Consider the following 115,343-nt stretch of genomic DNA (forward strand, 5'->3'; position numbering starts at 1 on the left):
TAGAAAGAATATTGAATGCTTCCTGGATAGCTAATTCAATTGCCATCTGTTGCGCCAGATAGCGATCGCAACCCAGACGCTTTTCTGACCAAAACTCAGGTAGTACTGCAAGGAAATGAGGGTCAATCATAGGAAGCCCACCTGTCCAAGTCCAGTTCGCAAATGGGAGATGCATCAAATCGATCCATCCATGCACCCAACAGTCTTGGAATTTTAGCTTTCTTTCTTCAACAGTCACTAACCGACGGTTAAAGCACATGAACGAATTTTCTTGTGAAAAATCTGTTGTTGAAACGGGGTTGGGTTGTCCGCCCTCAGCAGTTAGCCAGTAAGTCTTTCCATTTTCTTGAAACTGAGACAGAAAGATGAACACGTGGCTGAGGTCGTTTTCTGGTGCTTCATTATCTTGAGTTATCCAGACGATATCACCCATCTTTGGGCAAGCATTTAGTTGCGCTGAATTCCACCCAATCAGGTTAGCAATATTGTTTGTGATGGAGCAGACAATGTGCATATCCTTCTCCTGAGCGTGTTTATTGTTCCGTGCAGTATCCGTGTGGTTGAACGTGCAGCCATCACGGTAACCGAGAGACCAAAGCAGCCAGCTAGCAGTAAATTCGCACGTGCTGCCATCAGATGGCATCCAGACATTGTTAGTCATTTGCTGAAACTTTTCTTTGCCACAGGATTGGGGGTAGTCTGCATCCTCAGTCGATTTGTAGGGATAGTCACAAGGAAGGTGGCAAATGAGAAGAAACAAGGCAAGTCGGCGAAGTACATCTTCAGTTGAGTAAGCCATGGTAATTGGTTTTGGTATTGCAACAAAAGATGTGGAGAGTCATGGGGTAATCAAAGTACGTGTTTGCCTCACTTAAGAGTTGTTAAAATAATTCAGCTTTAGCCTGCCTCATTTCTAAAGATATTTGTAAAACTTTAAGAAAGCATCTAAGAAATGTCACGATGAGAGCATGACAAATGTAATGCTCCAAAAAAAATAATCCTCAGCCTTAAGAAAGGAAACTCCAGTGATTAACGATCGCCTGTTTTTTCCTGCTCTGTCTTCCTACACTGTTTGTCTAATTTGTCAATGCGTAAGTCCTGGTTTTCCGATCGAGTGGACGAGGCTCTACTATGCTCTGTGTTTTTGTTCTGATGTTTGTATTTCTTTATACTAAAAACAGAGTGACAAAACAGGGTTAGAATTCATTAAAACAGGCTGATAACTAAGTTTAAGACTGGGAATTTCCTACTTTTTACTAACTTTCAAGTAAAATGATGTAAAATCTAGTAATTCTACTACATTGCTGCCTGTTATGTATGTCACGCTCACTTAAGGTTAAACCTGAATGCCTGGAAAATGTAAGATTAGCTCTAAAACGTAATGGTTATCCAAGCCAAAAGAGCCTATCTCAAGATATAGGACTAGCTTTAGCAACAGTAAGTAAATTTTTGAATGGCAAACCCGTAGATTATCAAGTTTTTCGGGAAATATGTTTAAAACTAGGTCTAAACTGGCAAGCGATCGCCGACTTAGACAATACAGAAACACCAACATCAATATCAGCAAAACCTACAGTCAACATTGTTAATAAACGCTCAGATTGGGGAGAAGCAATGGATGTTTCCGTGTTCTACGGACGCACAATAGAACTGAATCATCTACATCAATGGATTTTAGGCTCTCGCAGCCGCATTGTGGCAGTGTTAGGCATGGGGGGCATAGGCAAAACAGCACTCGCAGCCAAGCTGGCACAACAAGTTCAAGCAGAATTTGAATATGTGATTTGGCGAAGTCTGCGTAACGCCCCACCATTAGAAACCCTATTAACAGAACTAGTACCCTTTGTTTCTAGCCAACAGGAAACTAAAGGTGAAATTAGTCGCCTCATCCATTACCTACATGCTTCACGTTGCTTACTGATTTTGGATAACTGGGAAACAATATTACTGGCAGGCGACCACGTTGGACAATATCGCCCAGGTTATGAAGGTTACGGCGAACTCCTCAAGGTAATTGGTGAAGTTGCACATCAAAGTTGTCTGCTGCTGACTAGCCGAGAAAAACCAGCCGAAATTGCAACGATGGAAGGAGTAGACCAAGCAGTGCATTCTCTGACACTGAGAGGATCATTTGAGGTGGCACAAGCTTTAGTGCAGTCCAGGGGACTGTTGGGAACAGAGGAAGAAAAACAACATTTATGCGATCGCTACAGTAATACACCTTTAGCATTAAAAATAGTTGCCACATCAATTGCCGACTTATTTGATAGCAAGATAGGCGAATTTTTAGAAGAAGATACAGTAGTTTTCAATGGCGTCCGCCGCTTATTAGACCAACAATTTCAACGTTTATCTGCTTTAGAGAAAAGCATTATGTACTGGTTGGCAATCAACCGGGAATGGACAAGCATTGGTGAGTTATATGAAGATATTGTGCCTGTGGTTTCCAAAGCCAACTTAATCGAAGCTTTAGAGTCGTTGAGTTGGCGTTCTCTGATTGAAAAGCAAGGCAGTCGTTACACGCAGCAACCTGTGGTAATGGAGTATGTGACTGAACACTTAATTGAGCAGGTTAGCTTTGAGATTGCACCAAAGCAAGGCACAGAAACAGGGTCTTATCCCTTATTTCAAAACCATGCTTTACTCAAAACTACAGTTAAAGATTATGTCACCGACACAACGCCGATTAATTTTAGAGTCAATAGCTCAACAAATTCGCCATCATGCTTCTTCAAAATTGGCAGTCGAACAGCAAATTCAGATTATCCTTGGGCAGTTGCGAAGTGAGAATAATTTGTCTGGCTATGGCGGTGGGAATCTGATTAATCTTTGCCATAGCCTGCAAATTGATTTAACAGGATATGACTTTTCTAACTTGAAGATTTGGCACGCTTATCTCCAAAAGGTGCATTTGCATAAAGTAAATTTAGCTCATTGTGACTTAAGCAAGGGTGTTTTTACTCAAACATTTGGTGGAATTATATCTGTTGTCTTTAGCCCAGATGGAAAGTTACTAGCAACTGGGGATATGAATGGTGATGTTTATATATGGGAAATTGCAAATAGTCAGCCAGCATTAAAATGTCAAGGACATAAAAGTATTGTTTGGTCAGTTCGCTTCAGCCCAGATGGACAAACTCTTGCCAGTGGCAGCGACGACCAAACACTAAGGCTATGGGATATCTGCACAGGTCAATGTTTTAATATTTTACAAGGTCATACTAGTGGATTATATTCAGTAGCATGGAGTCCAGATGGACAAACTCTTGCCAGTGGCAGTGCGGATCAAACAGTAAGGTTGTGGGACACTAACACAAGTCAATGCCTCAATATCTTACATGAGCACACAAACGTAGTATATTCAGTAGCATGGAGTCCGGATGGACAAACCCTTGCCACTGCCAGTGGCGACAGTACAGTTAAGCTTTGGGACACCTGCACTGGTCAATGTCTCAACACCTTACAGGAACATACAGATATCGTATATTCAGTAGTGTGGAGTCCAAACTGGCGAACTCTTGCCACTTGCAGTAGAGACCAGACGTTAAAACTGTGGGATACTTGCACTGGTCAGTGCCTTAATACCTTACAGGAGAATAACAACGAGGTATTATCCTTGGCATGGAGTTTGGATGAAAAAATCATTGCCAGTAGTAGTATGGCTGGAATTATAAAATTTTGGGACAGTAGCACTGGTCAATGTATTAATATTTTGCAGGCACATACGAATGCAATCTGGAATTTAGCGTTTAGTCCTAATGGACAAACCCTTGCAACTGGAAGTTATGACCAAAAGGTGAAGCTATGGGATATCAGCACTGGTCAATGTCTTAATACCTTTCAAGGGCTTACAAATATAGTATATTCAGTAGCATGGAGTCCGGATGGGCAAATCCTCGCAAGTGGTAATGCCGATCGACGAGTGAGACTGTGGGATACAAAAAAAACTCAATGTCTCAAAACCTTACAGGGACATAGCGATTGGGTATATTCAGTAGCATGGACACACAACGGCCACACCCTTGCCAGTGCTGGCAGTGCCGACAGGACAGTAAGGTTATGGGATATTTTTACGAGTCAATGTCTCAAAATCTTGCAGGGGCATAAAGATGTAGTATATACAGTAGTGTGGAGTCCAAATAGCCAAATCATGGCTAGTGGTAGTTATGACCAAACAATAAAGCTGTGGAATACCCGCACGGCTCAATGTCTCAAAACTTTGCAAGGCCATACTGGTGCAGTATTGTCAGTGGCATGGAGTCCAGATGGGCAATATCTTGCAAGTACTGGTAATGATGGAACAGCAAGATTATGGAACACTAGCACTGGTCAATGTCTCAAAGTCTTGGACTGTGATATAGGTTGGGTACTTTCTTTGGCGTGGCATCCAGATAGTCAAATTCTTGCCACTGGCAACGAGCAGACAGTGAAGCTGTGGGACATTGACACAGGGCAATGTTTCAAAATGTTGCAAGGTCATACCAGTTGGGTATTCTCAGTGGCATGGAGTCCAGATGGAAGATTCCTTGCCAGCGCCTCTTGTGACCAAACAGTCAGGCTGTGGGATACTTACACAGACCAATGTCTCAATACCTTACAAGAACATACAAACCTAGTACACTCAGTAGCATGGAGTCCCGATGGTCAAGTTCTTGCTAGTGGTAGTGCTGATGAAACTATTAAGCTTTGGGATGTCAAGACAGGAAAGTGTCTGAAAACTCTCAAGGCTGGTGGCCCTTATGAAGGGATGAATATTACTGGGGTTACTGGGATAACAGAGGCTCAAAAAGCCACACTGAAAGCATTGGGAGCAGTTGAAGAAGAGATTATATTAACGTGAGTTTGACGGAATTTAGAGGCTGAAATCCTTACAGAGCAAGGCATTTGAAATTAAACATAAAAGCAAATGTCAATCTATCTTGAGAATAAAGTCAATAATTAACAGAATTCTTGAGTTGCTGACTTTATTCTTAATAAGCTCAGAAACTTTTAAATGTGACAATGAGAGTATGACATTTGCCATTCACAAGGGATTTAGTTGCAACCAACAGCAGTGCAAGTGCGAGGCTTTTTCCTGAAACTGAGACAGAAAGATGAATACGTGGCTGGCGTTGGCTACCTGTGAGTACCAATACCATTACACAAATGGCGGTTATCTTTGGCATTGGGATTGTACTTCAGATACCCGCGCACCCAATCACAACCACGTGCTAGTAAGTCATCGAAATTCAGCTTTAACAAACGTGCTGTATTGTCAGCGCTTGCAGTGACAATGGTTTTACCATCTGGGCTGAACGCTACGTCTGTGATAGCTTCTTTATAACCAGCCAGAGTATTGATGAGATCTCCTCCCTGTAGATTCCACAAACGTACTGTGTTGTCCTTGCTACTAGTAGCAAGAGTTTTACCATCCGGGCTGAACGTTAGTGCCCAAACGGGTTTGCTATGACCGATGAGGGTATAAAGTTCCTGTCCTTGAAGATTCCACAAGCGTACTGTACTATCATCACTACCGGTAGCAATAATTTTACCATCCGGGCTGAAAGCGGCATTATTGACCGCATCGGTATGACCGATGAGGGTATAAAGTTCCTGTCCTTGCAGATTCCACAACTTCACTTCCGTGTCGTTACGACTGACAGTAGCAATGGTCTTGCCATCCGGGCTGAACGTTACTTTGTTGACAAACCTTCTATGGCCCTTAAGGACATGGAGTTGCTGTCCTTGCAAATTCCACAAACGTGCTGTACTGTCAGCACTAGCAGTGGCAATGGTCTTGCCATCCGGACTGAACTCTAGGTCATAAACATAACCTTCATGACCTGTAAGAGTATGGAGTTGCTGTCCTTGCAGATTCCACAAGCTTACTGTGTTATCATAACTAGCAGTAGCAATGGTTTTGCCATCGGGACTAAACGCTAAGTTTGTGATATATGCGTTATGACCCATCAGGATATTAAGGAGCTTTCCTTCCAGATTCCACAGATGCACCATCTCGCCCTCACCACCAGCAGCAAAGATCTTGCCATCTGGGCTGAACACTACCCTATTGACGGAACCACTGTACTCAGTAAGGGTATGAAGTTGCTGTCCTTGCAGATTCCACAAGCGTACTGTGCGGTCACGACTGGCAGTAGCAATAGTCTTGCCATCCGGGCTAAACTCTACGTCTCTGATAGCATTGCTATGACCTTTAAGGAGATCCAATTGCTGTCTTTGCAGATTCCACAAGCGTACTGTGCGGTCATGACTGGCAGTGGCAAGAGTTTTGCCATCCGGGCTGAACGCTACGTCTAGGATAGCATTACTATGACCTTTAAAGACATCAAATTGCTGTCCTTGCAGATTCCACAAATGTACTGTATTGTCATAACTAGCAGTGGCAATAGTCTTGCCATCCGGGCTGAACGCTACTTGTATAACAGCGCTATAACCCTTAAGGACATGGAGTTGCTGTCCTTGCAGATTCCACAAATGTACTCGATCGTAACTGGTCGTAGCAATGGTCTGGCTATCCGGGCTGAACGCTACGTGCTTAACAGAATCGCTATGACCCTTAAGGACATGGAGTTGCTGTCCTTGCAGATTCCACAAGCGTACTGTGTAGTTATCACCAGTGGCAATAGTCTTGCCATCTGGGCTGAACGCCACGTGCTCAACAGAATCGCTATGATCCTTAAGGACATGGAGTTGCTGTCCTTGTACATTCCACAAGCGTGTGTAGTCACTCTGAGCAATGGCAATGGTTTTACCATCTGGGCTGAACGCTACTTGTCTAACAACATTGCTACGATCGACGGTGAGTCTTTGAATTTCCTTTCCTTGAAGATTCCACAAACGTACTGTGTGGTCATTACTAGCAGTGGCAATAGTCTGACCATCTGGGCTAAACGCCACTGCGCTCAAAGGTCTATCATGACCGCTGAGGATACCGATCGCTTGTCCCTGCAAATTCCATAAGCGTACTGTGTAGTCATTACTAGCAGTGGCAATAGTTTTACCATCTGGGCTGAACACTACTTTTGTAACAGATCTGCCATGACCCCTAAGGGTATGGAGTTGCTGTCCCTGCAAATTCCATAAGCGTACTGTGTAGTCATCACTAGCAGTGGCAATGGTCTTACCATCTGGGCTGAACACTACTTTTGTAATAGAACCGTTATGACCTTTTAAGCGATTATACTCTTTTACTCCATAAACTGTCTGTTGCAATGCAGCCACTACTTGCATTGGAATATTAGCTCGCCCTTTTAGCGGTACTGCTGCTCGTAAACTTACTATCAATGCTTCAAGCTTTTGGTCTCGCTCAAAAATTTGTTTTGAATATTGGCTAAGAGCTTTGCTGCGATCTAATTGAGCGGTTTCTACTTGCCACTTTTGCCTAACTGCAAACCCAGCGAAACTTACAGCACCTATAAAACCAGCAGCTAGACCTAAGACGATCCGCAGTCTTCTGCGTTGTTTTTCCTTTTGCTCGCTCTCCCGCAATGTTAAGCTAGCTATGATAAAGTCTTGCTCTTCTTCTGTCAGATCGTCTAAACGTTTTCGCAACCAATCTTCTGCTACAGCTAGCGGTACGCCCCGCAATAATGCACCTGGGTCGCGATCGCTATTTTTCCATTCGTGTATTGCTAGTTTTAGCCGTTCTTGCCAAAGACGAAACTGACGGTTAGCGTTTATCCACTCTCGCAAAGTTCCCCATTCCCGAATCAGCGCTTCATGAACTACCTCCACCGTGTCTTCACCAGACTTATCGCTATGTCCTGTCACGACTAAACGTGCTTCAGGACCTGCTAAACGAATAACCAGTTCCCAATTCTCTTCCCCAACTTCTGTGCGGGTAGCTAAGCGCCTAGTATCCTCTGTTCCCTCTCCAGGGCGAACTGATGGCAGAAAAATGCGTTGTACTTGTATCTTCTCGACATCATTAAGTTGGTTATAAACCTCTTGAGCATGTTTAACCAAAGCTTGTTTCACACCCCCGATCTCGTCATATGCTTTATGAGTCAATACATAGGGCTTGCTGTTTCTTCCATAATTCAGCGAGCGCAAATTCTAATAAGGGTAAAGAACCAGGTTCTTGGCCCACATCATCTAATATTCGTTCTGTTAAATGTTCTTCTAACTGCACTTTCAACTTTTGAGCGGGCATCTCAATGGTTGCTTTGAGTTCGTCCCGACTCATCGAACTCAGTAACTGAGGCGTAAACTCTTGCAATGCATGACAAAACGGAGGGTAGGATAAAACATCATCGTAAAAGTCAGCTCTGAGAGTAAGAACTAACGTTAGACTTTTTTGATAAATAGCTTCTAGTAAAATATCAACAAAGCGCTCCTGTTGTTTTTTATCCGGGCAAAGAGTATAAAGTTCCTCAAACTGGTCTGCTATTACCAATAGACGTTTATTGGAACTTTCCAAAATGCCAGACACTATCTGCTGCAAACTTATTTCACCATTTTTGAGCCTTTCTGCCAATTTCACTGCCTTGACTACTCGCTCGATCTTACCAAGCTCTGGTTCTAGCTGACGCACCAAAGCAGAAGCTAGCTCATCAAATGGTTGTTTACCAGGACGAAAAGATTCAATTAACCAAGTGCCTTCTATTCGCAAGCGTGGAATCAATCCCGCAAAAACGACGGAAGATTTCCCGCTACCGCTAGAACCCACCACAGTTATTAAGGGCTCTTTATGAGTGGTTTGGACTAAATTCTCAACAAATTTCTCTCTGCCATAAAAGAATTCTGCATCTTTCTCACCAAAAGCAAACAATCCTTGATAAGGATTGGGAGGAATGAAGTTAGATAGAGTTTGAATGATGTGGGTTTTTTTCTTAAATACTGGAGTGGAGTACTCATTTAAACTAATAAGCTGAGATAAGCCTAACTTAAAAGCAGACTCCACATCTTTCCCAGCTGCAAGAGTATCGTAAAATGCGACGGTAAAATTGATAGCGCTTCTATCCCCAATTGCTTGGTTCATGCCAATGACATAATTAATGTGCTGACTAATGGCTTCTGCCTGCATCTCTGAGTAGCAAGCGTTCAACACCACACACTCTACACCGTTTGTAGCAAATATCTCAAACATACCTACTAATGCATCTGCCTTAACAAACGCTGGCTGCCCCATCTCATCTTCTAGGACAAGACCTTCTTGCCCTGCTCCATGCCCACTGAAATGAACTATTTGAGGTTGATAATCCAAAATAGCTCGGTAAAAGTCTCGCGATCGCACTGCCCATTTCTGCTCTAGCTTAAACTGCTCGCGCTGATTCGAGCGTCGCAATCCTTCATCAATTTCCCGCACCTCTTCATCCAGTCGTAACCGAGAGGTATTTGTGGGATTGGCTGCTAGAATCAGAATTGTTTTGACAGATAGGCTATTATTCATGAGATATTGGAGATAGAATGATTATTTACGCTTTGACATAGTAAACAGAATATGAGCATTTTCATCCCGTGATGGTATTATCTACCTGCGTTTATCTGCCTTCATCTGCGGTTCCTAAATTCTTTAGTGTACTGCAATGTTGAAAGCCTAGGGGTAAGGAGTCAAGAAGAGATCGGCTTCAGCTTGCCTTCGTGCCAAAAGCCCTTTCTCAACATTCGTTCCAGGATTGCGATACTTGATGAATGTTTCGCGGATTTGAGACCAATTACGATTTTTTAAACCTGTAGTAATGGAATTTAAGTGTAATCAACGAGAAGTTTAACCTTTTTGTGCGCTTTGCATTCCGTAACTTCATGACTTTAAGATATCAGTACCAACTTTAAGATGGCATCATAGAAATGTCATTATCTGGGCATTACATTTGTCATGATATCGATGTCGTTCTGTTTGGAGCGCAATTGCAACTCTCTATATATTTTTGTGTCTGTTTAACGGGTTTTATTCAAAGTTAGGGAAATTTTTTTGGGAGAGCCGTTTTTATCTGTATAAAGTCCGTCTGAAAAGTTAAACCCCCGACAACTCATGCGGATACTGTTGACAAATGGGGGGTCAGACCCCCTATTCTGGAATCAGAATCTAGAATCAGAATGAGAGCAACTGCTATAAAGTGCGGGCGTGCCCTCTTGACAAAAACGTCTTTTATCTGACTTACGCTAATAAAGATTACAATATAACCACAACGACTGGGAATCAATTTTGAGACAATGCTGAAATAAATCTGGTATAATTGGAGGCTATTTGAAATTTTTAATCTCACGCAAAGGTGGGGATCGTTTCTTGGTGTCTTTGCGTGAGTTGCGATCGCAGAATTAAGGTTAGTTAGCAGTGAGAGAAGTTGCTAAAGTACTCAGGGCATTCCAAGTCAGATGTCCAATCATCCCATTAGGAATGAGTTGTTGGCTTTCTTGAAACGCTCGCACTGCGGCTTCCGTTTTTTCTCTAAAAAAACCATCAATTGCACTGTCTTGATAAAATCCACCTCTAAAAAGAACTTCCTGAACAATTGTGACCTGGTGACCATAACTGTTACGATGTAAAACAGGTTTATTAACTGGGGCGTTTGCACGCAGGGATTGCCAGGTCAACGGACCAGCGATACCATCCTGTTTGAGAAGGAATTGGTATTGGATAATTGTGACCGCTGCTTGAGTTTTGATGCCAAAAAAACTGTCAACTGTGAGGCGATCTCCATTAAAAATTCTGCAATTCAAGAGTTCTTGCAATTCTTTCACTTTTCGACCATTAGCACCAATTGGGAGAATGGGGTCGATTGCTGTTGTAGCTACCTGCATAGTGAATGCCTCGTGGATGACATAATCACTAATTCATCCTTTTTAGTTATAAAAACGGATAATCTTGAGCATTTACAGGAATAATATTTAGTTTTTTACAGGCTATTTATCCTTTGTCTGCGTTGATATGACGGCAATTGGCAAAGTACTTTCATACCAGTTATAAGGTAGACCTGCATCTTCCCCGGCATTTTTAACGATCATCATGATTCTCTTCATATCTTGTACTCGATGGCGGTAACAGCCATTAGAGCCATTTCCAGCCATTAAGTTTCCTTCACGTCCGTGGAAGCCGATGTTTACAGGATTACCATTTTTATCTTTTTCACCTTTAGGAGAATAAAAATTACCGTAAGCCGGGTTAAAACTAGGGCTGTTATCGGACTTAAGATAATCTAGTGTATAAATTCCAGGTTTGATATGCCATTCATAATAACGCGAGCCAACAGCCTTAAATTTCTCCTGATGAATCTGACCATTTTTACTTTTATAGATGAGAGTGGTTGTAACTTCCTGTGAAGTTTTACCAATTTCAAAAACAAACATGACAGGAGATTTTATTTTTTTATTAGGATTATAGCCAAAGGTATTAAGGCAAGATTCAGTGATTTTCTTATCTCCCTTTTGAGGTAGCTGATTGAGTAATCCATTTAGGCATTGATTATTATCTTTCGTTATACTTGGATCGTAATAAACACTTTTTGTAGCATTTAAATTCTCAAAATCATAAGCATATATATGTGCAGCATTTGATTTTTGAGGCTGAAAGATAATATTTATGAATGACAAATCTACGAGTGCGATCGCTGCACAAAAAGTAAATTTTAAAAAATTCTTCAACATAGATAACGTCAGGAGACAAAAATCAACATAACTGAGTAACAAAATTTCAATCTACTTAGAAATCCTAACCAATGACAAATGACAAATGACAAATTCTAATAATTAAAATGCTTTTCCCATCCCTGTTCTAAAGGTAAAGATAGTCTGTTTTGCTTTTGAGTGGGGATTGGTGCAAGCAAGCGATTGTTGCTTCCAAAAATTTTATAAGCCGCAATTGTACATATTGTTTGTGAGTCTAACAGTTTTTCACTGCTCTCTTCAACTGCAATAGGGGTTGAAGGATGTCGTCCGATTTGGAGAAGCATCATTTTGCGTTCGCCTCCTTCATAATCAGTTAATTGAGACTGCCAAGGTTTTCTAGATTCATTGCGCCATTCTGGAATGCTATTTGTGGAAGCAGTCAGTCGAATGGGAGTTTCTAGAATCGTTCCGTCATTCAAAAAATTTGTGGAGATGGGATTTTGCAGCACGCAGCCATTTTGACGGGTAAATGTTACAAGCCCAGGGGTGACTTCGCGCTTGACAACTTTTACAGAAGATTCGTCAAGTTGTAGAGCTTTTATATTCCTTGAAGAAGACATTGCTGTTTGAGCAGTAACTTGAGCGTAAGGTACACTAGCTAAAAGAGTAGCGATCGCAAAACTAAAAACAAGTTTCATAATTAACCTCGTTAGAAAATAGATTGGTGATTTTTTGAATAAAAGACATGATAGTTTGTAGAAATATTCATATGAAACATTTCTACTCTGTTAGACTTTTTTGCTATTATGCAGGCGTATTCTTTAGATGATTGGTAACTTAAGATTCTTCTGTTTGAGAAACATAATTTCTCATGCTTACAATCTTAAATAGATGCAACTGAAATCAACTTATGCACTTAATTGAGGTGTAGGAATCCAATTTTGATTTTTAAACAATGACTGAGCCTGAGAAACCCGGTATCTAAGAGATACCGGGTTTCTGGACTTTAACTATCGTTAACCGACAAGTATTGGAACCACTTGTAATTTTATGCAATTCTAATTGATTAATATTTTTTATATGTTTCTAATATACTATTAGAATTTTTTTGAATTTACTATGTCATCAAAACAACGATATATTAATCTTATAAACGATAAGGAGTGACTGCATGAAACATTGCAGCTTTATATTAAATCTTTCAGTAATATTGACAAGTTTCATGACTCAGGGAGTGACATTAGAGGCAACAGCAGAATACAATTATACTTTTCTTCAAGTACGGGATGAAGCTGAGAATCAACCAAAGCTAGACTTGACATTAGAACCAGACGATCCACTGGCGCAGACTCCAAACTCAATACCTACTCCAGAAGCACCTCTGCGGGAAAACTCTTTTCAGAAGGCGGAACCATTACCAAAACAATGTTCGTTGGATAATTCATCTTCAACAGAAAAAAAAATCATCACTTTTGGCAACATCAAGATCGCAGGTAGCACAATTTTCCAAGAAGATGACCTAAGACCAATTTTAGAGGCTTTTCAAGAACGAGAACCGACACGTGAAGAACTCTCAATCATCGCTGATAGTATAACTTTAATATATCTCAATAAAGGGTATATCAACTCAAGAGCGGTTATTAATCTCAAAACTGTAGATGGAAAACCAGAAATTTTAGTTACGGAAGGTCGTATAGGACAAATCGAAATTTACGGACTTCGTCGCATCAACCTGTCCTATGTTTGCAGTCGGATCTCGTTGGGTGCTAATGTCCCTCTTGACACCAATGAACTTGAAAATCAATTACGTTTACTAAGAGCCGATCCACTGTTTGAAAATATTGAAGCCAGCTTACGTGCAGAAAAAAAAGAAGGTGTCAGCACTCTTGTGGTGCGAGTTAAAGAGGCAAATCCTTTTGTGAGTAGCTTAAGTGTAGATAACTATTTTCCTCCAGTTGTTGGCTCGGAAAGATTTGGAACTGAACTGCGTTATCGTAACTTAACGGGTATTGGGGATGAAATTGCAGCTTCCTATTATCGTTCATTTTCAGGGGGTGCTGAAGTTTGGGATTTTATATACCGAGCTCCCTTAAATCCAAAAAACGGGACTTTACAATTGCGAGCAGCACCAAGCAATACTTCTATCATTCAAGAACCCTTTGACAGATTTGGAGTTCGAGAAACCCAGGAGTTATATGAGATAAGTTACCGTCAGCCGTTGATACGTTCGTTGAATGAGGAGTTGGCTTTATCCTTGAGTTTTACTTATCAAGATGGTCAAACTTTTATCTTGGATAATATACCAGTTCCGTTTCTCCAAGGTCCTAATGAAAGCGGTGTGACTCGTACCAGTGTAATTAAGTTTAGTCAAGATTATACGCGGCGAGACTTCAGTGGTGCTTGGTCTTTACGTTCTCAATTTAGTTTGGGTACTGGCTGGTTTGGTGCGACTGTTAACGAATCTCCTATTCCAGATAGTCGCTTTTTTAGTTGGCTTGGTCAAGTACAACGGGTACAACGACTTGATAATAATCATTTGTTACTAATGCAAGCCGATTTACAACTAACGCCAAATACCTTGTTAACTTCCCAACAATTTATTATCGGTGGCGGACAATCTTTACGGGGGTATCGGGAAAATTTGCGTACAGGAGATAATGGATTTCGCTTCTCTATTGAAGATAGAATCGCCATTTTACGTAACAAATCAGGATATCCCGTGCTTCAGATTGCGCCTTACGTTGATTTAGGTGGAGTTTGGAATAATGCTAAGAATCCAAACCGAATACGAAACGAAAGTTTATTGCTAAATACAGGTTTAGGTGTCTTGTGGGACAAACCTTTAGGAATTCACGGTCTTACTTTAAGGCTTGATTACAGTATCCCAATTTATAGCATTAAAGATCGTGGTGATAATATTCAGGATACAGCCTTTTACTTCAGCGCTCGCTATCAAATTTAAGTAGCTAGGTATGTAGCGCCCTGGTGGGGGTAGGGGTTCTTGTTGTAGTAAAATTGGGATGCTCCCCCGAATTTATTCGCTAATCTTCTGGCACTGTAATGGTTTGCGCTCATTCGGGAACTTCCACCATTCCCAATTGAATAAGAATTGACGCCGAGGGTCGCGCTTGCTCCAGCCATTAGCGGAGAGCGTGTTGTTGTTGTAGTTGAGATACCAATAGTCGGTAAGAAGCTCAGAATTTTTTGACCACCTTTTTGCTAAAGGAACCCAAGAAGCGCCATTATTATGGCTAACGCCTCCTACAACCTTTACACTACTTGTGTGGGTGCAGACATTACCATTGCAGGTTGTTTGCGGATCATTAACTGTATACCAGTGCATTTTGGCTGGACGCCCTCCGTCATTGCAATCCCAAAGTCCAAAGAACCATTCCTTGGCCACTAATGAAGAATTGGCTGAGCCTGATGCCGTAAAAAAACAAATAGCAAAGACAGTTAAACCTAAAAACCGAATTGTATTTTTCATAATGCTGAGAAATCCTATCTTGTCTGTATTTGATAATTTGTTACATTCTTGTACGCAATGTTGTTTTAAGTGACAGAAAAATCAAGCATTTTTAGCCCCTATTTCCGTTTTTGTCTATACCTCGGCTTAACTTTTATTTAATTTGTTCAACTTAATTTACTTGTAAGGAGCCAAGATACACATCGAATAAATGTCATGTTTAGACCATGATATTTGTCACACTCACTTTGTAAAATAAGAGTTGATTTGGAAGCATCCCAATTTTCCAAAAAGATGGGAGCGTGGGCAAATTATCAGGGAACTAGCAATTGAAATCTCTGTGCTTAACTCAAGAACCACTCTCTATATATTTCTGCGTTGCTCTTCATGGTTTTATTCAAATTCAGAAAAACTTTACTATGGATGCCGATCGCGGGTAGAGGCAAGTTTGCTACCAACCCATTTGAGTCCAAGATGCCCGTTTCGGTCTCCCTCAATTTCCAAAAAATTACCAACTGCCACCAGCACCACCACCGTCGCTACTGCCTCCGCCAAAGCTACCACTGTCACCGCCAAAGCTACCACTGTCACCGCCAAAGCTACCACTGTCACCGCCAAAGCTACCACTATCACCACCCCACGAACTACCAGCCTTCGACCTTCGTGTAGTTCGAGGCGGAGAGAAGCAAGGAATAATTTCTTCATTCTGGTGCTGAAAAGAACAACTGTGGCACTTATAAGTAATCAGCCATCTTCCAGAACTGTGTTCCGTAGTTTTTGCGATCATCTTTTTGGTAAGGGTGATAGTCAATTCTTGACAATGAGGGCATTGTCTAAATCGAGGTGAATTGGACTCACAGGCGACAATATGAAATTTTCGCTCAGTAAGGTTCTGGCTGCAATTGGGACATTGCCACCCTTCAAATCTAACACTACCTAGGCGTTGTGCTGTTTTTGCTACGTTGCTCAAATGTGGCGAGAGGGTAATCTTGTCTACTTTCTTCATTGGTTGTTCGCAATCAGCACACAAAAAAATGTAATTGCCTTTACTTAGACGCGTTTGCCCAAATGGTCGAATGAAAATTTTACGACGTTTCAGATAAATAACCGAGCCGATAAAGAGTATTGGTGTTCCACTCATAACAAGCATTACCCAACGCGAAGCGCTATCTGTAGGTGCTTCTTCATTCGAGAAAGTTTCTTGAGTTGAAGTGATGACTTTATTGACAGAGGATGCTTCATCAGACTCTAGAATAACGACTAGTGCTTTTGTGCCTGCCAGAGTCCCACCTTCAAAATCTCCTTTTTTAAATTTTGGGATAATTTGGGTATCAATAATGTTACCCACTTTGGCATCAGGCAAAATCGCTTCTACACCGTTACCAGTTTCTATTTCAACGCGGCGATCGCCTACTGAAATCAAAAACAATACACCATTATTTTGTCCTTTCTTGCCAATGCCCCAATGATTAAAAAGTTCCGTGGCAAATTTTTTTGGTGAATCAGCAGGAGCGGTTTTTGGTACGCTAACCACCGCTATTTCTACACCCTTTTTGGCTTCTAATTGAGAAATCATTTGATTGAGTTGAGTTTCTGTTTCATTGCTCAAGATTCCTGCCATATCAGTTACCCAACCACCATAATCCTTTCGGGGATTGGGGACTTCTTGCACTGTCAAAGCCAAGCTCGAAAGGGGACAAAGACATAGGATTGAGGAAAATAAACTCGCCCAAAAACTGGGTTTTAGTTTTCGTAAATTAGTTTTCATAATTTTACACCTTGAGATGGAGATGTTTGGTGGAACTTAGTGGAGTGACGCAATCGCAAAAACTGGATTTTACGTGACTCCACGAGCTTCCGCTACCAGAATCACTGTTTTTTCTATTTCTGCCATGAACTCAAGTTCTTTGAGATGTTTATTAAGTCCATAATCTGAAGATATCTGTAAAACTCTGAAGAAGTATCTCATTAATGTCACCTTCAAAGCATGACAAATGTCATTCAATTCATTCAAGAAAAAATTTAGTTGCAACCAACAGCAGTGCAAGTGCGAGGTTTATCAACGTAAGTTGTGGGTGTTGTTGGTCGCTCCTCTAGTGTGGGAGGCTTGACATCTGGAACGAAAGAAGCACAGTTGGCGATCGCTCTGGTGTAAGCTTCCTGACGAGAGACAACACCAGTATTGAGGCGTTGCTCAAAAGTTTGTTGGTTGTTGACAACGCTCATCGCCACAAGAAATGCGCTCTCCATCTTATTTTGAACAGCATCGCGACTTTCGATAGTGTCCATCCCAGTACTGGAAACATCCAACGCAAAACCCAAACCACCACCACCAATGCGCTTTGGTTTGAGAGCGAAACCTTGGCGGTAATTCACTGATGCTCCACAAGCGGAACTATATTGGAACGAGAACGCTTCACCACCAGTTCCTGGTGCAGTCGAACCAAATTGAATGTGGTTGTGTCGAGCACCTTCCACCTTGACACGTGTGGTCGGGGAAACATTAGGGGCGACAGTTGTTGCACCAGTCGTCATCGATTGATGGTTCTTTTGGTCGCCCACGGAAGAGTGAGCGCGGTTATTGACATCACCAACTTTGGCGTCACCACCACCAGAGTGGTTAAGATTTGTATTGTGACTGTTACCACTGTCGCGAATTGTGGCTTTGGCATCAGAGCTACTGTTGGAATCACTACTGCTGTTGGAATCAGAGTTAGCTGTGGTGGGAGTAATCACAGTTGTATTTGTACCGCCATTTTCTACCTGTTGGCTGATACCAGGAACATAGCCACCTGATGAATCGTGATGGCCTCCGCCTCCGCCATCGGTTGTTGATGTGCTGCTCCCGGAACCGTAAATCGCCGTGTTGCGAGCATCGCAACGTGGGTCGATATGTGGAACATCATTTCTGGCTTCACAATCAATGTCTTGATTTAAAGTGCCAGTGGGATTGACGGTCAAGTTAGCCGCATCCACAAATGTCTCCGGACCAATAGCCGAACCCTTTATTTTTTGATTCACCACTTGAGCACTGGCAACATCTGCACACAAAATAGCAGTTGCTGATAAACTTAATAAACCGATGGTAGCAATTTTTAAAGCAAACATAACTGACTCCTAATATTTAACTAATAACTTTGATAAATTCAGCCATAAAAATCAAAAACAAACAAGTGAGAGTCGGTGTTTATCAAACAAGTCGATGAGTTAGATAACTATCAGGTTCAATCTCTGTTGCCAGCGCACCTGCGACTCTCTATATATTTCTGCGCCTGTTTAACGAGTTTTATTCAAAGTTAAAAAAATTTTTTTGAGAATGGTTTTGAGAGGATGTTGTCAAGTTTTCAGTTGGATACAGTTTGGTTTTTGCTCGCCAACTTACCTCTGTAACGTAAAAAACCCGGTTTTCAACGAAAAACCGGGTTGGGGTGGGTGTTTCGTTTATGCAGATGCTTCATTTAAAACCATATTTGAAGATTTGGTCACGGTAATAGCGGGAGTTCCATTCAACAATTGGTTTTCCAACCTGTATTTCCCACTTTCGTAAAGCTTCTTCTAGCAAGGGTTGATTTTTGGCTGCATACAAGTAGTTATCTTGCCAGTGTAAACTTAATTGATCTAAAGTCCTCTCAACCCAAATATCTACAGAAGTTTCAAAGCTAACGCTGCCATCTGACGGTATCAACGCTTCTTCATCGTCTTCTTTAGGTTCCATCACATAGCCAAAATAAAACTTAGCTGCTCTGGGTATCAAAACTTGATTTAATGTGTCTTCATTTAATTTGTCTTCTGGCTCGGTGACAAAAACACATAAGTCACAGTCAATAAAAATCGTGGTAAAGAAAGATTCTTCAGAGTTTTCTAGAGATAACTTTAGCTCTTGCAAAACTTGAGCATGACTTTTTTCTTCAATAAGTCTAATTTGTCCTTCTTTTACTTGTTTGACTTTTCCATTTGGATCAACAGTTATGATATCATAGCAAATCTCTACAGGTTTGCACAACTGATGAAAAGCTAACAAAAAAATTTTAACTTGGTCAATAACATAACTATTTAAAGAATTTACAGATAGCTCATCTGCTACACCGATATCTATTTCCCAAGAACCAGTTTCTTCTTTAAATCCAAAAGTTGCTGTTTTTAGAAAAATATCTCTAAATTGACTCTTCATTTTAGCTTCTCAGTGAAAGGACCATTAACATTTCCATCTGCTGTACGTACCATGAAGCTTCGCTTTAAAACGGCTTGACCGCTTACAGTGTCTGGGTAAATTACCTCCAAGTAATCGACGTTCTTTAATTGAGCTTCAGGAGCAGAACGGTTACCTTTCATCTTACCGTTAAGATATCTTTCGATCTCAGCTTGATTTAAGCCACCAGAACTTGCTTGAGAACCATCAAAAATAATGTCTCCATTTCCTTCCTCAGATTGCCTAATCTGATTATTCGCTTTGTCTATCTGAGTATTGAGGTTACTTTTTGTAATTTGCTTTCCTGGCTCACGGAATTTTACGTCTACCCGTGCTGTTTCAGCTTGTCCTGGAAGCTTAATACGAAGATCGGGACTAAGAGGCTCATCAATAACTGGTATATCACCAGCAGGTGTCTCTGCTGTAGGTCGCACAATTTCAACTTCATACCCTGCATTAGCGTATCGTTCTGCTAACCTCAGTTCTGCCTGACTATCGTGGTTTCCTGCACGTGCTTCATTGATTTTTTTGACTAACTCAGTGTCTGGTAATCCTCGAACTCCTTTTTTTCTAAGGCGTGCTTCCCAAGCGTTAAAGTCGATAGCTCCATTAACGTCTTTAGGTAGGTCTACAGGATGTTCAGCTCTAGGGCGTCCTGTCATTGGTTCTGGTGATAATGTGCGTCCATTGGGAATTGGTGAGTTTTTGATGACTTCTGGGTCTATAATATCAGAACCCCTAACCATTCTAAGTAAAGATGGGGATGATACTCCGCTATATTTACTGGAGTTTAAACGACTCCTTTCCCGCCCAAAGATGACTTATTTAAATGAACCGCAAAGACGCAAAGGACACGTTCGCGAAGCGTCTCGAAGAGAAGAAAGAGGAGAAGAAGATAGGTAATCTTATAGCGGGAATGGAGTCAAGAAAAAAAAGAGTCTGATTAAATACAGACTCCACACTTAAGATATCCGTAAAACTTAGAGAAGTATCGAATCAATGTCACGATGAGAGCATGAGATTTGTCATGAGGAATTTAGTTGCAACCAACAGCAGTGCAAGTGCGAGGTTTATCAACATAAGTTGTGGGTGTTGTTGGTTGGTTGTAAACTGTGGGAGGCTCGCTATTTGGGACAAAAGAAGCGCAGTTAGCGATCGCTCTAGTGTAAGCTTCTTGACGAGAGACAACACCAGTGTTGAGGCGTTGCTCAAAAGTTTGTTGATTATTAACAACGCTCATCGCCACAAGAAATGCACTTTCCATCTTATTTTGAACAGCATCGCGACTTTCGATAGTGTCCATTCCAGTACTGGAAACATCCAACGCAAAACCCAAGCCACCACCACCAATGCGCTTTGGTTTGAGAGCGAAACCTTGGCGGTAATTGACGGATGCTCCACAAGCCGAACTATATTGGAACGAGAACGCTTCACCGCCAGTTCCTGGTGCAGTCGAACCAAATTGAATGTGGTTGTGTCGAGCACCTTCCACCTTGACACGTGTGGTCGGGGAAACATTAGGGGCGACAGTTGTTGCACCAGTCGTCATCGATTGATGGTTCTTTTGGTCGCCCACGGAAGAGTGAGCGCGGTTATTGACATCACCAACTTTGGCGTCACCACCACCAGAGTGGTTAAGATTTGTATTGTGACTGTTACCACTGTCGCGAATTGTGGCTTTGGCATCAGAGCTACTGTTGGAATCACTACTGCTGTTGGAATCAGAGTTAGCTGTGGTGGGAGTAATCACAGTTGTATTTGTACCGCCATTTTCTACCTGTTGGCTGATACCAGGAACATAGCCACCTGATGAATCGTGATGGCCTCCGCCTCCGCCATCGGTTGTTGATGTGCTGCTCCCGGAACCGTAAATCGCCGTGTTGCGAGCATCGCAACGTGGGTCGATATGTGGAACATCATTTCTGGCTTCACAATCAATGTCTTGATTTAAAGTGCCAGTGGGATTGACGGTCAAGTTAGCCGCATCCACAAATGTCTCCGGACCAATAGCCGAACCCTTTATTTTTTGATTCACCACTTGAGCACTGGCAACATCTGCACACAAAATAGCAGTTGCTGATAAACTTAATAAACCGATGGTAGCAATTTTTAAAGCAAACATAACTGACTCCTAATATTTAACTAATAACTTTGATAAATTCAGCCATAAAAATCAAAAACAAACAAGTGAGAGTCGGTGTTTATCAAACAAGTCGATGAGTTAGATAACTATCAGGTTCAATCTCTGTTGCCAGCGCACCTGCGACTCTCTATATATCTCTGCCTCTGTTTAACGAGTTTTATTCAAAGTTAAAAAAATTTTTTTGAGAATAGTTTGAAGAAGATGTTTTAAAGTTTTCAGTTGGATACAATACGGTAAAGATTTAAGGAACCGCACCCTTGACGCGGATGCACCTAAGAGAAAACTGTTATCATCGCCAAAAACCCGGTTTTGTTGAAAAACCGGGTTGGGGTAGATGTTTCACTTATTTTTGCTGACTCATATCCAATCTTGAAAGCCCAAACTAGAGGGGGGTCAAGAATAGTTCAGCTTCAGCTTGCCTTCGTGTCAAAAGCCCTTTCTCAACATTTGTTCCAGGGTTGCGATACTTGATAAAAGTTTCGCGGATTTTAGACCAATCACGATTCTGTAAAACTGTAGTCATTGAATTGAAGTTAGGAGCGCCATAGAATTTACTCCCCAAGTTGTAGCCAAAGCTGAGTAATGCTCCTTGTTGGTTAGTGTTGAGTTCGCCCCAACAAGGTATTTTTGCTAAATCGGGTAAGTAGTTTCTTTCCAACTGATGAATCAAAAGCTCATCAGCTTCTTTTTGGGAAATGCTCTCTCCAAGATGCCACGCACTACCATCAAGTTTCTTGGTCGATCCCCAGCCAATTGTAATTGGTTCTCGGTTGGTTAAAGGATCGGGGTATGCATCAAGAAAGCAACCTTCAAAGCGTTTAATTAACTCAACTCCACAATTAGGTAAGCTTGTGGGAATTGCGGCAGAGGAATTGGGAACTTCCTTGGCTTCAATGAGCTTTTCTGCAAATGCAGCATTAAGAAGTTCAGGTAAGTCAAAGGCTTGGGCAAATTTTACTGTTGCCTGTTTAGTGATTGGTCCATAAGCGCCGTCAGCAACTCCCGAAAGTAATTTTAGATCTCGGAGACGGATTTGAACTTGCTGTGCTAACTCGCTGTCTTGACTCAAATAATCCAATTCAAAGGATTCGTTAAGCTTGACAATGTCTTGAAGTTTCATATTGCTCTCCTTTTAATAAGTTGAATAAGTTTAATAAGTGTAGCCAACGAGAAGTTTAACTTCTTTGTGTTCTTTGCATTTTGCTGTGAAGACTTTTTCAAAATCTGCAAACTCATTGTCTGAGAGCACGATACAACCCATACTTCCTGGCACATTTGCATCGCGGTGAATCAGTAAATCAGAACGAGTTCCGCCATCCTTGGTTTTGACTTCAAAGGGTGTAATCGGATACCCATTACCTTCGACTCCCTTGACGTGTTTCAGGTCTACAGGATTGACTGTCACAGAGTAAAAAGGTAATGGCTGAGCCAGTTCATAAGTTGGGGGTAACACTCCACCACGAACATTCCAATCTTTGACGCCTTGCTTGTCTGGAGTGCTTGTTGTTGCTACCCATCTACCAACAATTCCTTGAGTTTCATCAATCAGGAATAGTCTTCCTCTGTTCAAATCTTGTGTTTCGTCTAGTGACATCGTGAAGAATAAAAGCATATTCGTAGTTTTCCTGTTGAATTTAAATTGGAGTTAACTTTGGTGTTCTTTTAACAGATGTCAGTCAATTTGTTGCAGCCGAAACTCAGCTTTCCTCTCAGGGATAAGATATTGCCCTCTGCCATCATGACTTCCAGTGATACTTATCTGCGATCGCCTGCGCCTTTTGTGTCTGTACCACCTGTACGCGGTGGTCTTGGTATTGACCTACTGCTAGTGGTGCTTGTGTTAAACTGCTTACCTAGAATTTCTTGAATTCTCTCTATGAGAAATAGCTTTTTTCGGTTCAGTTGTTGTGATTTTTCTAGTAGTATAGTTGTTGCTAATCTCTGAGAAAACATTGCATCCTCCAAATAATTATGTTAGAAAATTGATTCTGGTATTAGAGTCGTTGCACTTAGAGTTTCTTCTTTTAGCAGCACCACTGCAACTCTCTATATATTTCTGCGCTTGTCTTCAAGGTTTTATTCAAATCAGGAGAAATTTTTTTGATTTTTTGGATGTTGCCCATCTTGCACTGACCTCTCACCCTCCTGAAAATCGATGTAGAGACGCGATCGCTCATGGTAAAATCTAAAGTCTGATGTCCGATCTTGTTTAATTTGGAAGTCCTTAGACTAAGCTACTGATACAAGGTTGAGCGAAATTTAGGGAATTTATCTCGCTTAGTAAGTGTAGCCAACAAGAAGTTTAACTTCTTTGTGTTCTTTGCATTTTGCTGTGAAGACTTTTTCAAAATCTGCAAACTCATTGTCTGAGAGCACGATACAACCCATACTTCCTGGCACATTTGCATCGCGGTGAATCAGTAAATCAGAACGAGTTCCGCCATCCTTGGTTTTGACTTCAAAGGGTGTAATCGGATACCCATTACCTTCGACTCCCTTGACGTGTTTCAAGTCCACAGGATTGACTGTCACAGAGTAAAAAGGTAATGGCTGAGCCAGTTCATAAGTTGGGGGTAACACTCCACCACGAACATTCCAATCTTTGACGCCTTGCTTGTCTGGAGTGCTTGTTGTTGCTACCCATCTACCAACAATTCCTTGAGTTTCATCAATCAGGAATAGTCTTCCTCTGTTCAAATCTTGTGTTTCGTCTAGTGACATCGTGAAGAATAAAAGCATATTCGTAGTTTTCCTGTTGAATTTAAATTGGAGTTAACTTTGGTGTTCTTTTAACAGATGTCAGTCAATTTGTTGCAGCCGAAACTCAGCTTTCCTCTCAGGGATAAGATATTGAGTATTTCCGCTCTTTGCGTTCCGTAACTTCATGACTTGAAGATATCAGTACCAACTTTGAGCTTGCATCATAGAAATGTCATTAGATGGGCATTACATTTGTCATGATATCGATGTCGTTCTGTTTGGAGCGCAACTGCAACTCTCTATATATCTCTGCTCGCGTCTTCAAGGTTTTATTCAAATTTAGGGAAAATTTTTTGAGATAGCAGTTTTCATCTGCATAAAGTACAAGTGAGTTCGACAGCCTCTGACAAAATTGCCAAGCGATCGTTGTTGTCCCACAGATATCTACCAAGGGTTACCAATCATCGTAAAAGGTGCCCAGTAATATGGATGGGATAAATTTTTGATTTCTGTTAATTTTACAGTTAAATTTGCACTTCCACCCGACCATACTAATTTTCCATGCTCGATTTTCACTCTCTTGTTCAACATTTCTATCTGTGCTTTTTGCAGTGCTTCTGCCTTGATGCGCGATTTTTTAAGCTGCTGATAGAACTCTGTGACTAAGCCCATAGTGGCTGAATCGTTAACTAACCAGAGACTAGCTAAAGCAGATTTGACTCCCGCTCTAGCGGCAAAGCCTGCAAAACCCAGTTCAGCTTCTCGATCGCCTGCGGTTGTTTCACAGGCGCTAAGCACTAATAATTCTACAGATGGATTATCAAGTTTTAATGTCCTTAACTGATCTAAGCGGAGGTTAGTGTCCCACAGTTCAATATAGGAGTTTTTAACTTCTCCTTGTTTAAAATCTTCTGTGACATCTTTGGTGGTATCTTCTGAATCAAATTTTCCATGTGTTGCTAAATGGATAATGCCATAGGGCGGACGATTTTTCAGACTATCCAATAGAAAATTTTCATTTTTGATAGGTGGACTGGTTTTCTCCCACACTTTTTTGATTAAATCCAGTTCCATTTCTACTGCGGGTAGATTGCGTGCAGGGTCGGCAAATTTTGACCTACCCATTGCTAAAAGCTCCGAATTTCTAATATTTACATAACGAGTGTCTGTTAAGCTGAGGCTAGGCATTAAGCCAACACTATATTTCTCTATCAAAAATTTGCGATCGCGCTCATCATAAAGAGATGCTAGCGGGATGGAACGCAAACCAGCATCCGTGATGAATGTTAAGTTATTAATTTTTTGAGCTTTTAAATCCTTTTCTATTGGTTCAATCAACCATTTGTAAAGTTGTTGGGCTGGAGCTTTATAGTCCTGACTGTTACGAATGGCTTTGCCTTCGTCTTGAACCGCAAAAGTAAATTCCTCTGCTTTCTCCAACATTTTTTTGCGGGTAACTTCACGATTGGACTTACGAATGGGTTTACCATTAGGCGTAATTAAAACAAGTTCCAATGGGTCATCATCACTTGTTCCTTGAGGTGAAGTTGCAAAAGTAGCATAGATAATTGCTGGTTTAACACCTGTATCTAACTGAACGTTTTGTAGCAGTTGACAAGCTTCTACCAAGTTTTTCCCAGCCAAATCATAACCGAGATGTTTTTGATATTCGCGGATGAGTTTACCTTCTAATTCACTAATACCAGCATCAGCGCAAGGAGTACGGGCAATAACTGATAATCGTGGGGTTAAACGTCCCCTTGGAGGAGTTCTGGATGTAGAAATTTGAATATTACCCCGCGTTAAATTATCAGCATTATCAACAAAAGCTTCCCCTGCAAAAATAGAGTTTTCTCCTGTGGTGATAATTCCAGCAGTGCCGTTAACATTGGGATTCCCAACAGTAAACGGAGTATCATTCATGCCACCACCATGTCTAATAATGATGCTACCGTTACTAGTAGTCCCAGTTGTGGCAATGCTAGCTGGGGTTTGAGGAATCAGGTTTGTAGCACGGAAGAACTTTCCAGTCGTAATATCTACATTTCCGCCTGCAGTACCGCCTCTAGCATCTATGAAGCTGACTTGAATGTCCTCAGGAGGGTCAAGGGTAACGTTTCCACCTCTGCCTGAAAATCCTCTGGAGGTAATTTCCCTAGTTGTGATTTGGGAAGTTGATTGAATAAAAATGTTGCCACCATTGAGAGCGGAGGTATCAATATCGGCTATATTAATTGTTCCTCCGCTGAAGGTGACTGAACCACCGTTAGCACCAATTGTGCCATTATTGCCTCCTGGGGTACTACCTCTACCACCAGCACCGCTAACTGTAGTGATGTTGTCTGTTTTTATGTTGCCAGTTGCTGTAAGTGTAACTTGACCGCCACTGTTGCCATTACCCCCATTGTTACCGCTACCAGCAGTACCAGCATTACCGGGATTGCCACCAGTGCCAGGAGTGCCAGGAGTGCCATTAAGGGCATCAGTATTACGAGAACCACCATTACCGCCATTGCCACCATTACCTCTACTACCTGCACTACCTCCGCTACCTGCACTACCTGCACTACCTCCGCTACTTCCATTACCTCCAGTGGTAGCGATATTACTTGTTGTAACGCTTCCAGAGGTAGCTGTCAGTATAACCTGACCGCCAGTACCGCCAATACCTCCAGTCCCACCATTACTAGCAATAGCACCATTGCCGCCAGCCCCACCATTACCACCATTGCCACCAACCCCGCCATTACCACGATTCTCAACACGACCACCATTGCCGCCAGTACCACCCGTACCACCCGTACCACCAGTACCACCATTGCCACCAGTACCACCAGTACCACCAGTACCACCAGTACCACCAGTACCAGCAGACAGAACAATGTTGTCTGTTGCAATCCCTTTAGAAGTTGCTGTCAGGTTAACTTGACCACCTGCCCCACCATTACCACCATCGCCACCTCTACCACCATCGCCACCTCTACCACCATCGCCACCTCTACCACCATCGCCACCTCTACCACCATCGCCACCTCTGCTCCTAAGAGGTCCAAAATCACTATCACCATTGCCACCATTACCACCATTGCCGCCTCTACCACCATTGCCACCTCTACCACCACTCCCACCTCTACCACCATCGCCACCACTCCCACCTGTACCGCCAGTGGTAGCGATGTTACCTGTTTTTATGCCTCCAGAAGTAGCTGACAGTATAACTTGACCACCAACACCGCCATTACCACCAACGCCGCCATTACCACCAGGATTACCATCAGCACCGGAATTGCCGCTTCTAGCAAAATCACCATCAGTGCCATCATCACCAATGAAACCATTATTGCCATCAGTGCCATCATCACCAAGAATACCACTGCTCCCATCACTACCATCAGTACCACGATCGCCATCAGCACCACGAGCACCGTTAGCTTCTATATTTCCCGTAGTAATACTTGCCGCCCTAACATTGACTCTACCTCCATTCTGACCTGCTTCTTTACCAGAGACATCAAGAGTACCAGTTAAAACTGCACTTCCCGGTTCTGCTGTGACTCCCCCAGCATTACCCTGTCTTCCAAGGGTAAGTAGTTCTGGCAAAGAAACAATAGGCAAAGTCCACGGCTGCGGCTGACTGCTATTTGCGTTGAGTGGTTCAATCTCTAAACTCAGGACGTTTCCTGGTTGAGAGATGCGTACCAAATTCTGTCCCGGTACTGCTGTCACGGTAATTTGTCCTGCTGCTGCAGACAAGTTCCCTGTACTGAAAACTGTACCACCAACAAAAGTTAAATTTTGCCCGGTTCCCACTGACAAATTACCAAGGTTAGCAATAGCCCCTGATTGCTGCATTGTAAAAGCAAAGGTCGTTGGATTTCCTACAAGAGTGGTGTAATCATTTGTACCCAAGGCATTAAACCAACTAGAACCAAAACCAATGCCGTTGGCGGTAGTCGCAGTAAAGGCAGCAGGCACATTTAAGCTGGCATTAGAACCAAAAATAATACCCGATGGATTCATGAGGAACAGATTGGAATTACTACCTGTTACTTGAATTAAACCGTTTATAACAGATGGGTCACCGCCAATCACCCGTCCCAAAATGTTTTGAATATTAGGGTTGGAAATAAAGTTAGCAATTTGGTTTTCACTCAAACCAAACTGGGTAAAACTGTGGAAGAGATTAGCTTTGTCTCCAGAAAGCTGTCCGCCAGTGATGTCAAATCTGTTGCCATTAGGGGTAATGAGAGTACCCGTTCCATCAGGGGCGGGAGTAATGCTTTGTGCTTGTACCCGTTCTACATACACATACGTCAACAGAGGAGATGTTGCCAAAAGCAAACTAATGATTCTTGCTGCTAATTTCCTTGGTTTCATATCAATGAATAGGCGCAACTAGAGTCCTCGTTTGCTAAATTTCAAGTATTGTACAACACAATTCCTTACTGAGCAACTTTTATAGAAGTAGGCTTTCTGGAGTTGAGCGGAATAAAGTTTAGCTTCTTGAAGGTTTGCTTGTTGTATGGTAGTTTTTTGTAAGTTGGCGTAGCCAAGATTGGCTTTCTTCAGATTGATACCACTTAAATTTGCAATGATACTTATCTGCGATCGCCTGCGCCTTTTGTATCTGTACCACCTGTACGAGGTGGTCTTGGTATCGACCGGCTGCTTGTGGTGCTGGTCTCAAACCACTTAGCTGTCATTCTTTGAACTTTATCTATAAGAAATAACTTTTTTCGCTTCGGTTGTTGTGTTTTTTCGAGTTCTATAGTTGTTGCTAATCTTTGAGAAAACATGATACCCTCCAAATAATTAGGTTAAAAAATTGATTTTGGCGAGAGTTGTTGCAGATCCGCGTTTCTTCTTTGAGCCGCACAACTGCAACTCTCTATATTTCTGCTCGTATCTTCAAGGTTTTATGCAAATGAGGAGAAATCTTTTGATTTTTTGGTGTACCTCCGTCAGGCATCGACCTCTCACTCTCGAGCCATGATGGATTTAGAAACGCGATCGCTCGCTGTAAAGTCTAAACTTTGAACTGAGCTACCGATCTCCGGCTGAGCAAAATTGACAGAATTTTATCTGGTTTAGTAAGTGTAGCCAACGAGAAGTTTTACCTCTTTGTGCTCTTTGCATTTTGCTGTGAGAACTTTTTCAAAATCTGCAAACTCATTGTCTGAGAGCACGATACAACCCATACTTCCTGGCACATTTGCATCGCGGTGAATTAGTAGATCGCTCCGGTGACTTATCTGCGATCGCCTGCTCCTTTTGTATCTGTACCACCTGTACGAGGTGGTCTTGGTATCGACCGACTGCTCGTGGTGCTGGTCTCAAACCACTTAGCTGTCATTCTTTTAACTTTATCTATGAGAATTAACTGTTTTCGCTTCGGTTGTTGAGTTTTTTCGAGTTCTATGGTTGTTGCTAATCTTTGAGAAAACATGGCACCCTCTAAATAATTAGGTTAGAAAATTGATTTTGGTGTGAGAGTTGTAGATCCGCGTTTCTTCTTTGAGCCACGCAACTGCAACTCTCTATATATTTCTGCTCGTGTCTTCACGGTTTTATTCAAATCCGGAAAATTTTTTTGATTTTTTTGAATGTAGCTCCGTCAGGCATTGACCTCTCATTTACACTACAAGATCCCCGACTTCTCTAAGAAGTCGGGGATCTCGATCCACTTCACCTATCAAAATTAATAAGGGACTTAGTTAGCTGCAGTTTGAGTATTTTGCAGTACAATTGGTTGGTCAGCAATTGTATTTAAACCAACGCTCCTCAATAATTCCTGCCAAGTCTTCTGAACTTGAGTATCACCGGGATTAGCCTGACTCAATCCAGCTAAGTTTGTTACAGTGTCATACCAAAGACCTTCCTTGGCATACAAAGCTGCTTTTTGTTTTGGTGTTGCACTTGTTAGTTGCTGTGTCAAAGTAGGACTGGAGTCAATTCGGGTAATGGTAGCACTAGCAAATTGATTTGCAGATGGTTTCTTTTTGTTACAAATTACAGCAAATTGCCAGTAGTAAACTTTATTTTTCTCTAGGGTTTTATTACCAGGGAGACGGACACCAACAACCCCTGTAGAAGTTCCAACAACTTTAGCAACAGTTGTTAATGAAGTATTACCGCTAGCATCTGTTTCTTCTAACCTTAGTTCTCCAGGACGTTCATTTGTTAAGGAATATGGAACGTACATCCAGAAGGTTGGTTGAGCATCCACGGTTTGTCCCCAGAAAAAATCTTTCCCTTCAGGAGTTTTATAGTTTGGGGTGAGGATAGTGAGTGGTATGTTGACATTTGGACACAATTCATCGCCTCTGCGGTCTCCAGCGCCTCTTGTATCTGTACCTCCAGTAGGAGGTGGATTTGGTACCGAAAAGTTGACTTTTAAAGCTTCAGGATTACTAGCCGCCACATTGACTGGTTGTGCGAATGTTTGTGGGGAATGGGTAACAAAGCTTGCAAGTGCAAATGCAATGCTTAAACTAACTACTTTGGAATTAAAAAACACTTTTAGGTTCCTCATTATAGTAGAAATACGTATTAAATCAGTATTTTTAACAAATGTCTTCAACTTCTTAACTTTAAGATATCAGTACAAACTCTGTGTTTACATCTAAGAAATGTCACGATATGGGCATTACATTTGTCATGCTGGTATATCAAAGTTTGAATTTCTATTACGTAGATACACGGTGAATCAGCAGTTTTCGTAATAGTCGTTGAATCTTTACATTCCCTTTACATAGTCGGTGAATTTAGCGATCTGCTGAAATTTCTGCTGTTGTTTTGCTCTGAATGCAGCATAGGCCATTAAACTTGTACTAGTAAGGACTAACGCTACAGATGAAGGAATGAAAGGAACCCAAACAGCTCCTATAAGTAGAAAGTTGAAGCACGCCCCACCCAATATGATGAGTGCGACACTGTCACCAATTAACAGGTGTAGTAGCAAGTTACAGCGCCAAGCTAACAAACCGCCCACCAACGCCCAACCTAAAATCCACAGTGTATCACCCCACAGCGACCAAACGGATAACAGGGGACGCCGATCTTCCACTGCGCTCAGAATTTGACTGACCATCTGTGCGTGAATGAGTACTCCAGGTATATCCTTAGGAAATCCATTACTACCAGTAAAAGGAGTAAAATGACGGTCTCTACCCTCTGTATCTGCACCAATTAAGACAACCCGATTCTTAATGACTTCAGGATTCACACGACCTTTTAAAATATCTGTAATGGTCATTGACTCAGCAAGTTCTATGGGGAGTCGATAATTGAGTAATATCTGATATCCACCAGCATGAAACTGTTGGTAACCCCCACTATGAGGTAATAAACGCTTGAACACAACAGAGCCAATTTGCCATTCGTTTTGCTGGGTCAGTTTGATAGGATATTTTTTTTTCGCCTCTAAGTACTGAACTGCTAGTTGAAAAGACAAGCTATAAGGTGTTGGACAAGTATTTTGCGCTTTTAAGTCCATTGATAACAATTGACGCCGCAGGATTAATTCATTTGGTACGTCATTGAAGCCTAAGCGTTCTTTGGATAAGTTGGCGGGAGGTGGTCCAAACCCTCGATCGTTTTCATCTGGAAATTTACAGATAGCAGTTAGGCGATCGTTTTCTTTAAAAAGTTTAAGTAATTGTTCTTGTCCCTTACCCTGCGGTAAATCCCGATAAAGGTCTATCCCTATAGCAACTGGTTTATAAGCTTCCAGTTTTTTAATAATTTTTGCTAAAGTTTCGTCATGGAGTGGATCTTGATTGAGTTGCTGAAAATCGTCTTCGGTCGCTTTGACAATTAATAAACGTTTGTCTAACTCCTCCTGCGGTCGCCATTGCAACATTTGGTCAAAAGCTTTTAATTCTGTGGGTTGCAACATACCCAGCGATCGCACGCCAACAACACAAGCCGTCACTGCTAAACTTGTGAGAGCAACAGTATATAATTTCAGTCGGTGACGCCGCTCTGAAATCTTGTCTTTAGACTTTTCTAACCAATCTTTCCAAGTTGGTGGTGCTTCAGGAGAATTTTGATAAATCACTGGTAACCAAGTCGCACAAGGAAACTCATCTTCCAAGCCTTCTAATTTTCCTCGTGCTTCCTTAACCGCATAATATAAAGACTCCCCACGATAAAAGGTTTCTAAAAAGTATTTTAAAAATGTCTGTGCCACTTTATCCGGTACAGGTTGACGCATCACAATAATTTGGGGAATACATAAATCCACCAAAGATCGTGCTAAACCCAAACCATCACAGGAATTAAAGATTGCTAATTTTAACCCATTATCAACAGCTTTTTTTAAAGATTGTTTTAATTCAGCAATTGTTAAAGTATCTGTTTGATTAATATGAATCCAACCACTTTCACCATCTATTTGACTGGAACTATGTCCGGCAAAAAAGAGAATATCCCACCCTTTCTCATCCCACAATTTTTCTGTTAACTCTTGACGCTGTGGCTCAGATAAAAATTTAATTTCTGCATCAGGAAGTTGCTGTTTCAGCAAAGCTGCATCTGCTTGAGTGTTAATACCAGTGCTGTTTCCTAAAATAGCTAAAATTCTTACCCTAGACTTAGTAGGTCTTTTCCCAACAGACTCATAAAAGGGAGAAATGACAGCAACTTCAGCCTTAGGGTAAGATTCAAATAAATTCCACAAATGCCAAGGAAAACGCTGTAGTTGCACATCCATTGTTTGAACCAGCACCCGCATTTCATCTGAGGATGAAACTTTTTGGAAAAATTTCTCTCTGATTAATCGGAGTGCATCTGAGTTCAACCAAATGTTAAGACTCTCTCGCAAGATATTAGCTGCGTGGTTGCAATCTTTGAGAAAAGAACCACGAGTGGCTTTTCCCTTATTTTTAGATGACAACCGATATAACATTTCTAAATTGCAATAAGCTGAGTGCCAAAGCTCATAGTGTTTGATGATATCGGGGTTAGGCGGTAGCTTCCCCCGGATTTCCACTGAAGGGTGTTTTCCCTCCTCACCTATTTGCAACCTAATAGGAAACCCACTTTCAAAGTCTCCTTCTCCCAATTCAAAAACAACTAACTTTCTCACTGTCTTGGCGTGGCTCCTTACAGGTTTTCTTCTTAGTTAGATAACAAAGTCTTCTGTAGTACTGATATCACCAAGTGCGACTCGAATGCTAAATTTCTCACCAGGATGACCGCTAATTTGCAACAGAAGAAAATCATCTTCAGATAAAGCTTGAGTTTCCTCAAAAATAGCTCCAGACTCATCAAGTATCATGAGTTGCAGACCGGGCGGAAGAGATGTTTGCGCCATAGCAGGAATGACTTGCACGTGGATATCAATTTCTGATTCTTCTGATACAGATGTAGATTCAGTACTTGATGCCAGCGAGACGGCAAGGATAATGGAATAATTTCCTTGTGGGGTCTGTAGATCGATCGTTTTGCCACCACGCGAACTGCCATCCTTTCGGAATTGTCGGAAGCCAAAAGCTAAATTGGTTTGCGGTGTACTCACCAAAGAATCAAGAGTTTGCCAACCAGTCTCAAAAGCGTTCCGCAACCATTGGCTGAGGTTTGTGAGTTGTGCAGTAGCACTGACAGATGGAGAGACTTTTTCACGCGGTTGATTTAAAGATCTCAGTAAATTTCTGAGTGGTTGAAATTGATGCAACGGGATCTCCTCTGCTTCCACCGTTGGGATAAAACCTAAAATTGCAGCCTCCTCCAGAGCTTCATCCATTTGCACTGCTGTATAACCAATGCGATCGCCCCAGACGTCTACAGGAACATGACAGGTTTGCTCTTGCGCTGTCACGGGACGGCACTCCAAACGACCCAATCCTGTCACAACTAAATCGGAAACATCACTACACAGGCAAACAAACGCATTGCGGCTGTAACTTGCTGCAATATCTGTAGGAATGTCCATCATTTGTAAGTAGTTGTCAACGACTGACACAGCCAAAGTATTCAACAACACTTGTTCCGCTTTTTCCGAAGTTGGTTGACGTGCTGCTAATTGACGAGCCGTATTGCGTGCTTCTTCAGTGATGGGTAACACAACAGTGCGTTCGTATATTTCATTTGTTATTCCAGCCATAGTTATTTACTTTCCTTTTACGTTACAAATATCCTTGTTCTTCCCCAAATTTAAGGAGGCGTGGGAGGCACTGCCTTTGATAAAAGGTACTTAAGGTGGCTAACGGAACCTTGAATTCTGCTGCTATCTCTTTCCAACTCGTCTCTGGAGGTAAACGCCGTAGAATAATAGCTTGACAAGTGATTTCTGGGTGATTTTTGATATGAATACTGCCCAACTCACCTGTGAGGTCTGTTTCTGCCCACTCCCGTGTCACTTCCAACATGGAAGGAACATCAACTGGTGCAGCTACAGTGTCCAAAGGGTCAAATTCTTCACCCTTATCTGAAATTTGCACGGATACAAATCGCTGCGCTGTTTTCTGACCTTGGGTGTAAAACTTTCTCAGTTCTAACTTGAGGTAAGCATTCAACCAAGTCACGACCGTACTGCGTTCTGGATCGAATTTTTCTCCAGTTGTTGCTTCGCAGATATTGCGGCAGAAGTAAAGCCAAGTTCGTTGCAAAGCATCCTGATAGAACGGCGAGTTATCTTTCCACAGTTTTCTTTGCACAAGTTTCACAATTTCCGTCAAACCTTCTTGGCGCTCAAGGCTACCCTGAGGATGCTGACAGGTTTGTTGAACTAGCCGAACAATTTTTTGATTACCGTTATCCATAACACCCTGGCTGGCTTAACAAGATTGGCTTTAAATTAGCACAACTACAATACCAACTCTATACCCCTCTATCCCCATCCTCTAAGACTCTTCTAACTTTTCCTCTCGCGGCAAAGATAGTTATTGTAATCACTTTCAATTTGATGCATACTCATACCTCATTCTAGTTGTGTTGATGGACTAACTGCTCTATTTACTCATGGAGCGAGTTTTGAGGTTTTATTCAAATTTCCCAAATTTTTTTTACTTCCGTGTTGAATGTTATAACCGCGCTCAAGTTAGTCTTTCGCTTGACAAAAAACAAATTATTTAGTATAATCTACATAGATTATCAAATTTTCATCAGCAATCGCTACCCATTTGAAGCAAGCCACCTTGACAAGGTTAGGGATTTCTAAGAAATAAATTACCCAATCTTGTGGGACGGGCGTCCCCGCCCGTTTTATACTAGTGACGGGCGAGACTTTAGTACCACAACAGATATTTGAAGACTTTTTTATTTGGAAGTCCCTTAATGTTTACGACTTAAATAATTTAAAAACTCAATGCAGCAAGATGGGATCTTTCCTCACTGTGTAGTCTTTTTCCACGCGTAGCGCTACTATTTCACTATTGCACTTAATATCTGCTTTAATTGATGCTGCCAAGCGTTGGATAAGTTGATCCATTCCACCTTTAAGTTGCAACAAGTCGTGACTGGTTTCGGTCATAATATCTCCGAGGAAAATATCTAACCGCTTCTAAAAGTTTGGACAAAGCTACCCACAAGTAGATAAATCTTTACAAACCCAACTCTACGGTATAAGTTCGCTCAACTAGAAGTGCCATTTGGCTTGGTTCCCTTGCCCCATGGCTTAGGTTCCTTGACCACTAATCCCCAGTTAGAGATACTGAAATTAATTCAGTACGAGACTTAAAAATGTATTCAGTTTTTAACAATTAGTTTGTGCTAAGTGTTTCAAGGTTCTCACGCCAAGTAAGCTTTTGCATCCCGCACTAATCAAGCGTCTGAAGATAGTACCTCAATATCCCTAAAAAGTCAAGCTTTGGGTAAAGGTGTATCGGTTTCAATTTACAGTTTATAACCCTTGGGAACACTTGGCACGGAAACTGGGGTTTTGAGTCAGGAAGGAGTGCAGATCGATGGTTTCGCCGTCTTCGCTAAAGTAGGGATCTAAATCCAAGCGCTCCAACTCATCCATTAAGTGAGATTGCAAGTCGCGTTCAAAATCAGCACGAAGATTACCTGGTGCGATGGTATTAATGATGGTTTTGAGCCAAGCGACAAAATTGCGAGTTTGTTCGCTGTAACGAGGGTCAGTCAGGGGCGCAATGCCTTGCGCCCTTACAGAGATAAAATTTTTCTCGAAAAGCGCTTAACTGTTGATGCAAGAGAATATCATAGGGTGTTTGGATCGATTCCTTGTTGCTGCAATTTAGTTAAAAGCTCTTGAAGTTTTTGTTGTTGAGCGATCGCAACTTCTTCTGGTGTAAGGTATCGATTACCTTTTTGGTCATACCAGTATAACCATTCTCGCGTGAATCCCTGATAGGTTCCTCGTTCGCGTCCAAGACCTAATCCTACTTCAGGCATCCAGACTATATCCTCCGGTTGCAAAACATATTTCCCCTCAACTAAGCGATACACTTCTAAACGTTTTTGCTTGCGGCGTAAGCGTGTTGGAGCATAAATTGCATAGTATAAAATTCCCAATTGGGCATAATCTATTTTTTTCTGTTCGTATTCTCCGTTGTATGTTTTAGAAACCACTTCTAAAGCAAAAATGGGAACAATTCCATCTTCCTCCCAAAGCACGTAGCTTAGTCTGCCATTTTCGCCAACAAAACGTTCTACCCCTAAGCTAAGAAAGCCGTCGGGAACAATTGCAGAATAACTGGAATCGTAGTATATCCCCATATTTATACCAAAATACCAGTCATCGCGCTCCTGCCAACAGAGAGACAAAATAGCTAGTAACAAATTAGGAATTAAAATTTGGAGTTCGTTATCCACAGGAGTGTCATCAGAATCTGGTAATTCTGCAGATGTTGGTAGACAGTCTAACGGGTTGTATTTGAACATAATCGAGCTTGGTACGTCAACTGTGAACCGTCAGCAAATAAATCTAGACTCATTTGCCCATAACTTCACGGTAACTCAAATTGTAGGTCAGAGACTTTGGCTGTCACAATCGTTTCTCGAACACTTCTTTTAATCGCTAGTGGATTAAGATTAAACACCTTACCACTTGTAAACAATTGATATCCAACCGAAAAGGAACCCGTAGCCAACAAGAAGGAAAATTTACTTATCTTAAGTATTGTTCATTAGCACTGCGGGCACGACGCACCCGTAAGCTTAAGGCGATCGCATGATTCATACTTTGATTCAGCAACGCCAATATTTTACCTATTTCATTAGCTTCTTGAAGTAAAGAATCAAATTTGTGTTTTTCAACTAGTTCAGATTCAATCAATATTTCTAGCCAGTACTGAGTTTCTCTCACTTCTTTCAGAGCGATTTCTAACTTACTGAGAAAGTCTTTGTTAGATTGAGCAGACTGTCCCTCTCTCACATTTGCTCCAATCGCTGTTCCGGAACGGAGTAATTGCTTTGAAAGTGTTCGACAAACTCCAGACTGTTCCTCTAAAAAGGAACAAGCCTTAATAATTCTGACAGCAAAATTCTTTGTTCGTTCGGAAATACTAATATGAACTATCATAAATATCAGCGAAGCAAAGTAGGGCGGGAGAGGACACCCACACCACTAGAATTAGGTTTACTGAGACTGTGTAATTTATATAATTATTAGCTTACCATTTCAATTATACCAGTATAATCACTCTCGTGTCAAGCCTGGATAAGTAGCGGTTTTTTTGGATTTTTACTAACGATAAAAGCTGTTTTTATACAAAAATGGGTAAATGATCGATGGCGATACCTTCTTGTTGCCAGAAATGCCACTTGTGAACAATTGATAAATCTGTCGCCTGATAGTTATTCTTGTCCCAATTGTAGTAGTGTCTCGAATATGGGATCGCCAAAAGTCATCAACCGCATTGAAGGTGTTTCATCAAATACGCTTGGATAAAAAGTGACTGTATAGTCCTGTCCCTTGTATGTCAAGTACCAGATGCGATCGCCTTTATTCTCAAACTTTGCACCACAAGCTCTCAGAATAACTGAAGTGGTGAATAACTGCTCAACAGTTTCTGGAGTGAAGGGCGCAGGTGGAACGGGTTTTTGAATTTCTGCTAAGTCAGCTTCTAAATCCATTGCTACCATTTCTTCCATTGCTGGACGCAGTGGAGGTTTTTCTAGGACTGAATCAAACTCAGACATTAAAACGTCCTCTTCTTCTGGGTCAGCACTCATTGCTGCTTGTTCAATAAAGGTTGGAACTTGCGCTAGGATTGGTTGAAGATTACCTACTACGGTAGCAAAAGCATTGATGCGTTCGGCGCTTCGCCGCAGCGCTAGCTATCGTATTATGGATTGAGATAGCTAGAAATGCCATTTTCGTAGGCTAGGGGAGAGCGATAACCTTCATCGATCATTTTCGCGTGAATAATATCAGCAGCAGACAAACAGAGGACTTTATTTTTAACCGCCTTGATAAGAATGCCTAAAGTTCCTGTTAACCGAATCCCTCGTTCTTGAGCAAACTTTCTGGCATTCCCGTCATCAGAGGCAAAAACCCAGTTACGGTTATAGGCGATCGCCATTGCTTCTGACTCCCCCGCACCAAATCGTTGACTGTACTCTATAGTTAACCGTAACTCAACAGCATCATCATTGGGATTAACCGCGTCTGATGGTGTTTGCAGCCAACCTTCATCCAACGCTTGATTAATTTCCTGTAGCTTAGTTCGATTTTGCAAATTAGCAGATGTGGAAGCGCTACTAATTCCTGCTTGGATTTCGCGTTGAACAGCCTTACCAATAAAGGCTCTACCCGTGTAGAGCCTTTGGAGGATATGGAAAACCTGTGCGAGAGCAAAATTACTCAGTACAGTGTTATCAAAAATTATTGGCGATGCCTCTAGTTCTGTACTTTTTGATTTCACTATGAATTTTTCCGTTCAATCTTCACACCAAATTGTTAAGCGTTCTCAATATCGCTTAAAAGTTCTAACTCAGAATTAACACCTAAATTAATAGGAATATTTCTGGCTTTTAATTCATCTTTTGCCTCTTCCAAAGTTATTTCTAACAGTTCAGCTAACTTACTTAAACTGATGTAACATAATTGGTATGTATCAAAAACCATCTCTATATACTCATTGGGAAACTTACTTAACTTTTCTGAGCGTGACGCATCTTCTCTACCAAGACGAATCCTGCGACCTAGTTCTGCGTAATCCATTCTCCTTTTAACCCAGATTTTGTTTGATAATCGAACACTTCATTCAATTTTAGAACGATTTGACAAGAAATGCCCTCTTTTTATTGTTAGATTTTTGAACGCTATGCTAGCATATGTCTGATAATCGAAAAAAACTATATGTTTACTCAAACACAATTCCTGAAATTCTTACAGGATAATGTTATGAATGGACTTCGCCTCAAAGATATACACGAACATGCTTTCTATTTAGCAGAGATAATGGCGATCGCGATTCGAGTTAATCTCCGAGTAGCACCCGAATTGCCCTCAAAGCCTGAGAACGTTTCCCATTACTAATCTTGGCAAACCAGTAGTGCGATTCTTCATTACTCATAGCAGTAATTCCTTTAGTAATATTAGCAATTCGCTCTGGTTTAGACAGGGGTTGTAAAGTTTGAAACAGTAAAGCTAAATTCACTCCAGATTCTTCACTTAAGATATAAGGACTTTGCCGAGCGCTCTTTAAAGTTTTGGGGTCATAGTTATTAGCTTTCAAACAATCATAAATTGCCTGTTTCGCCTGCACCAAAGCATTGCCCTTTAAACGCCCAATGCGCTTGGCAGAAGGACGCTTTTTTTCTCCCGCTTTCTTATAAGCACACTGGTACAACTCAAGGGCAAAGTTATTATTATCTGTAGGAACCACTCGCAATTGGAACTCTTGCATCTCAGTAAGTTACTTTCGCCATCAACGATAGCCTCTCAACCGGGTTACGATTTAGGGCTTGTTTGATAGTACTGATTTCTGTGCCATCTGGTTGCACTGTTGCCCTGACTACACGTAAAATTTCAATTCCGTTATCTCTCACTCGGTAAAGAATGATGTAACCATTTAGAGGTACATCCCGTACATAATCTTTAATATCGGCATAGCTGCGTCCCATGTTAGGGAACTTGGCAAGATTCCTACATTTTTTATTAAACTCATCAACAAAACGCTTTCCAGCATCAATACTACGACTCGTAAAATAATCAATAATTTCCTTTAAATCTTGATTTGCCTTTGGGGAGATAATATGTTGTTTCATCCTTGGTTCTCTCTAGCTTTACGCAGTCGCTCAACTACAATTTCCCCATCAATGCCTTCACCTCTATCTAACTGTTCAGCAGCCACTTCTACTTTTTGACGAGTTTCTTCAACCCAATTTTGATAGCCTTTTTCCCACTCTCCTAATAGTTTCAGTGCTTTACTAATAACTGCTTCCGGATTTTTATATTTCCCTCTGGCAATTTGTATTTGAATAAATTGCTCTTCTTCTGGCTTGAGTTGGATGTTCATAACTTTTCTTTGTTCTAAATTCGCTCTTGTGCCTATATTATGACGTTTTTGCTCTCGCTTCCTTAATAGCTTATCCTAATGGAAGATGCTGCCATTTTTTAATATGCTTTGCATCAATATGCTTACTATCTGTTTCTGACATATAATCTCCTTCTAATCAAGTCGCTGTCGTCGCAACATTTGGTTTTCTATAAATTCTTGCGTCGTAGTTATGATTGTCCCAATTGTAGTAGTGTCTCGAATATGGGATCGCCAAAAGTCATCAACCGCATTGAAGGTGTTTCATCAAATACGCTTGGATAAAAAGTGACTGTATAGTCCTGTCCCTTGTATGTCAAGTACCAGATGCGATCGCCTTTATTCTCAAACTTTGCACCACAAGCTCTCAGAATAACTGAAGTGGTGAATAACTGCTCAACAGTTTCTGGAGTGAAGGGCGCAGGTGGAACGGGTTTTTGAATTTCTGCTAAGTCAGCTTCTAAATCCATTGCTACCATTTCTTCCATTGCTGGACGCAGTGGAGGTTTTTCTAGGACTGAATCAAACTCAGACATTAAAACGTCCTCTTCTTCTGGGTCAGCACTCATTGCTGCTTGTTCAATAAAGGTTGGAACTTGCGCTAGGATTGGTTGAAGATTGCCTACTACCGTAGCAAAAGCATTGATGCGTTCGCGCAATTTTCTATAAACTTTCGCCTCTACAGTCCCGTCATAATAAAAGTTGTGAATTTGCACTGTTGGGTATCTTTGCCCAATACGGTCAATCCTCCCAATGCGCTGTTCAACTCGCATGGGATTCCAGGGCAGATCGTAATTGATTAACACTCCACAATTTTGCAAGTTTAAGCCTTCTGAAGCTGATTCAGTGCAGAGAAGAATCTTGATTTCTTCATTACGGAATTGCCGTTTAATTTCTTCTTTAGGAACTACAAACCATTTACCATTTTGGTAAAGTTCGCCACCACGACCAGAGTAACAAGCGACTTGCCCACCGTACAATAAACTCAAAGCATCCCGCAGGTAATCCATTGTATCAGTGTACTGAGTGAAAACGATGGCGCTTTCTCGCTCTGTTAATTCTTGGCGCAAAATTTTAAGAAATTGGGAAAGCTTGGTATCTTCTCCAGTGTTTTCAAACTGACTTAACAAATCTTCAAGATATTGAATCTCTTGTGGGTCTACTTGTTCAAAATAGGATTCCATCCCGGTAATTACGGTATCATCTGCATCATCTAAATCAGCTAAATCGTCGTTAGTTAAAATGCTTCCCTGTTGGGTCAGTAAAAAGTCCAAACGACGTTGTAAGGATGATTTAATGGCAGAAAAGGAACTAGTTAATCGCTTGCGGTACAAAGTCATCAAAAAACCCAAGCAGGAACGTTTGTCTTGCTGTGCGAGTTTGTAGAAATGACGCACGTAGTCGCTGACAGCTTTGTAAAGAGGAACTTCTCGCTGCGCTTCCAAAGAAATGGCATTATCTTGCACAACTCTAGTCGCAATATCCCGTTCTAGAAGTCCTTTACGATAGTATTGTCTCAGGGTATCGCGGGTGTGACGAAACATCAAATCTTTTAGGGGTGTGTTCACCGTCAAGTACTGGCGTGAGGCGGTGATGAAAGCTTCATCTGCTACTAACTGTTTGTGATTGAGGATTTTCTGACCTTGTTGCCAAGTGTCTCGTAGTTTGTATGCAAGGGCGCGTCCAGCGAAGCCATCCTGTAGGGATTCGTTCTTAGTTAGGAAGTGCGTTAATCTAGAACAGGGTTGTCCCCCGTGCAGAAAGTAATCCTTGCACATGGCTTGCCAAAAGTCAAGCACCTCGCGTTTTGCACTCCCTTGTAGAGAGGAAAAATAATGACAGAAATTGTCGCCGTAACTCCAATGTCCTTGCAGTCCCAACAAATGTAGTAAGTCGAAAATTTCTATGGCGTCAATTTGCATTGGAGTTGCTGACAGGAGAAGTAAGGATTTGGTGTTCTCTTTCAGTTGCTGCATTAACTCCAACAAGCGGTTGGGTGTTTCCTTCCTGTCTTGCGGGCTTTTACGTCTAGCATGGTGTGCTTCGTCTAATACAACTAAATCCCAAGGTTCTGCTTCTAAAAGCTGACGCATTCTCTCTGTTCTTCTTACCAAGTGAGAAGAAGCAAGGATTAAATTTTGAGTATTCCAAGGGTTAGTTGCTGCTGAGATGGTATGCTTGTAGGGGTCTTTAAATTCAGTAGAGGTATAACTCCAAAAATGGAGATTAAATTTCTCCCGCAATTCTTCTTGCCATTGTGGTTGAACGCTAGCAGGAGCAAGAATAAGTACCCTTTGCACCTTTTTAGCTAGCAGTAAATAACGCAGAACTAACCCGGTTTCAATGGTCTTTCCCAATCCAACTTCGTCGGCTATCAAATAACTTTGAGGAAATTTTTCGGCAACACAGCGTAGAATTTTAATTTGGTGAGGCCAGGGTTTGATGGGAATTGATTTAAGACAGAAATCCAAGCAACCAGAGTTTTCGTAAATGTTCGCTAGTTGGTTAAAGGTAAGGCGTTCTTCTTCTCTTGCTTCTGGAGAGATAACAGGAGTTCCTAGTTCGGATGTGGGTGTAAACTCTGGTGTATCTGGTTCCGATTGGGTGAGAGGTCGATTGTCAAATTCTGTTTGAATGTTCCAAGTTGGTTTTGAGGCTGGGGTGTAACGTAACAGCTTTTTCTGTACCGCTTCTGGAACTTCAAATATTCGCACATTAGGTGCTAAGTTGTACCAAAGTTGCTCAAATCTCACAACTTCTTCATTGACTCTATCGAGTTCTCGTCCACCTTCCCAAGAACAATAAACGTGAAAAGATTCTACATTTCTTTCCCAACCGCCAATAGATTCATTATTGGAACCGTTAAAAGCTAGGAGATCGCCACTATTATCAGTAAAAATTCCCACTTTTTCATGAAAGATATGCTGTGGATCTAGTTGTTCTTCACTGACTTCTGGAGTTCTATTTTCTTTTAAGGGAATAGCAATTTTAATATCTAAATATTGATTTTGAATCAACCAACTTAGAATTTCAAAATGTTTGAGTTGAACTAAGTTTTCTGGTGGTGTTAATTCAGCATCAAGACGGGTTAATAAAGCATCTCTCAGAGCATATCCTTGCTGAATAGCTTGTAAATCTTCAGCAGTAAACTGACATCCCATAATTAACCGCATTCGCCCTTGATTGTGCAGCATTGCACCCAAACCACGAGCGACTTTACTCAGAATAGCACTGCTGAAAAAGCCAGATTTGCGGTCATATTGAACAGCGGACTCTAGCGCTGGTATGTAGAAGTCAGCAATGGTATTGTGAGTATTGCTAGAATAGCTAATTTTCCAAGGATGTTCGCGAAGTTTTTTCAATGATTATAACCAATTTTCTAATTGTAAGTTAGGTATATTTTCAAAATCTTTAATATTGTTGGTGACGAGAATATCTTGACGGGAACGAGCAACAGACGCAATTAATGCATCAATTTCTCCTGTTGGTTTACCAATCCGTTTCAATTCACTCTGAATTTTGCCAAATTCTATAGCAGCATTCAAATCAAATGGCTCAATAGGTAATAACTCGGACAGTTCTACAAGACTTTTTCGGTTTTTTTCAAGCTGTTGAGAACAGTAAATTCCCTGATAAAGCTCTGAAAGGACGATTGTAGAAAGATAGCATTGACTGAAAAAGCGATTGAATGTGGAGACCACTTTTGGATTATCATTCAGCAGTGCAATGCATATATTAGTATCTAGCAAGTACATTAGCTATTATCCTGAGTATCAATTGAGTCTATGACTCTTCCTCTATAAGCGTGACGTTCTTTGTCTATTTCAGCAAAAATGTCTATTAACTCAGGCTGATCTTTCCAAACTCCAAATAATTTATTGAGTCTTACTAATCTCTCCTCGTCGGTCAATCTTTTTTGAGTTTCACTATGTTCAATAGGAGGTTCTAAATCAATTGAAATTTCTACTCCATCTGGGATATTCTCAACTATTTCTAAGAGTTCAATAATTTGACCGCGTTTGATTCCTTTAACTTTCATTGACTAAGCTCCTTCTGTAATGGATAGTTATTATTTATCAAGTCTACCTTAAGAATGGAGAACTGACACTCAATATTCAGCGATTTTGTGTATAAGGATGTTCGCGAAGTTTTTTCAATGACTATAACCAGTTTTCTAATTGTAAGTTAGGTATATTTTCAAAATGCTTGATATTATTTGTGACAAGAATATCTTGACGAGAACGAGCAACAGCAGCAATCAATGCGTCGATTTCACCTGTTGGTCTGCCAATTCGTCTTAATTCAGCTTGAATTTTGCCAAATTCTTCTGAAGCATTTTTGTCGAATGGAACAACAATTATTCTACTAGAGAATTCATTTAATCTTTGAAGATTCTGTTCAATTTTTTGAGAGCAATATGCACCTTTATAAAGTTCTGCTAGTACAATTGTTGGGATATAAGAGTTGTTGAATTTTGCATAAAATTGTGCTAGCGCTTGAGGGTTTTGGTTACTCAGCGCGATACAAATATTGGTATCTAACAAATACACAATTCCCTCCTCTATTTATGAGGATTGCCCATACAGTCTTTGCCATTCTGCATTCTTCTCTTTTTCTAATTCTTCCATTGTTTTGATAAAATCTTCCTTGCCTTCCCAATCTGTTTCAAAAAACTCTTTTAGCTTATGCAATCTTTCTTCATCACTTATCAAGTGAGCTTCACGAATTTCAACCATGACTTCTGTCCCATCAGGAACACTAACGTCTTGTAAGAGTTCAATGGTTTGACCGCGTTTTATTCCTCTAACTTTCATTTCCATATTTCTCCAATAATTGCTAGTTGTTTTTCATCAATTTTAGCGTTAGTGTAAGTTACAGAGTTTTAGGAGTATAGTTTGCGATGATACTACACGTTCTTTAATTCTGCAACCAGCAAGGCTATAAAGTCAGCAACCCATAAATTACGTCGCTCCTTCTGTTAATGGTTGACGGTTGACTGTAATTTTTAGTTTCAGTCATCAAAAACCTGTGAACTGTCAGCAAATAAATCTAAACTCATTTGCCCATAACTTAACGGTAACTCAGATTGCACGTAAGAAACTTTGGCTTTAATTTCATCCATTGCTAGCCACAAATCTAATAACGCTTTTTCTTCAGGAATGCGCTTCTTTTCATCCCCAATCCTGGGAATGACTTTCAAGGCAACCTCAAATGTTCGCATAAATAAATCATTGCTGACTAAACCTGTAGTTTTCATAAACCTCCGCACTGCTTCTGTATTTCCTTCTTCTAGATAAAGGGCAATAATTGCGTGAAGCCCATCAACTAAGTATCGAGCAGAAAATTCGTGGTCGATGACAGAGAAGGCGCGTTTTTTGAGACGTTGCTGTGGTGTGAGTAATTTACAGTAACCGCTAGCAGAATCGAGTAATTTATGTTTTTTTACTAAATCGGAAACATCAAAACCGCCGACTGCTAAAGCGAGTTGTCTTGCTTCATCAAAAGGAAACTCCCTTGCTTCAAAAGTATCCCACGCCAAGATGTACCATTGAGTTAAGGGGTCGATACCGTTGAAGTCTTTACCTTCTAACAAGTTTTGCAGTCGGTACTCAACAATCGCTTGGCGCACTTCCTCAAATGCTGCTTTGGGTTCGAGTTGGTTTCCTGCACTGTCGAGGACGCAACTATACCTAGTGAAGACGCTTAAAGCACAACCATAAGCGGTTAAGCACAAGTCAATACCGGGAGGTTTGATACGACGACGTGGATCTGCAATGCGATCGGCTGCGGGACGTGAATCTTCGGTTAAGGATTTTTCAATATCTGGGGCTTTCTCAAAAACTATATTTCTAATGGCAATACGGACATCATCCCACCAAGCTTGTTCAGCTTGGCGATCGCGTTTGCGACATACTAAAAGTACGGTACTGGAAACCGCGTTTTTCTGTGCTTGGTGCAAGTTTTGGGGGTTTTCGGTACTGACAGCCCAAGATGCGGTAATCTCGAAACCAGCATCAATCAAGGACTTTGCGAGAACATCCCACGCGCCGGAGTCTTTGTGGTTAAATTGCACCGTCATCACACCGTCATCACGCAACACGCGGTGGTATTCGGCGAACGCCATCGCCATTTTTGCTTCATAATCCTGGTTGGCAAGTTTTTCGGGGTTATCTCCCATGTTGCGGAAGCGGGAAGGGTTAGCAACGGCTTCGCGGTCTTTGTCGGTGAGTTCTAGGTAAAATAATTCAGGGAAGATGTCGCCCAAAGTGCGTTTTAGCCAGACGTAGAAAAAATCTGAAAGTTCAGCGTATTGGATAGTAGCGTAGTAGGGTGGATCTGTGACGATCGCATCGACTGAGTTATCAGGGATGTGAGTTAAGTTATCGGCTGATGCTGCGTCGATTTGGATAGATTTTGAGTCGTGTTGTTCTTCAATTCCGGGGATACCTGTTGAACCTGGTATGGTTCCGAATAAAGCACAAAGACTTACATAATCTGATGCAAAAACATCAACACATGAATTCCAAAGTTCACCGTTGCCAGTTATCTCAGGGTAATTCCAAATCAAATTTAATGCATGTTGCGTTGTAGCTCTTTTTGAACCAGCCCTTGATGAATCCCAGGTTGATAACCTACAATTTGTATCAACGCATCTATCAAATACTAAAGCCAAGTAAGCCAAAATAGCATCAGCTTTTTCTGATTCATGTTCCTCTTGAATAAATTTTTTAGCTTCATTTATAATTTCCACATATGTCACAAGCGTTACAATTTGGCGTGGATTACATACTTTATCCCATCTATCTATACCTTGCTGTAACAAAGAACTTCTTTCAGCAAATTGATGACCATAGGGAATTTCAATATCTGGAATAATTCCTAAATTTTGCCAGTGCGTTAAGTTTTTTTCTAAATAATCTTTCGTTTTATGTACAGCTTCAAAATCTATATCTTGTGGTAGTCTAAATTCTAAATTTCTATCTCCTCTTCGATAGGCAACAGCATAAAGTTGATGGCTCATTATTCCTAACCTACCCTGTTCGTAAATTAAGTCATTTTCAATTACTGATGAACAATTAGGACATCTACCTACGCCTCTGCTAATGGTAATTGTCGTATCAGGGTCATATTCCCCATCATCTGTTTGAATCGTTGTCCCCTTACCTTTTCTACCCTTAACTAATTCAAAATCAATCCGCTTATTATCTAGATTAGGAATTGGCTTCACCGCACACCATTTATGTAAATTCTGCTTTTCTGGACGTTTATATAACCACCAATTTGGACTTAACGGAACAACAGACTCACAACTTGGACAAACAACTGTATGCGCCCATAAATAATTTTGCACCGTTTCCCCTGGTAAAGAAGGGAAAAACTCACCCAACCTTTTCTCGGCTTCATCCCCAACCCACTTCACCCATTTATCAATATCTTGTTGCAAATCGGGACCAAACTTCAACGGATATTCCATTGCGGCTTTCATTGTCACCACCGCTACGGGATTCAAATCAGAAGCCAGCACATTTAACCCATATCTCGCTGCTTCAAACGGAATACTTCCACCACCTGCAAACGCATCTAACACAGTGGGTGTGAGAGTTCCCCAAACTTTTTCGCAATAATCCTGCACCTTCTTAATTCTTGTCGAACTCGGCGGCGTTTTGTAAAGTTTTATCTCCTTCCCTGGTTCCAACCCCAGCAAATATTCAAACTCTTCCATTGTGAGGTCTGCTGGTAACAACGAAGCCAAAACACTGGCGCGACTAAATGATAACGGCTTGCGGGAATACCAACGATGCAGCCCTTTAAAAGGGTTTCCCCCGTGTTCATAATAAACTTGCTCGTTTAATATTTGCACGGGCATCATTTTTTCTATAAATAAATAGGGACGTTTTGGGTTAGGATTAGTCATATATTAATACTGCAAAATAAAATATCTAGAATTTGATTTAAATCTCTAATACAACAATTCTCACAGGAACCAAGGTGTTTCCTCCAAAACTTTATTTAGTTGAAAGGTCGAACCTTGGCGGAGGAAAGCATCTGTTAAGTAGGCAATGTTACTTGCATATTTAGTTGTAATAGGTACAGCACATAACGAGTCAGTAGAAGCCCAGTTGAGTTTAGTCAAACTCAGAATCTGAACCGCCAATGCCTTCAAGTCCGGTAGAGATTTCGGCGCATTCTCTGGGTGGTATGTCCAGATGTTTATTTCAAGTGTTTGAGGTGTCCCAAGCACTTTGCGATAGGGGTTATGTCCTGTTGTAGAAAGATAGATTTGGTTGGGAGATGCAATAACATAACTACCACGACTCAGGCTGCCATCGGTTTCAACTCGACTATCATAAAGCCTGACATTATGGTGAGTGTTGATCCAGACAAATGAGTAAACACCTTGAGGTTTAATCTTACGAGCAGCACTCAAGATTGCAGCACGATCTTCACGAGAAAATTTTGCTGAATAATGAAAGTATATATGTGGAGTCTCTTGCAAATTTAGGCGTTCTAGAGTTTGTTCGATTAATGTTTGAAAATACTGAGTGCGTTCATTGTAAGCAAAAGTTTCTGTATTACCAGAGTAAAACTCCCACCTCCCATACTCACTGAAAACATTAGCGTAACCCATAAGTCGTTCTGAACCTTGCCGCCTACTTTGAGTATAAGAAAGACCAATAAAGAAATCTGCATCAGGGAGTGCGTCCGGAAGTACCCACGGGGTAACACCACATTTAGCGATGATGTTCAAAGATAGGTTTAAATCTTTCCAATCTGGATTATGGAGAATCGGTGTATCAACCATCTGACAAGGAATTCCATTTTCAAACAATAACCGCTTAATTCGATAATAGGGCGAAACTTCATCATCAGATGCATAGCCTTGCTCTGGAGTATGTACCAGAAATATACGATTGAGATGCTTGTTACTAATCCAATTTGGATTTTCTTTTAGTAATCGCCTACATTCATCTAAAGCCAAATCAGAGGAAGGAATGGTCACAATCGAGCTATAAGTAAAGCGTGTGCTGAAAGTTTTTTCTGAACCACGGTATTTGTATTTACCAGTTTTTAGTCTCTCAATCAAATTGACCATGTTTGTACGTAATTCTGATGTACAAATTGGTACGATTTCAATAATTTTGGGAGAATTACCAAAGGCTCCAAATCTTGTGATGCCATCCCGAATATCTGCTGAAGAGCGACCATGATTAAACTCAACTGTTGGTTCAGAGAGGGAACGCACTAGAAGTTTTGAGCCAATTGTGCCTTGCCGAAATAAGGGAACTGGAGTAGGTTGCAGCAGTACTGTCATCTGATTAGTAAGCAAAGGAAATATTGTTTTTGCTATATCTTCAGCAGTCGCTCTCGTTCTTTCAGCGCGTGTGCGAGCTGCGTTAGGCTCCAGTGCAAGACTATACTTTTTGATGGCTTGAGGAAGTTCAAAACGAATTTTGCGCTTACGTAGCACTTGCTCAATTAACTCTCTAGAAAGATTTGGAATAACTTTACTGCTAGCAACCTGCTCTTCCTTATCAAAATCAAATAGGTATACATTACTCCATTCATGATTTACTGAAGTAATCTTACCAAGATACCATCCTTTGCCGTTCCACTGAGCCACAGCTGTTCTACTTACTAGTTCGTTGGGTTGAAATAGGGTTAGCAGTTTTTCTATTGAACAAATATTTTTTACTTCAAGTGTGTAATCAATGCAGAGGTAGGACTTTCCCCAGTAGTGGCGTAGCTGAAATGAATATGCTGGATAAAGCCTAACAATTTGACAAACTTCCTTTGATAGCTGAAAATTAGATTGTTTTCGGTGAGCTATTATCTTGCCAAATTTCGAGCTATCGATATACCATCCGTGAGCTACTAGAGCATCTTTTAGAGAAGAAGTAATATCTCCCTGCCGCTGTTTTAGGTATTCAGCATCAACTTCTTTACCATTTTCAATAGTAATATATAGAGGAAACAAGTTTGCATATTCAGTGACTTGAAGCGTAGAATCAGCTTGAAGTAATGCCTCGCGTTCAGCCGCTCTACTAAATAAAGTGACTTTAGTTTGTGCATCACTCACTCTATAATCTGGAGAAGGCAAGTTCAAAGCTTGCATTTCTTTATACATACGCTTAGTACCTTCACTCAATGCCCTTACGAAAGCAATACCTCGCTGATCTCTCATTAACTTAAGCCACTCAATCAATTTAGGATTGCGTGGTGTTGAGATTAGTACAGTATCATCAAGTGAAAAATGAGCAGGTACATCTTTATCTCTCTGAATAATTCGCCCCGAATTACAAACTACAAAAGCATCTTTGTAATACTCACATTCAATTGGGATACTCATAGCGTAATCTCTATGAGCTACAGCGTTAACAATTGCTTCGTCAACTGCGATGTGAGGATACTCTGGTTCCTCAATAAATCCACCACCTTGAGGGTTTCGCTTTGAATAAGCTTTGAAAAAACCTGATTCTTGAAAGAAAGTCCGTATATCTCGTATCTGCTTCGTAATTGAACCACTGAAGTTTCTTTCAAACGTTGGTAAGCCACGTTCTTCATTAACATTAGTTTCAAACCTTAGCAGACGGATGTATGAAGAAGGTAAAACTCTTTGTGGATTTGATGCAAAGAAGAGGAACCCTACTTTGGTAAAAAAGTAGTTCCCTGAACTATCTTTATCTAAAGCGCCAGCATGATATAGCAACTCTTCATCACTAAACTCATAAGTAGCTTCATCTAAATAGACTTGGCGAAAAACATCCAGCGTACCTCGATCCACATCTTCAGGCTTATAAGAACAACAGTAAGTTTGTTCGTAATCAATAATTCTTTTGTCACGTCGTAACGACTCGCGTTGTTGGTCGCTGAGCGGAACATTCTGAACACCCTTTCTCATCCAAGATTTGGGCGAATAACCCGGAGTTTCACAAATTCCATCTTTAGTATAAGGAACATAAATTAAACATATTTTGCAAGGATAACCAGACGTCTCTTGATAATCACATAATTTAACTTCAGCATACTGATTAACCAACATATCATTGATGTTTGTAACTCTGTTTCTCTGGTCTTCTGTTAAATTGTCAATTCCCCGTGCCTGCCCTTTTGTAGAAATTCCTATTACTAGAAGTCCGCCTGCTTTATTTGCATTAGCGAATGCAGAAACACACTCTCGTACTTGCTCTACAAGAGCATTAACTTGACTTTTACTAACTCCGCCATGCTGTTCTGGTTGACCTACTTCTTTTCGGTCAAAATATTGGTCTTCAAATTTAACGTCAGAGTCAAGTGTAAGTAAACTCCAATACCATTCAGGATTTTCAAACACTTCTCTTGGAGTTGGCATTGTTAAAATCTCCTAACAAAGTTATTCCCCTAGTAACACCCGAATTGCCCTCAAAGCCTGAGAACGTTTCCCATTACTAATCTTAGCAAACCAGTAGTGCGATTCTTCATTACTCATAGCAGTAATTCCTTTAGTAATATTAGCAATTCGCTCTGGTTTAGACAGGGGTTGTAAAGTTTGAAACAGTAAAGCTAAATTCACTCCAGATTCTTCACTTAAGATATAAGGACTTTGCCGAGCGCTCTTTAAAGTTTTGGGGTCATAATTATTAGCTTTCAAACAATCATAAATTGCCTGTTTCGCCTGCACCAAAGCATTACCCTTTAAACGCCCAATGCGCTTGGCAGAAGGACGCTTTTTTTCTCCAGCTTTTTTATAAGCACACTGGTACAACTCAAGGGCAAAATTATTATTATCTGTAGGAACCACTCGCAATTGGAACTCTTGCATCTCAGTAAGTTACTTTCGCCGTCAACGATAGCCTCTCAACCGGGTTACGATTTAGGGCTTGTTTGATAGTACTGATTTCTGTGCCATCTGGTTGCACTGTTGCCGAAAATTCAAATTTTAGCTTCAGTGACACATCAGCTCTCACATCCGGACTACCCAGCAAAGCATTGACAGCAGCTTGGAAACTGTTAAACCCCCTCACCGGACCTTGATATTCTAACCTGACGAATTGTTCGCCTGCGTTAATTGTCGCTGTTTGGTTAATTTGTAGGGAGAATTTCCCCAACAAGGGTAAAGTCGTCATCAGCTTGCGGTAATCCATCACTTGTGCAACAGTAAGTTCCAATGATTTAATTCCTTGGATTTTGTCGTCAAGGATGCGATCGCTTAATTGATTAAACACTGCATTTGGCGTCCCATCCAACTCCAATTCTTCTCGTTTGACATCAAATATACCTATCGGTTCGGCTGCACTGGGTATACGAGATGAACCTCCTGTACCGTAAATCAGTAGCTTCGCTTGAGTTTCCCTCTCTTCTACATCACCATTACCGTAATCAACTAAGATTTTAAAAGTTGTGGTTTTGGTGATGGTAGTCTCATACTCGTCACTCGGAAGAAATTCTCTGGCTATAGAATTTCCATCTTGATAAAGCTGAATGGCTAACGCCCCTGATGCTCTCCACCTTACCCGCACTGGCTTAGAAGAATCAGTACTGGGCATAATTTGGGCATCGAGTTCAATTTCTCGTGGTTTTGGCAGTTCTAAAATGCCCCGGCGGTAAAGCACCATCCTGTCAGAAAATTCTATGGTGTCAGGTAGGGTAAACTTGCCATCATCAGTTTTAATATAAACCCGTTCTCCTACCTTCATATCCCAGCTTCCCAAAAGCAAACCTTGACGGATAGTATCTCGCAACTTTGACACTTCAGCATCTAGGAGTATATTTAAACCTCGATCTTTAGCAAAAGCTTCTCGCAGCGCTTTTGTTGTCCAATGGTCTAAACCAGGTAACCACACTTTTTGCAAAATATAAGCAGGTGCGTATGCTGGTGCATCTTCAGCACGAATTTTCTGACAATCTCTTAGCGCTTTTAAAATAACATCTTGCTGATTATTCTTACCCTTCACTTCACTGGAATCTTGTGCTGGAAGTGTGTAGTGCATCAACTCTTTAGGCGCTTTAACTGGGTCATTAGCTGGGTAGAATAAATGACGGTAGGCATTCGTTAAAGATATTCGTACTTTTAAATCAAAGTCCCCTTTCCTCTGTTTGAGTTGTTGCTGCTGACTTTCTGACAAATCTTGCAAGCGGTTGGGAGAATTGAGGATATTTAGGATGGCGCGATATTCTCTTACATTATCGATCGCTCTGTCTAATTCTTGCTTATTAGCGACTAGGAATAACAAGCGATTTCTAAAAATCCGAAACTTTCCTGCTTCACCTGTGTTGTTAAAAATTCGCTCAATTATAGGTGGAGGACCTTCGGTTGTCGTGGAAATTGTTGCTTCTTGGAAATCAATCAAACATAAAGCGATCGCATCTGCAACATCATCCACATCTGTAGGTGACTCTGGCGCAGCCACAAGCTTAAAGAATTTATCAGCAAAGATAGTATCGCGGCGGTTGCGTAACTCATCCTTCGCCTCAGCAATCCCAATTTGTGCTTTTTCTTCGGCAATAATTTTGTTAAGTGATGGTTCTTCTTTGAAACGAGCAATGGAAGTTATTGGATCGTTTTCCAAGTACCAAGCAACAGCACTTAGCCTTTCCAAGACTGTATCAACAAAGCCAATTTCTAACCCTGGTGTCAGCAGTGCTAAATTGAGTTCAGCCCGACGAATACCAGCTGCTATCCCTTGGTTGATAGAGTGCAAGAAAATGGTACGTGCTACCCAAGTGGAAAAAGGAGGCTTACCCGCCGCTTTCCATTCTCCATCTTGTAACTGAGCGTGCGCTTCTCTACCATTTGCATTATAAATATCTGCCGGGATAGCAGTCATTCGCATTAAATGGCGTTCTAAACGTGAGGTTAAATCGCTAGTAATTTCTTCTTCAATACCAATGGGAATGTGATGGAGATGAATCAGGGGCGTCCATTGAGTCGTATCTTCCCACAAATAACGTATCACTCTAGCGAACAATCGCAAAGCACCTCTAGTCCGTTGGAAGTTTGGAATGGAGGCAATTTTTTTTGTTAGAAGATTAAATAATTCGGGATGGAAGGGATAACTTGCTTCAATGCTATCAGCGTACCGTGTATCCTTACAGCCGTCAGGTAAATTGATGCGACTCGCTTTATAAGTTTGTAAATATTCACTCTTCACGCTTTTAGCAGCGTTAGCATCAATACTGCTGAACAACCTCTGTTTGACAATATTGTAAATTTCAAGATCGGTACTGGGTTTAAGAATACGCTCTTGACGGGCTGAGGTGGAAATGGTTTCGCGGATTTCGGTGGTTTCGTCACCAAAACTGTCAGTGGCAGAGGCTAAAGTATAAACAAACACTAAATTATTACTAGCTGCTGCCAAATCCATTAAGGAGAACAAAAACGCAACAACTTGTTGAGCTAAATTGCTTTTACCTACTAAAGTGGCTTTTGCCGCTCGCAGATATCTGGCAATTTCATCAAGAATAATGAGAGTAGGCTGACCTTGAATGATTCTTTCTAAAACGACTGTACCAGGGCTGACTCGCTTTTCATCAGAACCTTTAAGCAAGCTGTAGCCTTCTATACCATTAATCTGATAAGCAATTTCACCCCAAAGTGTGTATGTAGTTATCCCTGTATCTTCATGGTATACACCATTTACTGGGTCTAGATCTTGGCATGCGATCGCAGCCGCCTGAATTGGATAGTCTGGAATTAAACATAAATCAGCAAAGCGATCTAGTCCAGGTATGGAACGTCCGTGTTTGGCAATATGCCACAAAGCAATTTCATCGTGAGTTTTACCACCGCCAAAACTAGTTTCCAACCGAATAATTGGCGAACCCACAACCGCACCCATCAACCGCCCAAAAACCTCTGAAATTAGAGTTTTTAACCCATCGGTGGCAAAAGTATTGCTAAAGAAGGTTGTAGGGTCTTGGTACACTTGAGGTGCTTTCCCGAACACAACTAGCCGCAGTTTAGCTGCAAACAAGTCAGGGGAAATATCTCCAGCTAAAATTTCTTCTCTAGGAATACAGGTTTTAAATACAGAGGGTAGCATAGTATTTTTAGCGTTTCTTAAAAGACATTGTAGTCAGCGCGATCCGAATCGTGACTTAATCAATATAATGCCCACTGTTATAAAATGCTCCTATTTACTTAACGGGCGAGCGTCAGAAAAATCGGTCAAATAATTTATCTAAGCTAATTTGTCAAGGATGGTAGTGAAGTTGTTTCAAGGCTATGTAACGCTCAATGAAACAATACAACGTCATCAATAGGGTTTCTGCTAGCTTGACAACTAGAATGTAGGTTCCTCTGAAACTTTAACGACCAGTTTTCCCTTTTTATTGCCATCAAACAGTTTTAGAATGGCTGATGGGGCATTTTCCAAACCCTCGACAATTTCAACAGCATATTTAAGTTTACCTTCGTTGAGCCATTGTCCAAGATCTCTTATAGCAAGAGATAATTGAGGATAATAATCGAGGATAATAAACCCTTCGAGGCGCACTCGCTTCATTAAAATTTGGCTGAAATTATACGGACCGGGAACAGGCTCTGTTGCATTGTAAGTTGAAATCAAACCGCATACAGGAATACGTGCATGCAAATTAACTTTGGTTAAAACAGCATCTAGGATAGAACCGCCAACATTATCGAAATACACATCGATTCCATTAGGACACGATCGCGCAAGCGCTGTTTCCAAATCCTCTGTTTTATAGTTAATAGCCTCATCAAAACCAAGCTCTTGTGTCAGGCACTGACATTTTTCATCCGACCCAGTTATACCAACGACTCGGCAGCCCTTAATCTTGGCAATTTGTCCAGCAACAGAACCAACTGCACCTGAGGCTGCTGACACCACCACAGTTTCCCCTGCTTTGGGCTGTCCTATGTCTAAAAGCCCAAAATATGCCGTATAACCAGTAAATCCAAGCGGTCCGGTAAATGCAGTGAGTGGTGCAGGCAGAGGATGGGGTAGTTTTGTGATTCCTTTTCCAGTATTTCCAAGAGCAATCGCATAATCCTGCCAGCCAAGCACACCAGAAACCAGATCCCCTTGTTGAAAATTAGGATTTTTAGACTCTTCTACCACACCTATAACAACACCGCGCATGACGTGTCCAATTTCTACGGGAGGCATATACTGTGGCATATCGCTCATCCAAATGCGATTAGTAGGATCTAGCGAAAGATATATGGTACGTACTAGCACCTCACCATCACTTGGACTGGGAATTGGTTGTTCAAGGTACTCAAAATCACTTTCTTTGATATTGCCAACAGGACGAACTGCTAAGCGAAACTGTCGATTTATGCCTATTTTCATGAGTTCACTCTCTGTGTAATCATCCAAGGTCTCCCATAAATAGTAAGATATATCGAACACGAATAATTTCGAGCGTTGGTTATGAAACGAGATTCGCACTTCGCTCAACCCAACCTACACCTTATCAATCAGTTCTAGCCTAAGTACTAGGAACAACCGATAAGGAATTTGATGAAGATCTGACGGTATATAAATACACATAACTTAGGTTTAGTGGTAGGAAGATTTGCAATCGCGTCTCTCCCCCACAACTTACCATCAATGTAATAACTTCCGCCTCCATCCCCAATGACGATCCATTACCGGGATTCATCGCGTATGCAGGGAAACAGGCTGCACTCAAACTCAAGCGGAAGGAGTTTCCTCTGGCAATTCTGACACAGGTAGTCTGCAATTGAATTTTTCTTTTGGTAAAGTTGCTACCATCACAACGAAGATAGCCTTGAGTCACGTTGTAAACCCGTCCTTCAGAATACACTTGTGACAGCACCGCACATAAATCGTAACTGGGTTTATCCGCACTACACCAAACTTCAACAATAATATCGCCAACCAAATACAAATCTTCTTCTAACACTTCACTCGTATAAGTGAGAACATCAGAACGACAATCAATGTGCGATCGCTCAAAGGAACCCGCACCCATTGCTGCATGACCCCCCAGGGATGGAACCGGTCGCCAAGGGTCATGAACTAGAACGTCAGAACTGGGGAGTGGGGAGTAGGGAGTAGGGAGTGGGGAATGATAATTGGTGAGAATTCCGGAATTTTCTCGAATGCTACTGAGTCCTTGGCTTGACAAATAGTAATTTTTATGTGTTGTATCGGGAAAACTATCAAATTTGCGCCAGCGATCGCTACCCATTTCAAACAAGCAAACAGGCGGTTCCTCTAGCAACCCCGTATCTATACCTTTGAGAAATTGGTCAAACCACCGGATTTGCATTTCATCTACAGGGCTGGCTGCATCAATACCAAAATCAACAGCACCAACTCTGCGACCCCAAGGCAAATGCGCCCAAGGTCCTACTAGCAGTTGTTGGCGATATTGACTCCGTGCTGCCATATCCTTATATAAATGCATCGTACCGCGTAAGTAAGTATCAAACCACCCCCCAATATGGAACATAGGCAAATCAACATTTTGGAAGTAGGTTTTGGGTGAAAGTTTTTCCCAGTATTCATCGGGTTGAGAATGAGCTAACCAATCGTGATAAAACGAGTCAGGGGCAAAATTCTGTAAAACTTCTGGAAGAGTGGGGTTGCGATCGTACAAAGGTAGATTGCGATAAGCAGCACGCAAAGCATGGTAGGCTTTTTCGTCCTTTCGCAAACGGGCTGTTTCCGTGGCTAGCTGAATTGCCCAGGAAAGATTGCTCTCCAAGCAGAATGCACCGCCTTCATACGCCCAATCTGTATATAAATCGTAACCAATCATCGCAGGGCAAATGGTTTTTAACGCTTGTGGTTTGGTAGCCGCCGCATAGAGTTGCGTCATTCCTTGGTAAGAGAAACCATACATCCCAACTTCACCCGTACTCCCTGGTAGTTTTGCCGCCCAGTTTACTGAGTCTTCGCCATCTTCAATTTCATGGGTAAACAGCTGAAATTCTCCTTCTGATGTCCCTCTTCCCCGTACATCCTGAATAACAACAATATACCCATGAGCCGCATACCAAGTGGGATGGGCATAAACAACCGTGGATGCGATCGCTCTTCCATAAGGTTGTCGCATCAACAGTACGGGAAATTCTCCTTCTGCATCGGGACGGTATACGTCCGCATCAAGTCGTATGCCATCGCGCATTAACACCGATGAAGTTTGTTTGGGGAGGACTTTATACATTTTGAATAGTGGAGTAAGTCAACCTAAAATCAGTTCAATACTGAGAAACTTAGTTTTGCAAAAGATACCAGGTTTTTCTGTTGCTATCATTTTACGTGACTCAGTGCCTCTACCAAATCATCGATCGCTTTTACTATAAATTCTCTACCAGAGGGATATTAATGCTCGCCACAACCTCTGCTTCTTAATAGATAAAATTGCGTAGCAAGTGATACAAAATTTATGATGAAATAGAAATTAAATATACAGTTTTCAAGCAAATCTTATGTATTCTCTTCTTTTTTGCCAAAGCAATAAGTCATCAAAGAGGTCGAACTGGTGAGAGTGAAATGACTACCATATCGTCCTTAGCTCCATTCATATGACACATCACTGAGACATTATGTCCATCAAAGTTCATCAAACAATCGAGAAAATTTCTACAAGTTTCTAACTTTAACATGACACTATTAAATGACTGCGATCGATCTACACAAAAAGGCTTGCACTCTCTTGGTGTCATCCTGCTAGTTGCCGCATCCTTAATCTGGGGGACAACATTTCCACTGATTAAAAATGCCATCGCTAGTCTTTCACCCTCTGCAATACTCGCAAGCCGCTTTGTTGTAGCTGCAGTAGTATTAGCTCCATACTTGCGCCGCCTGAATGCTAAATTAATCCGCGACGGATTTATCTTAGGACTGGTACTCTTCGCCTCCTTTGCTACCCAAACAATGGCACTTGAGACGGTACACGCAAATCGGGCGGCATTTGTTAGTAGCCTGACCGTTGTGATAGTACCGCTTTTGGGTTTGGCGATCGGTCAGCGCGTACTGCTGAAAACTTTGTTGGCGGCGATCGTTGCCATAACTGGCATTGGAGTCATGTCATGGGAAAGCGGACAGTTCAGCATGGGTGATTTCTTGTTGTTCGGTAATGCATTCATCTACGCCGTCTACATCCTGATTCTTGAAAAAGTTACACACCGCCACCCAACCCTTTCACTTACCGCCGTTCAGGTCTTAGTTATAGCAGTGCTTGGTATGCTTTGGGCAGCACCCGAACTAGTTGGACAAATCCACGCAATCAGTACAAACTTAAGTGCAGTTCTTTACCTTGGTCTAATTGCCACTGCTGCCACCGTCTTGATAGAGACAATGAGCCAGCGCTGGGTTTCCGCTCAAGAAGCAGCCCTATTTTACACACTCGATCCAGTGTTCTCAGCCGTTATCTCGTTTCTACTACTTGGTGAGACACTTGGAGTTCGCGGTTTGGTTGGAGCAACTCTAGTTTTAGCCGCAATGGTATTAAGCCAAGGCGGAGGTAAGGACACACAGAACAATAGAGAGATTGCTACGCTGTACATTCCTTTTACAGCCCGCGAGGACGACTCTCGCTTGTCACCACTTACAGTCTCATTACATTCCGAAACACGTCAGTTAGTTGAATTAGGGAAAAATGACCATTCTCTGCTCTCTCTTTCCTCTGCGTCCTCTGCGTCCTCTGCGGTTTATCAAAAAAATTAATTCACTATCGCTCAGTACGATCGCGTCAGGACTCTCACTAAATATACTTCTCCACCCGACGTTCTTCTAGCATTGCTTCTGGATAGCAGAAAATTGGCAAAAAATGTCAAAATAATAAGACCATTACTATCCCTTCCTACGATATGACTACCCTGAACATCTCGCTACCTGATTCAATGCGGGCATTTGTAGAAGAACAAGTCAAACAAAAAGGTTATGATACAGCAACTGAGTATATTCACCATTTGATTCGCCAAGAACAAGAAAATGTTGAACGCAAACGTTTAGAAAGTCTTTTACTGGAAGGTTTAGACAGTGGCGAACCAATTGAAGTGAGCGAGGAGTGGTGGGACAACAAACGCGAAGAACTGATGCAGCGCTTGCACCAAGAAAAACCATGACACTGCGGATTTTCATCACTCCCAAAGCAAATCTTGATATTGATGATTTGTTTAACTACATTGCCCAAAATAACCCAGATGCGGCTTTACGTTTTTTTGACGCAACGCGAAACACTATCGCCAAGTTAGCGCAGACGCCCGGTTTGGGCAGTATTTATTATGTGAATACTCCTCGTTTGCAGGGCTTACGTAAATGGGGTGTTAAAGGTTTTGAAAAGTCTCTAATTTTTTACTAAGTAACAGAAGAATTACTAACAGTAGTACGTATCATTCATGGCAGTCGTGATATTCCCGCCATCCTGGAACAAGAAGAATCTTAAGCCTGTTGCAGGCAGGAAAAATTTACAAAGCCGAATCAAAAACTTGCTGTGCGGTGAGTTTGAGGTTAGGAAAGGTGGGAGAAATAATTAAATCATTACCTGTAAATTTGGTAACTTGGTACTCATCTCCAACAAGTTGACATACTGAGAAAGTCGGCTGTTTCGGGTCTCCAATAAACTTTTTACCCCCTAGTGCTGCATAATCTGCAATCCAGAACTCAGGTATACCCATTTCTTCGTAGTCTCCAAACTTGTCGTAGTAATCATCCCGCCAATTAGTACTAATAACTTCGACTACTAAGGGTACAGATACTGCTTGAGTAACCGTTGACTGTTTTTCAAAAAGAGGTTCGTTGATGAGATTGTCAAGATTTAGTAACAATATATCGGGTGAGTAAGTAGACTCGGCGTCAGGAGTTTTTACAAATGCAGTTTTAGGAATTCCGTAAGGTAAGTTGAGTCGGTCGAACTCCACAGTCAGTTTGCGTGATAAAAATGCGATAACTTTTTCATGAGCTCCAGTTGGCGGTGCCATCTCAACAATCACTCCTTTATGCAGCTCGTACTGTACCCCGTTGTTGGGATACCAGTCCATAAATTCCTCATGGGTTAGTAATTTAGGTATGGCTTGGGTCATAGCTATCACCTCCACATATATTCGACTCTTAATTTTATCCACCATCAAAATTTGCTTTTTAACCCACTGCAAACCCAGTATATTGTCTCACTAAAGGTTCATGAAATGCTAAAACAATATCTGATTTCGGGACTCCCAACTTTACCAACTCATCAGCAATACCAATTTCTGTGCCATCATGGTGTATCCAAATTTTCTCACCTTTAATATCTAGATGCAAAACACAACCATACATGGGTCGTCGATTCTTCCATCCTGTATGAACAACTTGATAGCAATCGCGCTCAGTATCGAAAATCAGTTCAGTTTCAGCTTCTCCATCTAATGGGCTGAGACTGGCATAATCGCTTAATAGTTGTTTTATATAAGTGCGATAAAGTTCTAGTTTTTCCATTCTAAAATTACCTCACTCACTGGAGCGTAAATTATTAACTCTATAGTTAATAATTTGCCCTATAGCAGTATGAAATTCTGAAATATTTGATGTGCCGAGAAAACTTTTAATTTCAACAGAAATTTTTTCCTCTCCACGTTCTGCGGCGATAATTTTTTCTGCTCCCAAGTCAATTTCCATATTAACACCACCCACCTGAATTCTCAGTGGCTCATCTGTAATCAGCCAACCCTCTTTTTCTCAACCTTTCCTAACTGTATCATGAAAAACATCTTTAGCCATTGAGTTAGTAACACATATCTAATATCTAGTCCTGTAGCATAACCATGCGGAAAAGTTTCGTAATTTCTTAGCGCCTTTGCGTCTTTGCGTGAGCTTTATTCAGGGTATATAAGCGGACATGATATAAGAGGTCATTTATAAAGTAAATCTTAAATCGCCAAATATCTTGTGTAGGTTGAGTAGAACGAATTAATACCCAATAATTCGATTAAATGTTGGGTTTCGTTCCTCAACCCAACCTACGCTCTTCTTAATGTCTACTTCATAGTGCTAAAGTGTCTACTCTACCAAGTACTGACATATCTTCCTCATCTAATGTCACTGGTGTACCACTGCGAATTAGTTCGGCAAAATCCTCATTGGGAACCATAACAGTCAACGTATACAAGCGACTGGAACCTGTATTCTTAATCATATGAGTCCCTGTAGGTGGAACTAATAAACTATCTCCGGCTTTAATGGGAACAGTTTTGCCATCACACATGGCGACTCCTTCCCCTTTCAGAACAAAAAACATTTCTACTGCCATTTGATGGCGGTTGGGGGGGGTTTTGCCACCAACATCAAAAATTTCTACACAACATGTTAAGGAAGTATTGGCGCTAGCTGGATCGAAGACGATCGCTAATCGATTTGAGTCGTTAGGACTAATCCGATAAGCTTGGTAATCTTTCGGAGACTTAACGACAGGAATGACACAACGAGTAGCACGCATTTATTTATCCTCCTTGGTTATTGAGGTTATTCAGTGCTGTTAAAATAGATTCGGAATCAGTGACAAAGCCAAAGCACTGCTTGACGTTGTACAGTGTTGCCAACCAACAGTAATCAGGAGAAGTTGTGGCGGTACAGTCTTTGATTAACAGGCAGTCATAACCCAAGAAATTGGCATCACATAGGGTTAGCATGACACACTGATCGGCATTAACACCTGTAAATAATAGGGTATTTCTACCTAGGTTCTTTAAGATACTATCTAAGGGAGTATCCCAAAAACCACTCATGCGGTATTTATCGACTCGAATGTCTTGAGGTAATTGTTCCAATTCATCCACTACCGCCGCCGCCCAACTACCCGCCATCAGAACTGGAGCGCCATTGCTAGGTAAGGGATCGCCCAATCCAACACCTTCCCCTGTAGGATTGTAAACGTGAAGTACGTTGGCACTAATATTAAGTAAGTCGGGACGATTGCCCCAATTCAACCAGATGACTGGAACACCTTTTTCCCGAAGTGCAGGCAATAAAGTTTGCAACGGTTCAATAGGTTTGCGTGCTGGGGTAACGTCTACACCGATATGCGCCAACCAACCATCAGGGTGACAAAAGTCGTTTTGCATATCAACGACGAGAATGGCAGTTTTTGCCAAGTCAAGGCGCAGAGTTTTAGTTTCTGTTGGTAAGATAACGGGTTGTGGGGGTTGGGGAGGACGAGTAATGTCTGCAAACGTCTGGTTGACAGCCCATGCGTTTGGTGCAATTCCTAAATTCCGAAGAGGTACATTCATAACATTGCGACATCCGAAACCATTGCTTATTTTGTAACGTGAAAATCCTCCCAAGGTTCGATTACTTAATCAAGGTTAAATATGGTGAACTTCACTATCCAGAATGTCTCGATTGCCACTGATGATGATTATGTCACCGTAGACGTGCAAGTTATAGACGGAACTATAGCTAAGGTAGCACCTCATTTAGAAGTTGTTGGTAGTGCAGTTAACGGTGAGAATAAATTACTACTACCGGGATTCGTCAATGCCCACACTCACTCCTCAGAAATGTGGCAACGAGGAGCCATTCCACCTTTACCATTAGAATTATGGCTGGCAGAACTGTATGATTTTGCACCTCTCGATACAGAAAAAGTTTACTTAACTGCTCTCAGTACGGCAGTAGAAACTCTATTATCGGGTGGTACAAGTGTAGTCGATCATCTCATACTTATTCCAGGACAAGAGTTAGAAACAATTGCAACGGCTGTTCGCGCTTATCGAGAAGTTGGTATCCGCGCCTTTGTTGCACCCCTCATTCAAGATGAATCCCTGACGGCGGGTATACCATCTGGGGAAACCGAGCAAACACACGATCCCTACTTTCGCTCAACCACAGCAACATTAGAACTCATAGAAGAAGCTGTCAGACAGTTTCACCGTCCGGATGAGGGGATGAATATTCTCGTTGCTCCTACAGGAATACAATTGTGTTCCGATGCTTTGTTTGAGGGGTGTAGTGAGTTAAGCGATCGCTACAATCTTTGCCGTCACTCCCACTTACTGGAAACCAAAGCACAAGAAAAACTCGCCCGAGAAAAATACGGTTGTACTGCTGTCGAGCACTTAAAGCGCATTGGTTACCTAGACTATCGCACCACATTAGCCCATTGCGTCCACCTCACAGACGATGACATTGCGATCCTTGCCAAAACAAAATCCACAGTTGTACACAATCCTTTAAGTAACCTGCGTTTGGGCAGTGGCATTGCTCCTATTTTAAAATACCGTCAAGCTGGGGTAAACGTATCTTTTGGTTGCGATGGAGCTTCTAGCAACGACTCCCAAGACTTACTGGAAGCAATCAAAATAGGTTCCATATTACATAACGTTACAGATTTAGATTACCAGCACTGGATTACACCCCGTCAGTCAGTAGAAATGGCATCCTTAGGCGGTGCAAAAGGACTGAATGTAGCAGATACACTGGGTGCGATCGCTGTAGGTAAGAAAGCCGATTTGGTATTGTACGATCTCACCAGCTTATCGCTCTTACCACGTACAGATCCCATTGGCTTATTAATTCTCGGTCGTCCTACCAACGTTGTACATAGTATATGGGTAAATGGCAAGCAGATCGTTGCTGATGGACAAGTCACCAATATTAACGTTGAGGAGTTACGACAGCAGTTGTTCAACCACAGTCAATGGCATGCAAATCGTAAATCTCAAACCGTTGCCCAAATTGAAGCACATTATCGGGCAGTAATGGGATTATAGAACCATAAATCTGACCCCCTACCTCGGTCTACCTCGTTCCCAGGCTCCGCCTATCTCATATCTCGTTCCCAGGCGGAGCTTGGGAATGCCTTCGTGGAGGCTCCGATCGCATTTCCATTCCTCTCATTGCCAAAAAATCCTAACATAATAAAAAAGTTAGTTGTTGCAGGAATTTTTTTGACTTTGATAAACTCTACTAAAGCAAGCGCAGAAAACAGCAATTTTGAAGACCCCAAACAAGCCCTATTAACTATTGAGGCTCCTTGGGTAGTCAAGACTGATAAAACAGAAAGACCATCAGTTGGTAGCAGTGAGGCGACATTCCTTGATGCAGGTAATGAATTGCAATTTCAGGGTACACTTGCTACTATCTCTGGGAATGAAGGACTTGTGGGGTTTGCATTTATAGAAACACCTGTCTTTTTAGACTTAACAGGATATAAGTACATTGAGTTTTATGCTAAGTCTCAAGCTCCTAAAGTCGTTTATACGTTAAAAATAAAAGATGACCAAGAAGAGCAAAGTCCTGGTACCCTCACATTTGAGCAAGAGTTTGTTGTTGGGACAGAATGGACAAGGGTGAAACTTCCTGTGAGTCACTTTCAACCTAAGATTAGGGGGAAACTTGCTAATACTTTTGAGTTGCATCTGTCTCAAGTGCGATCGCTTTCTTTTCAAATTAATCGCAGCAACCAAGAAGTCGGTTCACCAATCCCACTTGAGTTTGCTTTAGATATAAGTTCTAAGGTATATTTAACAAATCAAGATTGACAGAAAAAACTGAACGTATTGACATCCAGCTGCACTAAAAGCAGTTTTAGCCAAAACAACTGAGTCAGAATTTATATCAGCAAGCAACCTATGAAGCTATTCATAGCATGCTAAACAAACTACACGATCCAGAAACACGTTTGCTTGATTCTCAGCAACAACAGCGCGTTGAAATGGAAAGTAATGGGATTATAAGCTCGCTCAACCCAGTATGTAAAAATACTGAGTTTCTAAGGCTCCGTATTTTCCCCTAAGAACAGACTTGTAAACAATCGTTAATTTTTAGGATATTTGAAGCCAAGTTGAACATCTTAGTATTGACCATCAAATTTTACCAAACCATAATGGAATAAGTTTTGGTATCCTTATGTCCACATACATCGGGATAAATAAAGAATACATTCAAAAGTGAGGTCAGAAGGCGACAGTAAAAGTAATAATTTACCTACGTAAAGCTGAAATGAGCAGTATGCATTCACAACCCTCTAGCTGGAAACAAGAGACGGGGAAGTTACGCAAATTCTGCATCTTCAGAAGTTAAAAATTTCTAGAGATTTTTAAACTTTGCATTATTCTCGCTTCAGTAGATAGATGTCATCAGTTTTAAAGTTGGCAAACTGATTGACATCTTAAGTCTCCTGGCAAATCAAGAAGTTGTTGCAAGATTAAAGCTCCTACCTTATCTCAAACGCCAATTGTCATGTTGCTCCTCTCCTATAAGGGGAGTCTCTCGTTCCTGGGCTGCTTGAGAACTGGGAGATCGCGGGAGGCGGAGCCTCTAGATCTGCATTCCCAGCCTGAGGCTGGGAACGAGGTGAGCACGGGCGGAATCAATATGTATTTTCTTTTTTAGATAAAAATTATGAGTTCTTTACAAGTCTTAAATCAAGGGATCGCATTAGCTAAAACTAAACTTCAAGAAAAAGCACAAGAACCTGGGTGGAGAGATTTACTGACAAGCGCATTTGATAATTTTACTTCATTGTCTCAGGTTGAGAGTTTAACTCAAGCGTGGAGCTTGGGAGATTTTAGCAATCTTCCTGACATTGAAATTGTCAGTTCGGAGATTCTGCTCAATGCAAATGCAGCATATGCAGCCAGTTTAAATACGATTTATGTTTCGCAAGATTATCTTGAGAAATATAAAAATAAACCGGAAGAGATTGCCTCTACTTTATTAGAAGAATTTGGTCACTCTCTAGACAACCATTTCAATTCAAATCTTGATAGTTCAGGAGATGAAGGAGCAATTTTTTCTGCTTTTATTCAAGGAAAAAATTTAGATGACTATTTACTGCAACAATTACGCACAGAAGACGATCGCATTTTCCTTCAGATAAATGGACAAGTTATAGCTGCAGAAGCGGAGACTAGCCCAGAAACTAATTTATCGTTGTTAAGCCAGTCTATTCAGCCTTTATTTCAGAATATTAAAAATGCTGTTGCAGGACAAACTTTAAACAATCTGCCAATTTTAGGTGATATTCCTCTCGGTAATTATGTCAACGAATTCATTACAGATACCGTTGAAAAAAGAATATTAGATGAACTTGATAAAATTACTGGTAAAACTACAGCGTCGGTACAGCAAGCTTTATTTGATGCGTTAAAGCCAGAAAGTCAAGGCGGCTTGGGCTTGCTGTTAGACTTGGATAATAATAATTTAATCGATCTCAATGATATTAAAACTCCTACTGACGCTACCAGTATTGGGTTTCAATTCAAAATTGGTAAAAGCTTTACTCCCGATCTTTCCTTATCAAAAAATTTGGGTTTGCCTAATTTAGGTGTTAACTTAACAGGAGGCATTACTCCCAGTCTAGCATTTGGTTTAAATGTCGGCTTTGGTGTTGATAATACCAGTGGTGCTGATGCTTTTTTCTTTGACACAACGACTCCAGATGAATTCCAAGTCGAACTGAACGCAAATCTTAAAGATAAAACGGCTCAACCATTAAAGTTAGCAGGTTCGCTGGGTTTTCTACAAATTAGCGCTACTGACAACGGTAGCAACCTCAATAGTAAATTTGCTGTCGATCTAACTAACACCACCAGTCAGCGTGTCAAATTCTCAAATCTTAATAATATAAGTCTTGGTTCTCCCAACTTCACTGCAAATGCTAACCTAAAGTTACAGCTTGATACTGGCTTGGATAAAAATGGAAATTTACCATCGATTAGTGCTGACTTTAATGTCAATAACTGGAACTTAGGTGCTGCTATTCCCAGTGTTGAATTTAAAAATGTTGCTCTAGACTTAGGTTCCTTTGCCAATAACTTTGTGGGACCAACTCTCAAAGATATCCAAAGAATTACACGTCCCATTGACTCAATTCTCAGTCCTCTTGTTGAACCACTACCTGTTATTGACTACTCATTGCTTGGTATTGCTCAACAATTTGCACCAAGTCTGGTACAACCCAGTACTGAAGACTTTATCAGACAAATTACTAAGACTCTCAAGCAGTTTAATAGTCTTGAAAGTGATGCTACGAATGGGATTAAAATCTATCTTGGTGATTTCAACGCCAATCCAAATAACCCAAACCCATCTCCAGACGTAGTACAAAAAGTCGGAGCAAAGTCCATCTTACCGCTTGGGGAAGAACCATCCAACAGCTATGTTGATTCCCTTAAAAAGCTAGAAGCAGAAGATGGTATTAAATTTCCGCTTTTGACCGATCCAACCAAAGCTTTTAATTTGCTATTGGGTCAAAATGTGACTCTTTTTGAGTACAATCCACCTGATTTAAAGTTTGAGACAGGTACGTTAGGTTCGGGGATTATTCCTCCTATTCCTGTTTTTGGACCAGTTGTCATTCAGATTTATGCAAAAGCTGGCGCAAGTGCTCAATTTGGATTTGGTTATGATGCACAAGGATTGATTGATTTTACCAAAAATAACTTTCAAAATCCTGTTGATTTAACTAACGGATTTTTCCTGAGTAAACCCGAAAATAAAGGTTATTTCACTATATTTGGCGAAATTGGTGCAGCAGCCGCAGTTAATCTCGCCGTTGTTGAACTTGAGGTAGGCGGAGGACTTAGAGCTACTGTTGAATTAGGAAAAAATTCTCCTTCTAAAGTCCGGGGAAGCGAACTCTATGAAGACCCTCTGTGTTTATTAGCACCTAGTGGAAATTTAGCTTTAATTATCTTTGGGTCTGTCACTCTCGACTTGGGCTTTTTTAGCTTTACAAAACGTTTGGACTTAGCCAATATCAACCTTATTGATTTTAGTACGGGTTGCGATCCAAACGATAAGCACTTTAATGTTGAAGACCCGGAACCTGACCCGGAAACTGAAGAGTTTTTGAAAGCACAAGGGGTGATTGACCGCAAGGGTACAAATAATGGTGAGAGCATTACGGTTCAATATCTTTCTGGTAATAAAAAGGATGGAAATGAATCTGTACTTCTGTTAGGACTTGATTTTCCAGAAGGGAAGCCTCCTGGAAAACAATATGACTTTCTCAAAGCGATCATCATTGATGGGCGTTCTGGAGATGACACTATTACCTTGACTGATGGCGTTGATGTGTCCGCTCAACTTGATGGTGGAGAGGGGAACGATATTGTTATTGGTGGAGGAGGTAGTGATTTCTTAACTGGGGGAGCAGGTAGCGATCGCCTTGACGGTAAAGGAGGAAATAACACCACCAGCTATACAGATGCGCCCAAGGGAGTCATTGTTAACTTAGCCGCAAACATAGCTATAAAAGATGGTTACGGTACGGTTGACTTGCTTCAGAATATTCAAAATGTTGAAGGCTCGCAATTCAGAGATATCATCACTGGTAGTTCAGAGAAAAATTTCATTGATGCAAATGAGGGTAACGACGATATCTTTGCGGGTGAAGGCGATGACGTTCTCCTAGGTGGTGAGGGGCGGGATATTCTTGATGGCGGTACGGGAGTTGATACAACAACATATTTAACTTCTCCTGGTGCAGTTTTTGTTAGCCTCCGCACGGGTAAAGCTTTTGGTGGCGAAGCGGAAGGCGATAAGTTAAATTCAGTTGAAAACGTCCACGCCACTGTTTTGGATGATGTCCTTATTGGTAATCATTCTCATAACGCTTTAGGTGGCTATGAGGGCGATGACAAGTTAGAAGGTGATGGAGGAAAAGATTTATTAGATGGTGGTGGCGGAAATGACACGGCTATTTACCGCAGTTCTAATAGTGCTGTGAACGTCAGTCTCAAAACGGGTGAAGGTTCGGGTTCTGATGCTGAAGGCGATAAATTAGTCAAAGCTAAGATTCTAGACAAAGATAAAAAACCTGTAGAAACAGAATATAACTCCATTGAAAATCTCATCGGTTCTAACTACAACGACACCCTTGAAGGCGACATCGGCGACAACAAACTTGAAGGGTTAGCAGGTGACGATCTCCTTAAAGGCGAAAACGGTAACGATACTCTCATCAGCGGCGCAGGTGCAGATAATTTTGATGGGGGTTTGGGTATTGATTGGGCTGATTACAGTGAATCTCCTGGAGGAGTAAATGTCTCTCTTCAAGGCGTCGGTTCTGGTAGCCATGCTCAAGGGGATACTTTTGTTAGTTTGTTACCTGGAATATCCACTGTTGAGAATTTACGCGGGTCAGATTTTGGCGACACTCTCATTGCAGATAATGGAGTTAACGTCATTGACTCTGGTTTAAGTAGTGGCGGTACGGATAACGTTGATGGTGGTGGATTAACGGATACCCTCATTGTTGATTATTCCATCCGAGATATTGGTACGGGAATGACGGGCGGTTATACCGTTGGTTCCGCAATATCTGGAGGTTTCTTGCGACAACGCACTTCTGGTGGTTCGGTTTTAGATGCTGTTAATTTCACTAACATCGAACGTTTAGTTGTCAAAGGAACCATGAAGGATGACTCAATTATCGGCGGTTCTGGCAATGATATTTTAATTTCTGGTGATGGGAATGATACTATCTATGGTGGTCATGGTAGTAACTTGATTCTTGCTGGTGATGGTAATGATGTTGTTTTTGACCAAAACGATGTCAATTTGGAGTTTAAGACTATCCCCAACAACACATTTGGCATTTTCATTGATGGCGGACGTGGAATTGATACTCTATCCATCGATCTTTCAGGTAAGCTTGTGAAGACGAGCAGCACGACACTGCAATACAATATCTCTCTGATTGGAACCAATTCTTTAGTTGAAAATCCCACACAAGCACTGAGTCTGAGTGATGGAACTGCAATTCGCAACTTTGAAATTTTCAAAGATATCAAAACGGCTGGTGGAAATGACACTCTCATCCAATTGGGAAGAGTGAATAATAACTTTAGTACGGAACAAGGAAATGATATTGTCAATGCGGGTTTGGGAATAGATGTTGTCGATGGCGGTCAAGATCCGGAACCTGTTGTTATTAAATTATTATCATCTACAAATGAAGACTTAGCAGTTAATGTTCAACAAGTCGGAAATACGAATAGTGAAGACAATAACGCAGTAGTCTTTCCTCAAGAAGTTATCAATCAAATTGAAGATGACTTGTTAGTTATAGACTACTCTGTTGAAGATATTGGCACGGGAATGCTGGCAGAAATTCCCAATTTCAATGCTAAAAATGGCGGACGTTACTACCGCAATACGAGTAATGGTGGTAGTATTCTAGATGAAACTAAGTTTACTAACTTTGAACGGTTCAACATTACTGGAACTAGTAAAAATGACCAAATATTTGGTGCGGATTTAAACGATGTTTTGGTTGGTAATGCTGGTGATGATTTAGTAGTTGGTAATGGTGGTCAAGACCAAATCCAGGCGGGAGAAGGAAAAGATTTTGTTGTAGGTGGTAGTGGTGATGATACCGCGACTGGTGGCGATGGGGATGACATCATAGTTGATGGTTGGACATTCAATACATCTCAAGTCAATATTGCTGTGGCGATTCCAGGGATTGCGATCGCAGATAGTGGTAATGATACCTTTGATGGTGGTACTGGTAATGATGCGATCGATGGTGGGACTGGAAACGACCAACTCAGTGGTGGAAACGATAACGACCTCCTCGTTGGTGGTGAAGGTAACGATGCTCTCAAAGGTGACAGTGGCAATGATATCTTAATAGGAATTAAATTTGGTGTAGGAGTTTACCCAGAACTTAATTCGGAAGTTGATACTTTAAGTGGTGGTATCGGTGCGGATGAATTTTGGTTGGGAGAGGAAACACTAGTCTACTATGACGATGACAACCGTTCTACTATAGGAGCAAATACTTACGCTTTAATTACCGATTTTAATTCTTTAGAAGGAGACATTCTTCAATTACAAGGAGTGAAAGAAGATTACTTCACTCAACTTGTCAATAATTCCATCGAAATTTATCGAAAAGATGCTCAAACAGCCCCATCGGGAGACTTGATTGGAATTCTCCAAGGTGTCACTAGTTTCGATTTGGGTGCTAGTTATGTACGCTATGTCAATAACACCCAGCAAGCAAATACACTGGCTCTCTTACAAAAATTTAATTATCCCCAGAATTCAAATCTCACATCTCAAGCAAACATCACTAACCAGATACAGCCTCAATCGCCTAGGGTACCTCCATTGGGTAGCCAGGAGATCGGGGTACAAAGCCTCAAACAAAAAAGCGTAGATATTCAACCATTGTCTGCGTCTCCCGCAACCGCAGACTTTGCGATCGCTCAAGATGGCGATGGCGATCGCTTACTCAGTAAGTTACTAGGAAACACGAACGGGCTAAGTAACTTTAAGGTAAAACTAAAAGGCGATAGCCGTGCTTTTGGGACTTTCCAAAACGATCCCTTTGGTTTGGGTGAAGGGATCGTGCTCAGTACTGGTAAAGTTGTCGATCTACCGGGTAAAAATACGGCTGATGGTGGTCTTTCCCCCGGTACTAATGTTTCGTTACAGTTTGATAAACTTGACGGTGTTACAGGTGACCCTAGCAACGCAGCAACTGCTGTCTACCGTGCAGATTTAACGAATTTGGGATTTGACCTCAAATCTTTAACAATTGGTGACGGTGGTGTCATTGGTGGTAGCAATGGTCGATTTACTGGATTCGATCTAGATGGAATTAAAATCAGCAATACCAAGATTACTAACGCTGCTGATATTCAAAGTTTACCCAGCCTGAATGTCTTTGACTTTAGTCCCATAGGAACTATCTTTACACCAGGAAATCAACGTCCATCCAGCGAGCCTGAAAATCCAGATTTATTTGGGACTATCAATGGTACGGTTAACAATGGTATTGCAAATTTAGGAAGTTTTGATGCGGTGTCTACTACTGGTAGTAGCGCCAATGGTTTTGTTAGTTTAGGAAATTTAGGGAAAGCTGGTTTTAATTTAAAACAGTCGTTAACTTCAGGACAACCGCTTTATCTTTATATTGGTGAAGTTGGTGATAATGGTGAAGTTGCAGGTGGTAATATTACTGTTTCCAATCGCGAAGTCAACAGCTTAAACGACCTCAGCCAAGATTTTGGTTTACCGGGTGTAGCAGATGATGCTATTTCAATGGAAATAGAATTTGATGCTGATGCTAGTACGCAATATGTATTTTTCCAATTTGCATTTGGTTCAGAGGAGTTGGCTGAATATGCAGGTAAATTTAACGACGCCTTTAGTTTAGAACTCAATGGCTTTAATATGGCGCGGTTGAGTGATGGAGATACTGTCACTATTAATAATTTAGCCAAAAATCCTTATCCTTCCTCATATCATCCTGACTTAATCTACAACCCAGTTGGTACTGGTCCTGCTAGCAGTCAAACGAAATTAGATGGCTACACCAAACCTTTGACTTTTGTTGGAGTTGTTGAACCAAATTCCCGTAATAAAGTAGCTATTAATGTTAAAGATAACCGGGATGGTTTATTAGATTCTGCTGTCTTTCTCAAAGCGGGAACTTTTGGTATTACTGCACCTAAACCTCTTGACGGAAGCAAACCGGGAGTCAGTATCAAGCCAGAAGACGGCAAAGATACGGTTATAATTACCGAAGGTAGCGAGACGGGTAGTATCAATATAGTCCTGGATACTATCCCCAGTCAGCCTGTCACGATTACGATTGAACCCGGTTCTCAAGTCGATTTAGGTAATGGACTTGGTAAACCCGTAACAATTACCTTTACTCCCACCGATGCTTACATTCCACATACGATAACAGTTTCTACACCAGATGATGGTATTCAAGAAGGTACCCAGACTGAAACAATAAAATTGACTGCTAGTAGTGCTGACCCCAATTACAATGGTGTTGTCATTCCTCCGCTCAACATACAAGTTAACGATCCGACTGGTGGAGGTGGGACATCAGGTGGTGATGGAGGTACTGGTACTGATGGAGGTAGTGGTGGTAAATCGAGTGTCAGTGCTACTGCAAATGATTTGTTATTCGTTACGGGAAGTGGTTCGCAGGTTGAACTAGAATTTGCTCTTGAAAAAAATAACGGTAAATTTGTCAACGAAGTGGGTGTGTTTGTCGTTGATAACGATAAAGGTGAAATCAACGGTATTGCACCTGGTCAACCTGGTTATTTGCAAGCAGCAATGACACGTTCTCAAGTCCTTCTCTCTGCACTTGCAAATAATCCCGCTCCCGATCTACAAGGAATTCGCAAGCTGAATTTTAATTCTGGTTCTTACCTCAGCTTTTATTTAGTCCAAAATGCTAGTACCGATGACGTCAAAGCAAATTTAGCGGCTTCTCAACCGACTCCCAACGTATTTTTCTCCTCGAATGTGGCAAATATTGATAATTTTGACCACCTGCAAATCAATAATCTGAATGATGGAGTATTGTCTGTTAAGTGGGAAGACCAAATTGGTGGAGGCGATCGCGATTTTGATGACTTAGTTTTGAATGTTAAAACTAGCAATAGTCCTTTGACGATTGGGACTAAATTACAAGCAGAACGGGAACTTATTGACTTACGGGGGATAAAAGGAGCGATTGCAACTCAGTTTACAATCAATAATGAAGCTGCTTATAAAAACTCTGTTGGGTTTTATACTATTGACGATGAAACCGGACGGGTTGGAAATCTTAAACCAGGAGACTCAGGTTATGTAGAAGCCGCATTCCAGCGTACCATTATTAACTTAAATGGGGATACAACAAACGTCACGGGACAGTTCAATGGCGATACACTGATTGCACCTTACATGATCGCCAATGGTACTATCGAGCAACTTCGCGCTCAAAATCCAAATAACGTGTTAAGTACTGGTACAGTTGCATACTTTGCCTTCACAGAAGTCAACACTGATAAGGTAGACCATATTCGCCTACTTGGGGATAATAAATTCGGTTTCGAGGATATCCATAACGGAGGCGATCGCGACTATAACGATATGGTCGTACAGTTGAATTTTACAAACACTGGAAGTTTAGGAAATTTAAATCAACCCTTCGGATAAATTCTCAATCTCAGGCGACTCTTGTCTCTACTCTAGTAGTAGAGACTAAAGTCATTATCGTTAGTTGTACATTCATGGTTATTAAATCGACCAATTTTGAATTTTTAAATCCGGCACTTTTTCAAAATCTTGCAAGTTTCTTGTCAGTAAAACACCATCACAAGCTAAAACAATAGAAGCAATACGTAAATCTTGCGTCCCGATACGAACACGTTGTGCTTTTAATGATTGATAAATATCGTTGGATTTTTCATCATACTGAAGAACAGTAAATTCAGATAGTAACATCACCGTATCAACAAGTAATCTATAAGCTAAAGACTTAGTTTTTCCATCTTTAGCTTCTGCAACTTGAGCAAGACGACTTCTCAACTGCTCTTCAACATTAATAGCTGTTGTCGTTAACTGCGCTTTAGTAACTAATATATTGTTAATAACCCTGGGGTGATTGCGTCCATAAAGACTAAGATGGTCTGTATCAAAAATGTAAATTGTCGTCATCACTCATCTTCTAAAGCATTGGATTCTTGGCGAATTGATGCTAACTTATCCATAAAATCATCAAAGGTTGGGTCTGAAGCAAATATTCCCGCATACTTCATTGTTGGTTCATGTGTACTGAGATTGGCTTCTGAATTTACTTCTATCGACACAACTTTTCCCCTTGCTAGTTGTGCTTCAAGGGCAGATTTTGCATTTAAAATCGCTTCTTCTTCGGTCGTACCGGAAGCTGTTAAATTAGGCATTCCTACAATCGATGCAATAAAATTATGCTCATTTTGACTCTCGACAAAAACTTGGTAACGCATAGTACGTGACACTACATAGTTAACTTAGAGTTTGGGATTGACGAGCAAGCTCAGACATCCAAAGACTTACATCAATACCCCCATGTTCCCCTCATTATAATCATAATAATCATAATTTGCGAAATCAACGCAATTCGTCCATCCTATATCCATAATGGAGGCGATCGCGATTATAACGATATGGTTGTACAATTGAATTTTACAAGCACCGCAGGTTTAGGAAATTTAAATCAACCCTTCGGATAAATTCTCAATCTCAGGCGACTCTTGTCTCTACTCTAGTAGTAGAGATTAAAGACATTATCCTCTTGATAAGTTTTTGCCAGTCATTGACCGATGTAGGTTTGGCAAAGTGCTGAATCTCCATCCTATCCAACTCAGCAATTTCACTAGGACTAGCAGAACTAATTGTAGTGATGACTGGTATATCTTTAAGGTGAGATTGCTGCTCGATCCAAGTTATCAATTCAATCCCATTGATATCTGGCAGAATGAGATCTGCTAGCACTATGAGTTCTGGTACGGGACAACAATCTCGATGACTGTATAACCCGATTTCTGATAAGTAAGTTAAAGCGCTAAATCCATCTTCTACATACTGCAACGAGATAGGTAAGCGGGATTTGGCTAAAATACGACGAATCAGACGTAGTTCAGGTAAATTGTTTTCTACCAGCAAAATAGTAAATTGTTTTAAATTAGTCATACTTTTTCTTTAATGACTAGAGAGTATTAAAGGTATTTTTAGGTAGATGCTGTACCTGTTCTAGCCAACATAAATCTGTTAATTAGAACTTTGTTGTTTAGTTTAGGGATCAATTATGAAGAAGGTGTGGAGAGAATTGCATCCGTGGATACACTCAACCCCTGCACGTAGAATAAAAAAGCTTTATGTGTAATTGCGTAAATTTGCGGTTGCAAAAAGGTACGTTTGGGGTATTGGTGATAGTGCTGTCACTTGTTAATTGAGAATCATTTATTTTCTTAAGGTATCCCACCAATACCACATATTGTGAGCATTTCCCAAAAAGAACGATACCGTTTACAACCAGGAAAAAGAACAGTTGTTAGCCGTTTACAGTATAGTCATTTGCTTTGACTTGACATATTGTTGTCACATTTCTTGACCAAGATAGTAGTAGAGTTATTATTTAGTTCAAGATGTCTCATATATTTTCTTTAGACAAATCTACTACCACTTTTCAAGTTTTAGTGGCTGGAATTGCAGCTAGTCTTTTTGCATCTGGATTAACATCAAACATCGAACAGCAAATCTCACAACCTACATCACAACTTACAGCTTCTAGTCTCACAACTTCACAAGAGTCAACAGAACAAACTAACCAATCTGCGCTCATACTGGCATCTGTATTGGCTGGTAGTCTTATTGTTGGTGTTGCTTTAAGAGGTACGGCTAGTAAAAGCGCAAGTGCAACAGGTACATCCTCAGTTGGAAACAAGAAAAATACCTTTCTCATTTTCAATCAAGGTAGCCGCAAGCTGCAAAAGAAACTCCTGCTCTTACTACACGACGATCGCGAAGCAGCAAATCGACTTCTAACCCAAGCTGTGTTAAAGTATACAAACAAAACAGTAGATTGGTACTTTGAAAAAGTGATTTACGATCTGGAGCGCGATCGCCATGCATAAGTAGGTAGGTGAGAAAAAACCGAACTATGTGAAGATAAGTAAACAAGCTAAAACCTTTACAAATGACCAATGACAAATGACTAATGACAATTCTGACTAATCAATTTCCAATAAAACCTTCAAAACACCTTTACCTTGGGCGCGTTCAAAAGCAGCAAGCCCTTCTGTAAGCGGATAACGTGCATGAATGAGCGGTTTTACATTTACTCTTTCTTGTGCTAAAAGTTCAAGTGCAGGTTGAAAGGAACCGCAACGGGAGCCAATTAAAGTGATTTCGTCCACAACTAAAGAGGAAGCATCAAAGCTCAGGTTACCTGCGTAGGTACTTTTGAGTACTAGAGTTCCTCTTGGACGCAAGGCACGGAGAGCGATGGCAAATCCTTCAGAGTTACCAGTACATTCTACCGAAATATCAAAAGTTTTGTCTTTAACCGCATCAACTAAACCAGTTTTAATACCTCGATCCTCTAAGTTACCAAGTTTGTCTCGATGACGCCCCACGACTAAAAGCTCACACCCAGTTAAAGCTATTGTCTGCGCTACCAATTGCCCCAGTTTACCATCACCAACAACGAGTACCCGGTCATCAGGCGATAACCGCAACTGCTGCTGAATTTCCAGCGCAGCTGCTAAAGGTTCAGTAAAAGTTGCAACTTCTGTAGGAATATTTTCAGGTACAGGATGCAGGTTCTCTATGGGTAAAGTCAGATAATCAGCAAAGGCTCCATTGCGGTTGACAATGCCAAGAACAGTACGATTTTCGCAGTGAGTGGGTTGTCCCCTCCGACAGAACCGACATTGTCTGCAGACAGCATTGATTTCTCCGACTACACGTTGATTCACTAGGTATTCTGGTCCTTGTTCAACGACACCAACAAATTCGTGTCCAAGAATACCGATATAGGGATAGTAACCTCTCTTGAGTTCTATGTCGGTGTTACAGATACCAGCACACAAAACACGTACTAGAGCTTCTCCTTGTGGCGGAGAGGGAATAGGGATGTTAGTACGGAGTTGAATTTGGTTGTTTTCGAGCCAAAGTCCTTTCATGGTTAATCGGTGTATGGCGGTGTGTAGGTGGAGAATCTAGATGAGATAAGTTAATCAACCAAAATAAATATAACACTCAAGAAATCAGATTTCGCGTATTTTACTGATACTTTTATGTACTAAATTCTTCTTTATATACTTAAATATTACTGAAATATGTTGACGAGGTATTTGAGCTAAAATACCTTGTCAACGTACTGTCATAATGCACACTGGGTCTAAAACGCTCAAACTCTATGCAGGATCAAGGTTTTGGTAGTAGCGATAAGCCGGAGGCTTAACGGCTGAAGCCGTATCGCGTGCTTATGAGAAATGCGGTATAGAGGAAGTTTTTCGTTCTTTCTCGGATGAATGGTCTTTTTTGAATCCACTAGTTTTATTGGCTTTGATGTCTGGCTTGCCCTTTTTTCCCTTGAGACGGTTGTTCTCATCCTGTAACTTTTGGTTTTCTTCTTCTAATCTTTTTACCTTTGCATTTAGTTCTTCTATTAGGTTCAGCAGTATTTCTATAGTTTGACGCAACGAAGGGTCAGCAATTTTTGGTGACTTTGAAAATTCAGATAAATTTGTGTACTAAACAAACTAACTAAAAAAAAGAAGACACTAACCGTTTTGGAAGCTATAATAGAGTGCGTGGAAAAAAAAACATTGATAATGTTAGCAAGCTATATTGACCAAGCAATGGAATTAGCAGTCTACGAAATTATTGAAGATGATGGAACTTACTGGGGTGAGATTCCTATTTTACAAGGAGTCTGGTCAAATCATCAAACGCTAGAAGGTTGTCGGCGGGAATTAAGAGAGGCTTTGAGTGACTGGCTAGCCTTAAGATTACGTTTGGGATTAATGATTCCTGTAATAGCGGATATTGACTTAAACAAGCTTACTGAACCAGTATAAAGAATGTCTCGATTAACTCTGACCTCTTGGCACAATTTGGTAAAACGTTTGCATGAATTAGGCTTTGAAGGTCCATATTCAGGAGGAAAACATCCGCAAATGAGACGAGGAGATGTAACTGTTATCATCCCTAATCGTCATGAAGGTGACATCGGTGTGGGTTTGCTATCGCGTCTGTTGCGACAGGCAGGAGTTTCTCGTGAGGAATGGTTAGAAGATTAAAAGAGCGTTATGCTAAAAAAATTTTTGCCTGACTGAATAAGTAATATTTGCTACTAAAAAACGACAAAACCAGAGCTTTGCATTGCCTTAACAGTATATTTTTACTAATAATGAAAGCTGTAGCCACAAGGCGTTAGTAAGCGCCCAAGACGGTTTCTTCTTGCTATTTTTGGTGACTTTGAAAATCTGTATAAATATTTACACTATTTCCACTAACTTAGGTCTCTTTAAAAGCCTTATGCTCACCCAAGACAAACAACAACGCAACTGGAAACCCATCATCAAGCAGTTTGAAGCAGTACTCGGTAAAAATGGCGTAGTGCAACGTCGTGAAGAACTGATTACTTATGAATGTGATGGACTCACCAGCTACCGCCAACGCCCCGCTATTGTAGTACTGCCAAGAACGACAGAACAAGTGGCAGAAATTGTAAAGATATGCGATCGCAATTCCATCCCTTTCCTCGCTAGAGGTTCTGGTACTGGCTTATCTGGTGGCGCATTGCCTGTTGAAGATTGTGTTTTAATTGTGACTGCTTTAATGCGTCAAATCCTCAATATCGATCTAGAAAATCAACGTGTTGTCGTACAACCAGGGGTAATTAACAATTGGGTGACGCAAGCAGTCAGTGGTGCTGGTTTTTACTACGCGCCCGATCCCTCCAGTCAAATTATTTGTTCCATAGGTGGGAACGTCGCGGAAAACTCAGGTGGGGTACATTGTCTGAAGTACGGTGTTACCACCAACCACGTTTTGGGATTAAAAATTGTTACTCCTGACGGTTCCATTGTGGATGTGGGAGGACAAATACCCGAAATGCCCGGTTACGATTTGACAGGAATCTTTGTTGGTTCTGAAGGAACTCTCGGAATTGCCACAGAAATTACTTTGCGAATTCTGAAAAGTGCAGAATCAATTTGCGTACTTCTAGCAGATTTTACCAGTATAGAAGCAGCCGGGGCTAGCGTTTCCGATATCATCAGTGCTGGGATTATTCCTGGTGGTATGGAAATCATGGATAATCTTAGTATTAATGCTGTTGAAGATGTTGTGGCAACAAATTGTTACCCCCGTGATGCGGCTGCTATTTTGATAGTTGAAATCGATGGTTTAGCTGTAGAAGTTGCAGAAAATAAACAGCGAATTGCAGAAATTTGTAACAATAATGGTGCGCGGAACATTACCACCGCTAGCGATCCAGAACAACGCCTAAAATTGTGGAAAGGACGGAAAGCCGCCTTTGCAGCAGCAGGGCATTTAAGCCCGGATTATTACGTACAAGATGGTGTTATTCCCCGCACTCAGTTACCTTACGTGCTGGGAGAAATCGAAGCATTAAGTCAAAAGTACGGTTATCGCATTGCTAATGTATTTCATGCAGGTGATGGCAATCTTCACCCACTCATTTTGTTTGATAACTCTATTCCTGGTGAGTTAGAAAAGGTAGAAGAAGTTGGGGGAAAAATTCTTAAACTTTGTGTTCAAGTCGGTGGCAGTATTTCTGGAGAACATGGCATCGGTGCAGAAAAAAGGTGTTATATGCCAGAAATGTTTACTGAAGTTGATTTAGAAACCATGCAATGGGTACGGCAAACTTTTAATCCTAAAGGTTTAGCAAATCCCGGCAAGATTTTTCCCACACCCCGCACTTGTGGTGAAGCCGCAAACGCGATGGGCGAATTAGCTAAGAAGTTTGAGGGCGTGGAACGGTTTTAGCAGATACTACGTTTGTAGTTGCGCTTTAGCTCTCAGCGCAACTACAGACTAATGATCTTATCTTATATTGTTCGGAGAGCAGCAGGCGCGAAGGTGGCTCAAGAGGCAATCGCCCAAGTTTTGACAGATTTACACATTTGTGCAATTGACAGAGCTGTGTTGGAACAAGCGAACGCACTAAATTTCCGAGATTTTGAGGATGCGGTGCAGTATGCTTGTGGAATGGCGCATGGGGATCTGAACGATTTTAGTAGTGTGAAGAGGATGTCTGAAAGCTCTTTCCCTGAGGTTATTATGACTGTGGTTGATAGTTGATGTCTGAACAATGCCCAAGAAAATCAGGGAGTTAAAACAGATGCTACGCCAATTAGGTTTTACTGAACTCCCAGGTAAAGGAAGCCACACTAACTGGATACATCCTTTCTATGTCGGAAAACTCACGGTTTCAGGCAAAGACAGTTCGGACGCTAAATTTTATCAAGAAAAGGATGTGCAGCAAGCTATAAAAGAAGTAAAGGAGAAACAACAGGAGCAGCAGGAAGATGAGTAACTTGAAGTACCAGATGCTAATTCAATGGTCAGAAGAAGATAATTGCTTTTTGGTAGGATTTCCTGATTTTCTCGGACAGCCTTGGCGGACTCATGGCGATAGTTATGAGGAAGCTGTCACAAATGGCATTGAAGCTTTAGAGTCTCTAATTATGGCTTATGAGGCAACAGGTGAAAAGCTTCCGGAACCAACGGTTAACAAAACAGCGATTAGTGCGTAGGCGTAGCCCAATGAACCGCCTTGTTGGAACTGTCAAAATTTGCTTTTTAACCCACTGCAAACCCGGTATATTGCCTCATCAAAAGTTCATGAAATGCTAAAACAATATCTGATTTTGGAACTCCCAACTTTACCAACTCATCGGCAATGCCAATTTCCGTGCCATCATGGTGTATCCAAATTTTTTCACCTTTAATATCTAGATGTAAAACACAACCGTACACAATACTGCTCGGATAAGCGAAAATTAGAACCCCGGTAAATAAGTGCGAAACCGGGGTTCTGGCACCTTGACTATCGTTAACCGAGTAGTATTGCAATACTCCCAATTCATCTCGCATTTTCATATACATATTTCCTTTGGGAAAGGATTTTTTGGCTACTTCCAAAGTCATTGCTGGAATTTCTGACCAGTCTTGCGGATGAAGTGTCATACTTTACTACTTTTGCTACTTTTATGACTCAATCATTCTCATGACTTCTTCTTTTATCTGTATGAAGGGTCTGACCCCTCACGAGTTCGCCAACAGTCTCATTCTATTCGCCAAGGCAAGTCTTTACTACTCCCGAACCGCCATAAGATTACCGAATCTTCTTCTCTTCGAGACGCTATGTGCAGAGCACACGCACTCGCGTTCGCGAACGTGCTCTTTGCGTCTTTGCGGTTCATTTCATTAGGTAATCTTCGAGCGCGATCAGAGTAATCTACCGAATATGATATTATATCCGTCTGTCATCCGTTGTTAAAGTTACAAAATTTATTTCTATATTCATGATATTTTATAAAAGATTTGTAAATAATGTATTCAACCTATTGCAAAAATCATTTCTTCAGGTAAAACCGATTAAGTAGGCAGTAGGAGGACAACTTCCGATTTGCGATCGCAGTATAATTCAGATGTACCGTTTTCTTCACCACAAGTTCAATTATTTTATTCTTTTAGGGTTAATCCTGAGTCTATTCATTTTCTCTTCACCTTCTATCTCAATTTCTTTTCAGAATGAAAATTATTCGCATCAAGAAGAAATGAGAGGAGTTTGGTTAACTAATGTTAGTAGCGGTGTCTTGTTTGTTCCTTGGGGTATCAACCGTGCTTTAAACCAACTCTCAGCACTTAAGTTTAATACGGTTTATCCTGTTGTTTGGAATAGGGGACACACTTTTTATAAAAGTCAGCTTCTCAAAAAAGAGATAGGGATAGAAACACAACCTTTACTAGGGATAATCCATGGTGGTAGAGATATTTTAGCAACGATTGCGAACCTTGCCTCTCAAAAAAAGTTACGTGTTATTCCCTGGTTTGAGTACGGGTTGATGTTACCTTCTCAATCGGAACTAGCAATACATCATCCTGATTGGCTAACAACACAACTCTCTGGTGCTGAATTAATAGATGACACTCTCCATAACGTACAAACAAGTACACCAAAACCATCTTTTTGGCAACAGTTCATCAGTACAAGTACAATCAGAAAGCAAGTTTGGTTAAATCCCCTTCATCCAGAAGTCAAAGAGTTTATCAAAGGGTTAATTTTAGAAGTCGTTACAAATTATGATATAGATGGAATTCAACTTGATGACCATTTTGGTATGCCAGTCAAGTTAGGTTATGATTTCTTCACTATCAACCTTTATCAGCAAGAACATCAAGGCAAAAAACCACCATCCGATCCTTTTGACTCAGAGTGGATGCGCTGGCGTTCTGATAAGATAACCAGTTTCATGCAAGAAATTGTTCGCGCTGTCAGAGCAGTTAAACCCAACATTAAGATATCATTGTCTCCTAATTCACAAAGATTTTCGTATAAACACTATTTACAAGATTGGGATACTTGGGTAAAAAAAGGTTTGGTAGATGAGTTGGTTTTACAAGTGTATCGCAGTGACAAAAACAGTTTTTTGGCTGAACTCTCACAACCAGAAGTGCAAAATGCTCGCCTCACAATTCCAGTGAGTGTCGGGATATTAACCGGAATTTGGACTAATCCAGTTAATATCCAGCAAGTTACAGAACAGGTTAAAGTTGTGCGAGAGCAAAACTTTAATGGGGTTTCCTTTTTTTACTGGGAAAGTTTGTGGAGTTATATGACTCCAGACTCTCCAAGACAGCGCCGCAACGCTTTTTTGGAAATATTTCCCGCCACAGAAAAGAAAATTCAGGAGGATTAGACACAATCAGTGAAATTCACATTACAGTGGGTGATCGCAACTTTTGGTGGTTTTCTATTAAGTTTGTTATTAATTGAAATTGGTGAAAAACCAGATATTAATGTTCTCCAAGGGGTTGTGGGTGGGTTGCTCGTTGCATTACCTCAAGCTTTTATTCTGAGAGGACGACTAAAAAACCCTTGGTTGTGGGTTTGGTCCAGTCTTGCTGGTTGGGTTTTTGTGACGACTGCAGGGATTGGTGCTGTTGGTTGGATGGTACTGTCAACCCAAGTTCTTCTCCTGAGAGTTGTTTACGGCATGATTTTGGGAGCAATAGCAGGATTCAGTATGGGTTTAGCTCATTGGTTTGCTATCCAACAGCATAGTCCTCTAGCACTGCAATGGGTATTGATAAGTTCGGTGAGTTGGGCGCTTGGAGTGGGGATTGGTTCGACTGTGGGCGGTTTGCTATATCACTTAACGCAGTTGTTTTTAGGCGAAGTGGTTGGTTTGGCAGTGACTTGGTTTGTGGTAGCTGTCTTCACAGGAGTCTATGGTGGCAAAATTTTATAGATAGCGGTACCACTGATGAAAGTTAGAACCGTCACTGACTGCTAAGCCGATCTGGTGCTGTGACGATAGCTCATCATGACCACCTTCGTTAGCACCTATGTAGTACATACGGAAACTCCCATCATCCATCGGTACCACACAAAGAGTACCAACTGCCCTTGCATCCCAACATCCAGAACCCTTTGGAGCATGGCTGAAGACAGAACCACCAGATTGCTCGCCTTCTCCTTTTTGCCAATGAATACCGTCATCAGATATGGCAACACCAATAGAGTGATATCCACTGTTGTTGACACCTTCGTAAAACATCACAAATTGAGAGTTGATCTTTAGTACATGGCGAGTACCTATGCCCCGTTCGTCAAAGCTACCTGGCTCACCTGGTCCTAAAATTTGACCGACTTTCTTCCAACGAAAACCATCCGTGGATACTGCCAATCCCACGAGAAATCCTACTGTGGGATTGAATGTGTGGTAATACATTTTCCAGGTCCCATCGTCATCACGCAGAACTTGTGACCAGGCACAAAACAGTGCGTCAAACTCTCCCGTTTTGCCGATTTCTAGGAATGCCCCTTGGTAAGGACCTTCCAAGCGTACCCAATGAATACCATCCCGAGAAATCGCGCACCCAGGACGCATTTGAATGCCTTTCGCTTTGAATTGCCCTATGTCTATGACTGTATGGTCACCACCGAAGTACCACATCCAATAAAGACCATCAATGAATTTTACATGACTAACCCCGACATGGGCGGAGTCAAATCGACTCGGATCTGGGCTTGGCTCAAGAACAGCACCCATAGTTAGAGGACCTTTCACCCTTTCCCAGCAAACACCATCAGTGGAAATTGCCAGACCACAACGACCAGTAGGTAAGTTAATGTCTCGGTCAAAGCTGGCATCTCGACCGTAGTACCACATTTTCCAAGTCCCATCTGGACAGCGCATGACCTGCGGCGAGGAAACACGTTCCGAGTCCCACCAACCCTCAGGGCCTGGTGTGAGTATCAAACCAGGCCGATTAACTGTTATTTGATTGCTCATTGGATTATTTTACCTAAAAATCCGAGACAACAAAAGCTAATGCGAGAAATCAGTATGTTGGTTTGAGGGCAGTCAGGAACATCCCATCAGTACTTGGGAATTTGTTAGCATAGTGCAGTTCGATCTGCTCGAAGCCTGCTTCGCCAATCGCTACTGGCAGATTCAGTTGCATAAACTCACTGCAACGCACTGCTTTCCGCACGCGAGTGGCTCCCCAACCTACCTAAGATATATTAGGAAAATATTAAAAATTGTAAATTTTCTGAGGAACCTATTTTCTAGGTAGCAACAGTTTGTGCAACAATTAGATACTACAAAAATTTTAAAAAATTAATTTTAGTAAATTAGTGTAAACCTGCAAACGTGTTTTTCTCTGTTAAGGGCACATATTTTAGTCTCTTGCACTAGTTTGACCATGTTCTTCATACAAAGTAACGACAGATAGAAGTCTCAACAAGCAAAGGCTGAAAATCTTTTGCTGTGATTTTGGTGCAAAAATGCGTTTTCTACTAGTATATCTACGATAGAGAGCGCTGAGTGTATTGTCGGCAACACAAGATAAGGTCTCTCGCATGAGTATCAATTCATCAGAATCAACTGTAGAGTTAACACAAATGCCATCAGCAGTCCGTCAACGAGTCCCAAATCCAGACAAAAAAAACAGCAGTCAGCATTTTACACCAAGAATTCACGATTCGGTTGTGCAATATCAAACTCAGAGGGAGTCCTTGCTAGAAGCGATCGCACAACGCATTTGTCAATCTGAGGATTTGAAGACTATTCTCAATCAGACGGTAAGAGAACTGAGACGGTTTTTGGGATGTGATCGCATACTCATTTACCAATTGGAACCAAATATGAGTGGCGTTATAGCCGTGGAAGCAAATGTCACTTCTAGTAGTTCGCTGCTAGGAACAACGATCGCAGATCCTTGCTTTGCGGAAAAATATGCAGAACGATACAAACGACGTTGTATTCAAGTTATAGAAGACATACATGCAGCAGGGTTAGCGCCTTGCTACATCGATCTACTGGATTCAATGGAAGTAAGAGCCAGTATAGTTGTTCCGATTCTATTTAAGCAAAAATTATGGGGATTGCTAACGGCTCAACAAAGCCACAGACCCCGTCAATGGCAACAAACAGAGATAGACTTGCTCAAACAAGTCACAACGCACTTAGAAATTGCTGTCCAACAAGCGGAATTGCAACAGCAAGTAGAGAACTTAAAAGTTCAGCTTGAATTGCAAAAGCAAGAATCAGAAAAACTAGAACATTTAAAACAAGAATTTCTCAGAACACTTTCTCATGAACTGAAAACACCAATCACCAGTATTCATCTTGCAGTACAAACTATGGAAAGTGTTCTCAAGCAAGAAGGACTGTTTGAGGTAGACATGATTCCCCAACTGTTACATATCCTTCATAAAGAGTGTCGGCGAGAAAGTAAGTTAATTAACGATTTGTTATCGCTGACATATCTAGAAGCAAAAATCGAGCCTTTGACTTTAATTCCTATCGATCTACAAACTTGGCTTCCTGCGATCGTTGAGCCGTTCCGAGAACTTGCAAGCTGCCAGCAACAGCAGTTAAATCTGAATATAGCTAACGATATTCCTTTATTGGAAACAGAAATCGCGGATTTGGAACGTATTCTTACAGAACTCTTAAACAATGCTTGCAAATTCACTCCTACAGGCGGAACAATTATGGTTTCTGCTTTTAAGATGGCAGATACAGTAGTTGTCAGTGTCAGTAATTCCGGAGTAGAAATTGCAGCCCTTGAGCAACTGCGAATTTTTGACCCCTTCTATCGCATTCCCAATGACGATCCTTGGAAATATAGTGGAACGGGATTGGGACTGGCTTTAGTGCAAAAACTAGCGAAGCATATGGGAGCATTCATTGATGTAGAGAGCACATCACATCAAACGACTTTTACGTTGAGATTTCCGTACTATGATGAGAGAGATATACCAGGCAATATAAACTTCAATTCTAAGTCTCATCACTAGAAATATTGTTGTATGAACATCATAATAATCAACACCAACGGTCAGATCGCTATCCCCTCCAATATTCAAGAACAGCTAGGACTTCTACCAGGAACAGCAATCCAGATTGAAGTCATTGGTGATACTCTTCATTTACGCAAGCAACCCGATCTGAGTCGAGGAGCGCAACTCATTGCTATTATGCGTGGCAAAGCTACGAGAGAACAGAGCACTGATGAAATTATGCAACTTACCCGCGACAACCTATGACTGACGTTCTAGTTGATAGCAACGTTATCCTAGATGTTTTGACTGAAGACCCTCGGTGGTTTGGTTGGTCATCTCAGATGCTAACAAAATATACTAACCAGGGAAATCTAGTAATTAACCCTATCATTTACGCCGAAATTTCCATCGGATTTAATCAACCCGAAGAACTGGAAATTGCTCTCCCTCAGGAGTTCTTTCGCCGCGATCCATGGTTTTTGTACTTCTGTAATATCGATTAAAATTATTGGCTAACTTTCATCTTTATAAACTTTGCTACGATGTCCGACATCTACAATTTTTACTAATAAAACATCATCGAAAATATCGTATATAACTCGATAGTCGCCTACTCTAATTCGATATGTGTTTTCTTCACCCTGTAACTTTTTAACACCATTGGGACGTGGTTCTATTGCCAAGTCATCTATTTTGGGTTGTATGCGGTCTTGTAATTCTTGAGATAGTTTTCTAAACATTTTTCTAGCACCCTTGGTAAATTTAACTTCGTAAGTCACGCTACATCCTTTTTTCTCTCATTAGCAATTTCTTTTTTAATCTCTTCCCATGCGATAGTAATATTATTTTCTACATCACTTTTAGCAGCATGATAGGCTTTCAAATCGTTCTCGTTCTCTTCCGCTTCTATGCGCTTTAATAATGCGTGAATTTCGTCTAAGGTACTGTCGTAAGCGTGCTGCAATATAGCGTTGATAGCATTAATAATTTCTTGGCGCTCGTGTTCTGTTTTCATTATTCTGTCTCCTTATTTAGCTATACAAGAAACTGTTAAAATCAGATAATCAATTTTACCTATCAAAAGTTTCAGCCCAGAACGAATGGTAAAAGTATTTTGTTGAGAGGTATAAAAAACAATAGCATTTATATCACCTGCTGAAAAAGCTTTTTCAGCAAGCGATTGATACTCTAATGCTTTTCTATAAAAATCTGGACTATTATTCAAATATCCGATATTAATAAGACTCAATATTACATTACCTACTGAAATACTAAAGGCAATAAATAAAAAATATTAAAGCCATATTAATTTAATACATAAAAATTTACTTTATAGCGTTTCTCAGTCTATTGAGGTATAAATTTATCAGCGTCCATCCGCGTTCATCTGCGGTTAATTCATTCCTCTCAGATCTCTGCCTTTTTTTGGTCAACAAATCCTTGGCAACTGCTCGCCAACAAGCATATCAACAATGCGTTCAGCACCAAAAGTAGTTTTTAACAAGACAATGCCTGAAGGTGAAGAAACCACTTCGCCAATTATACAAGCATCTTTACCTGCTGGGTGAGACTGCATAGCAGATAACACTATTTCTGCATACTCACGTCTTACAACTACCACTAATTTACCTTCATTTGCTAGATACAATGGGTCTAAACCCAGAATTTCACAAACACCCTTGACTTCTTCTCGAACTGGTAAAGCTTGCTCATCAAGACGAATTCCCACTTGCGAACTGACAGCAAATTCATTTAACACTGTGGCTAAACCACCTCGCGTTACGTCTCGCATGGCATGAACATCAGGACACACATTCAAAATAGTATCAACTAAACCATTTAAGGGCTGACAATCACTTTCAATCTGAGTGTCTAACGCTAATTCTCCACGAGCGATTAAAATTGCTGTGCCATGATTGCCCAATTCACCATTGACAATAACCACATCTCCTGGTTGAAGATTACGGGCTGAGATACTAACTCCTGCTGGAATCACACCAATACCAGCAGTATTAATAAACAATTTATCTGCAGCACCACGATGTACAACTTTTGTATCACCTGTCACAATTTTTATACCAGCTTCTTTAGCAGCAACTTGCATACTTTCAGCAACACGCCGTAAAGTTTCTACAGCCAGCCCTTCTTCTAAAATTACGCTACAACTGAGGTACAAGGGTTTAGCACCACTCATGGCTAAATCATTCACTGTCCCATTGACAGCCAATTTGCCAATATCGCCACCAGGAAAAAACAAAGGATCTACAACATAAGAATCTGTCGTGAAAGCTAGTCTATCTCCCTGTTGTAATAGATGAGCTAAATTGAAACTCGCTTGATCTTCTAATTCAGAAAGAATAGGATTATCAAAATTTTTAACAAAAATATCGTCAATCAAATCGCGCATAGCTGTACCACCACTGCCATGTGCGAGGGTAATGTGAGTATCTGTCACTTTAACTGAGCGGCGAAACAATTGGACTTTTGGAGTGAAGGAATGCTGTCCTGAATTTGCCGAGGAAAAATTCATATTAAATGATAGGGGGTAGGGAGTAGGGATATTCCTTTTTCATATTTGGTTGTGGGATATCCATGTAAGAATCCCCCGTGTTTCAACCGGGGGAGATGTCAAGAAAGGCTCCGCCTCCTGGGAAGGAGTCACTAAGACTTAGGGATGACGAAGGACAACTGAGGAATAGTTAGAAAGCCCCAAGCGGTTGCCCAAAGTAACTCCCAAAACTCTCAAGTAATTCCCTAAAGCAAGTTGAGTCATTTCCCAACTTTTAAGGGCTTCTACCACATCTCCGCGAGCTTCCTGTAACTCTTGTGCAAGTTCGACAGCATTTGTAACAGCTTTGGAAGTACCAGCATCTGTATGAGGACGGATAAGAAATGCCGCATCACCGATTAAACACACTCGTCCGAAAGCCATACGGGGTACTAACAGATCGTAGATTGGCTGAATCAAAGGTTTTTCTGTCAATTCAAACAAATGCTGAAAGACTTCTGGTAAAAACCTCTTTGCTTCTACACTGCGCTGTTGCATGACTTTTTCTGTGACTTCTGCTTGAGGCAAAAAAAATTTTTGTATAACATCTTGGTCATCGCTCATCACTTCCGGTAATTCTTCTGCAGGAACACCAAAGTACCAAAGCCAGTTAAATCGGCGCTTTCCGACCTCTAGTTCCCCATTTAGTCCCGGTACCAAATAACAAATTGCTTGCATACTAGGTCCGTTATAGAATGTGAAGTTGTGAGCCAAAAATTCTGCAACTTCAGGCAAAGGAACGCTTTCATTGATCATTCCTCGCCATGCAACATACCCTGCATAATGAGGAATGGCATCTGGTAGCAGTTGCTGACGTATTGTAGAACCTGCACCGTTAGCCTCAATCAGTAGATCGCACTCCTCTTCTTGCCCATCTTCCAAGCACACCTTTACGCAGTTGTCACTCTGCTCAAAACCAACAACTTGGTTTCCTTGATGGTAAAACTCATTTGGGAAACCTTTCCTGAGTTGATGATAGAGCATATCCCAGGAAATCATGACTTGTGGTGTTGCTTCTTCCCAAATTATGCTGCCATCAATTGATAGAAACTGTTGCTTCTCAGACAGAACACCTACTGCTTCTTTTGCAGCAACACCATGTTCGGAGAGAAAGCGAGCCATTTCCAATTGGACAACAAGACCAGCACCCCAATTTTGCAAAACATTAGGCAATTGTTCAAAAATTCTCACATGACAGCCAATGCGGCGCAGTGCCAACCCCGCACACAGACCGTCCATCGAACCACCAGATATAATGACGCGCAAAGGTTGAGAATTTCGATCTGCAAAGCCCTGATTATCTGACATGGGGTTATAATATTTAAGCTCTTCGATAAAGTATAGTACCTTTAGATGAGACAGCAATTCTTTGAAGAAAAATTAAACAACACAATTCTTGGTCTAGGCGATCGCTCGTGCTTAGCTACTTAGGAATGTGGATTGAATAAGGTGCAATACTCTTGTGCGCCTGACATCCCTGCCTACTTCATGAAAAGGGACGGGCAAGATGCCCATTCCACAAAAAATTTCATTTATTTAGTTTGGATTCCTTACTAGTGAAAATGCTTGTTTAATGTAAATAGTGTAAACTAGTAAGCGTTAGTATCATCTGTACTCGGAATCTACTCTACGCTAGTTTTTAGTCTTCAAAAAAATTCTCAAAATGCCAGTAAAATATTAATAGGAGGATACCATGTCTCTATTAGCAGAAGATCCTATTCAAGTCAGAAATTACATCACCAAAAGTCACTCCGATACACATAAGGAAATAGCAGAAGTAACCAAAGGACTTGAGACTATATTCCACTCTGGTTGCTGTGCTGATATTCCTCAAGAAGAAATGATTGATTCTTTAACAAGAATTAGTCAGATGAAGAGCGAAGAAGTAGAAGATTTACTGAAAAAAATAAAGTTAATAAATATCTTACAAAATCACGTTGACAATGCTAAAACTAGATTAAGATACAAATTGTCATATGAAGTTAACCAGACTCTTGAAAAGGTAGAGACAAGCCTCAAAAAAATAGAATCAGAATTCATTTTGTTTTTACCTTTACTTGCGATTCAAGCTAAAGTACAAAACGAAAGTAGATGGCTAGAAAATTTAAATATAGCTTTACTAGAACTACTTCATTTAGTAGAATCTAGATTTCCAGTAGAATCACTTAGTTTGTTTAAGATTGTTAAAGAAATTCTAGAAAATTTAGCTTCAGAAACAGTTAATAACTGGAAGCCTAGCTATGAATTTCAAAAAACAATAATCCCAGATTATGCCATTCAAATTGGGATTGTGGCAAGAGCTATTTTATGGGAAATCAATAATGATAATAGAAAATTTAATATTAAATTGAAAACTGTAGATGAGCTTTTTGAAGATTGGGAGAAAACATATAGTGAAGATGAAGTGACAAAATCACTAGAAATATTTGAAAAAGGAATTGATGAAGAAAGAATAAAGCGGGGTGGGCGAACTATTTTCTCATGAATAAAAACCTTGTTCTTTTAGATTCTGGACCACTTGGTTGGATAATACATGGTACTAGTAAGAAAGAAAGAGTGATTAGATGCCAACAATGGTTCAGAAAGATATTAAGCTGTTCTATAGTTTATATTCCTGAAATAACAGATTATGAAGTTCGTAGAGAATTAATTCATCAGAAATTAGAAAAAAGCATAGAAAGATTAGATAAACTTAAAAGTCTTGAGAATATAAGATATGCGCCCATAACAACAGAAATAATGCTCAAAGCCGCAGGATTATGGGGATGGGCACGCAGTACAGGTCAGCAAACCGCAGGAGAAGAAGCACTTGACGGAGATGTCATCCTAAGTGCAACAGCAATAATTATGTCTCAGAATGAAGGGACAACAGTAATAATTGCAACTACTAATGTAGGTCATCTACAAAGGTATCATACAGACACAAAACATTGGGAAGATAAATTTTGGTTTGTATAAAAGATAAATGTTTTCATTCTTTATCCTTTATACTTTCCCAGGCATCTTTGAAAAGCGACTATACTGATAATACGCCGCACAAGCACCTTCTGAAGACACCATACAAGTCCCGATAGGTGTTTCTGGAGTGCAAGCGGTACCAAATACTTTACATTGCCAAGGTTTTAAAACTCCTTTAAGGATTTCTCCACACTGACAAGCTTTATGGTCAGCAACTTTAAGATTGGGGACAGAAAATTTTAATTCTGCATCAAATTTAGCATAGTCAGAACGAATTTTTAAGCCAGAATAAGGTATATCCCCTAACCCACGCCACTCAAAATTTTCTCGCACTTCAAAAACTTTGTTCATCGCTGCGATCGCTACATGATTCCCTGTTTTTTCTACCAATCGATTATATTGATTTTCTACTTCACAACGATTTTCTAATATTTGTCGCAACAGCATCCAAACTGATTGAAAAATGTCTAACGGTTCAAATCCGGAAATAACAATCGGTTGATCATACTCTTGACAAATAAACTGATAAGGGTCAGTACCAATAACCATACTGACATGACCCGGACCGATAAAACCATCAAGTTGTAAATCTGGATTATCTAATAATGCGCTAAGAGCAGGAATCACAAGGACGTGATTGCAAAACATACTAAAGTTATTAATTTCTTCAGTTGCTGCTTGCAAGAGAGTTAAAGCTGTACTGGGGGCAGTTGTTTCAAAGCCTAAAGCAAAAAAAACAATCTCTTTATTGGGGTTTTCCCTCGCAATTTGCAAGCTGTCTAATGGCGAATAAACCATGCGGATATCCGCGCCTTGTGCTTTGGCTTGTAACAGACTCAGTTTTGAACCGGGAACTCGCATTGTGTCCCCAAAGGTTGCTAAAATAACATTGGGATTTTGACTTATAGCAATAGCATCATCTAGCCTTCCCTTTGGCATTACGCAAACAGGACAACCGGGACCGTGAATTAATTCAATAGTCTCAGGTAAGATGTCCTCAATACCATATTTAAAAATAGAATGAGTATGCCCGCCACAGATTTCCATAATCTTGATAGGCTTTTTTAGCTTTCGCGATAATTTTTCAATTTCTTTGAGTAGAGATAAAGCTTTTTTCGGTTCTCGAAATTCGTCAACGTATTTCATAGGGGTTAGAGGTTAAACAAAATTTGCAAGTTCTTCTAAGAGTTGAATTGTTTCGGCTGCTTCTTGTTCGTTAACTCTACTCATGGCAAAGCCAACGTGAACGAGTACCCAATCTCCAACACAAGATTCAACTGGATGCTGTGCGTCAACAATACAAGCAATATTAACTTGGCGCTTTACACCACCAATATTAACAACAGCTAATTTTTTCTCAATATCTGTTATTTCTGTAATTTGACCGGGGATTCCCAAACACATTTTGTTTTCCTTTTTTTGTAGGTTAGGGTGCAATACTACAAGGGCTGAGAATTTTGGTAGAAACCTAACAAATATTTATAAATGTTGGGTTTCGTTCCTCAACCCAACCTACGTGTTTTGTAAAGAAGCAGCTGCGATCGCCGCTTGTCCTAATGATAATCCTCCATCATTGGTTGGAACTAAACTATGAGTCAGAACTTTGATATTTAAGGCTTTTAATTTTGTGCTGACTTGTTCTAACAAAATACGATTTTGAAAAACTCCTCCACTGAGTGCAACACAATCAATCAAATTTTCTTGACAAAGTAAATTTACGGTTTCTACAATGGTATTGGCTAAGCCTAGATGAAATTTAGCTGCAATAACTGATTGAGGAACCTGTTGTTGCAAATCATCCAACAAAGCTTGCCACATTGGATAGGGATTTATATTATAGAGTTTATCTATAAGTTGAATTGTGAAAGAATAACCAAATGTTTTGGCAGAATTCTTTAAAAGAGTGCGATCGCATACAGCTTCCATTTCAATCGCTGCTTGTCCTTCATAACTGCATCTTTCTTGGCAAATACCAATAGCAGCAGCAACTGCATCAAATAAACGACCAACGGATGAGGTAAGAGGAGAATTAATTTGTTTTCCTATAACTTGATTCAGAAGCTTTAAAGGCTTTTGTTCTAGAAATTTAATAATTTCTAAATTTCCGTATTTTTCTTGTAATTCTTCCCACGAAAAGCTAGATATTAATTGAGTGTAGGTATTACGCCAAGGTTCTTTGATGGCTTGTTTTCCACCAAGCATGAAAACTGGTTTAAATGTTGCTAATCTTTTAAATTTACGGTAATCTGCTAAAAGAAATTCTCCCCCCCAGAGTGTGCCATCTTCGCCGTAACCCAATCCATCGAAGGCGACACCTAAAACAGGGGGAGAATTCATCGGTACACCGTTCTCTACCATACAAGCAGCAATATGCGCGTGGTGATGCTGAATGTAAAGTAAGGGTACAGTTGTGTTGTACCCGTACTCATGAACTGACGCCAGTTCTTTGCCAAGTTTTGTAGATAAGTACTCAGGATGAAGATCGACAGCGATTGCGTCTGGTTTATACTCAAATAAATTCAAGTATAAATTCAGAATATCCTGATAAGCACGGAAAGCAACTGCATTTTCTATATCTCCCAAATGCTGGGATACGATCGCTTTTGTATCTTGCAATAGACAAAAGGTATTTTTCAACTCACTGCCCATTGCCAAAATCTGTGGGACACTATGAAAACCAGGTGGTAAATGGATAGGTGCTGGCGCATAGCCCCTAGCACGACGAACAATTTGCACTTTATCCCCTACAACCCTCACGACTGAATCATCAATCCGGTTAACAATTTGCCGATTGTGGAAGAGAAAATAATCAGCAATTTTCCCCAACTTCTCACGGGCTTCATCATTATCAATACACTGTGGTTCATCAGAAAAATTGCCACTAGTCAAGACAATCGGACGATTCATCCGCTTAAGAATGAGATGGTGAAGCGGGGTATAAGGAAGCATAAAGCCAAGGGTTTTTTGCCCAAGTGCTACAGAGGGTGCTATGCGGCTTGGAGTGTAAGTTTTTTTTTCGCTGTCCAGCTTTCCATTTTAGTGATTCTTCCACTTCCTCTTTCACCCTCATCACCTGATGAAGCTTCAAGCAATACAATAGGTGCTGCAGGGCTTTCAAGTAATTCTCTTTCCTCAGTACTAGGAGTACAGTATTCTTCAATGACAGCCATATCTCTTGCCATCAAAGCAAAAGGCTTGCTTTCGCGTCCTTTGCGCTGACGCAGTTTTTGCACTGCAGTTTCATTGGAAGCATCGCAAGCTAGGTGAAATCCTCCTAGACCCTTAATGGCGACAATCTCACCTTTTTGCAGTAAGGTACAAACAGAATCAATATCGTCTAGCATAGAAAACATAGAACTTGTTATTGGTTTACCATCAGAACGTTCTAACCAAGCGTTAGGACCGCAGACATGACAGGCTACGGGTTGAGCGTGAAAGCGGCGATTATTGACATCCTTATATTCGCGAGAACAATCCGGACACATGGCAAAAACATCCATGCTTGTATTGCTACGGTCATAAGGAATGGCACGAATAATACTCAAGCGGGGACCGCAATGAGTGCAGTTTGTGAAGGGATAGCGATACCAACGGCTGAAGGGATCGAGGGTTTCTGCTTTGCATTGCGGACAAGTGGCAGCATCAGGGGCAATTTCAGTTTTCACCCTGTCACTCACACTGACAGAAATTACAAAGTCATCGAATTGAAATTCGCCTTGATAACGCTGGCGCGTTAATATATTAATCTTTGCTAATGGTGGGCATTCTTTCTGTAATTTGTGGACAAATTCATCTATTGATTCTTGTTTCCCAGATACCCGAATCAAGACTCCTTGACCATCATTACAAACATCGCCATGTAAACCACAAGCTTTGGCAAGGCGATACACTGTAGGTCGAAACCCAACTCCTTGCACAGTACCGCAAATTCTAATTTCTTCAAAATTCATAGTCGAAGTGCCATAACAGAATTCGGTTGTTTCCTGAGTCGGCGATGACCGCTGTATTGCCACATACTTTGACTCCATAACACCAAGTTAGGCTGTCTCGCGTTGGCAATCCGTAATCGCGATTTTCACCTTTACTGTGAAAATCCAATTGTCCGGCGATCGCATCACTCCTCACTCCTTGCAAAGCCATCATTGATTGAGGCTGTTTCCATCCCAATAACCGAGAATTAGCAGTATCTGCCACTAACAACCACTTCCCTACAGAAGCCACACCATACGGCATACTCAGACTATGAGCGCTAGGAAAATAAACTCCTTGATTCATTTCCACTGAATCAAAAGTTTTTTGCCCTAACACGACTGTACAAGGAGCATTGTTTTCTGTTGGCATTTCCTGCCAAATCATCACCCGATTGTTACCTGCATCTGTAACAATCAAATTGTCTCCCCAAAAGGTGATATCGTGGCACCAACGCATACTGGATGCAGAAGGAGAACCACCACCATTTTCATTGCGAGACATCATATCTGGTTGTCCTAATACTAGATCGGCAGGCTGACCATTTTCTTCGGGTATTTGATACCAAATTAAAACTCGTCGATTTCCGGTATCAGTTACAAACAACCTTCCTTGATGGTAAAAAACTCCATAACACCAGTTCAAGGTATGGGCTGCAGCTACTTGATTTCCCCGATTTGGTTGATTTTCGGTAAAGCAAGCTTGACCTAACACAACATCTGCTGGAACATTGTTATCCTCTGGTAATTTTTTCCAAATTAAAACCCGGTGGTTCCAAGCATCTGCTACCGCCAATCCTTCCCCACAAGCACAAATACCAGTTGGAACACTCAGAGTAGCTCTTCCAACTTCGCCTTTCGCATTTTGTCCCTCATGGTAAAAATCTGGTTGTCCAATGACCCAATCTGCTTTTTGACCATCTTCGGTTGGTCTGTTACGCCATCCCAACAAACGATGATGTCCTGTATCCGATACCCACAAAGGTCCTGTTTCCGATATCAAACAGGCACCACGAGGACCAAACATTTCTTGGCTGCTAGGTGCGACAGGCATTGCTAATTGTCCTGGTTCCAGACTTTTTCCCAAAATGACTTGAGCACCTTGAGGCGAAAGGAGTAAGCTGTTGGCAATTTCTGTCTCTTTTTGTGTGCTTGTTGGTGCTATCACTAAAACCCTTTAAAGTGCGGAGTTTAAACTTCGTCAAATCTATTCTGACAAGTTGCCCATCTGTTGACTTGCCAGTATGACAACTTACTTCAACTTGAGGTCTTTAAGAAGAAACGGCATAATTAAGCCAGCCATAAAACTCGATATCGGAACTGACATCCAAAGACTCACGTTTGCTTGTGCAAATAAAAACAACATGAGCGCACTGATACCAATACCGAATGAAGTTTGCTGTACAAAATACATAGGGTCTCGCAGTAGTTTCCCTTGAAAAAATAACCGGGCTGTAAACCAGCCTATCTCTAACATAGATCCTCCTAAAAACTCCTCAACAAATCTATGACTATGAGTGCCAGAACAACTCCAGGAATCACACCAGCCGGACCAAATAATCCACCAAGTAGAGCAGAAAACTCATACCCAATATCGCGTCCGGCTAACAGCATTCCTCCTATAGCACCACCCAGCATGGATATGACTGTTGCTACTAAAAACCAAACAAATCCAGTCGTTAGATTTAAGTCATCAGCTATTAAACTGGTGAAGAGTTCTGTGACTGAAGGATTGGTTAAGAAATTTGCCATTTTTTTGTTAGTTGTTAGTTGTTAGTTGTTAGTTATTAGTTGTTGGTTGTTAATAGTTCTACCACTAACAACTAACCACTATCCACTAACCCTTAGCTCATTTATTAATCTCGCTTGTTCTATCTGCCCGTATTGGGTGAAAATTTCCAAAGCTTCTTCATAGTAGGCATTCGCTTTGGCAAGATTTTGAGGATTCCTCAATTCTGGTTTATCTAAGTCATCTGGTAAATTTAATAGAGCGTTGGCTTTATTAGAAATTGTATTAGCATATTCAAGAGGCGTGTCTTTACGATCGCGGACTTTTAATGCTTCATCATAGGCAGCTATAGCTCGTAAAATATTGTCTATTGGATGAGTGCTTGGTAAATATTGCAAAGCATTACCGAGATTGTTGTGTAACATTGCATATTCTCTAGGATGATCTATCAGTCGAATATGCTTTAATGCTTCCTCAAAGGTTTGTACAGCTAAGCCTTGATGTAAGTATTGCCGTTCTGATGTAACGGGCATGGATAGGTATGCGATCGCAATATTATTGTGTAAAATCGCATATTCTTGCGGGTACTCCTGACAAGTAAATACTTGCAATGCCTTGTGGTAAGCTTGGATGCTGTCAGTTGTCCGTGCTAAGTTAAAAGGTACGAGCGACTGTAACACCAACCCTAAATTCATTTGGGCTTCTGCCACTTCCTCTGGTAAAGCAAGCTGTTGCAAAATTGGGATCGCCTCTTCTAATTGTTCTTTTGCTTCTAACAGCAATTGCGCTCCAATATCAGGAATCGCCTTTAAAGTACTTGCCATTCCTGCTTTTGCTCTAGCTTTCCACAGCAAATGCTCGTCAGCACATAAATCATGTGCCTGGTTGTATAATGACAGAGCATTCCACAAATCTTGGGCAGCTTTCGGCTTTTTTTGAAAGCCCTGCGCCATTTCAATTAACATTTGAATTTTTTCTTGTGTCGTTGCTGGAGACGAGGCAATGACATCCATTGCTGCCTTTACGGCTGAATCTGTGATGCTAGGGGTCATAAATAATTCAAAAGTCAAAAGTCAAAATTTGACTGTTCACAAGTAAAATGTGTAACAGTGTGTTACTTTGCTAGAGCAAATTTGTAGATATCTTTACCTACCTCACACCTCACAAATTCATAAATTTCTTATGGATTCCTATCTTGACCATTCCACGTTTAACAGGTAAAAGATATGGTGTTTCCATAAGATGAAAATTTACCCCAAGGACACAACATATTTGTGACACATAAAAGAAACACTATTTCCTCAACACCGAATTGTAAATGTGTTTCTTGAGGCTTTACGCAATTGAATCCCTTAAAATAGAGAGTCTCTTCTAGGATGAGTCGCCTGAGTTTCCTCAAAAGTTCGGCGATGAAGAGTTATTTTCTTCCAATATAAAACACTTTATCCCTAAAAAGATATAAGTATTTTATTAATATTTATTATAATCTATTTTTTGGATTTTTTATAATATTTTGATGGTTTGTAGAGAATTTATTAAATCATAATATGTTGTCAGAGAAAAACTTTACTCAACAGCTTACGATCAAAATTCATTTGATTTTATACGACATTATTTGATATTTAAAACCTACGGAGGTAGGGCTAAAGCCCAACATCTAAGGCTTGTGGTGGACATTGCCCACCCTACTAAACAAAATTTCATTAGATTATAATTGACATAGATATGGAAAAAAATCACTAAATTAAGCTCAAAAGAGTTAATTTTTAGAAAAAGCTCAGTATGGGTACGAAAAGGCCGTACCCATACATTGAGGTGAATATAATGATGCAATTGCTCACATATTAGCTTGAAACAGCAAAAGAAGATGTTATTTTATAACTTTTTGGTTTTATTTTGAATATATTTTTAGCTAAAAAATATAAAATTTTATGTAAATAATAAACAGTAGAATCAAAAAATACATGACATGATATGAAATAAAGGATAAATCTGACTGCCCTAGCGAATAGAATTCGCGGCTATACAAGCAAAACCCACCTGTGTGGGTTTAAAACTTGAATTTCCATTAGTCCGTATAGGCGGACTTTGTTTGTATAGTAGTGAATTCTATTTGCCCAAAACTTTCCCAACATCCTCTGAATGTTCGATCCTTTATACTTCATCCTTTATACTTTTTTACTAGAGAAAAGATAGCAAATGACCAACTTATTATGGCTGCAAGGTGGTGCTTGTTCGGGCAACACTATGTCATTTCTCAATGCTGAAGAACCTACAGTCTGCGACCTCATCACTGACTTTGGTATTAACATACTTTGGCATCCATCTCTAGGTGTAGAACTAGGTACAAACTTGCAAACAATGCTGTGGCAATGTCTTTTGGGAAAAATTTCCATAGACATTCTCGTTTTTGAAGGCACAGTGATTAATGCACCTGATGGCACTGGGGAGTGGAACCGTTTTGCCTCGCGCCCCATGAAAGACTGGTTAAACGACTTATCACAAGTTGCCAAGTATGTTGTAGCAGTGGGAGACTGCGCCTGTTGGGGAGGAATACCCGCAATGGCACCCAATCCCAGCGAATCTACAGGATTGCAATTTCTCAAACGTCAAGAAGGAGGATTTTTAGGTAAAGACTTCCGAGCAAAATCGGGATTACCTGTCATTAATATTCCCGGATGTCCAGCCCATCCTGATTGGATAACTCAAATATTAGTTGCGATCGCCACAAATCGAATTGGTGATATAGTTCTAGACGAACTGCATCGTCCTCAAACCTTCTTCAACACTTATACCCAAACAGGCTGCACCCGCAATATCCACTTTGCTTACAAAGCATCAACCACAGAATTTGGTCAACGAAAAGGATGCTTGTTTTACGACTTAGGATGTCGCGGACCTATGACCCACTCTTCGTGCAACCGTATTTTATGGAATCGAGTCTCCTCCAAAACCCGTGCGGGAATGCCATGTTTAGGTTGTACTGAACCAGAATTCCCATTCTACGACCTCAAGCCAGGAACAGTATTTAAGACACAAACCGTGATGGGAGTTCCTAAAGACTTACCGACAGGAGTAAACAAGAAAGACTACGCCCTACTCACACTTGTTTCCAAAGACACTATGCCAGCATGGGCAGAAGATGATTTTTTTACAATTTAGGGAATAATCAGTGACCAGTGACCAGTGACAAAGGACTTTTGACAAATGACAATTCAAACATTAGATATATCGCCTGTTGGGAGAGTCGAGGGCGATTTAGATGTTCGGGTAGATATAGAAGATGGGTATGTGGTCAACGCTTGGACTCATGCCGAACTTTTTCGCGGATTTGAAGTTATTCTGCGGGGAAAAGACCCTCAAGCCGGATTAATTGTCACACCTCGCGTTTGCGGTATCTGCGGTGCTTCCCACTTAACTAGTGCTGCTTGGGCTTTGGATACAGCATGGGGAACAGAAGTTCCGCGCAATGCGATTTTGGCAAGGAATTTGGGTCAAATCGTTGAAACCATTCAAAGTATTCCCCGCTACTTTTATGGTTTGTTTGCAATTGACTTGACCAACAAAAAGTATCAGCAAAGTTCTTTTTATGAAGAAGCCTGCAGACGCTTTGCAGCCTTTACTGGTAAATCTTACGAACTTGGCATCACAATTTCTAGCAAACCAGTAGAAATTTACGCCCTTTTTGGAGGTCAATGGCCTCATTCTAGCTACATGGTTCCTGGTGGGGTGATGTGCGCCCCTACTTTAACGGACATTACCCGTGCTTGGTCAATTCTGGAATATTTTCGCACCAATTGGTTAGAACCAGTGTGGTTGGGTTGTTCTTTAGAACGTTATGAAGAAATCAAAACCTATGAAGACTTCATGATGTGGTTAGAAGAGAGTCACAATCATGCCAATTCTGACTTAGGTTTTTACTGGCGCATGGGTTTAGATATTGGTTTGAATAAATATGGTGCAGGTGTAGGTCGATATATCAGTTGGGGATACTTACCCCACGAAACAAAATACCAAAAACCCACAATAGAGGGACGAAATGCAGCCCTGATTATGAAAAGTGGAGTGTATGACAGTTTGAGTGACACTCACACCTCAATGAATCATGCTTTTGTCAGAGAAAATACAACTCACTCTTGGTATGACGAATTAACAGAAGACATTCATCCTTTTCAGCGCACAACCAAACCCATTAAAAACAACATCAAAGATTTTCAAGGGAAATATTCCTGGTCAACAGCAGTACGTCATCAAGAATACGGACGGTTAGAAGCAGGACCGCTTGCACGTCAGTTAGTAGCAGGTGGCAAACACGGCGAATCTTGGCAGCATTATGACGGATTTATCCTAAATGTGTTTAAGCAGTTGGGAGGTGCAAGTATCCATTTACGTCAACTTGCACGAGTTCACGAAATGGTCAAGTTGTATCGACAAGCAGAACACTGTCTGCGTGAGTTCCGATTAAACGACTCCTGGTATATCAAACCTAAAGAAAAAGACGGACAGGGTTGGGGAGCAACAGAAGCCGCACGAGGAGCTTTGTGTCACTGGGTACAAATTGAAGGTGGTAAGATTAAGAACTACCAAATTATAGCTCCCAGTACCTGGAATATAGGACCCCGCGATACTGAAGGGATACGCGGACCTATTGAGGAAGCTTTAGTTGGAACACCTATATTGGACTCAACCGATCCAGTAGAAGTTGGTCATGTGGCGCGATCGTTTGACTCTTGTCTGGTTTGTACCGTTCACGCCCACGACGCGAAAACGGGTGAAGAACTGGCACGTTTTCGCACAGCTTAGTACTTAACTATATCAGTTTTGATGGGTAAGTTTGGACAGATCCCCGACTTCTTCAAGAAGTCGGGGATCTAAGCAGGATCTAAGCGATTAATAAACTGCAATAACTTGGGTAATTTCAGGACAATAGGTTTTAATTGCTTGTTCAATGCTTTGAGATAACGTTAGATTGGAAACCGGACAATGACTGCAAGCTCCTATTAATTTTACTTCTACCGTATCTGGTAGTTTAATAGCTACAAGCTGGACATCTCCATCATGGCTTTTTAACCCAGGACGGACTTGCTCGAGAGCTTCTTGAATGCGTTGTGATAGGGATGGTGCAGGGGGTTTAATGAGTTCGTGATACAGCAAGACTCCATACACGACTTCGTCTTGAACAGCATTGCGTAGGGCTGGCATGGATTCTTGCTTAACACTTTTAATTAAACGTGTCAATGCTTCTTTATGTAAAGCTTCAATTGCTCGTTTTAAACCTGCAACTACACCTCTGTGGGTTTCATCCCATTCAGTAATAATTGCTTCAAATCGGCTGATTTCTTTAACTAGTTCTTCAAGTGTTTCTTGAGTCATGTATACTTTTTCTGGCGATTGGAAATCACGACTATACAAGCAAAACCCACCTGCGTGGGTTTCAAACCTTTATTTTTCTTTAGTCCGCGCAGGCGGACTTTGTTTGTATAGCCCCAGAATTCTATTCTGAGGGTAATTTATACATTGGGGATATGCCCCCAAATATCCTCTTAATTGTTAACGGTTAACTAATCGCTAACAATCAAATTTACTGCATTTTGAAGTCTTTTAAGAGGAAGGGCATCATTATACCTGTCAGTAAGCTAGAGGCTGCAACTGCTAGTAATAACGGTAGTTTCACTAGTGCTAGTGAGACTAATACTAACGAACCTATGATAGTCGCGATCGCTATTTGTTTGATAAAATAAACGGGGTCGCGAAATAACTTCCCTTTGAAAAATAATTTAGCAGAAAACCACGCAATCTGAAACATAATGTCTCCTATTAACAGTAACCAGTGACCAGTGACTAAATAATTACTAATTTGTCAAGTCAGTAAAATCTTCAGTATAACTAGCCCTACAATGACACCAGGAATCACACCCGCAGGACCTAACAAGCTGCCAATTGTAGCAGAAAATTGATAACCAAACTCTTTGCCTGCTAACAGCATTCCACCAATAGCACCACCAACAAGAGATAAAAAAATTCCTAGTGAAAGTAACAAGAAATCTCCTATTAAGTTAACATCACCTGATATCAAACCCGTGACTACATCTGTCATCATTCTTAATGATTTTTTCAAAAAATCTAGCTCTGTTTTTTTAGAAATATCATAATAAAAATTTATTTAAAAGACATCATGGATACCTCATCTAAAGTTTTTTATTAAAAAAAATAAAATTTTATATTGACAAGTATTTTGATATCTCTAATTAATACAGAAGCTATGGCAGTATGAAATCATCATTGAGACTCTCTTCTCAGATTTTGTACTGTTAGTTTAGAATAGACAAGAACACGGCAATTCCCACTACCCAATAAATCTATCAATTTGTTGTGCAGTGGATAGCCTGTTACACCTGTATAAAGACAAGATTTTCAGTCATGCGATCGCAAGAACAAGGTGTGTGATGGAGGGCTTCAGTTCATTGTCATGCTTTGATGAATTTTGGTTTTGTCATAAAGCAGCACATTGCAAAATAATTCATAATAAAAGATAAATGTTGGTCAAAAGGTAAGGCTCGCACGCAGTTTCGCTAAGTCTGGTTCTCAAAAATTTACATAGGTAATATGTCAATACTTGGCATAGTTTCCTCGCTGTTTGAGAGGCTTGGATCTTCAACGCCACTTCTCGACCCAAGCCTCTTTTTCATACATCCTTACTTACCAAACTGTCTTTGTTGAGACTCCACTGAACCTATCATTTGAGCCATATATTGTCGGCAATAAAAATACATCACAGATGACTAATGTACTCTGGTTGCAAGGTGGTGCTTGTTCGGGCAACACCATATCATTTTTGAATGCGGAAGAACCTACCGTCTGCGATTTAATCGCTGATTTTGGGATTAAAATCCTCTGGCATCCATCTTTAGGGCTGGAACTAGGTGATAACTTACAAGCCCTTTTGCGAGATTGTATTTCTGGCAAAATCCCTCTGGATATCTTAGTCTTTGAGGGTACTGTGGTTAATGCGCCCAAAGGCACAGGTAACTGGAATCGGTTTGCCGATCGCCCCATGAAAGATTGGTTGCTTGATTTATCTAAAGTTGCCAAATTTGTCGTAGCAGTAGGAGACTGCGCGACATGGGGAGGAATACCAGCTACTGCACCCAACCCCAGCCAATCACAGGGATTGCAATTTCTCAAACGGCAACAAGGTGGTTTTTTAGGAACAGAATATCGATCTCAAGCGGGTCTTTCAGTCATTAATATCCCTGGATGTCCCGCTCATCCTGACTGGATTAGTCAAATATTAGTCGCGATCGCAACAGGGCGTTTGAACGACATAACCCTTGATGAATTCAATCGCCCACAAACATTTTTCAAAAGTTTTACACAAACAGGTTGTACCCGTAACGTCCATTTTGCCTACAAAGCATCCGTTGCGGAGTTTGGTCAGCGCAAAGGGTGCTTATTCTACGACTTAGGTTGTCGCGGTCCCATGACTCATTCTTCATGCAACCGTATTTTATGGAACCGAGTCTCCTCCAAAACCCGTGCGGGAATGCCGTGTTTGGGTTGTACTGAACCTGAATTCCCTTTCTACGACTTGGAACCAGGAACAGTGTTTAAGACACAAACCTTAATGGGAGTTCCTAAAGACATACCCCCTGGTATGAAAAGGCAAGACTATGCTTTTCTTACCGTTGTTGCTAAGAACATGGTACCTACCTGGGCAGAAGAAGATATTTTTACAGTTTAGAATCAGTGACCAGTGACCAGTGACCAGTGACCAATGACCAGTGACCAGTAACCAGTGACCAGTGACCAGTGACCAGTGACAAAGGACTTTTGACAAATGACAATCCAAACATTAGATATCTCGCCTGTTGGGAGAGTAGAGGGTGATTTAGATGTTCGCGTTGATATAGAAGATGGGTATGTGGTCAACGCTTGGACTCATGCCGAACTTTTTCGCGGATTTGAAATTATTCTCAGAGGCAAAGACCCGCAAGCTGGATTAATTGCAACACCTCGTATTTGCGGTATTTGCGGTGGTTCTCACCTGACTTGTGCATCCTGGGCATTAGATACAGCATGGGGAACAGAAGTTCCGCGCAATGCCATTTTGGCAAGAAATTTAGGTCAAATCGTTGAAACCATTCAAAGCATTCCCCGTTATTTTTACGGTTTGTTTGCGATCGATCTCACACATAAAAAGTATCAGCAAAGTTCTTTTTACGAAGAAGCTGGCAGACGCTTTGCAGCCTTTACTGGTAAATCCTACGAATTGGGTATCACAATTTCTGGTAAGCCGGTAGAAATTTATGCATTACTGGGGGGACAGTGGCCTCATTCTAGTTACATGGTGCCTGGTGGTGTGATGTGCGCTCCCACTTTAACGGACATTACCCGTGCTTGGTCAATTCTAGAATATTTCCGCACCAATTGGTTAGAACCCGTGTGGTTGGGTTGTTCTTTAGAACGTTATGAAGAAATCAAAACCTATAAAGACTTCATGGTTTGGCTAGAAGAAAACCCAAATCATGCCAATTCTGACTTGGGTTTTTACTGGCGCATGGGTTTAGATATTGGTTTGGATAAATATGGTGCAGGTGTAGGTAAGTATGTCACTTGGGGATATTTACCCCATGAAGATAAGTACCAAAAGCCTACAATTGCTACCCGCAATGCTGCCATGATTATGAAGAGTGGGGTGTATGACAGTTTTAGCGATACTCACACTCTCATGGATCATATTTTTGCTCGCGAAAATACCACTCACGCCTGGTACGACGAAGGGACAGAAGATATTCATCCTTTTGATCGCGTGACTCAACCAATTGAGCAGAACGACAAAGACTTTGAAAATGCCTACTCTTGGTCAACTGCAGTCCGCCATCAAGACTATGGACGTTTGGAAGCAGGCGCACTTGCACGTCAGTTAGTAGCAGGTGGCACACATGGCGAATCTTGGCAGCATTACGATGGGTTTATCTTGAGTGCATTCAAGGCAATGGGTGGAGCAAGTACTCACCTACGTCAATTAGCACGAGTGCATGAAATTGTCAAGTTGTACCGACAAGCAGAACATTGCTTGCGTGAGTTCCAGTTAAACGACCCTTGGTATATTAAACCAAAGGAAAAAGATGGACGTGGTTGGGGTGCAACAGAAGCAGCACGGGGTTCTCTATGCCATTGGGTGGAATTAGAAAATGGCAAGATTAAAAACTACCAAGTGATTGCTCCCACAACTTGGAACGTCGGACCAAGAGATGCTCAAGGGGTACGCGGACCTATTGAAGAAGCCTTAATTGGAACGCCTATTGTTGATTCTAGCGATCCTATTGAAGTTGGACACGTAGCGCGATCGTTTGATTCTTGTCTCGTTTGTACCGTTCATGCTCACGATGCGAAAACGGGTCAAGAACTCGCACGTTTTCGGACAGCATAAATAACAGAAATGCATTCGTCGCAAAGGCGCTAAGGACAACTTTGCGACAAGTGCGTGAGATTCTCTTCTTTACATTTACATTGGTGAACCTGTGACTGAACCAACATTACACAAACATCTTTTACACCTAAGTGATGAAGCGTTGCAAGAATTTACACAATGGTGTGTCTTAGAACAAGCAACAGCAGCAGGATATGAATTTACTCCCAATCTACAAAAGTTAGAAAACCTTTCTCCACAGGACTTTGTCCAAGAACTGAGCGGTCAATTTTTAGAGGTAACAAGGAACTCGATAGAAGGTGGTTTGGCTCTTCTGCTAGCAGGAAAACAAGCCGATCAACATGCTTTACCTGGATTGGGAACTTTAGTTGATTTTATTTCGCTGTACGTCTTGTATTTAGTGCCAAAAGGCAAGAAGACTATTATACCACCAGATGAGAAATTAGCTGAAGCATTGAAAGAGCAACTAGCAAAGTTGTATGAAATCGGTCAGAAATATGGTGTAGATATCAAAGCGCTTCCAAAAATTTAGGCAATCCACATCCTTTTTGATATTCAGCTCACCTCAGTTTCACCGATCGCGATAAGCCGGGTACGGCGGCGCTGCCATGCGATCGCAGAACTCAGCGTTACAGCCATTTTCAGGTAAATAGACCACAGCCGTAGGGGCGCAAGGCCTTGCGCCCCTACCAACGGTGTAGTTCATTTAGGTGAAAACTGCTGTAAAGTTGACCGCGCAACAGGTTTTTGATTCAGTTGCGTGATATCAGGTTCGGTTAATCTCAAGTAGCAGGGAATTCGGCGCGATCGCGATCAGGCGCGTACTGCAACGAGAGCATGTCCTTCGCCGTTGGACAAGAAGAAAGAAGAGAAAGGAGATTTATCTCTCAGGTGCAACAGCAAAACACCAAGCGAGAGTGTATAGAAGCAAACCACCTAATTGTGTATTTTTGTAAACATCTTTTCAGTAGGAAAAGAGCAATGTAAAGGCTGAAACAGTCTTTACACAGTCCGAACGAGAATTGTAAAGGAATGTAAATAGAGCGATGAAAACGACGCAGCGAGATTTAGGGACTGTTGAAAAGCAATATTTGCTCAGCAAGAGATAATAAGATTTTTTTGAGTTGACTTCTTGGAGTTTTGCGATCATATTAGATATAGAGTTAATATTTAGCGTCAAATGATTGTAAAAATCAGTACGGAGCAGCTAAATTACATAAGCTATTGCGTACTACAGACAGGAAATTGGCTTTTTTATGCTCTTTTTGTGTTAATGATATTGAATTAGGAAGCTTGTATGTCACTTCTACATTTTTTTTGTTAGCGATCGCTGCTTCTACAATATCACCTTGTTTAAATTCTTGAGATGTCTCGACTTCAACAAAATCAGTTGACCCTCCCGATTTGTAATACCGCATCATTCGGTTAACCCAACCCAATATTTACAGCATAGCTGGGATATCATTTTGATACTTGAGTAAATCTTGCTTGCAGGCTTTCTCAATACTTTGATAATACTCAGGAGTTTTGCCACTATGCCCTACGGTTCTCCCATTTCTCACTAAAATACTAAGATATTGAAAAAAGTTTTTTCCGGCATTCTCTACATGACCGTAAGCCCGGAGATAGGCGATAATTTTGCCAACTTCGTTAACGTCTGTCTGCTCGTTTGATAACATTTGAGCCATGGCATAAACAGTTTTCCATTGGTCTTCTGTGAGAGTTTCTGTTGTTAGCATTTAATACATTCCTTCTGGTGGTTCTCTATCGGTTGGAAATTGCAAGACTTCTCGAATTTGTTGCATTTGTTGCGATCGCACCAGGATTTTGTGTGCTGCGGCTATTGCTTGGTTGAGAAACTCCTGCAATTTATTACCCGTCAAAGCTTCCAATTCTTGTTCGTAAGTGCAATAGCGTTTTTTCCAATCTTGCTGGTTTTGTAGCAACTCCAACTCTTGAATATTTTCTACTACCATTGTCCCCATACCAATAGGCTTACCCCCTCCGACTTTCAAGGCAATGGCATTATTTTTATCTTGTCCTAACACAATCAATAAAGTTCCCAACTCAGCTAAGGTTAAGTTCATAAAGTGTAACTGAGTCGTAAAAATAAACTCGCTTCCCGCTTGCTGGACTGCGATTCCTTTTTGTGAGCCTTTATCAACAGCTTTGATGGTATGATAATAAAACTTCCGTCCGGCAACTTTACCTCTTAAGTAGTAAGCTGCACGTTTGGAGCGAGGTGCGTACAAAGAAGGTATGAATCCTACACTGGATTTTCTTTCCGTCGTGACAGCATCGGGAAAGCGAACCAATCCTTGCCAACCCATTGCACCAAAGACTTGACAAGCGGGACACAGAGTATTTTTGTTTCGACATTCACTGTATCCGTCAGGAATTTTTGTTCTGTCTACTGTGGTTTTGCACAAGCAACTTGCAGTGATGGCGGATCTTCCGTACTTAGTGGCCTAATTTTCAATTACAGTCGATAACTTTCCTTTAAAATCAAGGCTTACAGTCGCTTATAGTCACGCATTTTATCCTTAATGCTGAATTGATATCAATAATGACTGTAATGAAAGCCCAGTAAAGATTACAAGCTGATTTCACAATAATTTAGCCCACTAAGTACGGAAGAGCCGTTTTTAGCCTCAATGTTAAAATACGCTCTTAGAGATATGAATAGGAGTTAGATAGATGACAAGATTATTAAGACATTAGGGGTTTTCACATGCACGTGATTACTCGTAAACGGCTGAATGAATTTGCCAAACTCCATCCAGATACAACGAACTCTTTGGCTCAGTGGTATCGGTTGATGAAACAAAGTGAGTTTGCCTCATTTGTGGAACTCCGTGAAATATTTCCATCAGCAGATCAAGTTGGTAAATTGACTGTTTTTAACATTGGTGGCAATACAGTTCGACTTATTGCCGCAATTCACTACAACCGCCAAAAAATCTACATCCGTGCTGTGTTAACACATCCAGAATACGACAAAGGAGATTGGAAAGAGTAATGCAAAGTTTCAACCTCGCTCAAACCATCACTGCTTGGTCATCCATTGCCGAAAATGTCTTTGTTCCTCACACTGAGGAGGAATATGAACGCCTAGTTGAGATGCTCGATCGCCTCATCGATCAAGTTGGTGAAGACGAGAGTCATCCGTTGGCGTCTCTAATGGAAGTCATCGGTGTCTTAATTGAAAATTACGAAACTGAAAATATTCCTTATTTGGATAAAATTGTTTAACTTAAACATTATAAAGGAAAAGAGAGGATTTCAGGCGATGACATTAATTACCAGAGTAAAGAACACTCCCTACCCGTCCCGGATTATTTCTTGATCGCCCAATTAATCAATCCAGTTATGGCAGCAACAACTACGGCTACAAAAAATGGGGCAATGAGCGAACGCCACCCTTTTAAGTCTGCTAGGTCAGTTGTATTTTTCTTGGTGTCTACTTTAATCTCATCAACAGTCTTTTCGAGATTAGTCAGTCTCGTATCAATGTTTTTAATATCACCCTTAACTGATTCAATGGCTACCTTAGTCTCAGTCCTAAAATCGTTCACATCTTTCTGTAGGTTGTCTAACTTCTGATTAATCTGCTTTAAAACTTCTTCTAATGAATAGGTGACTGTTATCGGTGATTGGCTCATGATGTTATCCTCAAAGTGTAAAGATTTTGCCAGTCAAAGAATGATGCCCATCGCTTGGGGACTAATTGTATTCTAATGTGAGGGGTACGACTAGCAATCAGGACGAGAAACTGTAATGATTAACTCAACCCCGACAGTGACCGACAACTTACCCGACTGTCAATATTAACCCTGTCGGGTTATAAATTCTCGATGTACTCATCTAAATCGTTACAAAGCAAGATAATAGTTTATTAGTGTCAGTTATGATATCATATCGGCTTTATGACTTATGAAATAATTCGTTGTTCGTCCGCGTTCATTTGAGGTTTCTTAACACCACACCCAATTGCGTAAATGCAAAAATTGTTGAGCAACAAAAGGAAACATAATTCATCTCTGGCAAAAACATTGTTTAGCTTAGTAACCTACATAAAAGTTGGTAAAATTGGTGCTGCGTAGTAAAAAGTACACCAGAGGGTACTATCAAACACAAGTTTAGCTTTTGCAGAATGGACGTATGTATGTTTGTGCAACATCTTATTGAATTGCAAAGAGACTATATGAAACTGTCTGAAAACTACAACACGTGATAATAAATTATGATACAAATGCACCAAGATTTACTAGCAAAAGCGTATGCTGCTTTTAACACCCGCAATATTGATGCAGCTCTGGCAGTCATGCATCCTGATATAGAGTGGGCAAACCTCATGCAAGGTGGTCACGTTCATGGGCATGAAGCGGTGCGCGACTATTGGACTCACCAATGGAGTATAATAAATCCTCATGTCGAACCCAAAAAATTTCAACTAGATGAAACAGGGCAAATAGCGGTCGATGTTCATCTAGTGGTACGCGATTTAGACGGAAATGTGATGGAGGATCGAATGGTTCAGCATATTTACATCATCAAGGATGATTTGATTCAGCGTATGGATATCAAAGAATCATAGAGTACTGGGAGAATATTGATTTCATCCCATCACATAAATGCCTATCCTTATCATCTTTCAGCTGAGTTTCCAAATAATAGTGTACCTAATCGCAGCTTCATGCCAGAATTAATCCAATTCTTCTGCTAAAGCTGCGTATCTTTTTGCCAATATCTACCATGGTACAAAAATGAAAAAAGTAATCTTTAACTGTTTATTACTATTATTATGTTTAGGAAATAAAGCTCACGCTGTTGAAGGTATGTGGCAACCCCAACAGTTACCAGAATTAGAAGCACAATTAAAAAAATCAGGCTTGCAATTAAATCCTCAAGACTTAACAAACCTGACATCCCACCCAATGGCTGCGGTGATTAGTTTAGGTGGGTGTACGGCATCATTTGTTTCCCCTGCTGGACTGGTATTAACCAACCATCACTGTGCCTATAATTCAATACAGTACAATTCTAAAGCATCAAATAATTTACTTCAAAAAGGCTTTTTGGCGAAAACATTAGGTGCAGAATTACCCGCAAGCCCTGGTAGCAGAGTATATATTAATGTTGCTGTTAAAAATGTAACTAATGCAGTTAAGAAATCTGTTGCTAACTATCAAACTGGTTACGAAAGCTATCAAGCGATTACTAACAAAAAAAAGCAACTGGTACGCCAGTGTGAATTAGATAAAGGACACCGTTGTGAAGTGTATGATTTTCATGGAGGTCTGGAATATTATCTAATTAAACAACTGGAGATTCGTGATGTGCGTTTGGTCTATGCTCCTCCAGAAGGTCTTGGTAGATTTGGCGGCGATATTGATAATTGGAGATGGCCCCGACACACAGGAGATTTCGCTTTTTATCGTGCTTATGTAGATAAAAATGGTCATCCAGCTGATTATTCCCCCGATAATGTTCCCTATCATCCCCAGCATTATCTCAAACTTTCCCGTGCTGGTCTCAATCCCAATGATTTTGTCATGGTACTTGGTTATCCAGGTCTAACTAATCGATATCGTTTAGCAGAAGAAGTAGAGCATGCTTTTGGGTGGTTTTATCCTACCAAACACAAAATATATGTCACTTGGATTGAAACTATTAATCAATCTACTGCCAATAATCAAGATGCCAAAATTAAATATGCTGGTCGTGTGGGTGGTTTGAATAATGCTGCGAAAAATTTTCAAGGGATGATGGATAGCTTTGCTCGCAGTCATTTGATAGAAAGCAAGCGCCAGGTGGAATTGAATTTGCAACAATGGATTCAAAGTAATGACCAATTACGTAACCGTTATCAAGCTAATTTCACAAATCTTAAAGCTCTAATTGTCCGCCAGCAAGCCAACGAGAAGCAAAATTTACCTTTAGAATATTTAGGTACATCGGATTTGTTCAGTATTGCCCGTCGATTGTATCGTTTAAGCAAAGAAAAACAAAAGCCAGATACAGAAAGGGAACCAGGATACCAGGAGCGAGACTTTCCCCAATTTCAGGAGTCATTGCGGCGACTGGAACGCAATTTTGACAGAGAAGTAGATAAAGCTGTCTGGCTAAAATTCATTGAAGAATATACTAAACTTCCCAGCAATCAGCGTATTCCCACCTTTGATAAAATTTTTGGTTTGGGAAACAAATTTGAAGGACAGAAAGTCAAAATTCAACTGGATGCTATGTATCAGGGGACTTCTTTAACTGACGAGGCAACCAGGTTAAAATGGATGAATGCTGACCCAAAAACCTTTGCAGCCAGTAACGACCCTTTTATTCAGTTAGCAGTTGCTATGTTCGATGCAGACATGGTTTTGGAGAAGGAAAATCAGGAAATAGAAGGTTCTCTGCAACAGTTGCGACCAGTATACATGGAAGCATTAATTGCCTACTATCGCCA

Annotated in this window: 108 protein-coding genes and 3 pseudogenes (2 of these 111 running past the window's edge); 32 read left to right on the top strand and 79 right to left on the bottom strand. The window is 40.9% G+C overall.

All coding sequences use genetic code 11. From position 1 onward, the window contains the following. On the bottom strand, nucleotides 1-799 hold the 5' portion of the coding sequence (locus WA1_RS47515; RefSeq protein WP_017747514.1) for a hypothetical protein. It extends 140 nt beyond the left edge of the window; the window shows 799 of its 939 coding nt (coding positions 1-799); its start codon is at nucleotides 797-799; its stop codon lies beyond the left edge, outside the window. Nucleotides 800-1,317: 518 nt separating this feature from the next. Here WA1_RS47515 and WA1_RS61075 point away from each other — a divergent pair. Beyond that, complete coding sequence (locus tag WA1_RS61075) at nucleotides 1,318-2,787, top strand: NB-ARC domain-containing protein (protein WP_272819380.1); 1,470 nt, start codon at nucleotides 1,318-1,320, stop codon at nucleotides 2,785-2,787. Between the two features lie 118 nt (nucleotides 2,788-2,905). Then, nucleotides 2,906-4,840, top strand: coding sequence for a WD40 repeat domain-containing protein (locus tag WA1_RS61080; protein ID WP_272819476.1), 1,935 nt, complete (start codon nucleotides 2,906-2,908; stop codon nucleotides 4,838-4,840). 275 nt (nucleotides 4,841-5,115) lie between these two features. Here WA1_RS61080 and WA1_RS47525 read toward each other — a convergent pair whose 3' ends face one another. The 5 genes from WA1_RS47525 to WA1_RS47545 all read right to left on the bottom strand — a co-directional run bounded on the left by WA1_RS47525 (nucleotide 5,116) and on the right by WA1_RS47545 (nucleotide 12,245). Next, nucleotides 5,116-8,010: a WD40 repeat domain-containing protein gene (locus tag WA1_RS47525; RefSeq protein ID WP_051077113.1), complete on the bottom strand. Its 2,895-nt coding sequence runs from the start codon at nucleotides 8,008-8,010 to the stop codon at nucleotides 5,116-5,118. Further along, on the bottom strand, nucleotides 8,000-9,391 hold the full coding sequence (locus WA1_RS47530; RefSeq protein ID WP_051077112.1) for an nSTAND1 domain-containing NTPase: 1,392 nt from the start codon (nucleotides 9,389-9,391) through the stop codon (nucleotides 8,000-8,002). Before WA1_RS47530 ends, WA1_RS47525 begins: the two co-directional genes overlap by 11 nt. A gap of 875 nt (nucleotides 9,392-10,266) precedes the next feature. Beyond that, complete coding sequence (locus WA1_RS47535) at nucleotides 10,267-10,743, bottom strand: peptidoglycan-binding domain-containing protein (RefSeq protein WP_017747512.1); 477 nt, start codon at nucleotides 10,741-10,743, stop codon at nucleotides 10,267-10,269. A 102-nt stretch (nucleotides 10,744-10,845) separates the two neighbouring features. Then, on the bottom strand, nucleotides 10,846-11,586 hold the full coding sequence (locus tag WA1_RS47540; RefSeq protein WP_017747511.1) for a L,D-transpeptidase family protein: 741 nt from the start codon (nucleotides 11,584-11,586) through the stop codon (nucleotides 10,846-10,848). Nucleotides 11,587-11,681: 95 nt separating this feature from the next. Next, nucleotides 11,682-12,245 (bottom strand): hypothetical protein, encoded by a 564-nt coding sequence (locus tag WA1_RS47545; protein ID WP_017747510.1) that lies wholly within the window; start codon nucleotides 12,243-12,245, stop codon nucleotides 11,682-11,684. A gap of 473 nt (nucleotides 12,246-12,718) precedes the next feature. Between WA1_RS47545 and WA1_RS47550 the strand changes: the two genes are divergently transcribed. Beyond that, nucleotides 12,719-14,509, top strand: a complete 1,791-nt coding sequence (locus WA1_RS47550) for a ShlB/FhaC/HecB family hemolysin secretion/activation protein (RefSeq protein ID WP_148662908.1) — start codon at nucleotides 12,719-12,721, stop codon at nucleotides 14,507-14,509. A gap of 72 nt (nucleotides 14,510-14,581) precedes the next feature. On the opposite strand, the gene WA1_RS47555 is transcribed toward WA1_RS47550, so the two are convergent. The 40 genes and pseudogenes from WA1_RS47555 to WA1_RS47730 all read right to left on the bottom strand — a co-directional run bounded on the left by WA1_RS47555 (nucleotide 14,582) and on the right by WA1_RS47730 (nucleotide 58,634). Beyond that, nucleotides 14,582-15,034, bottom strand: a complete 453-nt coding sequence (locus WA1_RS47555) for a DUF6006 family protein (RefSeq protein ID WP_017747508.1) — start codon at nucleotides 15,032-15,034, stop codon at nucleotides 14,582-14,584. Between the two features lie 487 nt (nucleotides 15,035-15,521). After that, nucleotides 15,522-16,781 (bottom strand): TPM domain-containing protein, encoded by a 1,260-nt coding sequence (locus tag WA1_RS47560; RefSeq protein WP_017747507.1) that lies wholly within the window; start codon nucleotides 16,779-16,781, stop codon nucleotides 15,522-15,524. A gap of 69 nt (nucleotides 16,782-16,850) precedes the next feature. Beyond that, on the bottom strand, nucleotides 16,851-16,982 hold the full coding sequence (locus WA1_RS61085) for a hypothetical protein (protein ID WP_017747506.1): 132 nt from the start codon (nucleotides 16,980-16,982) through the stop codon (nucleotides 16,851-16,853). Between the two features lie 53 nt (nucleotides 16,983-17,035). Next, a complete protein-coding gene (locus WA1_RS47565) occupies nucleotides 17,036-18,121 on the bottom strand; it encodes a hypothetical protein (RefSeq protein ID WP_066613316.1) in 1,086 nt (361 codons plus the stop codon). A 346-nt stretch (nucleotides 18,122-18,467) separates the two neighbouring features. Next, on the bottom strand, nucleotides 18,468-19,184 hold the full coding sequence (locus WA1_RS47570) for a hypothetical protein (RefSeq protein WP_017747505.1): 717 nt from the start codon (nucleotides 19,182-19,184) through the stop codon (nucleotides 18,468-18,470). After that, nucleotides 19,181-19,948, bottom strand: a complete 768-nt coding sequence (locus WA1_RS47575; RefSeq protein ID WP_020480624.1) for a hypothetical protein — start codon at nucleotides 19,946-19,948, stop codon at nucleotides 19,181-19,183. Before WA1_RS47575 ends, WA1_RS47570 begins: the two co-directional genes overlap by 4 nt. A gap of 290 nt (nucleotides 19,949-20,238) precedes the next feature. Beyond that, on the bottom strand, nucleotides 20,239-21,324 hold the full coding sequence (locus WA1_RS47580; RefSeq protein ID WP_066613318.1) for a hypothetical protein: 1,086 nt from the start codon (nucleotides 21,322-21,324) through the stop codon (nucleotides 20,239-20,241). A 403-nt stretch (nucleotides 21,325-21,727) separates the two neighbouring features. Continuing rightward, nucleotides 21,728-22,465, bottom strand: coding sequence for a glycoside hydrolase family protein (locus WA1_RS47585; protein ID WP_017747502.1), 738 nt, complete (start codon nucleotides 22,463-22,465; stop codon nucleotides 21,728-21,730). A 30-nt stretch (nucleotides 22,466-22,495) separates the two neighbouring features. Continuing rightward, nucleotides 22,496-22,957, bottom strand: coding sequence for a hypothetical protein (locus WA1_RS47590; RefSeq protein WP_081403091.1), 462 nt, complete (start codon nucleotides 22,955-22,957; stop codon nucleotides 22,496-22,498). 143 nt (nucleotides 22,958-23,100) lie between these two features. Then, on the bottom strand, nucleotides 23,101-23,298 hold the full coding sequence (locus tag WA1_RS47595; RefSeq protein ID WP_017747501.1) for a hypothetical protein: 198 nt from the start codon (nucleotides 23,296-23,298) through the stop codon (nucleotides 23,101-23,103). A gap of 324 nt (nucleotides 23,299-23,622) precedes the next feature. Further along, entirely contained in the window at nucleotides 23,623-24,084 is a 462-nt protein-coding gene (locus WA1_RS47600) for a hypothetical protein (RefSeq protein ID WP_081403091.1), read from the bottom strand. A 405-nt stretch (nucleotides 24,085-24,489) separates the two neighbouring features. Beyond that, on the bottom strand, nucleotides 24,490-28,422 hold the full coding sequence (locus WA1_RS57855) for a CHAT domain-containing protein (RefSeq protein ID WP_051077111.1): 3,933 nt from the start codon (nucleotides 28,420-28,422) through the stop codon (nucleotides 24,490-24,492). An 18-nt stretch (nucleotides 28,423-28,440) separates the two neighbouring features. Then, on the bottom strand, nucleotides 28,441-28,647 hold the full coding sequence (locus tag WA1_RS54245) for a pentapeptide repeat-containing protein (RefSeq protein WP_081403177.1): 207 nt from the start codon (nucleotides 28,645-28,647) through the stop codon (nucleotides 28,441-28,443). Beyond that, nucleotides 28,644-28,841 (bottom strand): hypothetical protein, encoded by a 198-nt coding sequence (locus WA1_RS47610; RefSeq protein WP_017747499.1) that lies wholly within the window; start codon nucleotides 28,839-28,841, stop codon nucleotides 28,644-28,646. Before WA1_RS47610 ends, WA1_RS54245 begins: the two co-directional genes overlap by 4 nt. A gap of 452 nt (nucleotides 28,842-29,293) precedes the next feature. Continuing rightward, nucleotides 29,294-29,491, bottom strand: coding sequence for a hypothetical protein (locus WA1_RS47615; RefSeq protein ID WP_017747497.1), 198 nt, complete (start codon nucleotides 29,489-29,491; stop codon nucleotides 29,294-29,296). 264 nt (nucleotides 29,492-29,755) lie between these two features. Further along, a complete protein-coding gene (locus WA1_RS47620) occupies nucleotides 29,756-30,562 on the bottom strand; it encodes a DUF928 domain-containing protein (protein WP_017747496.1) in 807 nt (268 codons plus the stop codon). Between the two features lie 219 nt (nucleotides 30,563-30,781). Beyond that, the gene (locus WA1_RS47625) at nucleotides 30,782-33,133 is read right to left on the bottom strand and encodes a CHASE2 domain-containing protein (RefSeq protein WP_017747495.1); all 2,352 of its coding nucleotides are present in this window, start codon (nucleotides 33,131-33,133) and stop codon (nucleotides 30,782-30,784) included. Nucleotides 33,134-33,169: 36 nt separating this feature from the next. Further along, nucleotides 33,170-34,150, bottom strand: a complete 981-nt coding sequence (locus WA1_RS47630; RefSeq protein ID WP_017747494.1) for a DUF1822 family protein — start codon at nucleotides 34,148-34,150, stop codon at nucleotides 33,170-33,172. A gap of 22 nt (nucleotides 34,151-34,172) precedes the next feature. Continuing rightward, the gene (locus tag WA1_RS47635; protein WP_017747493.1) at nucleotides 34,173-34,808 is read right to left on the bottom strand and encodes a hypothetical protein; all 636 of its coding nucleotides are present in this window, start codon (nucleotides 34,806-34,808) and stop codon (nucleotides 34,173-34,175) included. A gap of 542 nt (nucleotides 34,809-35,350) precedes the next feature. Beyond that, complete coding sequence (locus tag WA1_RS56295; protein ID WP_017747492.1) at nucleotides 35,351-35,518, bottom strand: hypothetical protein; 168 nt, start codon at nucleotides 35,516-35,518, stop codon at nucleotides 35,351-35,353. Between the two features lie 372 nt (nucleotides 35,519-35,890). Further along, nucleotides 35,891-36,133: pseudogene (locus tag WA1_RS56300) on the bottom strand (monoamine oxidase); the annotation flags it as partial. Between the two features lie 74 nt (nucleotides 36,134-36,207). Further along, nucleotides 36,208-36,891, bottom strand: a complete 684-nt coding sequence (locus tag WA1_RS47640; RefSeq protein ID WP_017747490.1) for a Uma2 family endonuclease — start codon at nucleotides 36,889-36,891, stop codon at nucleotides 36,208-36,210. 226 nt (nucleotides 36,892-37,117) lie between these two features. After that, nucleotides 37,118-37,531, bottom strand: a complete 414-nt coding sequence (locus tag WA1_RS47645) for a four helix bundle protein (RefSeq protein ID WP_017747489.1) — start codon at nucleotides 37,529-37,531, stop codon at nucleotides 37,118-37,120. A gap of 275 nt (nucleotides 37,532-37,806) precedes the next feature. Continuing rightward, complete coding sequence (locus tag WA1_RS47650; RefSeq protein WP_017747488.1) at nucleotides 37,807-38,184, bottom strand: hypothetical protein; 378 nt, start codon at nucleotides 38,182-38,184, stop codon at nucleotides 37,807-37,809. A 113-nt stretch (nucleotides 38,185-38,297) separates the two neighbouring features. Continuing rightward, the gene (locus WA1_RS47655) at nucleotides 38,298-38,876 is read right to left on the bottom strand and encodes a PIN domain-containing protein (RefSeq protein WP_017747487.1); all 579 of its coding nucleotides are present in this window, start codon (nucleotides 38,874-38,876) and stop codon (nucleotides 38,298-38,300) included. Nucleotides 38,877-38,911: 35 nt separating this feature from the next. Beyond that, nucleotides 38,912-39,175 carry a UPF0175 family protein gene (locus WA1_RS47660; protein ID WP_017747486.1) on the bottom strand — a complete coding sequence of 88 codons (264 nt, stop codon included), beginning with the start codon at nucleotides 39,173-39,175 and terminating at the stop codon, nucleotides 38,912-38,914. Between the two features lie 259 nt (nucleotides 39,176-39,434). Continuing rightward, nucleotides 39,435-39,863: a DUF7680 family protein gene (locus WA1_RS47665; protein WP_017747485.1), complete on the bottom strand. Its 429-nt coding sequence runs from the start codon at nucleotides 39,861-39,863 to the stop codon at nucleotides 39,435-39,437. Between the two features lies 1 nt (nucleotide 39,864). After that, on the bottom strand, nucleotides 39,865-40,224 hold the full coding sequence (locus WA1_RS47670) for a type II toxin-antitoxin system RelE/ParE family toxin (RefSeq protein WP_017747484.1): 360 nt from the start codon (nucleotides 40,222-40,224) through the stop codon (nucleotides 39,865-39,867). Next, nucleotides 40,221-40,475 (bottom strand): ribbon-helix-helix domain-containing protein, encoded by a 255-nt coding sequence (locus WA1_RS47675; RefSeq protein ID WP_017747483.1) that lies wholly within the window; start codon nucleotides 40,473-40,475, stop codon nucleotides 40,221-40,223. The genes WA1_RS47670 and WA1_RS47675 overlap by 4 nt, the downstream gene beginning before the upstream one ends. A 209-nt stretch (nucleotides 40,476-40,684) precedes the next feature. Continuing rightward, nucleotides 40,685-43,855 carry a DEAD/DEAH box helicase gene (locus tag WA1_RS47680; RefSeq protein ID WP_017747482.1) on the bottom strand — a complete coding sequence of 1,057 codons (3,171 nt, stop codon included), beginning with the start codon at nucleotides 43,853-43,855 and terminating at the stop codon, nucleotides 40,685-40,687. A gap of 3 nt (nucleotides 43,856-43,858) precedes the next feature. Further along, a complete protein-coding gene (locus WA1_RS47685; protein ID WP_017747481.1) occupies nucleotides 43,859-44,248 on the bottom strand; it encodes a type II toxin-antitoxin system VapC family toxin in 390 nt (129 codons plus the stop codon). Then, nucleotides 44,248-44,532 (bottom strand): hypothetical protein, encoded by a 285-nt coding sequence (locus WA1_RS47690; protein WP_017747480.1) that lies wholly within the window; start codon nucleotides 44,530-44,532, stop codon nucleotides 44,248-44,250. The genes WA1_RS47685 and WA1_RS47690 overlap by 1 nt, the downstream gene beginning before the upstream one ends. Before the next feature lie 121 nt (nucleotides 44,533-44,653). Beyond that, a complete protein-coding gene (locus tag WA1_RS47695) occupies nucleotides 44,654-45,043 on the bottom strand; it encodes a type II toxin-antitoxin system VapC family toxin (protein WP_017747479.1) in 390 nt (129 codons plus the stop codon). Nucleotides 45,044-45,058: 15 nt separating this feature from the next. Continuing rightward, nucleotides 45,059-45,313, bottom strand: a complete 255-nt coding sequence (locus WA1_RS47700) for a hypothetical protein (protein ID WP_017747478.1) — start codon at nucleotides 45,311-45,313, stop codon at nucleotides 45,059-45,061. A 191-nt stretch (nucleotides 45,314-45,504) separates the two neighbouring features. Next, the gene (locus WA1_RS47705; RefSeq protein ID WP_017747477.1) at nucleotides 45,505-48,408 is read right to left on the bottom strand and encodes a DUF1156 domain-containing protein; all 2,904 of its coding nucleotides are present in this window, start codon (nucleotides 48,406-48,408) and stop codon (nucleotides 45,505-45,507) included. Nucleotides 48,409-48,468: 60 nt separating this feature from the next. Continuing rightward, nucleotides 48,469-51,843: an RNA-binding domain-containing protein gene (locus tag WA1_RS47710; protein ID WP_017747476.1), complete on the bottom strand. Its 3,375-nt coding sequence runs from the start codon at nucleotides 51,841-51,843 to the stop codon at nucleotides 48,469-48,471. A 21-nt stretch (nucleotides 51,844-51,864) separates the two neighbouring features. Continuing rightward, entirely contained in the window at nucleotides 51,865-52,293 is a 429-nt protein-coding gene (locus WA1_RS47715; RefSeq protein ID WP_017747475.1) for a DUF7680 family protein, read from the bottom strand. A gap of 1 nt (nucleotide 52,294) precedes the next feature. Continuing rightward, a complete protein-coding gene (locus WA1_RS47720; protein ID WP_017747474.1) occupies nucleotides 52,295-55,513 on the bottom strand; it encodes an ATP-binding protein in 3,219 nt (1,072 codons plus the stop codon). A gap of 240 nt (nucleotides 55,514-55,753) precedes the next feature. Next, nucleotides 55,754-56,788 carry an NADP-dependent oxidoreductase gene (locus WA1_RS47725; RefSeq protein WP_017747473.1) on the bottom strand — a complete coding sequence of 345 codons (1,035 nt, stop codon included), beginning with the start codon at nucleotides 56,786-56,788 and terminating at the stop codon, nucleotides 55,754-55,756. Between the two features lie 139 nt (nucleotides 56,789-56,927). Continuing rightward, a complete protein-coding gene (locus WA1_RS47730) occupies nucleotides 56,928-58,634 on the bottom strand; it encodes a CocE/NonD family hydrolase (RefSeq protein WP_081403093.1) in 1,707 nt (568 codons plus the stop codon). A 440-nt stretch (nucleotides 58,635-59,074) separates the two neighbouring features. Between WA1_RS47730 and WA1_RS47735 the strand changes: the two genes are divergently transcribed. The 3 genes from WA1_RS47735 to WA1_RS47745 all read left to right on the top strand — a co-directional run bounded on the left by WA1_RS47735 (nucleotide 59,075) and on the right by WA1_RS47745 (nucleotide 60,776). Further along, complete coding sequence (locus WA1_RS47735) at nucleotides 59,075-60,139, top strand: DMT family transporter (protein WP_017747471.1); 1,065 nt, start codon at nucleotides 59,075-59,077, stop codon at nucleotides 60,137-60,139. Nucleotides 60,140-60,282: 143 nt separating this feature from the next. Then, nucleotides 60,283-60,540 carry a ribbon-helix-helix domain-containing protein gene (locus WA1_RS47740; RefSeq protein ID WP_026135117.1) on the top strand — a complete coding sequence of 86 codons (258 nt, stop codon included), beginning with the start codon at nucleotides 60,283-60,285 and terminating at the stop codon, nucleotides 60,538-60,540. Further along, the gene (locus tag WA1_RS47745) at nucleotides 60,537-60,776 is read left to right on the top strand and encodes a type II toxin-antitoxin system RelE/ParE family toxin (protein WP_017747469.1); all 240 of its coding nucleotides are present in this window, start codon (nucleotides 60,537-60,539) and stop codon (nucleotides 60,774-60,776) included. Before WA1_RS47740 ends, WA1_RS47745 begins: the two co-directional genes overlap by 4 nt. 106 nt (nucleotides 60,777-60,882) lie before the next feature. On the opposite strand, the gene WA1_RS47750 is transcribed toward WA1_RS47745, so the two are convergent. From WA1_RS47750 to WA1_RS47770, 5 genes and pseudogenes are all read right to left on the bottom strand, one after another. Then, the gene (locus tag WA1_RS47750) at nucleotides 60,883-61,497 is read right to left on the bottom strand and encodes a Uma2 family endonuclease (RefSeq protein ID WP_026135116.1); all 615 of its coding nucleotides are present in this window, start codon (nucleotides 61,495-61,497) and stop codon (nucleotides 60,883-60,885) included. Between the two features lie 58 nt (nucleotides 61,498-61,555). Beyond that, nucleotides 61,556-61,891 (bottom strand): XisI protein, encoded by a 336-nt coding sequence (locus tag WA1_RS47755; RefSeq protein ID WP_017747467.1) that lies wholly within the window; start codon nucleotides 61,889-61,891, stop codon nucleotides 61,556-61,558. Between the two features lie 39 nt (nucleotides 61,892-61,930). Beyond that, a pseudogene (locus WA1_RS47760) lies at nucleotides 61,931-62,173 on the bottom strand (element excision factor XisH family protein); the annotation flags it as partial. Nucleotides 62,174-62,435: 262 nt separating this feature from the next. After that, on the bottom strand, nucleotides 62,436-62,888 hold the full coding sequence (locus WA1_RS47765; RefSeq protein WP_017747465.1) for a cupin domain-containing protein: 453 nt from the start codon (nucleotides 62,886-62,888) through the stop codon (nucleotides 62,436-62,438). Between the two features lie 4 nt (nucleotides 62,889-62,892). Continuing rightward, nucleotides 62,893-63,681, bottom strand: a complete 789-nt coding sequence (locus WA1_RS47770) for a cysteine hydrolase family protein (protein WP_017747464.1) — start codon at nucleotides 63,679-63,681, stop codon at nucleotides 62,893-62,895. Nucleotides 63,682-63,765: 84 nt separating this feature from the next. Between WA1_RS47770 and WA1_RS47775 the strand changes: the two genes are divergently transcribed. From WA1_RS47775 to WA1_RS58415, 3 genes are all read left to right on the top strand, one after another. After that, complete coding sequence (locus tag WA1_RS47775; RefSeq protein WP_026135115.1) at nucleotides 63,766-65,163, top strand: amidohydrolase; 1,398 nt, start codon at nucleotides 63,766-63,768, stop codon at nucleotides 65,161-65,163. Nucleotides 65,164-65,340: 177 nt separating this feature from the next. Then, nucleotides 65,341-65,934, top strand: a complete 594-nt coding sequence (locus tag WA1_RS47780; RefSeq protein ID WP_158516787.1) for a CIA30 family protein — start codon at nucleotides 65,341-65,343, stop codon at nucleotides 65,932-65,934. Nucleotides 65,935-66,796: 862 nt separating this feature from the next. After that, nucleotides 66,797-75,358 carry a choice-of-anchor L domain-containing protein gene (locus WA1_RS58415; protein ID WP_017747461.1) on the top strand — a complete coding sequence of 2,854 codons (8,562 nt, stop codon included), beginning with the start codon at nucleotides 66,797-66,799 and terminating at the stop codon, nucleotides 75,356-75,358. 81 nt (nucleotides 75,359-75,439) lie between these two features. On the opposite strand, the gene WA1_RS47790 is transcribed toward WA1_RS58415, so the two are convergent. The 3 genes from WA1_RS47790 to WA1_RS47800 form a co-directional block, all read right to left on the bottom strand. Continuing rightward, nucleotides 75,440-75,859, bottom strand: coding sequence for a type II toxin-antitoxin system VapC family toxin (locus WA1_RS47790; protein ID WP_017747460.1), 420 nt, complete (start codon nucleotides 75,857-75,859; stop codon nucleotides 75,440-75,442). Next, the gene (locus tag WA1_RS47795) at nucleotides 75,859-76,167 is read right to left on the bottom strand and encodes a type II toxin-antitoxin system HicB family antitoxin (protein ID WP_017747459.1); all 309 of its coding nucleotides are present in this window, start codon (nucleotides 76,165-76,167) and stop codon (nucleotides 75,859-75,861) included. Before WA1_RS47795 ends, WA1_RS47790 begins: the two co-directional genes overlap by 1 nt. Nucleotides 76,168-76,423: 256 nt before the next feature. Then, complete coding sequence (locus WA1_RS47800) at nucleotides 76,424-76,873, bottom strand: response regulator (protein WP_017747458.1); 450 nt, start codon at nucleotides 76,871-76,873, stop codon at nucleotides 76,424-76,426. 455 nt (nucleotides 76,874-77,328) lie between these two features. Between WA1_RS47800 and WA1_RS47805 the strand changes: the two genes are divergently transcribed. Further along, nucleotides 77,329-77,817 carry a hypothetical protein gene (locus WA1_RS47805; RefSeq protein ID WP_017747457.1) on the top strand — a complete coding sequence of 163 codons (489 nt, stop codon included), beginning with the start codon at nucleotides 77,329-77,331 and terminating at the stop codon, nucleotides 77,815-77,817. A 96-nt stretch (nucleotides 77,818-77,913) separates the two neighbouring features. On the opposite strand, the gene WA1_RS47810 is transcribed toward WA1_RS47805, so the two are convergent. Both WA1_RS47810 and WA1_RS47815 read right to left on the bottom strand, forming a co-directional pair. Continuing rightward, complete coding sequence (locus WA1_RS47810; RefSeq protein ID WP_017747456.1) at nucleotides 77,914-78,867, bottom strand: MDR/zinc-dependent alcohol dehydrogenase-like family protein; 954 nt, start codon at nucleotides 78,865-78,867, stop codon at nucleotides 77,914-77,916. Nucleotides 78,868-79,170: 303 nt separating this feature from the next. After that, entirely contained in the window at nucleotides 79,171-79,389 is a 219-nt protein-coding gene (locus WA1_RS47815; protein ID WP_017747455.1) for a hypothetical protein, read from the bottom strand. A gap of 132 nt (nucleotides 79,390-79,521) precedes the next feature. On the opposite strand from WA1_RS47815, the gene WA1_RS47820 reads away from it, so the two are divergent. The 6 genes from WA1_RS47820 (at nucleotide 79,522) to WA1_RS47845 (ending at nucleotide 82,476) form a co-directional block, all read left to right on the top strand. Continuing rightward, the gene (locus WA1_RS47820; RefSeq protein WP_017747454.1) at nucleotides 79,522-79,767 is read left to right on the top strand and encodes a type II toxin-antitoxin system HicB family antitoxin; all 246 of its coding nucleotides are present in this window, start codon (nucleotides 79,522-79,524) and stop codon (nucleotides 79,765-79,767) included. Nucleotides 79,768-79,770: 3 nt separating this feature from the next. After that, entirely contained in the window at nucleotides 79,771-79,989 is a 219-nt protein-coding gene (locus WA1_RS47825; RefSeq protein WP_017747453.1) for a type II toxin-antitoxin system HicA family toxin, read from the top strand. 238 nt (nucleotides 79,990-80,227) lie between these two features. Then, nucleotides 80,228-81,706 (top strand): glycolate oxidase subunit GlcD, encoded by a 1,479-nt coding sequence (glcD, locus tag WA1_RS47830; protein ID WP_017747452.1) that lies wholly within the window; start codon nucleotides 80,228-80,230, stop codon nucleotides 81,704-81,706. A gap of 51 nt (nucleotides 81,707-81,757) precedes the next feature. Then, complete coding sequence (locus WA1_RS59085; RefSeq protein ID WP_017747451.1) at nucleotides 81,758-82,021, top strand: hypothetical protein; 264 nt, start codon at nucleotides 81,758-81,760, stop codon at nucleotides 82,019-82,021. Nucleotides 82,022-82,031: 10 nt separating this feature from the next. Further along, the gene (locus WA1_RS47840) at nucleotides 82,032-82,256 is read left to right on the top strand and encodes a type II toxin-antitoxin system HicA family toxin (RefSeq protein ID WP_017747450.1); all 225 of its coding nucleotides are present in this window, start codon (nucleotides 82,032-82,034) and stop codon (nucleotides 82,254-82,256) included. Beyond that, nucleotides 82,249-82,476 (top strand): type II toxin-antitoxin system HicB family antitoxin, encoded by a 228-nt coding sequence (locus WA1_RS47845; RefSeq protein ID WP_017747449.1) that lies wholly within the window; start codon nucleotides 82,249-82,251, stop codon nucleotides 82,474-82,476. Before WA1_RS47840 ends, WA1_RS47845 begins: the two co-directional genes overlap by 8 nt. 46 nt (nucleotides 82,477-82,522) lie before the next feature. Here WA1_RS47845 and WA1_RS61090 read toward each other — a convergent pair whose 3' ends face one another. After that, entirely contained in the window at nucleotides 82,523-82,816 is a 294-nt protein-coding gene (locus WA1_RS61090) for a XisI protein (protein WP_419183637.1), read from the bottom strand. A 557-nt stretch (nucleotides 82,817-83,373) separates the two neighbouring features. On the opposite strand from WA1_RS61090, the gene WA1_RS47855 reads away from it, so the two are divergent. Both WA1_RS47855 and WA1_RS47860 read left to right on the top strand, forming a co-directional pair. Next, the gene (locus WA1_RS47855; RefSeq protein WP_017747447.1) at nucleotides 83,374-84,645 is read left to right on the top strand and encodes a glycoside hydrolase family 10-like protein; all 1,272 of its coding nucleotides are present in this window, start codon (nucleotides 83,374-83,376) and stop codon (nucleotides 84,643-84,645) included. 9 nt (nucleotides 84,646-84,654) lie between these two features. Further along, entirely contained in the window at nucleotides 84,655-85,197 is a 543-nt protein-coding gene (locus WA1_RS47860) for a hypothetical protein (RefSeq protein WP_017747446.1), read from the top strand. On the opposite strand, the gene WA1_RS47865 is transcribed toward WA1_RS47860, so the two are convergent. Then, complete coding sequence (locus WA1_RS47865; protein WP_017747445.1) at nucleotides 85,192-86,244, bottom strand: glycoside hydrolase family protein; 1,053 nt, start codon at nucleotides 86,242-86,244, stop codon at nucleotides 85,192-85,194. The two genes, WA1_RS47860 and WA1_RS47865, sit on opposite strands and share 6 nt — an antisense overlap. 49 nt (nucleotides 86,245-86,293) lie before the next feature. Next, nucleotides 86,294-86,416, bottom strand: a complete 123-nt coding sequence (locus WA1_RS61095) for a hypothetical protein (RefSeq protein WP_017747444.1) — start codon at nucleotides 86,414-86,416, stop codon at nucleotides 86,294-86,296. A gap of 400 nt (nucleotides 86,417-86,816) precedes the next feature. On the opposite strand from WA1_RS61095, the gene WA1_RS47870 reads away from it, so the two are divergent. Genes WA1_RS47870 through WA1_RS47880 form a run of 3 tightly spaced genes read left to right on the top strand, consistent with a single transcriptional unit; the run spans nucleotide 86,817 to nucleotide 88,747 of the window. Beyond that, nucleotides 86,817-88,259, top strand: a complete 1,443-nt coding sequence (locus WA1_RS47870; RefSeq protein ID WP_017747443.1) for a GAF domain-containing sensor histidine kinase — start codon at nucleotides 86,817-86,819, stop codon at nucleotides 88,257-88,259. 12 nt (nucleotides 88,260-88,271) lie between these two features. After that, on the top strand, nucleotides 88,272-88,508 hold the full coding sequence (locus tag WA1_RS47875) for an AbrB/MazE/SpoVT family DNA-binding domain-containing protein (RefSeq protein ID WP_017747442.1): 237 nt from the start codon (nucleotides 88,272-88,274) through the stop codon (nucleotides 88,506-88,508). Next, the gene (locus WA1_RS47880) at nucleotides 88,505-88,747 is read left to right on the top strand and encodes a PIN domain-containing protein (protein ID WP_017747441.1); all 243 of its coding nucleotides are present in this window, start codon (nucleotides 88,505-88,507) and stop codon (nucleotides 88,745-88,747) included. Before WA1_RS47875 ends, WA1_RS47880 begins: the two co-directional genes overlap by 4 nt. A 9-nt stretch (nucleotides 88,748-88,756) precedes the next feature. Here the strand turns inward: WA1_RS47880 and WA1_RS47885 are convergent, their stop codons facing one another. The 5 genes from WA1_RS47885 to WA1_RS47905 form a co-directional block, all read right to left on the bottom strand. Further along, a complete protein-coding gene (locus WA1_RS47885; protein WP_017747440.1) occupies nucleotides 88,757-89,023 on the bottom strand; it encodes a type II toxin-antitoxin system RelE family toxin in 267 nt (88 codons plus the stop codon). Continuing rightward, on the bottom strand, nucleotides 89,020-89,259 hold the full coding sequence (locus tag WA1_RS47890) for a hypothetical protein (protein ID WP_017747439.1): 240 nt from the start codon (nucleotides 89,257-89,259) through the stop codon (nucleotides 89,020-89,022). Before WA1_RS47890 ends, WA1_RS47885 begins: the two co-directional genes overlap by 4 nt. A 12-nt stretch (nucleotides 89,260-89,271) precedes the next feature. After that, nucleotides 89,272-89,493: a hypothetical protein gene (locus WA1_RS47895; protein WP_017747438.1), complete on the bottom strand. Its 222-nt coding sequence runs from the start codon at nucleotides 89,491-89,493 to the stop codon at nucleotides 89,272-89,274. A 180-nt stretch (nucleotides 89,494-89,673) separates the two neighbouring features. Beyond that, a complete protein-coding gene (gene hypE / locus WA1_RS47900; protein ID WP_017747437.1) occupies nucleotides 89,674-90,774 on the bottom strand; it encodes a hydrogenase expression/formation protein HypE in 1,101 nt (366 codons plus the stop codon). 138 nt (nucleotides 90,775-90,912) lie between these two features. Further along, a complete protein-coding gene (locus WA1_RS47905; RefSeq protein WP_017747436.1) occupies nucleotides 90,913-92,100 on the bottom strand; it encodes an FAD binding domain-containing protein in 1,188 nt (395 codons plus the stop codon). Between the two features lie 385 nt (nucleotides 92,101-92,485). On the opposite strand from WA1_RS47905, the gene WA1_RS47910 reads away from it, so the two are divergent. After that, nucleotides 92,486-93,277 (top strand): hypothetical protein, encoded by a 792-nt coding sequence (locus tag WA1_RS47910; protein WP_017747435.1) that lies wholly within the window; start codon nucleotides 92,486-92,488, stop codon nucleotides 93,275-93,277. After that, the gene (locus WA1_RS47915; protein WP_017747434.1) at nucleotides 93,274-93,750 is read left to right on the top strand and encodes a PIN domain-containing protein; all 477 of its coding nucleotides are present in this window, start codon (nucleotides 93,274-93,276) and stop codon (nucleotides 93,748-93,750) included. Before WA1_RS47910 ends, WA1_RS47915 begins: the two co-directional genes overlap by 4 nt. 27 nt (nucleotides 93,751-93,777) lie before the next feature. Here the strand turns inward: WA1_RS47915 and hypD are convergent, their stop codons facing one another. The 7 genes and pseudogenes from hypD to WA1_RS47950 form a co-directional block, all read right to left on the bottom strand. After that, entirely contained in the window at nucleotides 93,778-94,896 is a 1,119-nt protein-coding gene (gene hypD, locus WA1_RS47920; protein ID WP_017747433.1) for a hydrogenase formation protein HypD, read from the bottom strand. A gap of 12 nt (nucleotides 94,897-94,908) precedes the next feature. After that, nucleotides 94,909-95,154 carry a HypC/HybG/HupF family hydrogenase formation chaperone gene (locus tag WA1_RS47925; protein ID WP_017747432.1) on the bottom strand — a complete coding sequence of 82 codons (246 nt, stop codon included), beginning with the start codon at nucleotides 95,152-95,154 and terminating at the stop codon, nucleotides 94,909-94,911. Between the two features lie 108 nt (nucleotides 95,155-95,262). After that, nucleotides 95,263-97,700, bottom strand: a pseudogene (locus WA1_RS62035) (carbamoyltransferase HypF). Then, nucleotides 97,690-98,886, bottom strand: coding sequence for an NHL repeat-containing protein (locus tag WA1_RS47935; RefSeq protein WP_017747431.1), 1,197 nt, complete (start codon nucleotides 98,884-98,886; stop codon nucleotides 97,690-97,692). The pseudogene WA1_RS62035 and the gene WA1_RS47935 overlap by 11 nt, the downstream one beginning before the upstream one ends. 84 nt (nucleotides 98,887-98,970) lie before the next feature. Further along, the gene (locus WA1_RS47940) at nucleotides 98,971-99,195 is read right to left on the bottom strand and encodes a hypothetical protein (RefSeq protein WP_017747430.1); all 225 of its coding nucleotides are present in this window, start codon (nucleotides 99,193-99,195) and stop codon (nucleotides 98,971-98,973) included. Between the two features lie 8 nt (nucleotides 99,196-99,203). Further along, nucleotides 99,204-99,470: an asr0689 family protein gene (locus WA1_RS47945; protein ID WP_017747429.1), complete on the bottom strand. Its 267-nt coding sequence runs from the start codon at nucleotides 99,468-99,470 to the stop codon at nucleotides 99,204-99,206. A gap of 78 nt (nucleotides 99,471-99,548) precedes the next feature. Further along, a complete protein-coding gene (locus WA1_RS47950) occupies nucleotides 99,549-100,499 on the bottom strand; it encodes a tetratricopeptide repeat protein (protein ID WP_017747428.1) in 951 nt (316 codons plus the stop codon). 1,147 nt (nucleotides 100,500-101,646) lie between these two features. Between WA1_RS47950 and WA1_RS47955 the strand changes: the two genes are divergently transcribed. Both WA1_RS47955 and WA1_RS47960 read left to right on the top strand, forming a co-directional pair. Further along, on the top strand, nucleotides 101,647-102,609 hold the full coding sequence (locus tag WA1_RS47955; protein WP_017747427.1) for a hydrogenase small subunit: 963 nt from the start codon (nucleotides 101,647-101,649) through the stop codon (nucleotides 102,607-102,609). 45 nt (nucleotides 102,610-102,654) lie between these two features. Further along, nucleotides 102,655-104,250 carry a nickel-dependent hydrogenase large subunit gene (locus WA1_RS47960; protein ID WP_017747426.1) on the top strand — a complete coding sequence of 532 codons (1,596 nt, stop codon included), beginning with the start codon at nucleotides 102,655-102,657 and terminating at the stop codon, nucleotides 104,248-104,250. An 87-nt stretch (nucleotides 104,251-104,337) separates the two neighbouring features. On the opposite strand, the gene WA1_RS47965 is transcribed toward WA1_RS47960, so the two are convergent. The 3 genes from WA1_RS47965 to WA1_RS47975 all read right to left on the bottom strand — a co-directional run bounded on the left by WA1_RS47965 (nucleotide 104,338) and on the right by WA1_RS47975 (nucleotide 105,544). After that, entirely contained in the window at nucleotides 104,338-104,820 is a 483-nt protein-coding gene (locus WA1_RS47965; protein WP_017747425.1) for a NifU family protein, read from the bottom strand. A gap of 208 nt (nucleotides 104,821-105,028) precedes the next feature. Beyond that, complete coding sequence (locus tag WA1_RS47970; RefSeq protein ID WP_017747424.1) at nucleotides 105,029-105,253, bottom strand: hypothetical protein; 225 nt, start codon at nucleotides 105,251-105,253, stop codon at nucleotides 105,029-105,031. Nucleotides 105,254-105,307: 54 nt separating this feature from the next. After that, entirely contained in the window at nucleotides 105,308-105,544 is a 237-nt protein-coding gene (locus WA1_RS47975) for an asr0689 family protein (protein WP_017747423.1), read from the bottom strand. A 681-nt stretch (nucleotides 105,545-106,225) separates the two neighbouring features. Between WA1_RS47975 and WA1_RS47980 the strand changes: the two genes are divergently transcribed. From WA1_RS47980 to WA1_RS47990, 3 genes are all read left to right on the top strand, one after another. Beyond that, nucleotides 106,226-107,188: a hydrogenase small subunit gene (locus tag WA1_RS47980; protein ID WP_017747422.1), complete on the top strand. Its 963-nt coding sequence runs from the start codon at nucleotides 106,226-106,228 to the stop codon at nucleotides 107,186-107,188. A gap of 96 nt (nucleotides 107,189-107,284) precedes the next feature. Further along, nucleotides 107,285-108,880 (top strand): nickel-dependent hydrogenase large subunit, encoded by a 1,596-nt coding sequence (locus WA1_RS47985; RefSeq protein ID WP_017747421.1) that lies wholly within the window; start codon nucleotides 107,285-107,287, stop codon nucleotides 108,878-108,880. Between the two features lie 91 nt (nucleotides 108,881-108,971). After that, nucleotides 108,972-109,412, top strand: coding sequence for a hypothetical protein (locus WA1_RS47990; RefSeq protein ID WP_017747420.1), 441 nt, complete (start codon nucleotides 108,972-108,974; stop codon nucleotides 109,410-109,412). A 39-nt stretch (nucleotides 109,413-109,451) separates the two neighbouring features. Here the strand turns inward: WA1_RS47990 and WA1_RS61100 are convergent, their stop codons facing one another. From WA1_RS61100 to WA1_RS48005, 4 genes are all read right to left on the bottom strand, one after another. Further along, nucleotides 109,452-109,586 (bottom strand): hypothetical protein, encoded by a 135-nt coding sequence (locus tag WA1_RS61100; protein WP_272819381.1) that lies wholly within the window; start codon nucleotides 109,584-109,586, stop codon nucleotides 109,452-109,454. Between the two features lie 487 nt (nucleotides 109,587-110,073). After that, nucleotides 110,074-110,301, bottom strand: coding sequence for a hypothetical protein (locus WA1_RS47995; RefSeq protein ID WP_066613319.1), 228 nt, complete (start codon nucleotides 110,299-110,301; stop codon nucleotides 110,074-110,076). Nucleotides 110,302-110,322: 21 nt separating this feature from the next. Further along, nucleotides 110,323-110,619 carry a hypothetical protein gene (locus tag WA1_RS61105; RefSeq protein ID WP_017747418.1) on the bottom strand — a complete coding sequence of 99 codons (297 nt, stop codon included), beginning with the start codon at nucleotides 110,617-110,619 and terminating at the stop codon, nucleotides 110,323-110,325. After that, complete coding sequence (locus tag WA1_RS48005) at nucleotides 110,620-111,309, bottom strand: hypothetical protein (RefSeq protein WP_017747417.1); 690 nt, start codon at nucleotides 111,307-111,309, stop codon at nucleotides 110,620-110,622. Between the two features lie 302 nt (nucleotides 111,310-111,611). Here WA1_RS48005 and WA1_RS48010 point away from each other — a divergent pair, with 302 nt between their 5' ends. After that, nucleotides 111,612-111,899, top strand: coding sequence for a type II toxin-antitoxin system HigB family toxin (locus WA1_RS48010; protein ID WP_017747416.1), 288 nt, complete (start codon nucleotides 111,612-111,614; stop codon nucleotides 111,897-111,899). Next, nucleotides 111,899-112,132 (top strand): hypothetical protein, encoded by a 234-nt coding sequence (locus WA1_RS48015; protein ID WP_017747415.1) that lies wholly within the window; start codon nucleotides 111,899-111,901, stop codon nucleotides 112,130-112,132. The genes WA1_RS48010 and WA1_RS48015 overlap by 1 nt, the downstream gene beginning before the upstream one ends. A gap of 83 nt (nucleotides 112,133-112,215) precedes the next feature. Here WA1_RS48015 and WA1_RS48020 read toward each other — a convergent pair whose 3' ends face one another. Further along, entirely contained in the window at nucleotides 112,216-112,542 is a 327-nt protein-coding gene (locus WA1_RS48020) for a hypothetical protein (protein WP_017747414.1), read from the bottom strand. A gap of 581 nt (nucleotides 112,543-113,123) precedes the next feature. Here WA1_RS48020 and WA1_RS48025 point away from each other — a divergent pair. Both WA1_RS48025 and WA1_RS48030 read left to right on the top strand, forming a co-directional pair. Beyond that, entirely contained in the window at nucleotides 113,124-113,477 is a 354-nt protein-coding gene (locus WA1_RS48025) for a nuclear transport factor 2 family protein (RefSeq protein WP_017747413.1), read from the top strand. A 169-nt stretch (nucleotides 113,478-113,646) separates the two neighbouring features. Next, nucleotides 113,647-115,343, top strand: partial view of a S46 family peptidase gene (locus WA1_RS48030; protein WP_017747412.1) — the 5' portion only. The gene runs 472 nt beyond the window's last position; the window shows 1,697 of its 2,169 coding nt (coding positions 1-1,697); the start codon lies at nucleotides 113,647-113,649; its stop codon lies off the right edge, out of view.

Origin of the sequence: Scytonema hofmannii PCC 7110 (assembly GCF_000346485.2) — a bacterium.
Taxonomy (GTDB): domain Bacteria; phylum Cyanobacteriota; class Cyanobacteriia; order Cyanobacteriales; family Nostocaceae; genus Scytonema; species Scytonema hofmannii.

Coding starts and splice junctions, on each gene's coding strand:
- WA1_RS61075 (WP_272819380.1), top strand. CDS start 1,318: ATGTCACGCTCACTTAAGGTTAAACCTGAATGCCTGGAAAATGTAAGA.
- WA1_RS47530 (WP_051077112.1), bottom strand. CDS start 9,391: ATGAATAATAGCCTATCTGTCAAAACAATTCTGATTCTAGCAGCCAAT.
- WA1_RS47535 (WP_017747512.1), bottom strand. CDS start 10,743: ATGCAGGTAGCTACAACAGCAATCGACCCCATTCTCCCAATTGGTGCT.
- WA1_RS47540 (WP_017747511.1), bottom strand. CDS start 11,586: ATGTTGAAGAATTTTTTAAAATTTACTTTTTGTGCAGCGATCGCACTC.
- WA1_RS47545 (WP_017747510.1), bottom strand. CDS start 12,245: ATGAAACTTGTTTTTAGTTTTGCGATCGCTACTCTTTTAGCTAGTGTA.
- WA1_RS47550 (WP_148662908.1), top strand. CDS start 12,719: ATGAAACATTGCAGCTTTATATTAAATCTTTCAGTAATATTGACAAGT.
- WA1_RS47555 (WP_017747508.1), bottom strand. CDS start 15,034: ATGAAAAATACAATTCGGTTTTTAGGTTTAACTGTCTTTGCTATTTGT.
- WA1_RS47560 (WP_017747507.1), bottom strand. CDS start 16,781: ATGAAAACTAATTTACGAAAACTAAAACCCAGTTTTTGGGCGAGTTTA.
- WA1_RS61085 (WP_017747506.1), bottom strand. CDS start 16,982: ATGAGATACTTCTTCAGAGTTTTACAGATATCTTCAGATTATGGACTT.
- WA1_RS47565 (WP_066613316.1), bottom strand. CDS start 18,121: ATGTTTGCTTTAAAAATTGCTACCATCGGTTTATTAAGTTTATCAGCA.
- WA1_RS47570 (WP_017747505.1), bottom strand. CDS start 19,184: ATGAAGAGTCAATTTAGAGATATTTTTCTAAAAACAGCAACTTTTGGA.
- WA1_RS47575 (WP_020480624.1), bottom strand. CDS start 19,948: ATGGTTAGGGGTTCTGATATTATAGACCCAGAAGTCATCAAAAACTCA.
- WA1_RS47580 (WP_066613318.1), bottom strand. CDS start 21,324: ATGTTTGCTTTAAAAATTGCTACCATCGGTTTATTAAGTTTATCAGCA.
- WA1_RS47585 (WP_017747502.1), bottom strand. CDS start 22,465: ATGAAACTTCAAGACATTGTCAAGCTTAACGAATCCTTTGAATTGGAT.
- WA1_RS47590 (WP_081403091.1), bottom strand. CDS start 22,957: ATGCTTTTATTCTTCACGATGTCACTAGACGAAACACAAGATTTGAAC.
- WA1_RS47595 (WP_017747501.1), bottom strand. CDS start 23,298: ATGTTTTCTCAGAGATTAGCAACAACTATACTACTAGAAAAATCACAA.
- WA1_RS47600 (WP_081403091.1), bottom strand. CDS start 24,084: ATGCTTTTATTCTTCACGATGTCACTAGACGAAACACAAGATTTGAAC.
- WA1_RS57855 (WP_051077111.1), bottom strand. CDS start 28,422: ATGAAACCAAGGAAATTAGCAGCAAGAATCATTAGTTTGCTTTTGGCA.
- WA1_RS47610 (WP_017747499.1), bottom strand. CDS start 28,841: ATGTTTTCTCAAAGATTAGCAACAACTATAGAACTCGAAAAAACACAA.
- WA1_RS47615 (WP_017747497.1), bottom strand. CDS start 29,491: ATGTTTTCTCAAAGATTAGCAACAACCATAGAACTCGAAAAAACTCAA.
- WA1_RS47630 (WP_017747494.1), bottom strand. CDS start 34,150: ATGGCTGGAATAACAAATGAAATATACGAACGCACTGTTGTGTTACCC.
- WA1_RS47635 (WP_017747493.1), bottom strand. CDS start 34,808: ATGGATAACGGTAATCAAAAAATTGTTCGGCTAGTTCAACAAACCTGT.
- WA1_RS56295 (WP_017747492.1), bottom strand. CDS start 35,518: ATGACCGAAACCAGTCACGACTTGTTGCAACTTAAAGGTGGAATGGAT.
- WA1_RS47640 (WP_017747490.1), bottom strand. CDS start 36,891: ATGTTCAAATACAACCCGTTAGACTGTCTACCAACATCTGCAGAATTA.
- WA1_RS47645 (WP_017747489.1), bottom strand. CDS start 37,531: ATGATAGTTCATATTAGTATTTCCGAACGAACAAAGAATTTTGCTGTC.
- WA1_RS47650 (WP_017747488.1), bottom strand. CDS start 38,184: ATGAGTGCTGACCCAGAAGAAGAGGACGTTTTAATGTCTGAGTTTGAT.
- WA1_RS47660 (WP_017747486.1), bottom strand. CDS start 39,175: ATGGATTACGCAGAACTAGGTCGCAGGATTCGTCTTGGTAGAGAAGAT.
- WA1_RS47665 (WP_017747485.1), bottom strand. CDS start 39,863: ATGCAAGAGTTCCAATTGCGAGTGGTTCCTACAGATAATAATAACTTT.
- WA1_RS47670 (WP_017747484.1), bottom strand. CDS start 40,224: ATGAAACAACATATTATCTCCCCAAAGGCAAATCAAGATTTAAAGGAA.
- WA1_RS47675 (WP_017747483.1), bottom strand. CDS start 40,475: ATGAACATCCAACTCAAGCCAGAAGAAGAGCAATTTATTCAAATACAA.
- WA1_RS47685 (WP_017747481.1), bottom strand. CDS start 44,248: ATGTACTTGCTAGATACTAATATATGCATTGCACTGCTGAATGATAAT.
- WA1_RS47690 (WP_017747480.1), bottom strand. CDS start 44,532: ATGAAAGTTAAAGGAATCAAACGCGGTCAAATTATTGAACTCTTAGAA.
- WA1_RS47700 (WP_017747478.1), bottom strand. CDS start 45,313: ATGGAAATGAAAGTTAGAGGAATAAAACGCGGTCAAACCATTGAACTC.
- WA1_RS47705 (WP_017747477.1), bottom strand. CDS start 48,408: ATGACTAATCCTAACCCAAAACGTCCCTATTTATTTATAGAAAAAATG.
- WA1_RS47710 (WP_017747476.1), bottom strand. CDS start 51,843: ATGCCAACTCCAAGAGAAGTGTTTGAAAATCCTGAATGGTATTGGAGT.
- WA1_RS47715 (WP_017747475.1), bottom strand. CDS start 52,293: ATGCAAGAGTTCCAATTGCGAGTGGTTCCTACAGATAATAATAATTTT.
- WA1_RS47720 (WP_017747474.1), bottom strand. CDS start 55,513: ATGCTACCCTCTGTATTTAAAACCTGTATTCCTAGAGAAGAAATTTTA.
- WA1_RS47725 (WP_017747473.1), bottom strand. CDS start 56,788: ATGAAAATAGGCATAAATCGACAGTTTCGCTTAGCAGTTCGTCCTGTT.
- WA1_RS47730 (WP_081403093.1), bottom strand. CDS start 58,634: ATGTATAAAGTCCTCCCCAAACAAACTTCATCGGTGTTAATGCGCGAT.
- WA1_RS47735 (WP_017747471.1), top strand. CDS start 59,075: ATGACACTATTAAATGACTGCGATCGATCTACACAAAAAGGCTTGCAC.
- WA1_RS47740 (WP_026135117.1), top strand. CDS start 60,283: ATGACTACCCTGAACATCTCGCTACCTGATTCAATGCGGGCATTTGTA.
- WA1_RS47745 (WP_017747469.1), top strand. CDS start 60,537: ATGACACTGCGGATTTTCATCACTCCCAAAGCAAATCTTGATATTGAT.
- WA1_RS47750 (WP_026135116.1), bottom strand. CDS start 61,497: ATGACCCAAGCCATACCTAAATTACTAACCCATGAGGAATTTATGGAC.
- WA1_RS47755 (WP_017747467.1), bottom strand. CDS start 61,891: ATGGAAAAACTAGAACTTTATCGCACTTATATAAAACAACTATTAAGC.
- WA1_RS47765 (WP_017747465.1), bottom strand. CDS start 62,888: ATGCGTGCTACTCGTTGTGTCATTCCTGTCGTTAAGTCTCCGAAAGAT.
- WA1_RS47770 (WP_017747464.1), bottom strand. CDS start 63,681: ATGAATGTACCTCTTCGGAATTTAGGAATTGCACCAAACGCATGGGCT.
- WA1_RS58415 (WP_017747461.1), top strand. CDS start 66,797: ATGAGTTCTTTACAAGTCTTAAATCAAGGGATCGCATTAGCTAAAACT.
- WA1_RS47790 (WP_017747460.1), bottom strand. CDS start 75,859: ATGACGACAATTTACATTTTTGATACAGACCATCTTAGTCTTTATGGA.
- WA1_RS47795 (WP_017747459.1), bottom strand. CDS start 76,167: ATGCGTTACCAAGTTTTTGTCGAGAGTCAAAATGAGCATAATTTTATT.
- WA1_RS47800 (WP_017747458.1), bottom strand. CDS start 76,873: ATGACTAATTTAAAACAATTTACTATTTTGCTGGTAGAAAACAATTTA.
- WA1_RS47805 (WP_017747457.1), top strand. CDS start 77,329: ATGTCTCATATATTTTCTTTAGACAAATCTACTACCACTTTTCAAGTT.
- WA1_RS47810 (WP_017747456.1), bottom strand. CDS start 78,867: ATGAAAGGACTTTGGCTCGAAAACAACCAAATTCAACTCCGTACTAAC.
- WA1_RS47820 (WP_017747454.1), top strand. CDS start 79,522: ATGTTAGCAAGCTATATTGACCAAGCAATGGAATTAGCAGTCTACGAA.
- WA1_RS47825 (WP_017747453.1), top strand. CDS start 79,771: ATGTCTCGATTAACTCTGACCTCTTGGCACAATTTGGTAAAACGTTTG.
- glcD (WP_017747452.1), top strand. CDS start 80,228: ATGCTCACCCAAGACAAACAACAACGCAACTGGAAACCCATCATCAAG.
- WA1_RS59085 (WP_017747451.1), top strand. CDS start 81,758: ATGATCTTATCTTATATTGTTCGGAGAGCAGCAGGCGCGAAGGTGGCT.
- WA1_RS47840 (WP_017747450.1), top strand. CDS start 82,032: ATGCCCAAGAAAATCAGGGAGTTAAAACAGATGCTACGCCAATTAGGT.
- WA1_RS47845 (WP_017747449.1), top strand. CDS start 82,249: ATGAGTAACTTGAAGTACCAGATGCTAATTCAATGGTCAGAAGAAGAT.
- WA1_RS61090 (WP_419183637.1), bottom strand. CDS start 82,816: ATGCGAGATGAATTGGGAGTATTGCAATACTACTCGGTTAACGATAGT.
- WA1_RS47855 (WP_017747447.1), top strand. CDS start 83,374: ATGTACCGTTTTCTTCACCACAAGTTCAATTATTTTATTCTTTTAGGG.
- WA1_RS47865 (WP_017747445.1), bottom strand. CDS start 86,244: ATGAGCAATCAAATAACAGTTAATCGGCCTGGTTTGATACTCACACCA.
- WA1_RS61095 (WP_017747444.1), bottom strand. CDS start 86,416: ATGCAACTGAATCTGCCAGTAGCGATTGGCGAAGCAGGCTTCGAGCAG.
- WA1_RS47870 (WP_017747443.1), top strand. CDS start 86,817: ATGAGTATCAATTCATCAGAATCAACTGTAGAGTTAACACAAATGCCA.
- WA1_RS47875 (WP_017747442.1), top strand. CDS start 88,272: ATGAACATCATAATAATCAACACCAACGGTCAGATCGCTATCCCCTCC.
- WA1_RS47880 (WP_017747441.1), top strand. CDS start 88,505: ATGACTGACGTTCTAGTTGATAGCAACGTTATCCTAGATGTTTTGACT.
- WA1_RS47890 (WP_017747439.1), bottom strand. CDS start 89,259: ATGAAAACAGAACACGAGCGCCAAGAAATTATTAATGCTATCAACGCT.
- hypE (WP_017747437.1), bottom strand. CDS start 90,774: ATGAATTTTTCCTCGGCAAATTCAGGACAGCATTCCTTCACTCCAAAA.
- WA1_RS47905 (WP_017747436.1), bottom strand. CDS start 92,100: ATGTCAGATAATCAGGGCTTTGCAGATCGAAATTCTCAACCTTTGCGC.
- WA1_RS47910 (WP_017747435.1), top strand. CDS start 92,486: ATGTCTCTATTAGCAGAAGATCCTATTCAAGTCAGAAATTACATCACC.
- WA1_RS47915 (WP_017747434.1), top strand. CDS start 93,274: ATGAATAAAAACCTTGTTCTTTTAGATTCTGGACCACTTGGTTGGATA.
- hypD (WP_017747433.1), bottom strand. CDS start 94,896: ATGAAATACGTTGACGAATTTCGAGAACCGAAAAAAGCTTTATCTCTA.
- WA1_RS47925 (WP_017747432.1), bottom strand. CDS start 95,154: ATGTGTTTGGGAATCCCCGGTCAAATTACAGAAATAACAGATATTGAG.
- WA1_RS47940 (WP_017747430.1), bottom strand. CDS start 99,195: ATGTTAGAGATAGGCTGGTTTACAGCCCGGTTATTTTTTCAAGGGAAA.
- WA1_RS47945 (WP_017747429.1), bottom strand. CDS start 99,470: ATGGCAAATTTCTTAACCAATCCTTCAGTCACAGAACTCTTCACCAGT.
- WA1_RS47950 (WP_017747428.1), bottom strand. CDS start 100,499: ATGACCCCTAGCATCACAGATTCAGCCGTAAAGGCAGCAATGGATGTC.
- WA1_RS47955 (WP_017747427.1), top strand. CDS start 101,647: ATGACCAACTTATTATGGCTGCAAGGTGGTGCTTGTTCGGGCAACACT.
- WA1_RS47960 (WP_017747426.1), top strand. CDS start 102,655: ATGACAATTCAAACATTAGATATATCGCCTGTTGGGAGAGTCGAGGGC.
- WA1_RS47965 (WP_017747425.1), bottom strand. CDS start 104,820: ATGACTCAAGAAACACTTGAAGAACTAGTTAAAGAAATCAGCCGATTT.
- WA1_RS47970 (WP_017747424.1), bottom strand. CDS start 105,253: ATGTTTCAGATTGCGTGGTTTTCTGCTAAATTATTTTTCAAAGGGAAG.
- WA1_RS47975 (WP_017747423.1), bottom strand. CDS start 105,544: ATGACAGATGTAGTCACGGGTTTGATATCAGGTGATGTTAACTTAATA.
- WA1_RS47980 (WP_017747422.1), top strand. CDS start 106,226: ATGACTAATGTACTCTGGTTGCAAGGTGGTGCTTGTTCGGGCAACACC.
- WA1_RS47985 (WP_017747421.1), top strand. CDS start 107,285: ATGACAATCCAAACATTAGATATCTCGCCTGTTGGGAGAGTAGAGGGT.
- WA1_RS61100 (WP_272819381.1), bottom strand. CDS start 109,586: ATGAACTACACCGTTGGTAGGGGCGCAAGGCCTTGCGCCCCTACGGCT.
- WA1_RS47995 (WP_066613319.1), bottom strand. CDS start 110,301: ATGATGCGGTATTACAAATCGGGAGGGTCAACTGATTTTGTTGAAGTC.
- WA1_RS61105 (WP_017747418.1), bottom strand. CDS start 110,619: ATGCTAACAACAGAAACTCTCACAGAAGACCAATGGAAAACTGTTTAT.
- WA1_RS48010 (WP_017747416.1), top strand. CDS start 111,612: ATGCACGTGATTACTCGTAAACGGCTGAATGAATTTGCCAAACTCCAT.
- WA1_RS48015 (WP_017747415.1), top strand. CDS start 111,899: ATGCAAAGTTTCAACCTCGCTCAAACCATCACTGCTTGGTCATCCATT.
- WA1_RS48020 (WP_017747414.1), bottom strand. CDS start 112,542: ATGAGCCAATCACCGATAACAGTCACCTATTCATTAGAAGAAGTTTTA.
- WA1_RS48025 (WP_017747413.1), top strand. CDS start 113,124: ATGATACAAATGCACCAAGATTTACTAGCAAAAGCGTATGCTGCTTTT.